The organism is Pseudomonas chlororaphis, assembly GCF_001921865.1.
Lineage (GTDB): Bacteria > Pseudomonadota > Gammaproteobacteria > Pseudomonadales > Pseudomonadaceae > Aquipseudomonas > Aquipseudomonas chlororaphis_D.
On the sequence record NZ_MSCT01000013.1, the window covers coordinates 1 to 115,343 of the forward strand.

Consider the following 115,343-nt stretch of genomic DNA (forward strand, 5'->3'; position numbering starts at 1 on the left):
CCGCGCCGACGCCGCCCAGCGTTTGCGCCAGGCCAGCCTGCTGGACCTCAGCGGCCAGGCGCGCTTCGTCACCCTGCTGGTGCAACTGGACGGCCACCGCGACGACCGGCCCATCACCCGCAGCGTGCTGCTCGGCGGCACCGGCAACGCCGCCCTGACCGGCGCGATGGCGGCGGCCAGCGCGCTGAGCGTACTGGAAGGAGAAATTCCCCCCGGCTGCCATCACGCTGCCCAGGCGCTGCCGCCCGCCGCCACCCTGGAACGCCTGCAACGCACGTCGGCCATCAGCGTGCTGGAACTGCTGGACGTGCCGATCGACCACCTGCGCCGCGCCGAGGAAGGCAGCCTATGAACCACGAACTCGCCCGACTGGAACACCTGAGCCTGGGCGCCATGGCCCAGGTGCTGCTCACCACCCAGGCCTTGCCGTTGCAGGCCACGCGCAGTTCCGCGCAGATCAACCAGGCCCTGGGCACGACGCCGCGGCATGCCTGGATCGTCCGGCGCTGGCTGGCGGCCTTGAGCCGCGCCGGCCTGCTGCACGGCGACGATGGACACCTGGCCTGGCACGGCACGCCGCCCGAGGCCGCCGTCGACGATTTGCCACGGCTGTACGCCGCGCTGGGTTTCCCGGCGAGCATGGCGACGCTGCATGCCCGGGTCATCGCCCAACTGCCCGCCTTGCTGCGCGACCAGACGGCCCTGGCGCCCTTGCTGTTCGAGGCCGGGGAGCCGGTGGCGGTGCTGGGGGCCTATCAGCGCAACCGCTACACCGCCGCGATCAACGCCGCGCTGGGCGAGCGGGCCCGCCAGGTCGAGGCCGCGGGCGAAAGCCTGCAAGTGCTGGAGCTCGGCGGCGGTGCCGGCGCGACCACCGCCGCCGTGCTGGCGGCCCTGGACGGCCGGGCCATGGACTACCGCTTCAGCGACATCAGCCCGCTGTTCACGATCGCCGCCCAGCGCCAGTTTCGCCTGGAGCCGGGGATGAGTTTTACCCAGCTCGACCTCGATCGCGACCTGGTGGCCCAGGGCGTCGACGCCCACGGCCTGGACCTGGTGATCGCCGGCAACGTGCTGCACAACGCCCGCGACCTGCGGCGCAGCCTTGGCCATCTGCGCGCCTGCCTGCGCCCCGGCGGGACCTTGCTGTTTTCCGAATCCATCGCCGACAACCCGGCGATGCTGACCTTCATGCACCTGCTGCTCTCGCCCGCCGAGGGCGCGCCGCCACGCGCCAGCGACGAAGTGTTCCTGTCCGCCGAACAGTGGCGACAGGCACTGCTGGACGAGGGCTTCGAGCTGACAGGCCTGTGGCCGACCGACGACCAGCCCCTGGCGGCGGCCGGCCAGCGCCTGTTCCAGGCCGTGGAGCGTGGGCAATGAAACTGACTGTCGATACCTTGCTGGTCAATGTGCCCGACGCCCCGGCCTTGTGGCATTTGCCGCCGCTCACCGACCTGGGCAACCGCCACCTGGCCCCGGCGCGCCTGTTGGCGGAGCTGGAACGGCAACAGCCGAAGGTGGTGCTGATGGCCGTCGAGCAGCTCGAGCGCCTGCTGGATTACCCGGCGCTGGCCCTGAGCGACCTGAGCCACCTGGAGCACTTGCTGTTTGTCGCCCCAGAGCCCGGGCACGGCCCGTTGGCGCAGCGGGCGGCGGCCCAGCTCGATTGCCCGGTGCGCGGCTATGCCCGCCTCGGCGGCGAATGGCAGGACCTGCTCAAGGTCCAGGCCGCCCATGAGCACTGGCGCCAGCGCGCCCTCGAACACCCCGCGGTCAGCGCCGTCGCCCTGCAGGGCCAGGTGCTGTTCGCCGTGCCGCACCCCTGCGCGCCGACGTCGCCGCAGGATCACCTGGACGCCACGGCCGCGGCCCTGGACCAGCGCTTCGAGCCCCGGCAACTGGCGCACGCCGTGCACCTGGGCGACCTGCTGGGCCACGCCGCCCTGCTGTCGATGCTCCAGGGCCTGGACCGCTGCGGCCTGATCCCCGCGCCGCTGGACGACCTCGCCGGCAGCCTGGCCCGTGCCGGCATCGCCCCCGGCCATCGCGCGCTGATCGCCCGCTGGCTGGATGTGCTGCAAGCGCAGAGGCTGCTGCGCCGCGACGGTACCCACCTGTACCCCACCCTCGACGCCAGCGCCTGGAGCCCCGAGACCCTGGAGCAGACCTGGGCGCGCCTGGCGCTGGCCTGGGCCGACAACACCGGCGGCAGCGGCACCATCGAGTACGCACGGGACAACGCCCGCCAACTGCCCGCGCTGATGCGCGGCGAATGCGCCGCGGTGCACTTGCTGTTCCCCGAAGGCCGCACCGAACGCGCGGCGGCGCTGTATCGCGAAAGCCTCGCCGCGCAGTACCAGCACCAGGCCGTGGCCCACTGGATCGGCGCCTGGGCCAGCCGCCAGGGCGGTAGCACGCCGCTGCGGGTGCTCGAGGTCGGCGCCGGCACCGGCGCCACCACCCAGGCGTTGCTCCCGGCGCTGGCCCCTGCCGCGGTGGACTACCTGTGCACCGACGTGTCGCGCTACTTCAGCGAGCAGGCCGCCGAACGCCTGGCCGCCTGGCCCTGGGTGCGCCACGGGGTGTTCGACATCGACCGTCCGGCCCTGGAACAGGGGTATGCCAGCCAGTCCTGGGACCTGATCGTCGCCGGCGGCGTGCTGAACGCCGCTCGCGACACCGAACGCAGCCTGGCCACCTTGCAGGCCTTGCTCAAGCCCGGCGGCTGGCTGGTGTTCAGCGAGCCGACCCGCGAGGAATTCTGGGTCATGGCCTCCCAGGCGTTCATGCTCAACCAGGCCAGCGACGAGCGCCAACTGAGCAGCGCGACCTTCCTCGACCTGGCGCAATGGCAAGCCGCGCTGAGCCGCGCCGGCTTCCACGGCAACCGCAGCCTGCCGCTCGCCGGCCACCCGCTGAGCCTGCTCGGCCACCGGGTGTTCGTGGCCCAGGTGCCGCGCGAACGCCTGAGCCGCGAAACCCTGGCGGCCCACCTGGAACACCCCGAATTGCGCATCGAACTGCCCGAATACCTGCCCGACACGCCCACGCTCGCCCAATGGGCCGGCCTCAGCGCCGCCAAGGACCCGCTATGACCCAGCCCACCTGCCCCGTGACCTACCCGTTCAACCGTTTCACCGACCTGGCGCTGGCCGAGCCTTACCGGCAGGCCCAGCGCACCCCGGGCCTGTTGCGCATCCAGATGCCCATCGGCGCGCCGGCCTGGCTGGCCACCCGCTACGACGATGTGCGCCTGGTGCTGGGCGACCGGCGCTTCAGCCGCAGCGAAGCGTTTCGCCGCGACGACGCGCCCCGGGCCTTCCCGCGCATCGCCGGCGGTATCGTGATGATGGACCCGCCGCAACTGACCCGTATCCGCTCCCTGGCCGCCCAGGCGTTCACCCGGCGCCGCGTCGAAGCCCTGCGCCCGCACGCCCGCGAACATGCCCACCACTTGATCGAGCGCATGCTCGCGGCCGGGCCGCCGGCCGATCTGGTGAACGACTTCGCCCTGCCCATTCCCCTGGCGTTGATCTGCGAACTGCTGGGGGTGCCGCTGCACGACCGCGACCGCTTCAAGCGCTGGAACGACTCGCTGCTGTCCACCCGGCCCGAGGACGCGGCGCAGACCCAGCAGCACCTCGGGGAGCTGGCGGCCTACATCAAGGAACTGGTGCGCGAGCGCCAGCGCGAACCCCGGGACGACTTCATGAGCGCCCTGACCCAGGCCCACGACCAGGGCGAGCGCCTGAGCGAGGAACAACTGCTGCTGTTGTGCATCGCCATCCTGGTGGCCGGCTACGAAGGCAGCGCCGCGCAGATTCCCAACTTTATCCAGGTGCTGCTGGACAACCCCCGGCAGTGGCAACGACTCAAGGAGGACCCCGAGCGCGTCCCCGAGGCCGTGGAAGAGCTGCTGCGCTATATCCCCCTGGCGTCGGCGGCGATGTTCGTGCATTACGCCCTGGAAGACATCCAGGTCGGCGACACCCTGGTCCGCCAGGGCGACGCGGTGTTCGCTTCCATCGGCGCGGCCAACCATGACCCGGCGCGGTTCGCCGACCCCGGGACGCTGGACTTGCAGCGCGACGCCGGCGGCCACTTCGGTTTCGGCCACGGCCTGCACCATTGCATCGGCTCGGCCCTGGCCCGGGTCGAGTTGCAAGAAGCGCTGCGCGCCCTGGTGGAGCGCCTGCCCAACCTGCGGCGCTGCGGCGAGGTGCAGTGGAAGACCGCGACCTTCTTTCGCGGCGCCCACTGCCTGCCGGTGACCTGGTCATGAGCCCGCGGCAGCCGCGCAAACGGGTGGTGGTGGCCGGCACCGCGTTTGGCCGCATCTACCTGCAAGCCCTGGCTCGGGCCAAGGCCGACTATGAACTGGTGGGCCTCCTGTCGCGGGGCAACGCCTACTCCCGCGCCTGCGCCGAGCACTACGGCGTCAAGCTGTATGAAAACGTCGAGCAACTGCCGGACAGCGTGGATATCGCCTGTGTGGTGGTGCGCTCCGGCGCCACCGGCGGCCCGGGCAGCGAACTGGCCCAGGCGCTGCTGCGCCGGGGCATCCATGTGTTGCAGGAACACCCGGTGCACCACCGGGAAATCGCCGCGTGCATGCAGGCCGCGCGCCAGGGCCGGGCGGCCTACGCGGTCAACACGCTGTACCCCAACCTGCTGGCGGTCCGGCGTTTTCTCGCCGTGGCCGAGTACCTGCGCGAACGCCAGGGGCTGGCTTACATCGACGCCAGCTGCAACAGCCAGGTGGCCTATCCGCTGCTGGATATCCTCGGGCGCCTGGCGGGCGGACTGCGGCCCTGGGCGTTCGGCGCGCCGGCCGCGACCGTCGGCGGGCAACCGTTCACCCGCTTGAACGCCAGCTTCAACGACCTGCCCATCAGCCTGCGGATCCAGAACCAGGTGCACCCCGGCGACCCGGACAACCACTCGTTCCTGCTGCATCGCCTGGAAGTGGGGTGCGAAGCTGGCGTCCTGAGCCTGGCCGACACCCACGGCCCGCTGCTGTGGAACCCGCGCCTGCATGCCCCGCGGGACAGCACCGACCGCCTGATCATGGCCGGCCCCGGCAGCGAACGCCTGGCCGGACCGACCCTGGTCAGCCTCGACGCGCAGGTGCCCGGCTCCTACCACCAGGTGTTCAACCAGGCCTGGCCGGACGCGGTGATCGTCGCCCTCGGCGAGTTGTGCCGTGACATCGACAACCCCGCGCGCCGCCTGCGCAGCGGCCTCTGGGCCACCGAGGTGTCCATGGCCTGGCGCGAAATGAACAACCTGATCGGCATGCCTGCGCTGATCGAACCGCCCGTGCCCCGCGCCCTGCCCCTGGCCGAACTCCAGGCCCGCGCCGACGCCGTCAGCCCGCCTTGCGCTGACGACACCGCCCAACTGTTGGGAGCCCTGCCCCTGTGAACGCACCCGTATCCCTCTCGACCTGCAGCCATGTGCTGTTGTGGGTCCGTGACCTGCACCAGGCAGTCGACAGTTTTCGCGACGCCGGTTTCCAGGTGACGTACGCCACCCCCAGGGCCCGCGCGCAGCACGCGCATATCTGGTTCAGCCAGGGGCCGATCATCGAGTTGCTGACCACCCCGCGCCACGCCTGGCTGTTCAAATGGCCGATCGACTGCCTGGCGGGGCGCGGCGCCGGCCGCCGCATGCTGCGCTGGGCCGCGCGGGGCGAAGGCTTTTGCGACCTGGCGTTGCTCTGCGAAGAGCCCGCCCTGGCCCCGCGCCTCAAGGGCCTCAACGCCTGCGGGGTGAGCATGGGCCGCACGGTGAGCTGGAAACGCACCTGCGAAGACGGCAGCCACACCCGCTTTCGCTTCGTCTACCCGCGCCAGGAGCGTCTGCCGTTCCTGGTCACGCCTTACCAGCCCAGCCAGCACCCGCCCCGGCTCACCCACCCGAACGGCGCCACCGGCCTGGCCGCCATTCACCTGGGCGTGCACCCCGCCGACCGGGCCGCCGTCAGCCTGCTGGCCGGCGACGATCCGCTGCTGCGCACCCGCCCCGCCGACCGCACCGGCGTGCTCGCGGTGACGATCGCCGGGCTCGCACAGCCATTGAACCTGCACGGCGCCCGTTTGCTGGGCGACCCCGCCATCCAAGGAGATTCCCATGCTTGAAGGTTGCACCGACTGGCCCGAAGACTTTATCCAGCGCTATCGCCAACAGGGTTACTGGCAGGGTGTGCCCTTGGGGCAAGTGCTGCGGGAACAGGCGCGGCTGACGCCCGACCGCGAGGCGCTGGTGCAGGACCAGCGGCGCTGGAGCTACGCCGAGCTGGACCGGCGCGCCGACCGGCTGGCGGCGGGCCTGGCCGAGCTGGGCATCGGCCCGGGGCAGCGGGTGTTGGTGCAATTGCCCAATATCGCCGAGTTTTTCAGCCTGATGTTCGCCCTGTTGCGCCTGGGGGCGATCCCGGTCTTCGCCCTGCCGGCCCACCGCGAACACGAACTGCGGCACCTGGCCGAACTGAGCCAGGCGGTGGCCTATGTCATCGTCGACGAGCACCTGGGGTTCGACTACCGTCCCCTGGCCCGCGCCCTGAGCCAGCAGGTCCCGAGCCTGCGCCACGTGCTGGTGGCGGGCCAGGCGGCAGAGTTCATCGCCCTCGAGCACTGCGCGGGCGTTCCCCGGCCGCTGCCGCCGGTGGACGCCCGCGAGGTGGCGGTGCTGCTGTTGTCCGGCGGCACCACCGGCCTGCCGAAACTGATTCCGCGCACCCATGACGACTACGCCTGCAACGCCCGCCTGGCTGCCCGGGCCTGCGGTTTCAGCGAGCACACCCGCTACCTGGCGGCGCTGCCGGTGGCGCACAACTTCCCACTGGCGTCCCCCGGCGCGCTCGGGGTGTTCGGCGTCGGCGGCACCCTGGTGCTGTGCCCCGAGCCCAGCCCGGACACCGCCTTCGACTTGATCGAGCGCGAACGCATCAGCCACACCGCGCTGATCCCGCCGCTGGTGCAGCTCTGGCTGGAGGCGGCGTCGTGGTCCGACCACGACTTGAGCAGCCTGCAATGGCTGCAGGTCGGCGGCGCGCGGCTCAAGGCGGAAGTCGCCGCGCGCATCCGCCCGGCCCTGGGCTGCGGCCTGCAACAGGTCTACGGCATGGCCGAGGGGCTACTGTGCTTTACCCCGCTGGACGACCCGCAGGAACGGGTATTCGAGACCCAGGGCCTGCCACTGACCGCGGACGATGAAATCCGCATCGTCGACGCCGACGACCAGCCGGTGGCGCCGGGCGCGGTGGGCGAACTGCTGGTGCGCGGTCCCTATACCCTGCGCGGCTACTACCGGGCCGCCGAACAGAACCTGCGCGCCTTCACCGCCGATGGTTTTTACCGCAGCGGCGACCTGGTCCGGCGCTTGCCCACGGGCCACCTGATCGTCGAAGGGCGCAGCAAGGACGTGATCAACCGCGGCGGCGAGAAGATCCCCGTGGAAGACATCGAAAACCTGCTGCTGGGCCATCCGCAGATCCGCGACGTGGCGCTGGTGGCGCTGGCCGACGAACTGCTGGGCGAACGCAGTTGCGCCTGCGTGCTGGCCCGCGAGCCGCTGCCGGACCTGGCCTCGGTCAATGCCTGGCTGCGCGAGCGCGGCCTGGCGGCCTACAAGCTGCCGGACCGCTTGCAGGTGCTGGCGCAATTTCCCCTGACTCGCCTGGGCAAGGTCAACCGCAAGGCCCTGGCCGAGCAGGTGGCCGCCTTATGAGCCGCCAGCCGAGCCCCTGGCTGCGGGCGCTGCGCCAGGGCGAACAGCCCCGGGCGCGGCTGGTGTGCCTGCCCCACGCCGGCGGCAGCGCGAGCTTCTTCCGGCCGTGGCTGGCGCACCTGCCCGGCGACATCGACCTGTTGGCGGTGCAATACCCGGGGCGCGAGGAGCGTTTCAACGAGCCTTGCGTTACCTGCCTGGACACCCTGGCCGAACACATCGCCAAAGCCCTGCTGGCACTGCCCGAGCGGCCCGTGCTGCTGTTTGGCCACAGCATGGGCGCAGCGCTGGCCTACGAGACCGCCCTGCGCCTGGAGACAGCGGCCCGGGGCGTCGCCCATGTGTTCGTGTCCGCGCACCCGCCGCCGCACCGGCAACCGTCCAGCGACCTGCATCGCCAGGACGACGCCGCGCTGGTCGCCGACATCCGCCGCCAGGACGGCGGCGCCGCCAGCCTGTGGGACAACCCGCAATTGCGTGCGCTGTTCCTGCCCACGGTGCGCGGCGACTACCAGGCCATCGAGACCTGGCGCCGCGAGCACTTGCAGCCCCTGGCCGCGCCCATCGACGTGCTGCTGGCCCATGACGACCTGGAAGTCAGCCAGGAACAGGCCCGCGCCTGGGCCGACCTGAGCCGGCACACCCCGGATATCCGCCTGTTCGACGGCAACCACTTCTACCTCAAGCAACAGCCGCGACCGGTCATCCAGCACCTGTTGCAGCGTGTCGCCCACCATTCTGGAGCCTTGGCATGAAAACCCCGCAAACCTGCAGCGACCTGAGCGACATCCGCCACGCCATCGACACCCTCGACCGGCAGATCATCGACGCCCTTGGCCTGCGCATGCAGTACGTCAAGGCAGCCTCGGCGTTCAAGCCCGACCAGGCCAGCATCGCCGCCCCGGACCGGGTCGCCGCGATGTTGCCGCAGCGTCGGCAATGGGCGGAAGAGGTCGGCCTCGATGGCGAATTCATCCAGGGCGTGTTCAACCAGATCATCCACTGGTACATCGCCGAACAAACCGCTTACTGGCTGCAAAAAAAGAGCAAGGCGCTATGAAGGGAGTGGATTTTCCCGGCCTGTTGGCGTTGTTCCAGCAGGCCCGGCGGCAGGCCGTAGAAGCGCAACGGCCGATCCTCGCGGTCAGCGCCTGCCCGGCCCCCGACCTCGACCCGCTGCGGCTCTATGAAGCCCACCGCCAGGGGTTCTTCTGGTGCGCGCGACAGCCGGACCTGACGCTGTTCGGCTACGGCTGCCAATGGCAGGCCCTGGCCTCGGGCAGCCAGCGCATGGCCGAGATCCAGCGGCAATGGGCCGCGCTGTGCGTCGATGCCTTGGTGGCAGGCCCCAAGTCGCCCCTGCTGCTGGGCGGCATGCGCTTCGATGAACAGCAGGCCGGCGCGGCCCATTGGGCGGGGTTCGCCGACGCCAGTTTCCACCTCGCCCACTGGCTGCTCAGCGAGGATGCCAGCGGCCGCTGGCTGCGCTGCCAGCGCCGGGTCGAGCCCGACAGCGATCCCGCCGAGCTGGCCCGCGACAGCCTGGCCGCCTATGAGCGGCTGCTGGCCATGGCGCCCCCGGCGCCCTCCGCGCCCCGCGCCATAGAACGCCATGCGTTGCCCGCCGCGCAGTGGCAGGCCAAGGTCGATGCGGCGCTCCAGGCCATCGACGCCGGGCACTTGAGCAAGGTGGTGCTGGCGCGGCACATCGAATACCGGCTCGACGCGCCCCTCGACAGCGGCGCGGTCATGCGCCGGCTGCACGATCAGCGCAGTCCGTCCCACCTGTTCGCCCTGCACCGCGGCGCGCACTGTTTCATGGGCGCCACCCCGGAGCGCCTGCTCGGTGCCCGGCAAGGCCAGCTGAACACCCATGCCCTGGCGGGCAGCGCGCGCCGCGGGCGCACGGCGGCCGAAGACGAGGCGCTGGGCGCCCGGCTGCTGGCGGACGCCAAGGAGCAACACGAACACCGGCTGGTGGTGCAGACCATCCGCCAGGGGCTGGACGCCCTGGTCAGCGACTTGCAGGCCGCGGCCGGGCCCAGGCTGCTGAAGCTGGCCAACGTGCAGCACCTGAGCACGCCGATCCAGGCCCGGCTGCGCCCGGAGCACAGCCTGCTGGACGGGGTCCGGGCGCTGCACCCGACCCCGGCGGTGGGCGGCTTGCCCAGGGCCGGCGCCTTGAACTTTATCCGCCGTCACGAAGGCTTCGACCGCGGCTGGTACGCCGCGCCCGTGGGCTGGCTGGACGCCGAAGGCAACGGCGATTTCCTGGTCGCCCTGCGCTCCGCCCTGCTCGCCCCCGACAGCTGCCACCTGTTCGCCGGCTGCGGGATCGTCCAGGGGTCCAGGCCGGCCGACGAATACGAGGAAACCCAGATCAAGCTCTCGAGCATGGAACGGGCCCTGCTGCTGTTCGGCCCCCCGGCTGTTGCCGCGACGGGTTGATACAGGCCCGGTCCCGTCGATGGCGGGGCCACCCTTGCGCAGTTCAACGATTGCCGCCCAGTGGCCGAGCGAACGGCATGGCCGGCGGGTGGCGTCAGTGGGAGGAAAAACACTGGGCCAACCTGCTGACGTCCACCTCGGACAAGCGGCCGGCCAGAAAGCGCAGCTTCAGCCACGACAGCAAGTACGCGTAACGCGCCTGGGCCAGATTGCGCAGCGCGTCATAGTACTGCTGCTCGGCGTCGAGGACGTCGGAGTTGACCCGCTCCCCGCCCGCCACGCTTTTTTTCATCGCCACCGTCAGTTCCCGAGCCGAGTCGACGGCGAACTGGAAGGCGCGCATTTTCGCGGTGCTGCTGTTGTAGAGGTTGAACTGCTTGCGCAAGTCGTTCACCACCTGGTTCAGCTTGGCCTCGTTCTCGTAACGCAAGCGCCCACTGTTGTCGATGGCTTGCCCCACGGCCGCCGACACACCACCGCCGGCAAAAATCGGCACGCTGACCTGAATCCCTACACTGTTGGTCTCGTAGCGCTGGTCGTAGGTCGACTCCGTGCTGGATTTCTGCTTGCCCGCCGTCGCATAGAGACTGACCTTGGGCAAATGCCCGGCGCGCGCTTGCTCGACCTGCTCATCCGCCGATTCCAGCGCGTAGCGCAACGATTCGAGTTCCGGGTTATTGAGCAGCGCGATATCCCGCCACGCCTCGAAACTCTCGAGTTCCAGCGGCAGGTTTTCAAAAGTCCCGGTCAACGGCGCCAGCTCCTCGGCGCTCAGGGAGCGCCCGACCATGGCACTCAATTCGCGTATCGCCGCATCGGCGTTGTCCTGTGCCTCGATCTCCTGGGCCTGCGCCAGGTCGTAGCGCGCCCGGGTTTCCAGGACATCGGTACGGGTGCCTTCGCCCACCGCCATGCGCCTGGCATTGACCTTCATCTGCTCATCGAGGGTGCGTTTCTGCGCCCGCGCCAGGCCGATCTGCTCATGGGCGTAGAGGGCCTCGGTATAGGCCTGGGTCACCCGCACGGCCAGTTCCTGGTTGCGGCTGCGAAAGCGCGCATCGGCATGCTGGGCCTGGGCCACGCCCCGGTAGTAGCGCGACATCGCGTCGTAATCGAGCAGCGGCTGCTCCAGGGTCAATGACGACGAATAGCTGCGGTAGGAACGGTCGGTGGTGGTTGAACCGAAAAAGCCGGGCTGGGTGACCTGCGATTCATTGCGCCCGCTCTGGTATTGCAGCGATACCTTGGGCAACAACGCGGCCCGGCCGATGGCGCGCTCCTCAAGGCCAGCGTCGCGCTCCTTGATCGCGGCGTGATAGGTGGGGTCGTAGTCCAGCGCCAGGGCATAGACGTCCATCAAGCCCGTGGCGCGAGCGCTGGCCTGGCTTTCCAGGCAGAACACCGCCAGTATCAGGACTGCCCATCGCCCTCTGCTGTCCATGCGCCATCCGCTTGTCATCAACGCTCCCGAATACTTTCACCGCCGTACTGCATCAGCGGATCCAGGAAATACTCAATCACCCGACGGCGGCCCGTCTTGATCTCGGCCGTCACCGCCATGCCCGGCGCCAGGCGAATAGCCGTGCCATTGACGGCAATGCTCGAACGCGCCATGGCGACGCGCATGGAATAGATCAGGCCGCGTTTTTCGTCGTTGATCGCATCGCTCGATACCGAGGTCACGGTACCCGGCACAATGCCGTACTTGGTGTAGGGAAAGGTCTCGATCTTGACCTCGGCCTCCTGCCCCGGCTGCACAAAACCCACATCCTTGTTCTCCAGGAACGCCTCGATCTCCAGGACCTTTTCTTCCGGCACCACCAGCATCAGCGGCTGGGCTTCGGTGACGACGCCGCCCAGGGTACGCACGGCCAGTTGCTGGACCGTGCCGGACACCGGCGCGGTGAGCCGCGTCAGGTGTTCGGACTGTCGCGCCTTGACCAGGTCCTGTTCCAGCAGGGAGATGCGCTGGCTGCCTTCGTTCAGGCGCTCCAGGCTGGCATGCCGGGCATCCGCCCACAGGGTTTCGCGCTGTTGCCGCACCTGCGCGATGGAGGCTTCGATCTCCTTCAAGCGGCTACGCTGCACGGCGAGATCGGACTCTTGTTCGATGCTCTCGCGCTCGCGCTCCAGGTACGTATTGCGCGCCACATACTGCTCCCCCGCCAAATCCTTCAGGGCCTCGGCGCGCTGGCGAACGATAGGCGAGGTTCGTGCAAGCTTGCCGACCAGCGCCGTGGTGGAGCGGTGTTCGGCCTGACGCTGGGCCAGTTCGGCATCGATACCCGTCTGCTTGGCCTGCAATGCCGCAAACTCCGCCTCCGCCAGGCGCTGCATATCCGCGGCCGCACGCGGATCGACATCGGCTGGGCCGAGCGTGGGCCGGCGGTGGCCGTCGATCGCGGCGAGCATGGCTTCGGCGCGCGCCACTTGCAGGGTCCAGGTCTGCAGTTCGTTGACAATGCGTTGCTGCTCGGCCCCGGTGACGGTGCCGTCGAGTTCGATCAGCACATCCCCCTCGCGCACGAATTGCCCCTCGCGGGCATGAATGGCCTTCACCGTGGCCGTGCCGATCGGCTGTATCACCTGCGTGCCTTCGCTGGGGATGATCTTGCCCTGGGCCGTGGCAACGATGTCCACCCGCCCGAATACCGACCACGACACGGCGAGCGCCGCGAACAGGATCATCAGCCACATGGCCACCCGCGGCGCCGGCGAGAGCACGGTTTGCTGCAACGCCAACGCCGCGGGCAAAAACTCAGCCTCGTCGGCGGAGTGGCGCTTGCGCTCCCAGGATTTGCGCTCGCGCCAGGCGGCGGCCCACACACTGGCGTAGCGCTTGCGCAGGTCGCCCCAGGCGCTGAAAGTAGGTCCCCAAGCCATGCACTACCCCTGTTGCATGCGGTGCAAGGCGGCGTAATGCCCCTGTTCCCTTTGGATGAGTTCGGCATGCGTGCCTTGCTCGACAATATCCCCGCGCTCCATGACAACGATGCGATGGGCGTCCTTGACCGCCGACAACCGATGCGCGATGACCAAGACGGTGCGGCCCTGGCTGATCTGGCGCATGTTCTGCTGGATGATGCGTTCGGACTCGTAGTCCAGCGCGCTGGTCGCTTCGTCGAAGATCAGGATGCGCGGGTTGGAAAGCAGCGCCCTGGCAATCGCAATGCGCTGGCGCTGGCCGCCCGACAACGTGGAGCCCTGTTCGCCGACCAGGGTGTCGTAGCCCTCGGGCAGCTCGGCGATGAACTCATGGGCACCGGCCAGGCGCGCCGCGGCGATGACGCTCGGCAGCGGCGTGCCGGGGTCGTTGAAGGCGATGTTGTCGCGGATGCTGCGGCTGAACAGGACGTTCTCTTGCAGCACCACGCCGATCTGGCGACGCAACGAACTGGCGTCGATGGTCGAGATGTCCACGCCGTCGATCAGCACCCGGCCCTGCTCGGGCTGGTACAGGCGCTGCACCAGCTTGGTCAGGGTGCTTTTGCCCGACCCCGAGCGACCGACGATGCCGACGGTCTCCCCGGCCCTGATCGCCAGGCTCACGCCCCGCAGCGCGGGTTGCGCCCCTGGCCGGTAGCGGAACTCGACCTGGTCGAACTCGATCGTTCCGCGCACCGGCGGCAGCGCGGGCCTGGCGGTGTGCACTTCGGTCCGGGTGTTCAGGATGTCCCCCAGCCGCTGCATCGAAATGCCCACCTGCTGGAAGTCCGCCCACAGTTGCGCCAGGCGCATCACCGGGCCCGCCACATTGGCGGAGAGCATATTGAAGGCAATCAGTTGCCCCACCGTCAGTTGGCCGTCGATGACCAGGCGCGCGCCCAGCCACATGGTGCCCACGGTCACCAGCTTGCTGATCAGGGTCACCCCGCCATTGGCCACCGTGCTGATCGTCGTGGTCCGGAACCCCGCCTTGACGTAGGCGGCCAACTGGTTGTCCCACTTGCGTATCCACTGCGGCTCGACGGCGCTGGCCTTGAGCGTCTCCACGCCGCTGATGGTCTCCACCAGAAACGACTGGTTCTGGGCGCCGCGGTTGAATTTCTCGTTCAGCCGCGCCCGCAGGGCCGGGGTAAACCCCAGGGACAAGAGGAAATAACAGGGCAGCGATACCACCACGATCAGCGTCAGCCACACGCTGTAATAGGCCATCACGGCCAGGAACACGATGGAGAACAGCAGGTCCAGGACCACGGTAATGGCGTTGCCGGTCAGGAATGAACGGATGTTCTCCAGCTCGCGCACCCGGGCCACCGAGTCGCCCACCTGGCGCGCCCGGAAATAGGCCAGCGGCAAGTTCAACAGGTGGCGAAACAGCCTGGCCCCCAGCTCCACATCGATGCGGCTGGAGGTGTGGGCGAACACATAGCTGCGCAAGGCGTTGAGCACCACCTCGAACGTCACGACCACCAACAGGCCCACGGCGATCACGTCCAGGGTGGTGAAACTGCGGTGCACCAGCACCTTGTCCATCACCACCTGGAAGAACAGCGGCGTGACCAGGGCGAAGAGCTGGAGCACGAAGGACACGACAAACACTTCCAGCAGCAACTTGCGGTACTTGACCACGGCCGGAATGAACCAGCTGAAGTCGAATTTCGCCAGGTCGCCGGCAATGGAGGCGCGGGAGGCGACCAGGATCAGCTCGCCGGTCCAGCGTTGGCGCAGTTCGTCCAGCGTCAACTCGCCGGGCCCTGGTTGGCGCGGGTCCTGGATCAGCACCTGGCCGGCATCCTGGCGCGCGAGGATGAAAAAGTTGCCCTCCAGGTCGCAGCCCATGGCCGGCAACGGCGTGGTGGCCAGGCGTTCGACCCGGCTGTCCAGGCGCCGGGCGCGCAGGCCGAGCTTCTTCGCCGCGAGCAAGATCTCGCTCATGCCGAACGTCTGGCCCTCGCCGCGAAACTCATGGGCCAGTTGATCGACATCCACCGCCACCTGGTGGTAGCGCGCGAGCATGGCCAGGCAGAGCAGACCGGTGTCGACAATCTCTTCGCCGGGAGGCACCGCGCCCCCGGCACCCGGCTGCCCGTCGATGTGCTTCATGGGGTGTGGACGTTCGGTTTCGCCCCTCATTGCCAGTTCGCCGCGATCACCGGCGCGAGCGCCGCGGCGTAATTGCTCGGCAAGCTGGTCTGGCCGGCGGCGGGAGGCGCGAAGGCCGCCATGGCGCTGACCAGGTTCTCGACCTTGCTGTCCAGCAGGATCCTCGTGCCGTTCTGGAATTTTTCCACATGGTGCTGGTTGCCCAGGTACCAGTCGTCCACCAGGAGCTTGTTGGCGGTGCCGATCACGCTGACTTCAAGGTCGTCGGCCACATGGCGAAACCACAGTTGGTCGACCGACATGCCCGCCATCAGGGCGATGTCGGTATTGCCCGCGGTGGCATCGTTCTCGATGATGTGGTCGACGCCGAAATTGGCCAGCAACACATAGCGGTCATTCCCCGTGCCGCCGATCAGGGTGTCGTTGCCGGCAAGGCCGTTGAGGATGTCGTCGCCCCCGCCGCCGACCAGGGTGTTGGCCGCGCCATTGCCGAGCAGGGTGTTGGCGGCGTCGTTGCCCCGGGCATCGATGGCCGCGTCGCCCATCAGCGTGATCCGCTCGACATTGTCCGGCAGCGCGTAGGACACGTAGGCGCGGACCGCGTCGGCGCCTTCGTTTGGCTGCTCGACGATGATGTCCTGGGAGCTGCTGACATCGTAAGTGTCGTCGCCCAACCCGCCGATCAAGGTGTTGTTACCGGAGCCGCCGATCAGCGTGTCGTTGCCGGCGTTGCCAATCAGCGTGTCGTTGCCCGCGCCTCCCGACAGCGTATCGGCCGTCGGCCCGCCCACCAGGGTATCGTCGCCATCGGTGCCCACCGGCGGGCGCCATTCGCCCTGCCAGTTCGCGTTGAGCACCGGCGTCAGCGCGGCGACATGGGTGGCCGGCAGCAGCGGCGTCGTCGGGAGGGTCAGCTTGGCCATGGCCTGGACCAGGTTTTCCACCTGATTGGCCAGCAGCACCCCGCCTTTCGCGGTCGTGAACCTCTCCACCTGGTATTGCGCGCCCAGGTACCAGTTGCTCACGGTCACCGAAGAGCTGGTGCCGATGATGCGGATCCTCAGGTCGTTCTGTTCGCGGCTGAACCACAGTTGGCTGCTGAGGATGCCCACGCCGAATACCAGGGTGTCGGTGTTGCCGGCGGTGGTGTCGTTTTCGACGATTCGATCACTGTCGCTGTCGCGCCCGAACAGGTAGGTATCATTGCCCGTGCCGCCGACCAGGGTGTCGTAGCCTCTGCCGCCGGACAAGGTGTCGTCGTTCTCGCGCCCTTCGAGCCAATCCGAACCGTCGCCGCCGAGCAAGGTGTTGGCCTGGGCATTGCCCCTGAGCTTGTCGTCGAACTGGCTGCCCACCAGGCTCTCGATATTGAGCAAGGTGTCGTTGCCGGAACCGCCCGTGGCCTGGCTGCCGGTCAGGGCCAGGTCCATGACGATGCCCGCCGTGGCCTTGGCGTACGACACGGTATCCGTGCCGCCGGCGCCGTCGATGAGGTTGTCTGCGGCCGACGCGTCAATCCAGTTGTCCTGGGCGTTGCCGGTCAGGGAGGACGGTCCGCTGGCGAGCATCTGCGCATTCTCGACGTTTTGCCCAAGGGTGTATTGGGCGACGGACACCAGCACGGTATCGATCCCGCCGTCGGCCAGTTCGATCACCCTGTCGCCGGCGTTATCCACCAGGTAGACATCGTCGCCGAGCCCGCCGCTCAGGGTGTCGGCGCCCAATCCGCCGTCGAGCCGGTTGTTCTGCCCATTCCCCGTCAGCACATCGTCATGACGCGTGCCGACCAGGTTCTCGATGCCGATCAGGGTGTCGCTGCCGGAGCCCCCGGTCTGCTGCGCGCCGCCGACGCCCAGGTTGACCGTCACCGCCGAGGCCATGCCTTCGTAGTTGACGGTGTCGCTGCCCCCCGCGCCGTCGATCACGTTGTTGTCCTGGCTGGCATAAATGACGTTGTCCAGGCCGTTGCCGGTCAACCAGGTCTTGCCCATTTGCAGGATGCGGGCGTTTTCGACGTTGTCGGTCAGGGTGTAGCCGACCAGGTAGCTGTTCACCGTGTCGATACCGGCATTGGCCAGCTCGAACACGATGTCGCCCGGGTTGTCGACCACATACAGGTCGTTGCCGTTGCCGCCGCCCATCCAGTCGGCGCCGCTTGCGCCGTCGAGGATGTTATCCAGCTCGTTGCCATTGATCGTATCGTTGAAACCGCTGCCGATGATGTTGTCGATGTACAGCAGTTCGTCATTGCCCGAGCCCCCGGTCACCTCGGGCCCCGTGCCCATCAGGTGCCAATTGACCTGGATCGCCGCCTTCGCGTACTGGTAACTCACCGTATCGGGGCTGGCCAGCCCGGCGTAGGGGTTCATGGAGCCGATGATGGTGTCGTTGCCATCCCCCGCGTACAGGATGTTGGTCAACGCGTTGCCCCACAGAGTGGTGCCGGTCGAGCCCATGATGCGTGCGTTCTCGACGTTCTCCGCCAGTTGGTAGTACGCCAGCGACCAGACGTAGACCGTGTCGATACCGGCGCCGACGCCCTCGACGACCTTGTCGTCGCGATGATCCACGTGGTGGATGTCGTCCCCCGCGGTGCCTGTCAGGGTATTGGCCACCGGCACGCCAGAAGGCTGCCCGCCTGGCGTCGCGCGCGGCACGCTGGCGTCGCTCAGCGCCGAACGCAGGCTGGCGTCGTCGGGAATCTCGAACCCGGTCTGCGGGTTGAACCCCGGATGGGCCGCCCGGTACGCGGCCATGGCTTGCACCAGGCCATCGACCTGGTACAGGGCCACCCCGTCCCCCGCCAGGATCTGCTCGAGCCGGTAGGACTGCCGGGTATACCAGTCTTTCAGGGTGACCCGGTCCTCGGTGCCGATGACCTCGACGACCAGGCTGTCGCCCGCACGGCTGAACCACAGCTGGCGGGAATTGACGTCGTTGCCGAGCAGCAGCTTGCCGGCCTGCGGCGTCATGCCGGCCAGCCCGTTGATGATCGTGTCCTGGCCATCGCCCCGGTTGAACAGGTACGTGTCGTTGCCCCCGCCGCCGTACAGCAGGTCGCTGCCGCGCCCGCCGCTCAGGGTGTCGTCGCCCATCCCGGCATTGAGCAGGTCGTCGCCGGCCAGGCCGTACATCACGTTATCGCCAGCATCGCCGTGCAATTCGTTGTCCAGCCCGTTGCCGGTCAGTTGCAAGCCCGAGCCCATCGACACCAGGGCTTCGACGTTCGCCGCCAGTTGCAGCACGCTCAAGCCGGTCTGGAGCGTGTCGTAGCCGCCGTCCGCCGCCTCGATCACCGCGTCCGGGCCGTTGACCACGTAGGTGTCGTTACCGCCAAGCCCCACCAGGCGGCTGCCTTGGCCGTTGCCGGTCAAGCGGTTGCCCTCTTCGGTGCCGGTCAGGGTCAGCGTCGCGCTGCCGGTCAGGTGGCCGTTCTCGATATTGGCGAACTTGCGCAGATCGAGGTCCACGGGCGCCTGGATCGTATCGCTGCCTTCGCCGGCGTTCTCCACCACTTCACTGCTCAGGTCGGCATCGTCCCAGATGTAGGTGTCGTCGCCGACGCCGCCGAATAACCGGTCACGCCCGGCGCCGCCCGCCAGCGTGTCGTTGCCCTCGTCGCCGTAGAGCAGGTCGTCGCCGTCGCCGCCATACAACTCATCGTTACGGGTATGGCCGTGCAGCACGTCGTTGCCGCTGCCGCCGAACAGCCGGTCGTCCGAGTTATAGCCGCCGGAGATCGTGTCATTGCCGCCACGGCCATAGACCGTCCCGCCACTGAACGGCGCCATGAGCTGATCGGAGCCCATGGTGCCGACCACCGGTTTGTCTTTGTCCAGCCAGCCATTGAACCAGGCGGGCGAATCGAAGAAGCGGTCGAAGAAGGTGCCGTTGGCGCCCATGACATCCGCCAGCACCAGGTAGCTGGTGTAGACCGAACCGTCCGCACGGGTGGTTTCAAAGGTCAGCAGCATGTCGCTGGCCAACTCGTTGTCGCCCGACACCGGCACCCAGGCGTCGAGGGAGTATTGACCGTTCTTGACCCGGCTCGGGTCCAGCCGCCCCAGCTGCCAGCCATGGCGGTTGCTGGCGTCGTTGGTGGCGAGCGACAGCGTTTGGTTACTGTTGCTCGACCCGGCGAACATCGTCACCCGGTCCCCGCGGTCCATCTGCACCACGGCAAAACCCAGGGTGTTGCGATCGATCACATAGGTGTCCGCGCCTTCGCGCCCCCGCACGTACTGGTTGCCACTCACCGTGAAGGTTTCCGAGTTGGCCGTGCCCATGACCACGTTCGCCTCGGCCAGCGGCCCCGCGAGATTGCGCAGGCTGTCGGCCAGCAGGTCGACGTTGATCGGCCGGGTGACCGGTGGCGTGCTGCCGGCGTTACTGATCAGGGTGCGGACCGATACCGTGACGTCGTCGAAGACGATGGAGTCGACTTGCAGCTCGCCGTTCGCGCCTTTCTCGACAATGATGTCGGCGGCGGACGAGCTGGTACCGCCCCCCGAGATAACCAGTGCGCCATCGCTCCCGACCTGTACCGTGACCTCCTTGCTCAGGTACCCCTCCATCCGCAGGCGGTCGGTGCCCTTGGCTCCGGCGCCGGCCGTGCCGACCAGCGCCATGACGGTCATGCCGCCATCGCCCTTGCGATACAGGTAGGTATCGTTGCCGTCGCCGCCGTTCAGGTAGTCGCGCAAGGCCACGCCATCGCCGGGCGGCGTGACACGGTAGGTGGGGTCGAACGAACGGTTGGCGTTGTACACCGTTGACGACCAGCGATCCGTATAGACCGTGGTCGAGTTGTCGCGCTGGCGCTTGCCGGTGGTCAGCCACGTGCGCTCCAGGTAGGCACCGCCGCCCCACAAGGTGTCGTCGCCGCCATTGCCCAGTAGCACATCCGCCTGGGCAATGACATCCCGATAAGACGTGGCATCGAGCAACTCGGAGGAAGGCGACTCGCCAAAATAGACCTGGCTGGCCGACAGATCGCGGCCCGCCGACGTGTAGTTGTACAGCCACGAAGGGCTGTTGGGCGCAGGCGTCTTGATATTGCCCAGGCGGAAACTGACCCGCCCCTCAAGGGCCTCGGCGGCTTCCCCGCCCATGACCATCGACGATTTGCGGCTGGTGCTCAGGCCGAATGCCTGGTCCAGGTAGTAATTCTGCGTCGGGGCTGCGACGAAGATGCTCTGCCTGTCCGGGTCGATCCGGACCATGCGGCCCTGGCTCGCCACCAGCTCGTAGAGGTCCATGACCCGGGCCTTGCCCTGATCGTCCAGGATCGAGGTGAACGAGATGTTCCTGACGTTGTTGTGCTCGACGCCGTCGGCGAAGAAACCCACAATATCGACGGTCATCTTGCCGTCTCGCGACTGCACGCGCAGGGTGTCGAACGACAGCAGGCTCTGGTCGTTCAGCGGCTTGAAGCCGAAACGCAACGGATCCTTGGTTTTTTCCAGGTAGCGCTGCAACTCGGTCGCCGCCTCGCGCGACACGTCGGCGTTGATGCCGGCCACATAACTCTGCAACGGATTGGCGACCCGATAGAACAGCAGGTTCTCGGCGGTATTGCCCGAGACCACCAGGGTGTCTTCGCCATCGTCCTGGTAGGAGCCGCGAATCACCATGGCGCCATTGCTGGCCAGGTATTTGTCGTTGCCCGCCCCGCCATCGAGCACCGCGCCCGAGCCGCCAGCGGCCAGGTCGTCGTTGCCTTCGCGCCCGACCACATACCAGTAGGCGGCCTCCGTCGGCAGAATGGGCCCGCCATACAGATGATCGTCGGCCACGGTTCCGGCGTAGGCGCTGAGCTTGCTCTTGTCGCCTGCCAGGCCGCTGTCGTACACCGCGACCCAGCCGAAATCCACCGGCACGTAGCCGTCGTTGGTGGGTTCGTAGTCCCGCAGCTTCTTGCGCACCCCGTTGGCAAACACCACCGTGGTGTCGTCGGAGAAGTCCTTGAGGGTCACGGAGTTGTTGCCCCAGGAAATCTTCCCGCGGATTTCATGGAACAGCTCGAACTTGACGGCCTCCGGGTTCAGGTCGGTGAACACGATCGTGTCCATCGCCGACAGCGCCCACACAGTGTCGTTGCCCGAACCGCTGCCGAACCTGAGGGTATCGGTCCCGGACCGCGCGATGATCACATCGTCGCCCGCGCCGCCCTCGTAGATATTCACGCCGTCGCCGCCGATCAGGGTGTCGTTGCCCGAGCCGCCGTAGAGTTCGTCGTTGAAGTCGCCGCCGTAGAGCAAATCGTCGCCGTCGTCGCCGTACAGCAGGTTATTGCCGGCGCCGCCGGTCAGGGTGTCATTGCCCGCCCCGCCGTAGAGCTTGTCCGCCCCCGCGCCGCCTGCCAGCACGTCGTCGCCGGCATCGCCGTACATCTCGTCATTGCCGCTGCCGCCCAGCAGGGTATCGACGCCCGCGCCGCCGCTCAGCCGATCGTCATCGGCACCGCCATCGAGCAGGTCATCGCCCGCGCCGCCGTCCAGGACATCCTTGCCGCCATTGCCTTGCAACGTATCGGCGCCGCCACCGCCGTAGAGCGTGTCGCCCCCGGCGCCGCCGATCAGGGTGTCGTTACCCGCCTGGGTGCCCGCCAGGTCGTCGCCATAGACAATGGCGGCGGTACCGTCGAGGGTAATCACGTCATTGCCGGCGCCGCCGATCAAGGTATCGACGCTGGTCGAGCCGCTGGCGAGCATCTGGATGCGGTCGTCTCCGGCCCCGCTGTCGATCCGGTTGCCGCCGGCCAGGACAAACAGGGTGTCGGCGCCGTCGCCGGTATCGATGGTCAAGCCGTTCGCCTTGCGGGCGAACACGATGTCGTCGCCGCCCAGGGTATTGAAGGCGCTGGCGCCGACGCGCTCTTGCACGACGATGTCGGCGCCCTGGGTCAGGGTCTTGCCATTGAGCAGCAACGTCGGGCGTGCGCCCCCCTGGAACTGGAAGTTGCCGGGGACCAGGTCGATATCGCCGGCCGCCAGGCGATCGACGCTGAACGTGAATGGCAAGGCCAATACCACCTGGGTGCCGTCGCTGTTGACCAGGCTGACGCGCGCGGAAAAGGCATTGACGTCGTTGGCCGCAAACGCCGCCCTCACGCTCAACTGCAAGCTCGCGGCGTTGAGGAACTCCACGCTGTCCTGGTTTTCCAGGTCGGCGATCACCGAGGTCTTGAACCCCGCGGCGAACACGAACCGATCCACCCCCGTGCCGCCGTAGAGCAGGCCGCCGCGGGTGATCAGGGTGTCGTTGCCCGCGCCGCCCCACAAGGAACCGGAGCCGGTGAGCGTGTCGTCGCCGTCGCCCCCTTCGAGGGTGCCGCTGCCGGTCAAGGTGTCCTTGCCGGCGCCGCCGCGCAGGATAGAGGCAGGGCCGGCAATCCGTACGCCGCCCACTGCATTGTTGGCCAGCAGCACCGCTTCGGCACCCTGGTCGGGAGCGCCTTGCAGAATGTCGTCGCCGTCGCCGCCTTCGAGGGTGTCGCCGCCGGAGAGGTCGATCAGCACGTCGTCGCCCCTGCCCCCTTCCAGGATGTCGCCGCCCGCGCCGCCTTCCAGGCGATCGTCGCCGTCGCCGCCGAGCAGTTTGTCCTGGCCGGCGCCGCCATACAAAAAGTCGTTGCCGGTGCCGCCGTCGAGCTCGTCGTCGCCGCCGTTGCCCGTGAGCACGTCGTCGCCGCTGCCGCCGAGCATCCACTCATTGGAGTCATCGCCGACCACTTCGTCGTTGCCGCCACCGGCATTGAACAGGCGACGGCTGCCCGTCAGCGCCTGGGTCCATTTCTCCGACAAGCCGACCGGGGCGTTCACCAGCGAGCGGCCCACCAGCATCAAGTCATCGCCCTCGGTGCCTTGCGGCCCCCAGGTCACGCCCTGGACCTCGAACCAGTACGCCAACTGTTCCAGGGTGTAGGACTGGCCGTCGACCACATACAGGTTCAGCAGGCTGCCGTTGGGCTGGCGCTCCTGAATCAGCGTCGGGTTATAGCTCATGCGGTCGCCGTTGTGGTACGACACCACGCCGCCGCTGACCGCCCCGTTGAAATAGACCCCGCTCTCGGTGACGGTGAGGCCGTCGCGGGAATAGGGTTTCTTGCGGCCCACCACCGGAATAGGTGAGACGTAGATGACGTTCTTGGTGGTGACGCCACCGGACACCGGATTGACCTTGACCTCGCCGCTGGCCGACATCCAGTTCAACTGTGCATCGCTCAAAGTCTGGGCGACCCCGAGCAGGACCACGGTGCGTGTCCCGCCCTGGACCTGATAGCTCAGGTGCAGGCCGTCGGCTTGCAGCCCCTGGGCGACAGTGCTGGCGCTCAGCCGCTGGGTGCTGCGCAGCACCAGCGAATCGCCGCTGGCGGCGTTGAAATCGACAATCGTGACAACCCCCGGGCCATCGTCCTCGATCAGGAAAATATCGGCCTCGGAACCGCCGCTCAAGCGATCGCCCGTGCCGCCCATCAACAAGTCCTTGCCGGCGCCGCCTTCGAGGATATCGCTGCCCTGCCCGCCCTCCAGCCGATCCTTGCCGTCGCCGCCTTTCAACGTGTCGTTGCCCCGACCGCCCACCAGGGTTTCATCCTTGTCCGAGCCCAGCAGCGTATCGTGGCCGTCGGTGCCCACCACCCGGTCCACGCCGGGCATGACCGTCAATACGCGCCCGTTCACCAGGCTGGTGGTTGCCCCCGACAGATCGATACGCACCGCCGTACCGACAGCGGCGGCGTTCAACTCGGAGGGCCCGGAGACAGGATCGATCCGCCAATTGCCGGCATATTCGTCGGTCAACACATAGCGCGTGACGCCATCCTCGGCGATACCGGCCACTTGCAGACTGGCCCGCACGCCGATCAGCCCCGCGCCGCCAGCGGCCTTGTCTTCCACCACCAATTGCCAGTTACCGTAGGTGTCCTCACCGCGGAACTGCACGCTCATCAGGTCGACATCCAACAGGGTCGCCCCTGAAGGGTTGGCGCCATGGCTGGCCAGGGCCGGCCGGTCCAGCAGCACGCTGCGGGTGCCGGAGGGGGAAATCAGCGTGACCACCAGATCGCTCCAGCGCGTGTGGTCCAGGCTCAGGCGCAACAGCACCTGCTCGGCGCCCACATGCTTGTCGACGAACAGCGACAGGGTCCGCTGGCCCATGTCCGGCAGCGCCTGGGCTTGCGCCGCCACCGCGTTGGTGTACTCGGCGATAACGGCGCCCGGCGTCCAGGTCTCCGCCATGCGCACAGCCGCGGCCGCATCCACCATGCCAAAACCGAAGTCGTCGCTGAAGTGCATGCCGACGCCGTTCCAGCCGGTGTTGCGATTGTTTGACCAGGTGGTGCCCGAGGCCGTGCCGGCGCCCATGTCCTTGCGCGCGGTCAGCGCCAGGATCGTCTGCACATCGCGATAAGTCAGCCTGGCGTTGGCTTGCAACATCAGCGCGACAACCCCCGAGACAATGGGTGCGGCAAATGAAGTGCCCTGGGTCTCGACACTGGTGTTGCCGATCTTGTTACCGTCCGCGGTTTCGACCTGCACGCTGGAGGTGACGATATTCGAGGCCGGGGCCGAGACCAGGATATTCGCCCCCCGGTTGCTGAAGGGCTGGCTCGGCTGGGTGCTGCCGCCCACATTGCCAATCAGGTTCACCCCACCGACGGTGATGGTGTACTCGTTGGTGGTCAACGTACTGAGGGCCGCATCGAAGCCCCGCGCGCGATCGTTGCCGGCGGCGTACACCATGACCGTGCCCAGGCCCCGGCGTCCCTTGGTGGCGGCAATCTGTTGCGCGCTGGCTTCCGCCTGGGTTTGCAGCATGATGGCCGGATCGCCGGCCGCCAGGCCGGCGAACCAGCCGAACTGATCGGGGTTGCTTTGGGTCCAGCTATTGTTGACCACGTCGTAGTACGACATCGACATCAGGTCTTCACGAAAGCGCGCCACCGTCGCGGCCGGGTTGGAGAACGGAATGAAGCCCTTGGCATCCAGGGTCACGTCATAGGCGACGCCCACCCCGCCGATACCGTTGCGAGCGGCGCCGATCACCCCCGCCACCTGGGTGGCATGGGTGGCGTGCACCCGTGTGTCGTCAAAAATGCTGCTCTTGTTGGCGACCAGGTCGGGATGGTTGAGGTCGGCTACCTGGCGGTCCGCGGCGAACTCACCGCTGGGCTCCATCACCAGCACCCTGACACCCTTGCCGGTGTAACCCCGCTCCCAGGCGGCGCTCGCGCCGATCGCGCCCAGGTACCACTGCTTGACGTAATCCGGATCGCTCGGCGTGTTGCCCGGCACCAGCAGCACCCGGGCCTTCATCTCTGCCTGCAGCGTGATATCCCCCGCGTTCATGATCACCGGCGCGCTGTTGCCTTGGGCATCGTTGATCCGGTAACTGAACTCGATCGGACCGTTGTAGCCGGCCGTGGGAGTAAAGGTCACGTTCTGGCGGTCCTGGCTGAGCCAGACCGTCCCGCCCACGGCATCGCCCACCCAGTTGATCGTCAGCTGCGCCGCGTCCAGATGCTGGAAGTCCAGGTCGTTGGCCAACAGGCTCGCCACCGCGATCGTCACCGCAGCGCCGCCGACCACCGCAATCCGGTCGTCCACCGGCAACGGCGCGTCCAGCCCCAGCGGCAGGCCGGTGCGCGTCGTGCTGGAGGTGAAAGCAAAATTCTCGACATTGGACAACAGCATCGTGCCGTCGCGGTCGGCCACCAGGTCGGTGATCTGGTAGGCACCGCTGGCGGTACGGACGAAACGGTATTGCGCGAGACTCCCCGACAACTGGATCAGGTCAATGCCGGCGCCGCCGTCGATCACGTCGTTGCCGCCAGAGGCGACGATGACGTCGTTGCCGGCCCCGGCGTCAATCAGGTCATCGCCCGCCCCGCCGTCGAGCACGTCATTGCCTGCCTCGCCGTACAACTGGTCGTTGCCGCGACCGCCGCGAATCAGGTCGTCGCCCGCGCCGCCATAGACCACGTCGTTGCCGTCCTGGCCGGACAAGGCGTCGTCGGCGCTGCCGCCGCGTATGTAGTCGTCGCCGGCGGCGCCTTCGATAAAGTAGTTGTCCGCGCCGCCGCCGATCAACACATCCGCGCCGTAGCCGCCATAGACCACCTCGACGTTGGCCTGGGACAGGTTCAGCGCCACGCCCTTGTCGTCGGCAATCAGCACCGTGTCGATCCCGGCCCCGCCATCGATGTCGGCCTGCCGGTCCCAGTGGTCGATCACCAGCAGATCGCTGCCGGCGCCGCCCTGGAACCGGTCGGCGCCCTGGCCGCCGATCAGCCAGTCGTTGCCTGTGGTGCCGATCAATGTGTCATTGCCGACATGGCCGATGGCCTGGGTCGCGCCGCTGCCGTTGAGGTCCAGGCGCACGCCCTGCGCGCTCTTGGCCACCAGCGCCGCTTGCCCGCCCAGTACCGCCTTGTCGACACCCAAGGCATACGCCGTGGTCTGGGGTTTGCCCGACGGCGCCTGGGGCTTGAGGTCGATGTCCCAGAGGGTCCGCGTGGTGCCGTTGGTATACGTGGCGACGACGCCTTTGACATTCGTTTGCCCGGCCACCGAGCCGGAGAGCGCAGCGAGGCTGATGGACTGGATACCGAGGTCGGCCAGGCTGGAAAGCTCGCCCGCGCTGGCGTAGGCATCCTGGTTGCGATCCGTCCATAGGCGCAGCGCGGACCACTGTCGGTCCGTGGCATCCAGCTTGCCATCGCCATTGCTGTCTAGGGACGCCAGGGTCGGACGGACGCCGTTGCTTGAGGCGGTCAGGGTGAACAGTTCGCTGCCGTTGGCGATCCGACCGTCGCCGTTGCGGTCCAGGACCAGCAGCGGGTCGGTGGGCGAGGTCCAGGGCAAGCGCTCGGCGCTGCCGTCGGCATCGAGGTCGAAATCAATCTGCCCGACGCCGAGGCGCACGCCGTCGCCACCGCCGTCCAGCACGACGGGGTCGGTGTACGCCACGGTGTCAGCCGCTTGCTTGGCATCCAGCAACGCGGCGACGTAGTCGCTCTCGACCACCCACCAGCCATTGGCGCTCAAGCCGCCATTGGCGCCGGCGGCGTTCTCGCCCACCAGAATGGTCTGCGAGCTGCTGAGCTCGACTTCTCGCCCATCGGCCAGCCTGACCCGGCCCGCCTGGCCTGCATCGGGGGTGAAGCCGATCCAGTTGCCCTGGGCATCGAAGTACAACGTGGCGTTGTAGTTCTTCCCGTGATACGTCACGACCCCGCGATTGCCGCTGGCCGGGACCGGCATTTCCCACCCCTGCCCCCCTTCCCCCATCAGGCCGGCGCTTTGGGTCTGGGCGCGCAACGCCGCCATCTGGGCGGCCAGATCGTTGGCGCTGCCATTGCCGGGACGGGTGCCGCCGGTGACCACGTTGCTGGGCGAGACGAACTCGATGCCGTCACGGTTCACATACCGCTCGAGCATGGTCGCCGCATAGCCCGCGCCGGACTGCAACAACCCGTGCCCGCCCCCCGTGCCGCCCAGGTTGAGGGTCGAGGGGTTGAGCGTCGAGGGGTCGGTCACCACATCCAGCAGCGTGCCGTTGCGGTTGGTGGAGCCGTTGAACTGGCTGGCCAGCCAGGTTTTCAGCTGCTCCTTGTTTTCCTTGTAGGCTTCATAAGCCGGCGCCTGCTCGATACTGTCGGCGAAGCTGTTCAACTGCTGGATGGTGCTGTCGTTCGGGTAGAGCTGGCCGTATAGGCGGATCACCCCGAGGATATCCTCGCCCGACAGCAACAGGTCCCAGGCATGCTTGGCCCAGCCGAACGGCAGCGCCAGGCTGACGCCGATATCCAACGCCGCGTCGCCCGCCACGCCGCGCAACGCCTTCTCGTCGAGCTCCAGCCCCAGGGCCTGGCGCGCTTCGTCGAAGGACACCGGGCGCTTGAGGTCGGCGGCCATGGCCTCCTGCTGACGGAAGACCATGGTCACCAACCCGGCCGCGGTGAGCGCGATAACGGCGGTGCTGTGGCCCTTTTTCACAATCCCGACGGACTGGTGGATATGGAATTTGTCGAACGCCGAAGGGGTCGACGCCTTGATGCCCAGTTGGCTGTCCATGGCCCGGGCGACATCGGCGCTGCTGGCGAACGTGGAGACGTCCAGCGCGCTCTTGGAGCCCGGTGTCGCGTCCAGCACGCCGGCACCGGCATGCACCCCCGGTGCGAACTGGCTGCCGGCCATATAGGAAGGATGGCTAGTGATCGCGGAGTCGAAGGTCAAGGTTTCGACGTCGAAGAAGGTCTTGGAGAACTTCCCCCACAACTCGCTCGACGTGGCGTCCAGGCGGCTGGCATCGCTGGTGTGGAGTTTCAGGGCGGAGTTGGGGTTGACCAGTTCGGTTTTCAGGAACGCGGCATAGCCATGGATCGTCTTCGCTTGCGCGGCCAGCCAGGCCGACTCCGAACCATAGGCGCCCCAATTGCCCGACGCCTGCAGCGCCACGTATTTTTCGCCGAACGCCGCGAGGATCCGCGCCTGGTCGGCGTTGTAGCCGGCGTGATAACCGGTATGCGCCGCGCCGGCGACCACATCCCGATAGGCCGAGCCGCTGGCTGTTTTCCCATCGATGGTTTGAGCCAGCGCTACGCCATTGGTTTTAAAACTCGCCTGGTCCCACAGGCCATGCTCTTGCAGCGCCTGAAGAAACTCGGACTTCTGGAAGGCTTCGTTGGAGATAACATGATGGCGCGCATAGGTAACGGTCTGATCACCGTCCGGGGTATGGACAGTAACGCTGGGCAGCGCTTTGACATCCGTGAAGTCGAGACTGACGGCCATCGTGATATCCCTATCATTGATATGTTGAGTGTTGAAACTGCGGTCCCGCCCGACACTTCACCGATTGCGACTAGACCTGGACCAGCGCACAGGTCTTCTGGACTTCCCAGCCGTCCAGGCGTTCTTCCTCGATCCGCGCCCACAGTTCGTCCGAGCAGAAGTAGCCCGTCACCAGACGATCGGGGTGCTTGGCGGTCTTGCCAAAGTCGCGGGGCAACTTCCAGAAATGGTGCCCTTCAATGACTCGGGCATCGAGCGCACAGGTTCCCGAAGCCTCAGGGTCGAAGCGGGCAGTCTGCTCGTAGCCCTCTTGGCCAACGCCCTTGATGAACGAGGTCTGCTCGATCACCACCGCATCCAGGCCAATGAGTTCCACCATCAGGTAGTACATGCCGTAGAAGACTTCGTCGGGGCCGCGGGTTTCGCTGCGAACCTCGATCGGCACGAAGTCATGCCGGCCGGGTTCGAGTTCTTCCAGGATGTCGCGCAGCCGCGGGCTGACGAGAAAGGGGCCGATGTCCCAGCCGATCACCGCCGGTATCCCACCGCCCTGGCGTTCGGTGACTCTCAAGACCCTGGGAATGGCCGCCCTGGACTCGGGCGAGAGCGGATCGCCCATGATGATCATGGCTCTGAGCCGCCCTTCGATCCTGGGATCGAAGGCTCGGCCAAACGCGCTTCCTGAACTGGAATCCGCTCCAATCAAATACGGCATGTTTGCTCCTTTTCTATGACTGGCAATCAGGGACAATCTGACGTCGTGCTGCCTGGACAACGCACGACAACACTGCCCGAAGACAGTGTGACTGACCCTCCAGCCTCCTTCAACGGACGCCGCGGGTGGAGCGAAGTACTCGAACTTTCAAGCCAATGCGGGGAGCATCATCACGCCCTTAGATGAAATTCAGGTTACTGAAACGCGAAAAAACCGCACCCGTCATGGGCGGTTTGCAGGCAACCGCGCCAGCGTTCTCGGGGCTCTTGCGCGGTCCGTTTCCCGGCCATGGACAGCGTGCTCCAGTACCTGGACGGTTTGGCGCAGCCTGGACCGAACCGGAACCTGCAAAAAAAATTCTCCCGGCCGTTCGCGCGCCCTGGCGGCCCACGCCGCCTGCCCAGGGAAAATATGCCCACTGGCGAGCAAATTCCGCTGCAGCGCGGGCCGGCGGAGCAGGTATCGTGGGGGCAAAATAATCAGCCAGAGGTGCACTGTGGCGTCCTATTCCTTGCGTCAATTGAAGTATTTCGTCACCACCGTCGAGTGCGGCAGCGTCGCCGAGGCGTCGCGCAAGCTGTATATCGCCCAGCCGTCGATCTCCACCGCGGTCAAGGGCCTGGAAGACAGCTTCGGCGTGCAGTTGCTGATCCGCCATCACGCCCAGGGCGTGTCCCTGACCCCGGGCGGCGCGCGGTTCTATCGCAAGGCCCAGGAGCTGTTGCGCATGGCCCATGAGTTCGAGCAGAACGCCCTGGCCGACAACGACGTGGTCTGCGGGCAGATCGATATCGGTTGTTTCGAGACCGTCGCCCCGCTCTACCTGCCGCGGCTGATCGCCGGTTTTCGCCAGCGCTTCCCGGGGGTGGAGATCCGCCTGCAGGACGGCGAACAACAGGAACTGGTGCAGGGTTTGACCGGCGGGCGTTTCGACCTGGCGATCTTCTACGAACACGACCTGGACAGCACCATCGAGACCGAGGCGCTGATGGCGCCGCAACGGCCCTATGCCCTGGTGCCGGCCGGCCACCGGTTCGCCGGGCAGGCCCAGGTGTCGTTGCGCGACCTGGTGCTGGAGCCGATGATCCTGCTGGACGTACAGCCCAGCCGCACCTACTTCGTGAGCATCTTCGAGGAGCTGCAACTGACGCCGAACATCGTCTTCGGCTCGCCGTCGATCGAGATGGTGCGCGGCATGGTCGGCCAGGGGTTCGGCTTCGCCCTCTTGGTGACCAAACCCCACGGCAACAGCACCTATGACGGCCAGGAGGTGGTGTGCGTGCAACTGGCCGAGGATGTCACCGGCTCGGCGCTGGTGGCCGGCTGGCTGAAACGGGCGCAGTTGACCAAGCCTGCGCAGTTGTTCGTCGATTACTGCAAGGAGCAGTTCGCCGCGTGGTTGAAATAGCCCCGCGGCCAATACCCCATCTGCCTCTGTAGGAGCGCAGCGTGCTCGCGAGACGGCGCGTCAGGCACACCGCGTTGCCGCCATCGCCAGCCAGCTGGCTCCTACAAAAAGCGAGACCCTGCCGTGAATCTCAGCGCGCCGCCCAGGCGTTGAAGCGCTGCTCCAGCTCTTCGCCGTGGTCGACCCAGAACGCCGCGTCCACCGCCCGCGCCCCGGCCAGGTTGGCCTCGGCGGTGGGCAGTTGCTGTTGCACCGCCGCCGGCAGCAGCGCCAGCGCGTCGCGGTGCACCGGCCCGTAGGGGATTTCCTCGGAGAACACCTTCTGCGTCTGCGGCTGGCTGGCGAAGGCGATGAAGTCTTCGGCCAGGGCCTTGTTCGGCGTGCCCTTGACCACCGCCCAGTACTCCGGATCGTAGAGGCTTTGCGGCCAGACGATGCTGAGCTTCATGCCTTCCTTCTGCGCCGAGGCGATCCGCCCGTTGTAGGCCGCGCTCATCACCACGTCGCCGGCGATCAACCATTGCGGCGGCTGCGCGCCGGCTTCCCACCACTGGATATGGCCCTTGATCTGGTCGAGCTTGGCGAACGCCCGGGTCACGCCTTCCGGGGTACCCAGCACCTGATACAGCTGGTCGGGCTTGACCCCGTCGGCGAGCAAGGCGATTTCCAGGGTGTACTTGGCGCCCTTGCGCAAGCCGCGCTTGCCGGGGAAGTCGGCGACGTTCCAGAAATCCGCCCAGGAACTCGGCGCCTTGGCCAGCTTGTCCCGGTCGTAGGCCATGACCATCGACCACACATAGGTGGCCACCCCGCACTCGCTCAGGGTCCCCGGGACGAACTGCGCCGCATCGCCGAAGCGCGCCGGGTCGAGGCGCTCGAATAGGCCTTCGTCGCAGCCGCGCAGCAGCTCCGGGCTTTCGACTTCGACCACGTCCCAGCTGACATGGCCGACGTCGACCATGGCCTTGATTTTCGACAGCTCGCCGTTGTATTCGCCGGCGACCACGCGTCCTGCGCCGCTGGCGGTGAAAGGTTGGAAGTAGGCCTTGTCCTGGGCCTGCTTGGTGGCACCGCCAAAGGAGATGACGGTGAGGCTCTGGGGCGCGGCCGACACGCCGGTGCACAACAGGGCCAGGGCAAAGGGAACGCAGCAACGCAAGGATCTGGACATGAAGCGGTTCCTCTAATTAGGCCGGCGCGCCCGCACGCGCCGGCCGTTTTTAGGCTTACAGGCGACCGAATTCGCGGGCGGTACGGTCTACGGCGGTACGGGTCTTGTCGACCAGTTCATCGATGTCGGCGTGGCTAGCCACCAGGGCCGGGGCCATGATCATCCGGCCCAGGGTCGAGCGGATGATCAAGCCCTCCTCGAAGCCGATGGTGCGGCAACGCCAGGCCATGTCGTTCTCGTTGGCGAAACGCCTGCGGCTGGCCTTGTCTTCGGCGAACTGCAAGGCCGCCACCAGCCCGGCGCCCTGCACCTCGCCGATCAACGGATGGTTGCCGAAGACTTCGCGCAGGCAGCGTTGCAGGTACGGCCCGGTCTCGTGCTTGACCCGGCTGACGATGCCTTCGTCGCGCAGGGCCTTGAGGTTGGCGATGGCCACCGCCGCCGCCACCGGGTGGCCGGAATAGGTCAGGCCGTGGGCGAAGACCCCGCCCTGCTCCACCAACGCCTCGGCCATGCGCTTGGAGAGAATCAGCCCGCCCATGGGGATGTAGCCGCTGGTCAGGCCCTTGGCGATGGACAGGGTGTCGGGCTCGAAACCGAAGTGCTGGTGGGCGAACCACTCGCCAGTGCGACCGAAGCCGCCGATCACTTCATCGGCGCACAACAACACGTCGTACTGGCGGCAGATGCGCTGGATCTCCGGCCAGTAGCTTTCCGGCGGGAAGATCATCCCGCCGGCGCCCTGGAACGGCTCGGCGACGAAGGCCGCAACGTTCTCGGCGCCCAGTTCGAGGATCTTCTCTTCCAGCTGCCGCGCCGCACGCAGGCCGAACTCGGCCGGGCTCAGGTCGCCTTCGTGGGCAAACCAGTACGGCTCGTCGATGTGCGCGACATCCGGGATCACCCCGCCCATGTCGTGCATGAACTTCATCCCGCCCAGGGCCGTGGCGCCCAGGGTCGAGCCGTGGTAGCCGTTCCAGCGGCCGATCATGATCTTCTTCTGCGGCTTGCCGAGGATCTGCCAGTAGCGCCGTACGGTGCGGATCAGCACCTCGTTGGCCTCGGAGCCGGAGTTGGTGTAGATCGCGTGGCTGTAGTGGCTGGGCAGCAAGCTGAACAGCAACTCGGACAGCTCGACCACCGCCGGGTGGGTGGTGTGGAAGAACATGTTGTAGTACGGCAACTGCTCCAACTGCTGGCTGGCGGCAGCCGCCAGGTCCTTGCGGCCGTAGCCCAGGTTGGTGCACCACAGGCCCGACATGCCGTCCAGGTAGCGCTGGCCGTCGTTGTCCCAGAGCGCCAGGCCCTCGCCGCGCACGATCACCCGCGGGCCTTCGGCGTTCAGCGCCTTCTGGTCGAGGAAGGCATGAATGTGGTGCGCGGCGTCCGCGGCCTGGTAGTCGCCGGTGCTGCGCACGGGTTTGGCTTGAGCGGTCATTGCGAATCTCCTTGTGGTTTTTGATCGAGGTTGCCGAGCACGCTGCACAGCGGCTCCGGCTTGAACAGCGGCTTGCCCATCACACCCTTGATCCACAGCACGGCGATGATCGAGACGATCAGCAGCACCAGGCCTGCGTAGGCGAAGATCGAAAAGGTCATGTCCGGGCTCGGCGAGACGTTCCAGATCGCAAACAGCATGCCGGCGATGCCGAACAGCTGCGGCAGCGGGTAGAACGGCGTGCGGAACGGCCGCGCCACCTGGGGGTAGCGCCGGCGCAGGGCGATGACGTTGATGTGGGTGACGATGTAGGCCAGCAGCCAGGCCAGCGCGGCCGAGAGCAGCAGCTGGTTGATCGCGTCAGCGTGGTCGTGCATCAGCAGCAGCGGCAACCCGGTGACCGCGGCAATGAACAGCACCGCCACCCAGGGCGCGCCGCTGCGCTTGCCCTGGCGCTTGAAGACGCCGAAGGCCTGGCCGTTGCGGGCCATGCCGAAGAGCATGCGCGGAATGGCCGCCAGCGAACTGTTGAGGGTGCTGCAAGTGGCGGTGATCGCCGCGGTGACCAGGAACACCTTGCCGGCCTCGCCGAACACCGTGGTAGCGAACAGGTAATGCGGCAGGCCGTTGCTGGCCAGCTCCGCCTGGGGCACGGTGAGCAAGGCGCCCAGCCCGTAGAGGCTGATGATGACGAAGATGATGGTCAGGCCAAGCATCATCGAACCGGGGATATTGCGCTCCGGGCGCCGGGTTTCCTCCACCAGCGGGCAGACGAACTCGGCGCCGACAAAACCCCACACCGCCATCGCCGTCAGGGCGATCACCCCCAGGCCCAGGGGGTTCCAGTGGGCGCTGTCGAACAGGCTCGGGTTGGCCACGGCGATATCGCTGCTCATCGCGCTCAGGCCCATCACCAGCAACACCACGGTCATCACCACCGCCAGCACCGTTTGCAGGCGGGCGAAGATGTCGATGTTGAACAGATTAAGCACGGTGAACAGCGCCAGCACGCCGAGGGCCACGCTCAACGGCGGCAGGGAGTGCGGGTAGACCTTGTCGATGATGAATTCCATCAGCAACAGCTCGGCCGACAGGGCGAACATCGCCACCACGATGTAGCCGGAAAAGGTCGCGAGGATCGCCGGGAACTGGCCGATGGCGACTTCGGTGTAGGTGCTCAGGCTGCCGGCGCGGGGAATCATCAGCGCCAGCTCGGAGAACGAACAGGCGTAGCTCAGGGCCAGCAGGTAGGCCAGGCCCAGGGGCACGATAAAGCCCAGCCCGGCGATGCCGACGCCTTGCAGCATCAGCACCATCACGCCTTGGGACACCACCAGGCCGATGGCCACCGCCAACAGCGCGGTGAGGCCGAGTTTCTTGCGACTCGCGGGCGGCGCCAGGGCGCCGGTTTGCACGCTTGCATTGCTGTTCATGGGGGGTTCCGTCTTGTTGTTTTATTTTTTGGACAGATCGGGGCCGCTCTACGGCCCTCAGCCGCGCAGCTGAATCCAGGTGGTTTTCAGCTGCGTGTACTTGTCGAACGAATGCAGCGACAGGTCGCGGCCGAAGCCCGACTGCTTGCCGCCGCCGAAGGGCACCGTCACATCCAGCGCATCGACGGTGTTCACCGACACCGTGCCGGCGTTCAGGCGCCGCGCCACCCGGTGGGCGCGATTGAGGTCGTCGGTCCAGACCGACGCCGCCAGGCCATAGATGTGTGCGTTGGCCAGGGCCACCGCCTGCGCTTCGTCGTCGAACACGCTGACCGCCAGCACCGGGCCGAACACCTCTTCGCGGGCCAGGGTCATGTCGGCGGTCACACCGGTGAAAATCGTCGGCTCGATAAAGTTGTCCGAGCCGTCGATGCTCAGTTGCCGGCCGCCGCACACCAGCTGCGCACCTTCGGCCCGGGCCTGTTCGATGTACTGCATGATCCGTTGCGTCTGCCGCGCATCGACGATGGCCCCGGCCCGGCTCGCCGGGTCCAGCGGGTTGCCCGGCTGCCACTGGCGCGCCTTGGCCTGCAGGCGCTCGACGAACTCGGCGGCAATCGAGCGCTGCACCAGCAACCGCGAGTTGGCCGAGCAGACTTCGCCCTGGTTGAAGAAGATGCCGAACGCGGCTTTCTCGGCCGCCAGGTCCAGGTCCTGGCAATCGGCGAACACCAGGTTCGGGCTCTTGCCGCCACATTCCAGCCAGACCTGCTTGAGGTTCGACTGCGCGGCGTACTGCATGAAGTACTTGCCCACTTCGGTGGAGCCGGTGAACACCAGCGCATCCACCTCCATGTGCAGGCCGAGGGCGCGACCAGCCTCCTCGCCCAGCCCCGGCACCACGTTGAGCACACCCTTGGGAAGGCCCGCCTCGATGGCCAGTTCGGCCAGGCGCAGGGCCGAGAACGGCGACTGCTCGGCGGGCTTGAGCACCACGCTGTTGCCGGCGGCCAGGGCCGGGGCGAGTTTCCAGGCGGCCATGTCCAGCGGGAAATTCCACGGCACCACCGCGCCGATCACCCCCAACGGCACCCGGGTAATGGTCGCCAACACGTTGCTGGCACTCGGCGCCACCTGGTCGTAGAGCTTGTCGAGGCTTTCGCCGTACCAGGCGAACACCTGGGCGGCGCCCGGTACGTCGATGTTCCAGGCGTCCATCACCGGCTTGCCCATGCTCAAGGAGTCGAGCAAGGCCAGTTCGTCGCGGTGCTCCAGCATCAGCCGCGACAGGCGCAGCAGGATCGCCTTGCGTTCGCTCGGCGCCATCCGGGCCCAGGGCCCCTGCTCGAAGGCACGGCGGGCGCTGCGCACGGCCTGGTCGACCTCGGCCTGGCCGCAGGCGGCCACCTGGGCCAACCGCTTGCCAGTGGCCGGGTTGATCACCGCAAAGCGCGCGCCGTTCTGTGCCTGGCACGCTTCTCCATCGATAAAGGCGCTATCGATCAGGCGTTGCCGCTGCGCCAGGGCTGTCCACTCGTTGAAGTCGTTCACCGCGGATTCCTTGTCGTTATGGGTTGTTGGAAAGGTATTCGGCCAGCCGGTCCATCAACCGGTCGCAGGCCGCCAGCTGTTCGACGCTGACGAATTCGTCGGGCTTGTGGCCCTGGTCCATGCTGCCGGGGCCGCAGACCACCGCCGGGATGCCGGCCTGATGGAACAGCCCGCCCTCGGTGCCGAAGGCCACGGTGCCGAAGGCCTCGCTGCCGCACAGGTGCGCCACCAGTCGGGCGGCAGCGCTTTGCGGCGCGGTGGCCAAGCCGGGATAGGCGGAAATCGGCTCGAAGCGGATCGCCGTCTCGGCCTTGACGGCCTGCATGGCCGGCAGCAGCGTCTGCTGCGCATAGGCCTGCAACTCGTCGACCACCGCCTGGGGCTCGAAGGCCGGCAAGGCGCGCACCTCGAAATCGAAGCGGCAGTCGGCCGGGACAATGTTCAGCGCGGTGCCGCCCTGGATCACCCCGACCTGCACCGTGGAGAACGCCGGGTCGAAACGCGGGTCGTGGTGCTCTGGCGCAGCCAGGCGCTGGCCGATCTCCCCCAGCCGGCCGATCAGCCGCGCCGCCTGTTCGATGGCGTTGACCCCGTAAGGCGCGTAGGCCGAATGGCAGGGCGCGCCGCGCACATGGCAACGCATGGCCAGCTTGCCCTTGTGGCCGAGCACCGGCTTGAGCTCGGTGGGCTCGCCGATCAGGCACAGCGCCGGTGGTGCAACGCGTTGCGCCAGCACCTCCAGCAGGCTGCGCACGCCGAGGCAGCCGACCTCCTCGTCATAGGAGAACGCCAGGTGCACCGGCCGGCGCAGCGGGCTGGCGAGGAACAGCGGCACCGCGGCCAGCACCGAGGCCAGGTAGCCCTTCATGTCGGCGGTGCCGCGCCCGTAGAGCTTGCCGTCGCGCTCGCTCAGGACGAAGGGCTCGACCGTCCACGGCTGGCCGTCCACGGGCACCACATCGGTGTGCCCGGAGAGCACGATGCCCCCCGCCACCGCCGGGCCGATGCTGGCCAGCAGGTTGGCCTTGGTCCGCTCGGCGTTGTGGATCAGCTCACAGGCGACGCCCAGGCCGTGCAGGTAGTCGCGCACAAACTCGATCAGCGCCAGGTTCGAGTCGCGGCTGACCGTGGCAAAGCCCACCAGCCTGGCCAGCAAGGCGCGGCTGCGCGGCTCACTCATCGCCCGGCACTCCGTAGCTCGGCGCCAGGGTCGGGTTGAGGGCGCGGGTCAGGTAGTCCTGCAACTGCGGCTCATAGGCGCTCCAGAGGCTGTGCAACTGGCCGATGGGGTTTTCCTCGGCCCAGTCCACCCGCAGGTCGACGATCGGCCAGACCAGCTCGCCGACCACCGACATCGCCGCCGAATGCACCGCCCCGGCTTCGCCGCCGGCGTCCTGCCCGGCTTGCAAGGCGCTGAGCAAACGGGTCGCCAGGCAGCCTTCGCTGTGCTCGAAGGCCTCGACCATGCGCTCGATCACCGCGCTGTTGGCCAACAGGTTGCCGGCCGCCACGCATTGCTCGCCGGCCACCGCGTTGTGGATGCCCAGGGCCTGATTGCCGCTGAACACCGCGGTGCGCCCCTGGGCATCGACCACCGCCACCTGGCGGTACTGGCTGTAGCCGTTGCGGGTCAGCGCCTGGTCCAGGGCCTGCTGCGGCGCCAGGCCTTCGCCCAGGCCGTCGAGCACCTGCGGGCCGAGGGCCGGCAAGGTGATGTTCTGGCTCGCCACCGCGCCCACGCCGCTGCGCAGCCAGGGGCAACGCGCGCCGACGGCGATGCTCGAGGAACTGATGGCGATGCCCAGCTGGCCGGTTTCGGCGCAGCGCCCAACGATGGAAAACGTCATGGCGAACTCCTTAGTCGGGGATGACTGCGATCACGTCGATTTCCATCAGCCACTGCGGCTGGCCGAGGGCACTGACCACCAGCCCGGTGGAAATCGGGAACACGCCCTTGAGCCATTTGCCGACCTCCTGGTAGACCGGTTCGCGGTAGCGCGGGTCGATCAGGTAGGTGGTGGTCTTGACGATATGGCTGAGGTCGCTGCCGGCCTCTTCGAGCAGTTGCTTGACGTTGCGCATGGCCTGCTCGGCCTGGGCCCGCGGGTCGCCGAGGCCGACCAGTTGGCCGTTGAAATCGGTGCCGACCTGGCCACGCACATACACCGTGTTGCCGGCGCGCACGGCCTGGCACAGGTCGTTGTCCAGGGTCTGGTTCGGGTAGGTGTCTTTGGTGTTGAACATGCGGATGCGGGTATGCGTAGGCATCAACGGGCTCCTATCAGGCTGGTAGGCAGGCTGGCGGGTTGAGTGGACGATTCGCGGTCGGCCTGGCGCTGGGCGGCGTCGCGATAATCGAAATAGAGGCGCTGTTTGACGATGTGCTCGGCGATGTGCCGGGCGTCGTGCCACACGCCCCAGATAAACGCCGAGCCGCGCCGCGACAGCCACGGCAGGCCGACGAAGTAGATCCCCGGCTCGCTGGATACGCCGCGCTGGTGCCGGGGCTTGCCGTTGTCCTTGAAGGCGTCGACCTGCAGCCAGCTGTAGTCCACCGAATAGCCGGTGGCCCAGATGATGGTGGTGACCCCGGCCTTGGCCAGGTCGAGTTGGAGTAGCGGCTGGGTCAGGCACGGCGGGTCCGGGAGCATCACCCGCGCTTCAGGTTCTTGCGGCAGGTCGAGGCCGTTGCGGGCGATATAGGCGTCGGCGGCATCCAGCAGCGCCAGGTAATTTTCGTCGCCGCGGGCGATGTTCTCGGCCAGGTTGGCTTCGAAGCTGACCACGCCGTTATCGAAGGCCTTGGTCAGGCCGACCAGGGTCATGCCCTGCTGGGTCAGCCGGCGAAAATCCACGGTATGCCCGCCGCGGGCGCCGCTGACGGCGATGGTCACATGCTCCTTGCCCGGCTGCATGGTTTCGGCATCCCACTCGCCGAGCACCCCCAGCCACCAGCAGAAATCGCGGTTGCGATAAGCCCGCGGCGGCCGGTCGTGGGCGCCCACCGAGAGGTAGACCTGCTTGCCGGCGCGTTGCAGCTCATCGGCGATCTGCACCCCGGAAGAACCGGCGCCGACCACCAGCACCGCGCCTTCGGGCAACTGCTGCGGGTTGCGGTAGGCGGCGGAATGCATTTGCAGCACGCGCGCGTCCTGCGGGGCGATCGGCGGGATCACCGGGCGCTGGAACGGGCCGGTGGCGACCACCACTTGCCGGGCCTCGATCACGCCGTCGCTGGTGTCCACGGTGAAGCCCGGGCGGTTGACATTGCGCACCACCTTTTTGACTTCGACACCGGTGCGGATCGGCGCCTTGATTTTGTCGGCATAGGCTTCGAAGTAGTCGGCGACCTGGTCCTTGCCGGCAAAGGCGTCGGGGTCCAGCCCGGCGAATTCCAGCCCCGGAAAGCGGTCGTGCCAGGCCGGGCCGTTGGCCACCAGCGAATCCCAGCGCCCGGTGCGCCAGGCTTCGGCGATACGGTTGCGTTCCAGCACCAGGTGCGGCACGCCCAGGCGGCTCAGGTGTTCGCTCATGGCTACGCCGGCCTGGCCGGCGCCCACTACAAGGGTGTCGATTATTGTTTTATGGGTTGTCATGTCTGCGCCCTGTTGAGTGATCCCACGCAGGCAGCCGTGGGCGGTGTAGGACGCATTCTGGGAGACGGCGAAAAAACGCGAAATTATGATTTTTGTGGTTGCTAGAGAGTAAAAAACTCTCTGGCTATTTGGGGCTTCTATGCATCAGCCCTACAACAGAATCAGCCACAACCGAGCCCGTTGCAGATTCCTCCTAAATCCATTGCCCGCCCTTCCCGGTACGGTCTTCAGCACCCTCCTCGACCGCACCAGGACCAGCCATGGCCAACAACGGACCCGGGCCAATGCCGCGCGTGTTACGGCCCGTCGCTCCCAATCAGAAGCCCAACCCGCGCCCCACCGAACGCACCGCCGAAACCGAGCAACCCAGCTACGGCGAACAGCTGTGGGCGCAGTATGAGAAGTACGCCAAGGAGCCCACGCCACCGCCCGAAAAGGTCCGGGTGGCACTGCGTATCGGGGTGTTTTTCGATGGCACGGGCAACAATACCGGCAACTCGGCGATGGGGGAGTTGTGTGGGGCCCAGCACCCTATCGAGCCTCAGGACCTCGATGGCAGTTGCAAGCCGTATATGAGGGATCCGGAGAGCAGTTATGGGAATGGGGTGAGTAACATCAAAAGGCTGAGTGATTTGTACTATTACAACCGGAAAATAGAAGGTAGCGAACTGCAAAAGCTTGCCTATCGCTCAATCTACATTGAGGGGATCGGCACACAATCTGGTAAAAAAGACAGCTTGATCACCTCGGGGACAGGGCGTGGCGACACAGGAGTCGCAGGATGCGTGCAGAAAGCATTTGCTGCGGTCAAGCAGCGTATCGGTGAGGTCCTCGAAGATAATCCTGAAATTGAAATCATCTCGTTGACCTTCGACACTTTCGGCTTTAGCCGAGGTGCCGCAGCGGCCCGACATTTCGCCAATGAAGTCGTACGCTGGCTGGGTCCGCTTGAGCTGATTCTGCACGACCACTCCAAGGCCTTGAGCCCACGCTTCAACCGACAGTACGGCAACGATGTTGATATGGGCTTTATCGGCCTGTTCGACACAGTACCGTCGGTTGCCGGCGTGAGTAATCTGGGTAACGTACGCAGCGCCATTGCCCCAGGAATCAAACTGCACCTCGACCGTCGCTACTTTCGCTCGGTGGTGCAACTGGTCGCACGCGACGAGTACCGGGCCAACTTTGCCCTGAGTCGGGTCAAGCCTGACCACTTGGAGATCGCCCTGCCCGGCGCGCATTCGGATATCGGCGGTGGTTATCTGGATGAGGTACAGGAATGTGTGCTGGTCAATCCGATGCAAGCGCTGGAAGTCTCGATCAATACTGACGTGACCCAGACTTCGATTTACCGGGATGCAGTCCAGGCAAGAACACGCTGGCTGGCCAAGGGATGGCCCGCGCAATGGCTGGAAATCGTCACACCGGAGCCGATGCTGTTGCCCCAGAATCCACAGGATCGTCTCGCCCCCCGCAGAAAACGGGTGTATGCCGGCCTACAGCTCAAAAGACCCATGAGCAATAAGCTGGCGGGAGTGTATCTGCGTGTCATGTATGAACTGGCCAGAAAGAACGGTGTGCGCTTCAAGGTGATTGACGAACAGGATCCGGACTACGTCCTCCCGCAAGAGCTGCAAGCCCTCTGTGACAGATTTGTCGCCGGTGACTACAGTACGGCGCCAACTGAGGAAAACATGCTCAAGCTGCGTTATATCCATCTCTCGGCCCACTGGAACCACCCGTTTGGCAAACAAAATGGCGGCAGCCTCAAAGTCGTCTATATCAATGCCCCCACGGCAGATGCCGTGCGTGTGCAACACCCTCACGTACCTGACTGGACGCTTTGGTAATGAGAGTACTCACCGCCCTACTGTGCGCACTGCTGTTGACTGGCTGTCAGGCCAGTGACCCGCTATCCGCAAAAAACGATCCCAAGGATCCCTGGTGGGAGCTTGGCTTTATCGAGCCGTTCTATATGAAGGTTTGGGTCGAAGACAGCGCCGTTGAAGATATCAACGGCAAGCTATTCCGTCGTACTGGGGGCGGTTCCGCAGCAGGTGGTGATATGGGTTACAACAAAGAGTGGGCCAGAGGATGGGGTGGGGGCGGTGGAGGTAGCGGTAAGTCGGTGGTTGGCGCTGACCTGCCCAAGCGTATTTTCGTGCGCTGGCAATCGGTGGTGGAACCGAAAACCTATCGGGCATGGATCGATATCCCGGAAGAAGCCCGGAAAATCATGACCATCTCGACGAACCGACGCTGTCCGGAAACTCCGCACCAGACCGCCCGCTATATGGCATCGGTCTATCTGGGCCTGGCCCCCGGCGGTATCGTGCAAGCCTGGGTCAGGGACGAATGCCATCACCCGATCAAAGTCGCCCGCGCCCAGGCCGAAGTCGAGCCGCTCGGCCCGCACCTGGGCAAATCCAACGGTCACTATTACCCCCTGTCCGAAAACGCCAAACGCTACATAGAGCTATACGGCATCCCCTACGGCAGCTGGTAAGCATGCCATCGTGAACCGCCTGAAAGCCCGCTACGCTTGGGCCTGCCACCCTTGCAATCGCGGAAACAATGAAATTCCGTTTAAGGAATTGATAGCCCCCTAACGAAAGGCGCATGCTAGAGGGCTTGCCTCGCGCTTATATCATTCCGAATGATAGTTAACTTCGGCTCATTCGATTCGTGCGCCCTGCCCCTGCCGAGCATCATCCGCCCATCTCAAATACATTGGCGGATGATCCATGGAACAGTCACTCAAACACTTACGCTTCCCTCTCGCGGTATTGGCCGTGCTGGTGATGAGCGCCTGCGGCAAGGCCCCGGAAACGGCCGCCAACATGCCCGCCGCCAAAGTCAGTGTGGCCAAGGTGATCGAACAGCCGGTCAACGAGTGGGACGAATTCACCGGGCGCCTCGAAGCGCCTGAGACCGTACAGATCCGTCCACGGGTTTCCGGGCAGATCGACCAGGTAGCCTTCACCGAAGGCGCCCTGGTGAAGAAAGGCGACCTGCTGTTCCAGATCGACCCGCGTCCGTTCCAGTCCGAGGTCCGCCGCCTCGAAGCCCAGTTGCAACAAGCCCGCGCCACCGCCACCCGCAGCGAAAACGAAGCCCAGCGCGGCGAACGCCTGCGCACCAGCAACGCCATTTCCGCCGAACTGGCCGACTCGCGCACCACCGCCGCCCAGGAAGCCCGCGCCGGCGTCGCGGCGATCCAGGCCCAGCTGGACCTGGCCCGCCTGAACCTGAGCTTCACCCGGGTCGCCGCGCCGATCAGCGGCCGCGTCAGCCGCGCAGAAATCACCGCCGGCAACCTGGTGACCGCCGACGTCACCCCGCTGACCAGCGTGGTCTCCACCGACAAGGTCTACGCCTACTTCGACGCCGACGAACGTGTGTACCTCAAGTACACCCAGCTTGCCCGCCAAGGCCAACGCGGCCAGACCACCCCGGTCTACCTCGGCCTGTCCAACGAAGACGGCCACCCGCACCTGGGCCAGATGAACTTCGTCGACAACCAGGTCAACCCGCAGACCGGCACCATCCGCGGTCGCGCGGTGTTCGACAACAGCGACGGCAGCTACACCCCCGGCCTCTATGCGCGCCTGAAACTGGTGGGCAGCGGCACCTACTCCGCCGTGCTGATCAACGACGAAGCGGTGGGCACCGACCTGGGCAAGAAATTCGTCCTGGTGATGGCCGCCGACAACAAGCCGGCGTACCGCGCGGTCGAGCTGGGTCCGAAAATCGAAGGCCTGCGTATCGTGCGGACCGGCCTGAGCAAGGACGACACCATCATCGTCAAGGGCCTGCAACGTGCCCGTCCGGGCGCGCCGGTCACCCCCGAAGTGATTCCGATGGCCAGCAAGGAAACCCTCGCCGCCCTGGCGCAACAACGACAAGCCCTGGAAGCCAGCAACCTGCCTCAAGTCGTCCCCGCCAAGGGCACGCCTGAAGCGGCTGCGAAGTTGGCCAGCGCTGCGACCCCACGCGGTTAAGGGAAACGACTCAAGATGAATTTCTCCCAATTCTTCATTTCACGGCCGATCTTCGCAGCGGTGCTGTCGCTGCTGATCCTGATCGCCGGCTCCATCTCACTGTTCCAGCTACCGATCAGCGAATACCCGGAAGTGGTGCCGCCGACCGTGGTGGTGCGCGCCAACTTCCCGGGCGCCAACCCGAAAGTCATCGGCGAAACCGTGGCCGCGCCGCTGGAGCAGGCCATCACCGGCGTCGAGAACATGCTCTACATGTCCTCGCAGTCCACCTCCGACGGCAAGATCACCCTGACCATCACCTTCGCCCTGGGCACCGACCTGGACAACGCGCAGGTGCAGGTGCAGAACCGTGTGACCCGGACCGAGCCCAAGTTGCCGGAAGAAGTGACGCGCATCGGTATCACCGTGGACAAGGCCTCCCCCGACCTGACCATGGTCGTGCACTTGACCTCGCCGGACAAACGCTACGACATGCTCTACCTGTCCAACTACGCGATCCTCAATATCAAGGATGAGCTGGCGCGCCTGGGCGGCGTCGGCGACGTGCAGCTGTTCGGCATGGGCGACTACTCGCTGCGGGTCTGGCTCGATCCGAACAAGACCGCTTCGCGCAACCTGACCGCCACCGACGTGGTCAGCGCAATCCGCGAGCAGAACCGCCAGGTGGCCGCCGGTACCCTGGGCGCGCCTCCCGCGCCGAGCGCCACCAGCTTCCAGATGGCGGTCAATACCCAGGGCCGCCTGGTGACCGAGGAAGAGTTCGAGAACATCATCATCCGCGCCGGCGAGAACGGCGAGATCACCCGCCTCAAGGACATCGCCCGGGTCGAGCTGGGGTCCAACCAGTACGCCCTGCGTTCGTTGCTGAACAACCAGCCGGCGGTGGCGATCCCGATCTTCCAGCGCCCGGGCTCCAACGCCATCCAGATCTCCAACGAAGTACGGGCCAAGATGGCCGAACTGAAGAAGAGCTTCCCCGAAGGCATGGACTTCAGCATCGTCTACGACCCGACCATCTTCGTGCGCGGCTCCATCGAAGCGGTGGTGCACACCCTGTTCGAAGCGCTGGTCCTGGTGGTGCTGGTGGTGATCCTGTTCCTGCAGACCTGGCGCGCCTCGATCATCCCCCTGGTGGCCGTGCCGGTCTCGCTGATCGGGACCTTCGCGGTGATGCATTTGTTCGGTTTCTCGCTCAACGCCCTGTCGCTGTTCGGGCTGGTGCTCGCCATCGGTATCGTGGTGGACGACGCCATCGTGGTGGTGGAGAACGTCGAGCGTAATATCGGCCTCGGCCTGAACCCGGTGGAAGCCACCAAGCGCGCCATGCGCGAAGTGACCGGGCCGATCATCGCCACCGCCCTGGTGCTCTGCGCGGTGTTCGTGCCGGCGGCCTTCATCAGCGGCCTGACCGGGCAGTTCTACAAGCAGTTCGCCCTGACCATCGCGATTTCCACGGTGATCTCGGCCTTCAACTCCCTGACCCTGTCGCCGGCCCTGGCCGCGGTACTGCTCAAGGACCACCACGCGCCGAAGGACCGTTTCTCCCGGCTCCTGGAAAAACTCCTGGGCGGCTGGCTGTTCAAACCGTTCAACCGCTTCTTCGACCGGGCCAGCCACAGCTACGTCGGCACCGTGCGCCGGGTCATCCGCGGCAGCGGCATCGCCCTGTTCCTCTATGCGGGCCTGATGGTCCTGACCTGGCTCGGCTTCGCCCACACGCCGATGGGCTTCGTCCCGGCGCAGGACAAGCAGTACCTGGTGGCCTTCGCCCAACTGCCGGACGCCGCGAGCCTGGACCGCACCGAAGACGTGATCAAGCGCATGTCGGACCTTGCCCTCAAGCAACCCGGCGTGGAAAGCGCGGTGGCCTTCCCCGGCCTGTCGATCAACGGTTTCACCAACAGCCCGAACAACGGCATCGTGTTCGTGACCCTCAAGCCCTTCGACGAGCGCAAGGACCCGAGCATGTCCGCCGGGGCCATCGCCGGTGCGTTGAACGGCAAGTACGCGGATATCCAGGACGCCTACATGGCGATCTTCCCACCGCCGCCGGTACAGGGCCTGGGGACCATTGGCGGCTTCCGCCTGCAAGTCGAGGACCGCGGCGGCATGGGTTACGACGAGCTGTATAAAGAAGTGCAGAACGTCATTGCCAAGAGCCGCAACGTGCCGGAACTGGCCGGGCTGTTCACCAGCTACCAGGTCAACGTGCCCCAGGTCGATGCCGCCATCGACCGGGAAAAGGCCAAGACCCACGGCGTGGCGATCAGCGACATCTTCGACACCCTGCAGATCTACCTGGGCTCGCTGTACGCCAACGACTTCAACCGTTTTGGCCGCACCTACCAGGTCAACGTCCAGGCCGAGCAGCAGTTCCGCCTCGAAGCCGAGCAGATCGGCCAGCTGAAAGTGCGCAACAACAAGGGCGAGATGATCCCGCTGGCGACCTTCATCAAGGTCAGCGACACCGCCGGTCCCGACCGCGTGATGCACTACAACGGCTTCGTCACCGCGGAAATCAACGGCGCGGCCGCACCGGGCTACAGCTCCGGCCAGGCGGAAGCGGCGATCGAGAAACTGCTCAAGGAAGAATTGCCCAACGGCATGACCTACGAATGGACCGAGCTGACCTTCCAGCAGATCCTCGCCGGTAACACCGCGCTGTTCGTCTTCCCGCTCTGCGTGCTGCTGGCGTTCCTGGTGCTGGCCGCGCAATACGAGAGCTGGAGCCTGCCGCTGGCGGTGATCCTGATCGTGCCGATGACCCTGCTGTCGGCCATCACCGGGGTGATCCTGTCCGGTGGCGACAACAACATCTTCACCCAGATCGGCCTGATCGTACTGGTGGGCCTGGCGTGCAAGAACGCGATCCTGATCGTCGAGTTCGCCAAGGACAAACAGGAAGAAGGCCTCGACCCGCTGGCCGCGGTCCTGGAAGCCTGCCGCCTGCGTCTGCGGCCGATCCTGATGACCTCGTTCGCCTTCATCATGGGCGTGGTGCCCCTGGTGTTCTCCAGCGGCGCCGGCGCGGAAATGCGCCATGCCATGGGGGTCGCGGTGTTCTCCGGGATGCTCGGGGTGACCTTCTTCGGCCTGCTGTTGACCCCGGTGTTCTACGTCCTGATCCGCAACTATGTGGAGCGCAGCGAAGCCCGCAAAGCGACCCGCGCCCTGAAACTGGAGCCGCAACAATGAGTCCGAAAGTCTTCCTGCCGAGCTTGCTGGTCCTGGCCCTGAGCGCCTGTGCCGTCGGCCCCGACTACCAGACCCCGGCCACCGAGGCGGCGCACATCGCGGCCGCCACCGACGGCGCCGCGGGCCAGAAGAACTTCGACCGCGCGCGCTTCGAGGGGATCTGGTGGCAGCAGTTCGACGACCCGGTGCTCAACCAGCTGGTGACCCAGTCCCTGCAGGGCAACCGCGAGCTGCGCGTGGCCTTCGCCCGTCTGCGCGCCGCCCGGGCGATTCGCGACGACGCCAGCAACGACGCCATGCCGACCATCACCAGCCGCGCCAGCAGCGATTTGGCCAAGGGCCAGATCCCTGGCCAGACCACCCGCCGGGTCAACAGCGAACGCTACGACCTGGGCCTGGACATGGCCTGGGAAGTGGACCTGTTCGGCCGCATCCAGCGCAACCTGGAAGCCACCGACGCCGACCAGCAGGCCGCCGAGGCCGACCTCTACCAGCTGCAAGTCACCATGATCGCCGAGCTGGTGGACGCCTACGGCCAGCTGCGCGGCGCCCAACTGCGGGAAAAGATCGCCCTGGCCAACCTGGAGAACCAGCAGGAGTCGCGCAAGATCACCGAAAGCCTGCGCGACGCCGGGGTCGGCGACCAGCTCGACGTGGTCCGCGCCGATGCGCGCCTGGCCGCGGTGGAAGCCAGCGTGCCGCAACTGCAAGCCGAACAGGTGCGCCAGCGCAATCGCATCGCCACCCTGCTGGGCGAGCGCCCGGACAAGCTCAGCGTCGACCTGGCGCCGGCGAAATTGCCGGCGATCGCCAAGGCCCTGCCGATCGGCGACCCGGGCGAACTGCTGCAACGGCGCCCGGACATCCTCAGCGCCGAACGCCAGCTGGCCGCCGCCACCGCGCGGATCGGCGTGGCCAAGGCCGACCTGTTCCCGCGGGTCAGCCTCAGCGGTTTCCTCGGCTTCACCGCCGGGCGCGGTTCGCAGATCGGCTCCTCGGCCGCCAATGCCTGGGCCCTGGGCCCGAGCATCACCTGGGCGGCCTTCGACCTGGGTAGCGTGCGGGCCCGCCTGCGCGGCGCCAATGCCAACGCCGACGGCGCCCTGGCGACCTATGAGCAGCAAGTGCTGCTGGCCCTGGAAGAATCGGAAAACGCCTTCAGCGACTACGGCAAGCGCCAGCAACGCCTGATCTCGCTGATTCGCCAGAGCGAGTCGAGCCGCGCCGCGGCCGATCTGGCGGAGATCCGCTACCGCGAAGGCACCGTGGACTTCCTGGTGCTGCTCGACGCTCAGCGCGAACGCCTGGCCGCCGAAGACTCCCAGGCCCAGGCCGAGGTCGACCTGTACCGCGGCATCGTCGCCATCTACAAGGCCCTGGGCGGCGGCTGGCAGCCTGAGACGGTGGCCAGCAAGTAAGGTTTCAACGCGCTCCTTTGGTTGGCCGCAACCAACCAAATCTTTGCCCCGTGTTCTCATTCGGTCGCGGGGCTTTTTTTCGCCCCTGGAAAAGCATCGCGAGCAAGCTCGCTCCTACACGGTCGATGCGGTTCCTGTAGGAGCGAGCTTGCTCACGATAGCGCCCTCACCTGCCCCTTATTCCAGCACCGTCACCGTCGCCGTGGTCCCCGCACGCAGCGTGCCCTTGCCCGGGTAGTCGGGGTCGATGGCTATTCGCACCGGCACCCGCTGCGCCAGCTTGACCCAGGTGTAGCTGGGGTTGATGTTGGCCAGCAGGCGGTTGCCCTGGGAGTTCTCGCGGTCGGTAATGGCAAAGGCGATGCTCTGCACCTTGCCGCCGAAGGTCTCGCCGCTCATCAGCTGGATGCGTACCGCGCTGCCCTCGCCGATCCGCGGCAGCTTGGTTTCCTCGAAGTAACCGCTGACATAGAAGGAATCGCTGTCTACCAGCGCCAGCAAGGCGCCGCCGGCGGTGGCGTAGTCGCCCTCGCGGGTCTGCAGGTTGGTCACGTAGCCGCTGACGGGGGCCTCGACCCGGGTGCGCTGCAAGTCCAGCTCGGCCTGGGTCAGCGCCGCCTGCGCCAGCTGCACGTTGGCCTGGGCCAGGCCGAGGTTGGCCTGGTTGCGCAACAGGTCGGCCTGGGCCACCGCCACATCGGTGCTGGACTTCTCCCACTCCTCGCCGGAAATCGCGAAGCCCTGCTTCAGGGTCCGGCGCCGGCGCTCCTCGCTTTGCCGCTGCTTGAGTAGCGCGGTGCTGGAGGTGATCGCCGCCTCGGACTGGCCCAGGCTGGCCCGGGCCACCTCCACCGAGCGCCGGGCATGCTCCACGGCCAGGGCATAGCGCGCCGGGTCGATCTCCAGCAGCAACTGGCCCTTGTCCACGTGCTGGTTGTCCTGCACCCGCAGGCTGACCAGGCGCCCGGCGACGTCCGCCGACAGGGTCACGACGTCGGCGCGCACCCGCGCATCGCGGGTCCAGGGCGCGCGGGTGTAATGCTCCCAGGCGAACCAGCCGAGCACGAGCGCCAGCAACACGGCCACCAGGGTGATCGAACGGGCCAGGGTGTTTTTCAGGTTCATAGGCTTCCCATCAGCAAAATCACAGTGGCGCAGACGCAGGCGTACAACGCCCCTTCGAACAACGCTTCGTGCCAGACGAAACGCAACACGCCGAGGCGCCGCAGCCCCCAGTCGAGCAGCAGGAAAATCGGCAAGGCCAGCAACAAGGCCTGGGCAATGGGCGGCAGGTAGACGCCGCCGACCTCGAAATCAATGGGCAAGGGCCGGTTCTCCTGTTTCCGTGGGTTGCAACAAAGGGCTGTAGCGCTCGAGGAACGCGCCGACGATCAGCAGCGAGACGCGCATGCGAAACACCGACCACAGCTGTTCGCGCGCCTGGGGCCGCTCGTCGCCGTGCAACTGGTCCAGGTGGTCGCCCAGCTCCCGCAGCCGCGCCAGTAACGCCTCCACGTCCAGACCCGGGCGGCCCGCCACATAGCGGCCGACGCGGCGCAGCAACTGCTGCAGATCGGCATTGGCCGCGCTGTCCAGCCAGGGGTTGTCCAGGCTCTGCTGCTTGAGCTGGTGCATCGCCACGCCGAGGGTCATGCAGGCCAGGCTGGTTTCGAAGCGCTCGGCGGACGCCCGGTCGCCGGCGGCGGGCAACAACCCGATCATCTGGGTCAGGCGGTCGACCATGCGGCTCTCGAAGACGAACTGCTCCTCGTCGCCGGCCGTGGTTTTCTGCAAGGCATACACCTGCTCGCGGGTGTCGCGGAACAGCCGGCGAATGCGCAGCACCGGGTTGAACGGAAAGATGAAGGCGTACACCAGCAACGACAGCACCCCGCCGCTGACATAGGCCCCGGCGAACTCGAACCACTGGATCGCGCTGTTCTGCCAGGCGCCGATGTTCTGCGGGCCGATCATCAGCAGGCTCGACAGCCCCAGGCCCATGCCGATACCGGCGGTCATCGGGCTGGCCAGGCCCACCGCGACCATGTACAGCAGCGGCACCAGCAGCAGCGCCAGCCACTCGAAGTCGCCGATCAGCGGCACCAGGGCGAAGACATAGACCGCCGAGATCGCCAACGCCAGGGCCTGGCCGCGCATATAGCTCTGCGCCGCCAGCAGCGGCCGCGGAAAGGTCGCCATCAGCGAACAGAGAATGCCCACCAGGACCATGCTCGAGCGCGCGCCGTCCCAGGCGGTCTCGATCCAGATCAGCCCGGCGACCATCAGCGCGGTAAAGGCCCGCAGCGCATTCATCGCCGCCAGCGGCCAGTCCAGGTGCAGCGGGTTGGCCCGCCCCTGGCGGTACAGGCAACTGGCCTGGCGCCCGTCCTGGATCGCGTCGCTGAACTCCAGGATGTCTTCGAGCTGCTTGAGCATCCGCGCCTGCTCCCAGCGCAAGGCCCAGGCCAGGGAACGCAAGGTGGCCGGCAAGGCCTCGGCGCTCTGCTCGGCGCGCCGGGCCTGCTCGTCGAAGCGCTGCTGCAACTGGCCGAACTGCTGGCGGGACGCCGCCGGCAGCGCCCGCCCGTGCAGCGCCAGCTCGTCGAGAAACGCCAGCTCGTCGGCGCGCAGTTGCTGGATCGCCTCCGGCAGCTCGCCGACCCAGCGCGCGCGGAGCAGCTCGCGCTGGTGGCGCAATACGGTCAGGCGCGAGGTCAACAGCACCAACTGGTTGCCCAGCAGTTGCACCAGGCCGTCGGCGCTGCGCAGGCGCGGCGCGTCGAAATACAGGTGCCGGCGCAAACCTTCCAGGGCGCCGATCTCGCCCAGCAACTGCATTTGCCGTTTATGGAAGTCGGCCTCGCTCTCGTCGGTGCGAATCGCCGCCGCGGCATGGGTAGCGAGCAACTTGAGCACCTGGTCGATCTTGGCGAAATAGCCATGGGCCACGGCCTCGGGACGCGCCGTGAGCAGGCTGACCACGCAGACGCAGGCCACCGCCAGCAGGGTTTCGGTGACCCGGGTGATGGCCAGCATCAGGGTATTGCCCTGGTCGGGGATCGCCAGCATCGCCACCACCACCGCGGTGTAGCCGCTGAGCACGAACGCCTGGGAACTGGTGTAGCGCAACAGCGTGCCGCCGGCGGTGCACAGCGCCAGCCAGAGCCCAAGGGTGACCAGGAACGGCAGCGGCGCCTGGGGAAAGATCGCCATGATCAGCACCGCCACCGCCGCCCCCAGGGTGGTCCCCAGCACCTGGCCGAAACTGCGGGCCAGGGCCATGCCGGCCAGAGGCTGGCTGACGATGATCACCGCCATCAGCGACCACTTGGGCTGGTCCAGGTCGAAAATGAACGCCAGGTACAGCGTCAGCAGCCCCGCGGCGATGGTGCGCAAGGCGAAGCGCAGCACGGCGGCTCCCGGGTCGAGCACGATCCTGAAGTAGTTGATCAGTGGCTGCATGAATGGATTCTGGACAAAAGCGCACCTGCGGCTAGCGTAGTCAATCTGCGGCCGGGAAAGCATATCGCCCTGGCACTCCCGGCAGGAAGGCAATCATGCCCGAACCGTTGATCGACCGCCTCAATCACTTCGTCAAGCAGACCGATTGGACAACCCGGGCCCAGGCTTCTAGCCTTGCCGCGCCGCGAAAAACCTGAGCCGTGCCCACCGATGATCGTCCGCCCCAAGCCGAACCTGCTCGGCATCCTGTTTTCCCTCAAGGGTTCGATCGCCAAGCGCATCGCCCTGCGCAGCCTGCTGGTGACCCTGCTGGCGTCGGTGATCGTGCTGGTGGAGACCTGGCACCCGGCGTACTTCTCCAAGGTCAACGCCACGCCCTTCACCTTGCTGGGGCTGTCGCTGTCGATCTTCATGAGCTTTCGCAACAACGCCTGCTACGACCGCTGGTGGGAAGGCCGCCGGCAACTGGGGCAGATGATCGTCGAGGTGCGCTCGCTGATTCGCCAGAGCCTGATCATCCACGACCCCGCCGAGCGCGCCAGCCTGCTGCGCGGGCTCTGCGGTTTCGCCCACGGTCTGGTGGCCCGCCTGCGCCGCGAGGACGAAGCCGAAGCCGCCCGGCCCTGGGTCGACCGGGCCATCGACCGCGACCACCCGAACATCAGCGACAGCCTGTTGCAGGACCTGGGCCGACGCTGCTCCGCGCTGGCCGAACAAGGGCAGATCAGCGACTGGCGCTACACCCAGCTGGAAACCCGCCTGGTCAGCCTGAGCCAGGTCCAGGCCAGTTGCGAGCGCATCAAGAGCACGCCGCTGCCCTTCCCCTACACCTTGCTGCTGCACCGTACCATCTACCTGTTCTGCATCCTCCTGCCGTTTGCCATGGCCGAGCCGCTGGGCTGGCTGACGCCGCTGTTCACCGCCATCGTCAGCTATACCTTTTTCGGCCTGGACGAAATCGGCGACGACCTGGAAGACCCGTTCGGCTTCGACGAAAACGACCTGCCGTGCGATGCCATCCTGCGCACCCTGGAGCGCGAAGTGCTGGCGGCCCTCGGCCAGCGCGAGCTGCCGCCGGCCCTGGAGCCCGTCGATTACGTGCTGACCTGAGCCGGACCGCCACCGGCGTTTGACTCCGAAGGGAACCTGACCGAAGCTTGCGCCTTCGCAAAGTCGACCCGCCATGGATGCCTGCATGACCAAGCCCCGCCGCAACCTGCTGATCTGCCTGCTCGCCGTCGTGGCCCTGGGCCTGGCCTGGCAGTTCCTGCGCAGCACCCCGCCGGTGGTGCCGGACGCGATCAAGCACGGTTACGGCAAGGCCCTGGAACAGGCGCGCAACGGCCAGCCGGGGGCGGCGCGGGTGCTCTACCAGCAACTGGCGCGGCCCGACCTGTCGGACAGCCGGCGCATCCGCCTGCTGGCCGAATTGCCCAACTACCCCAGCCCGCAGGCCTTGAAACTGGTCGACGCCGATCTGCACCACGCCTCGCCCGAGGTGCGCCAGGCGGCCATTCAGAGCGTGCTCGGCCTGGTCCAGGCGGGCCAGCGCAGCCTACTGATCGGCCCGCTGCTGGACGACGACGAACAAAGCGTGCGCTTTGCCGCCGTCACCGCCCTGCTTGGCCTGACGCCGGATGAGCAAGGCCTGTATTTCGGCCCGCTGCAACAAGTGATCGACGAGTACACCCAGGTGCTCAAGGCCCAGCCGCAGAACGTCGAGGCGCAGTATCAACTGGCGCGCCTCTACCTGCACAACGCCAACCTGGCCAAGGCCCAGCAGACGCTGGAACAGGCCCTGGCCCTGCAACCGGACAACCTGCAAGCGGTGATCCTGCAACTGGAGGTCCTCGACCGCCAGGGCCAGAGCGAGGCCGCCCGCCAGTTGCTGGCCAAGCAACTGCAGGCGCAACAGGACTCCGCCTACCTGCAACACGCCCTGGGCATGTGGCTGCTGCACCACGACCAGGGCGAGTTCGCCCTGCTCGGCCTGTCCCGCGCAGTGGAGCTGGAACCGAACAACGCCGACTACCGCTACGACCTGGCCACCACCCTGCACAGCGAAGAAGAGCTGGCGGCGGCGCAGAAACAACTCGAGGAAATCGTCCAGCGCCAACCCGCCAACCGCAAGGCGCGGGTGCTGCTGATCAATTACTGGAAGGAAAGCGGCCAGTTGCAGAACGTGCAGATCCTCCTGGCCCAGTTGGAACAACAGAACCCCGACGACCCGGCCCTGCAACAGGGTCTGTAACCGCCGTTGCTCCTGAAAATGCGTGTCGTCTGATCCGCCCCTTGCTGCCGCTGGTGCCGGACCCGCTGGAATAGCTGACACCCGACCCGTAGCCGCTGCCAAGCCCCAGCGAGGCTGCGTACGGTCGCGCAGCGGCCGCAACGTTCTGCCGGATAAACCCTGTACTCAGGTATGGCGAGGACTCCGTCCTCGAGCGCAGCCTCGTTGCGCTCGACAGCGGCTACAGAGGTTGCCGGTCTGCCCCGGCTCATGCCCAAACCCTGTAGCCGCTGCCGCAGGCTGCGTACGACTGCGCAGCAGGCGCTATCGGGTCATCAGGCCAGCAGGCGCTGGATCTGTTCTTGCAGGCTGTCGAGGTCGAAGGGTTTGGCCAGGATCGGCGCGCTCCGGGCGATCGGGCTGCCGGACTCGAGGATTTCGGTGGGGTAGCCGCTGATGAAGATCACCTTGAGGTCCGGACGCAGCTTCACCGCAGGTTCGGCGATCATGACCCCGGTGATCCCGCCGGGCAGCCGGTAGTCGGTGATCATCACGTCCAGGTGCGGTTTGCTGGCGAGGATCTCGAACGCCTGCTCGCCGTTTTCCGCTTGCAATACCCGGTAACCCAGGCCCGACAGGTAGTCGGCGAGCAACATCAGGATCACCGGTTCATCTTCGACGATCAGTACGACGTCTTGTGCATCTTCACTCATGAGAAGCCTTTGTTCGGTCAATAGCTGCTGATACGACCATCCGGTCATACAGAAGGTTGCGTGGGCGCCGGTGTTTTCCTACAGCGGCAGACAAACACGAAACAGGGCACCTTCGCCGATCCTGCTTTCGACTTCGAGGGTGCCGCCATGGGCAGTGACGATCTGCTCGGAAATGAACAGCCCCAGGCCGAGCCCGGCCACTGCGTGGTTGGCGCTGATGCGCTCGAACTGCTGGAAGATGCGGCCCTGGTTTTCCTCGCTGATGCCGATCCCGTAGTCGCGCACCTCGACCCGCGCCTGCCCGTCCGCGCGGTACACCCGCACCTCGATCGGGCTCTTGGCACCATAGCGCAAGGCATTGGTCAGCAGGTTGGAAATCACCTGTTCGATGCGAAATTCGTCCCACTGGCCGGACACCGCTGCTTCGGCGTCCAGGCTGATGGACGACTCGGCGGCCTCGACCTGGGGCGCGAAGTTCTCCAGCAGGCCGCGCACCAGTTGCGCCAGATCGACCTCGCTGGGGCGGATCGACAGTTTGCCGGTGCGGATCCGCGAGATGTCCAGCATGTCCTCGATCAGGCGAATCAGGCTGTTGATCTGGCGCTCGTCGCGGTCGACCATGGCGTGCATCTTGTCCAGGCTGAAGGCCGCGGCGTTGTCGCGGGCCAGGTGCATCTTGCGCAGCTGGGTTTCCAGGATCAGGCCGTTCAACGGCGTACGCACTTCATGGGCGACGATCGACATGAAATCGTCGCGCATGCGCACCGCTTGCTCCAGTTCGTTCTGGGTCGCCTGCAACCGCTGGAGCAGCGTCTCCTGCTCGCGCCGGCTCTGCTCCAGGGCTTCGACCTGCTGCTTCATGGCCTTGCTTTGCCGGTACAGGTCGACGAACACATTGACCTTGCTCTTCACCGCCTGGATGTCCAACGGCTTGTGCAGGAAGTCCACCGCGCCGCTTTCGTAGCCCTTGAAGGCATAGTTGAGCTCACGCCCGGCGGCGCTGACGAAGACGATGGGGATGTTCTTGGTCTTTTCCGTGCCGCGCATCAGTTCGGCCAGCTCGAAACCGTTCATGCCGGGCATCTGCACATCGAGAATCGCCATGGCGAATTCATGCTCGAGCAGCAGCGACAGCGCCTCGTCCGCCGACAGCGCCTTGTACACCTGGCGGTCCTCGCGCTTGATCAGCGCCTCGAGGGCCAGCAGGTTCTCCGGCAGGTCGTCGACGATCAGTAGCTTGGCTTGGATATTACTTAACATGCGCTTCGTTCCAGCTCGACAAGCAAACGGCTGATGCCGTGCAAAGGGAGAATGTAATCCGGTTGGTGCAGCGCGATGGCCGCCTCGGGCATGGTCGCCACCTGGGCCTCGGCCGGGTCCTGGACGATACTCAGGCCGCCGCGCCGCTTGACCTGGGCCAGGCCCTGGGCGCCGTCCCGGTTGGCCCCGGTCAACAGCACCGCGGCCAGGCGCGGGCCATAGGCATCGGCGGCGGAGTCGAACAGGTAATCGATGGCCGGGCGCGAATGATGCACGCGGTCCTCCTGGCTCAGGGACAGGCTGCGGTCCTGCTCCACCGACAAGTGATAACCCGGTGCGGCGAAATACAGGGTGCCGCGGTCGATCGACTGCTTGTCGCCCGCTTCTTTCACCGACAACGCCAGGCGCTGGGCAAACACCTCGGCCAACTGGCTGCGACGCTCGTCGGGCACGTGCAGCACCACCACGATCGGCAGGCGAAAGCCCTGGGGAAAGGCCGTGAAGATAGTCAGCAGCGCCTCGACGCCGCCGGCCGACGCTCCGACGACTATGGCCTCGACCCGGGGTAGGACGGATGTTCCGATGGCAGCGTCGCTCATGATTTGCGGTAGATCCGTTCGTGTTTGACCAGGGCTTCGAAATCCCGGCCGTAGGCGGAAAAGTCCAGGGTTTCCTTGCTGCCCAGCACCAGGAAGCCGCGGTGGCAGAGCGACTCGTGGAACAGGCCGAACGCCCGGTCCTGCAATTTCTTGTTGAAATAGATCAAGACGTTGCGGCAGGAAATCAGCTGGGTTTCGGAGAACACGCTGTCGGTCGCCAGGCTGTGGTCGGCGAAGGTCACGTTCTCGCGCAGGGTCTTGTCGAAGATCGCGTAGTCGTAGGCCGCCGTGTAGTAGTCGGCGAAGGAGCGCAAACCGCCGGCCTGCTGGTAGTTCTGGGTGTAGGCGCGGATGTTGGCCAGGGAAAAGATGCCCTGCTTGGCTTTCTCCAGCGAACTGGGGTTGATGTCGGTGGCATAGATGATGGTGCGCTCCAGCAGCCCTTCCTCGCGCAGCAGGATGGCCATCGAATAGACCTCCTCGCCGGTGCTGCAGCCGGCGATCCAGATCTTGATCGACGGGTAGGTCTTGAGCAGCGGCACCACTTCCTGGCGAATCGCCAGGAAGTGCGACGGGTCGCGGAACATCTCGCTGACCGGAATCGTCAGGAACTGCAACAGCTGCATGAACGCGCCCGGGTCGTGCAGCACCCGCTCCTGCAGCGCGGAAATGGTCTTGCACTCGAACTGGCGCAGCGCGTGGCCGATCCGGCGCTTGATCGACGCGCCGGAATAGTCGCGGAAGTCGTAGCTGTACTTGAGGTAGATCGCCTCGATCAACAGGCGCAGTTCGATCTCGGTATTGCGCTCCACTAGATTCTTTCCATCTTGGGCAACCAGACTCGGATGAGGGAAAACAGCCGGTCGAGGTCGATCGGCTTGGCCAGGTAATCGTTGGCCCCGGCCTGCAGGCAGCGCTCCTGGTCGTCCTTCATCGCCTTGGCGGTCACCGCGATGATCGGCAGCTTGCGCCAGCGCGGCTGCTTGCGGATTTCCAGGGTGGCTTCGTAGCCGTCCATCTCCGGCATCATCACGTCCATCAGCACCAGGTCGATGTCCTCGACTTCGTCGAGCTTGGCGATCGCTTCATGGCCATTGCGGCCGATGACCACGATCGCGCCCTTCTGCTCCAGGGCGCTGGTGAGGGCGAAGATATTGCGCACGTCGTCGTCCACCAGGAGGATCTTGCGACCCTCGAAGACCTTGTCGCGACTGCGCGCGGCCTTGAGCATCTTCTGCCGCTCGTGGGACAGCTGGGATTCGACCTTGTGCAGGAACAGCGTCACTTCGTCCAGCAGGCGCTCGGGCGAACGCGCGCCCTTGATGATGATCGAGCGCGAATACTTGCGCAGTTCCGCTTCTTCGTCGCGGGTCAGGTTGCGCCCGGTGTAGACGATCACCGGCGGGAACGAGCAGATGTCCTCGGTGGACATGCGCTTGAGCAGGTCGTTGCCGAGCATGTCCGGCAGCTTGAGGTCGATGATCATGCAGTCGTAGAGGTTGTCGCGCAGCAGCTCCAGGGCTTCCTGGGCCAGGCCGACGGCGGTGATCTCGATGTCGTCGTCGCCGATCAGCCTGGCGATGCTGTCGCGTTGCAGGTCGTCGTCTTCCACCAGCAGCACGCGCTTGACCTTCTGCGTGAACTTGGCTTCGAGGCGGGCGAACACGTCCTTGAGCTCTTCGCGGGTGGTCGGCTTGACCGCGTAGCCGATGGCGCCCATGTGCAGCGCGGCCTCGACCCGGTCTTCCACCGAAATCACATGCACCGGGATATGCCGGGTGCTGGCGTGGGCCTTGAGGCGCTGCAACACCGTCAGGCCGGAATGGTCCGGCAGGCGCATGTCCAGCAGGATCGCGTCCGGCACGAACTGCTCGGCCAGGCTGTAGCCCTCGTCGGCACCATGGGCCACCAGGCACTGGTAGCCCAGTTCGTGGGCCAGGTCGTAGAGGATATGGGCGAAGTTCGGCTCGTCCTCCACCACCAGGATGCAACGGCTGGCGAACGGCGCCTTGTCGCGGTCGTCGGCGAAACGCGCGATCTCCACCTCGGCGGCCACCACCGGCACCGGCAAGGCCTGGCTCGGCGCCACGGCCCCCCCTGACGCGACCGGCTTGAGTTCATCCTGCTCGACGATCGTGCGTTCGACGTAATGCTCCGGCAGCACCAGGGTAAAGCGGCTGCCCTGCCCCGGCTCGCTGGCGACCGTGATCGAACCGCCCAGCAGCGCCGCCAGGTCGCGGGAAATCGACAAGCCCAGGCCCGTGCCGCCGTAACGCCGGTTGGTGGTGCCGTCGGCCTGGCGGAACGCCTCGAAAATGCTTTCCTGCTGCTCCGGGGCGATACCGATCCCCGAGTCGCCCACGGTAAAGGCAATGCACTCGCCCGGCTGGCGGGACACGGTCAGGCTGACCTGGCCCTTCTCGGTGAACTTCACGGCGTTGGACAGCAGGTTCTTGAGAATCTGCTCGACGCGCTGGCGGTCGGTGAACAGTGCCTGCGGCACACCGGGCTGCAATTGGACCTGGAAGGCCAGGCCCTTGTCCGCCGTCAGCGGCTGGAACAGCCCACGCAGGCCTTCCACCAGCCGGGCAACGCTGGCGTTTTCCGGGCGCACGTCGAGTTTGCCGGCTTCGACCTTGGAAATATCGAGAATGTCGTTGATCAGGTTGAGCAGATCGTTGCCGGCGGAATAGATCGACTCGGCGAACTGCACCTGTTCGGCACTGAGGTTTTCCTGGGGGTTTTCCGCCAGCAGCTTGGCCAGGATCAGCGAACTGTTCAGCGGCGTGCGCAGCTCGTGGGACATGTTGGCGAGGAACTCGGACTTGTACTTGCTCGAGCGCTGCAACTCCTCGGCACGCTCTTGCAGCTGCGCCTGGGCCTGGTTCAACTCGCCGTTCTTGCGGTCCATGGCGTCGCGCTGCTGCGCCAGCGCCTGGGCCTGCTCGGCCAGTTGCTCGTTGGTCTGCTCCAGCTCCACCTGCTGGGTCTCCAGGTGCGCCTGGGACTCCTTGAGCACCCGCGACTGCTCCTCGAGCTCTTCGTTGGCGGTCTTCAGTTCTTCCTGCTGCACTTGCAGCTCTTCGTTGAGCTGCTGGGTTTCGGCCAGCACTTCCTGAAGCCGCTGGCGATAGCGCGCGGCCTCGATGGCGGTGCCGATATTGCCGGCGATCAGCTCCAGCAATTCGACATCGCGCTCGTCGAGGGCCCGCAGAAAGCCCAGTTCGATCACCCCGTTGACCCGGTCGTCGTCGCTGGTCGGCACCACCAGCACCGAGCGCGGCAGGCCGTCGCCCAGGCCGGAGCTGACCCTGAAGTAGTCGGCGGGCACTTCGTCCAGGCGGATCAGCCGGTCCTGCTGGGCGGCCTGGCCGACCATGCCTTCGCCGATGAAAATCGTCTGCTCGCGCGCTTCCTGCTCGCGGGAGAAACCGTAGGCGGCCACGCGCCTGAGGCCGCCATGCTCTTCGCGCACATACAGCGCCGCCACGACGCTGCCCAGGTAGTGGGCGCAGAACTGCAGGGTATTGCGGCCCAACAGGTTCAGCGTCAGTTGCCCCAGCAGTTGCTCGGCCAGCTCGGTCTGGCCGCTGCGCAACCAGGCCTGTTGCTCCAGCCGGCGCGCGCCTTTCTGCTCGGCGGCGAGGTTGTTGCTGTAGCTCTTCGACAGGCCGAGCAGGTCGCGGCGCCCGATATACGCCAGCAGCGCGCTGATCGCCACCACGAACAGCAGGTACAGGACCACGCTCAAGATCGTGGTGTGGGTGACGTTAGCGTTGCGTTCGACCCGCAGTTGCTGCTCCAGCGCCACCGCGTCGTCGTATTCCTTGCGGATCTGGTCGGTCAGGCGCTTGCCCCGCCCCGACTGCACCGCAGCCCGGTAGTCGCCGCTCTGGCGGCGCAGCTCGATCATGCTTTTCGCGTAGAGGTTCCACTCGTCCTGCAAGGCTTCCAGGCGCTTGAAGCGGTCCACCTGCTGCGGGTTGTCCGCCACCAGGGCGCGCAGCCCGCGCAACTGGATGACGATCTGCGGCTTGGCCACTTCATAAGGGTCGAGGAAACGCTCGTCGCCGGTGATCAGGAACCCGCGCATGCCGGTTTCCAGGTCCACCGTCATCTTCGAGGCTTCGTTGATCCCGTTGATTACCCGGTCGCTGTGCTGGACCCACTGGATCACCGACAGCAGGTAACTGATCAGGGACACGAAGACCACCGCGCTGAGCACGCCCACGCCCAGGGGAAGCGCGATGTTGCGGCTCAAGAGCTTGCGAAAACGCTGTTCATCGACCGAAGAGGTGGAGATCATCGAAAGGCCTTGGTGAAGGGTCAAAAACCATGGAGTTTGCCGCAAAGACGGGCATCGAATCTATTCTTGCGCAACCGCCGTCGCAATTTTTCATTTGGCGCTGCCCGCCTTCGAGCAGACAGGCTATTCTGGCACAGCTTGTACAGGATGACTTTTCTGTACAGCTTCGGGAACTTGTCATCGCCGCTTATTTACTGATGCAAGAGGCAGGTGTTGTTTGCGCTGCCGTCCCCCCCTCCCCCTTTTCGAGAGTTTTGCCATGCCCGCCACCGATTCCACCATCCTGGTCGTCGAAGACGACGCCATCGTACGTATGCTGATTGTCGACGTGCTGGAGGAACTGGAATTCAAGGTGCTGGAAGCCGCGGGCGGCGACGAAGCCCTGGCCCGGCTGCAGGACAGCGGCGTGCGCATCGACCTGTTGATGACCGACGTCGGCCTGCCCGGCATGGACGGCAAGGAACTGGCGAACCGGGCCCGGGCCTTGCGTCCGGTGCTGCCGATCCTGTTCGCCAGCGGCTACGCGGACAACATCGAAGTGCCGCCCGGCATGTCGGTGATCGGCAAGCCGTTCTCCATCGATCAACTGCGCGACAAGGTGCGCTCGATCCTCGGCTGACCCGTCTGCCGCTCGAGGCGCCCGTCCCGGCGCCGCGCTGTGGTTTAATGCGCGCCCGCCGATCCCCCGCACTGTTCAGGAAAGCCCCGCCCATGAGTCCGACCGCCGCCACCAAAGTCCTGGTCATTGGCTACGTCTGGCCGGAACCCCGCTCCTCGGCGGCCAGCGGGCACCTGATGCAGATCCTCCAGGTCTTCCTCCGCCAGGGCTGGGACGTCACCTTCGCCAGCCCGGCCAACGCCGGCGAGCACAAGGAAGACCTCACGGCCCTGGGCATCCGCGAATGCCCGATCGAGCTGAACAACAGCAGCTTCGACCGTTTCGTCGCCGCCCTGGCGCCGGATATCGTGCTGTTCGACCAGTTCATGATGGAGGAACAGTTCGGCTGGCGCGTCGAGCAGCAATGCCCCGGCGCCCTGCGGGTGCTGGAGACGTCCGACTTGCAGAGCCTGCGCCACGCCCGCCACCAGCGCCTCAAGGAACACCTGAAAGCCCGCGCCGACAGCGACGATTTCAGCGCCCTGTTCGCCCCCGCCGCCGCGCAGGAGTTCGCCGCCATGGCCGACACCGACCTGGCCCGGCGCGAGATCGCGGCGCTGTACCGCTGCGACCTGAGCCTGATGATTTCCGAATTCGAGATCGAGCTGCTGGTCAAGCAGTTCGGCCTGTCGCCGGCCCTGCTGCATGGGTGCCCGCTGATGCCCGAGCAACAACCGGAAGCCTTCGTGCCCTTTGCCGAGCGCGCGCACTTCCTGAGCATCGGCAACTTCCGCCACGCGCCGAACTGGGACGCCGTGCTGTGGATGAAGAACAGCGTCTGGCCGCTGATCCGCCAGCAGTTGCCGGGCGTGCAGCTGCATATCTATGGCGCCTACACCCCGCCCAAGGCCGCGGCCCTGCACAACCCGGCCCAGGGTTTCCATGTGCTGAACTGGGCCGAGGATGCCCTGCAAGTCATGTCAGCGGCGCGCATCTGCCTGGCGCCGCTGCGCTTCGGCGCGGGGATCAAGGGCAAGCTGCTGGACGCCATGCTCTGCGGTACGCCGAGCGTCACCACCCCGGTCGGCGCCGAAGCCATGCACGGCGAGGAACCCTGGCCGGGGGCGATCGCCGAGTCGGCCAGCGCCCTGGCCGCGGCGGCGGTGCGCCTGTATCAGGATCAGGCGCTATGGGAGGCGGCCCAGGAACATGGCCGGCAACTGCTGGTCGCCCGCTACCGGCAGCAGGTCCACGGCCCGGCGCTGATCCAGCGCCTGGAACAGTGCCGCGCCAACCTGGCGCAACTGCGCCGCGACAATTTCACCGGCGGCATGCTGCGCCACCATCACCACAAGAGCACCCAGTACATGGCGCAGTGGATCGAAGCGAAGAACCGCCCGGCCTGAGGCGCGCCCACCAAGATCCCCAACGTACCACCGACCCTGTGGCCGCTGGCGTAGCCTGCGATCGACCCCGAAGGGGGCGCCGCTCTTGAGGGCCCTGAAGGTCCTGCGGACCTTGGCGCAGGCTGCGCCAGCGGCTACAGATGTCGCGGCTGGCACTGGTGCCGAAGGTTTGAAGGAGGCATGATCGGGCGCGACAACGATAAAAGTGCCTGCGCCATGAGCCGATCCGCGAAAGTCACCGACCCTTCCTATGAACTGATGGACGACCACAACGGCCTGTCGATCATCTATCGCCAGCATGGTTTCCCCTGCCCGCTGGTGCGCTGGCACTTCCACAAGGAATACGAGTTGCACCTGATCGTCGCCAGCTCCGGAAAGGTGTTCATCGGCGACTACATCGGCAACTTCCACCCCGAATCGCTGTTCCTCACCGGCCCCAACCTGCCCCACAACTGGATCAGCCAGGTGGCCGAGGACGAAGTGGTGGCCAAGCGCGACATGCTGGTGAACTTCACCGACGAGCTGTTCGAAAGCGGCCATCAGGTCTTCGCCGAACTCAAGAGCCTGACCCCGCTGCTGGAGCGCGCGCAGTACGGCATCGAGTTCCGCTGCAAGCGCACCGTCGCCCAGGCCATGGACCTGATGCAACGCATCGCCGACTCCTCGGGCATCACCCGACTCGGGCACTTTTTGATCCTGCTGGAACTGCTGGCGGCCTGCGACGACTACCAATTGCTGTCCGGCGCCACCAACGTGCAACTGGCAGACGAACACAATGTCGACCGCACCAACCGCGCGGTGGACTACATCTTCGCCCACTACGCCCGCGAGCTGCCGCTGGAGGAAGTCGCCGACTACCTGGGCATGAAACCCACCTATTTTTCCCGGGTGTTCAAGCAAGCCACCGGCCGCTGCTTCGTCGAATTCGTCAACCGCCTGCGCATCAGCAAATCCTGCGAGCTGCTGGCCGACGGCGACAAACCGGTGACCGACGTGTGCTTCGAGTCCGGCTTCAACAACATCTCCAACTTCAACCGCCGCTTCCAGCAACTCAAGGGCATGACCCCCACCCACTACCGACGCCTGGCCGTCCAGCGCCTGACCGAACAGAACCTCGCCTGAAACGCCCCTTCCCCTTGTAGGAGCGAGGCTTGCCCGCGATGCCGGCGCTGCGGGCTGCCTGTCACACCCAGTCATCGTTCTTCGCGGGCAAGCCTCGCTCCTACAAAAGACCCATCCCAGGCGATACGCATGCCGTTCAGCTGCCGTTCAGCAAATGGCAAGCATCTTCATTTGCGAATACGTATCAACATGTTACAAATTAGCTTCCTACCTATCTGCCCGCCGGTGCTGAATGCTCGTCCCATTTCTGATCATGCTGCGCGAAGGGATCGAAGCCGCGCTCATCGTTGGCATCATCGCCAGTTACCTGCAACAGACCGGGCGCGGCCAGTGGATGCCGGCCGTGTGGATCGGCGTGTTTCTCGCCGCGGCCCTGGCCCTGCTGGTGGGCGGCGGCCTGGAGCTGATGAGCGCCGAGTTCCCGCAGAAGCAGCAGGAACTCTTCGAGGGCATCGTCGGCTTGGTGGCCGTGGGCATTCTCAGTTCCATGGTGTTCTGGATGCGCAAGGTGGCGCGTTCGATCAAGCATTCCCTGCAAGCCTCCCTGGACCAGGCCCTGACCGGCTCCCGGCATCAGGTCACGGCGCTGATCGCCATGGTGTTCTTCGCCGTGGCCCGCGAAGGCCTGGAAACCGTGTTCTTCCTGCTTGCGGTGTTCCAGCAGAGCGAAGGCCCGGCCGCGCCCCTCGGCGCCCTGCTCGGCCTGATCTGCGCCATCGTCGTCGGCGTGCTGATCTACACCGGCAGCATGCGCCTGAACCTCGGCGCGTTCTTCCGCTGGACCGGGTTGTTCATCCTGGTGGTGGCCGCCGGCATTCTCGCCAACTCGGTGCAGGCGCTGCATGAAGCCGGGGTCTGGAACCACCTGCAAACCGTGCTGTTCGACTTCAGCGCCAGCCTGCCGATGGACGGCCCGCTGGGCTCGGTACTGGCTGGCATGTTCGGTTACCAGGACGCGCCGACCGTCAGCACCCTGGGCGTCTACCTGATCTACCTGCTGGTGACCCTGGTGCTGTTCTTCCTGCCGGGCCCGGCCCCCGCCAGCGCCCGCCCTTCGTCTTCCGTTTCCAGCCAGTAAGGCCTTTCCATGACCCAGCAAGCCTCCCCGCCGAACCTGCCGCCGCGTGCCTTGCGCTGGGCGCTCGCCGGTTCAGTGATCGTGATGATCGCCGCCGGCGGGCTGTTCTATTACGCCTCGCAACTGGCCGCCAGCAAGCGCCAGACGCACAAGGACGAAATCACCGTGACCATCCACCCCCACAGCTGCGAGCCGAACGCCCTGAGCGTGCCGGCCGGGCCGGCGAGCTTTCGCATCGTCAACCGCTCGGACCGTGCCGTGGAATGGGAAATCCTCGACGGCGTGCTGGTGCTCGAGGAACGGGAAAACATCGCCCCCGGCCTGAGCCAGGTGATCAACGCCAAACTGCAGCCCGGCGACTACGCCATCACCTGCGGCCTGCTGAGCAATCCGCGCGGCACCTTGCGCGTGACCCCGACCGCCGAATCCGAGGCCCAGGCCAAGGCACGGCCGTCGATGGTGGCCTTTATCGGCCCGCTGTCGGAGTTCCGCGTGTACCTCAGCAGCCAGAGCACGGCGCTGATCAAGGCCGTGACCGCGCTGGAGCAGGCCATCCAGGCCGGCGACCTGGCCCAGGCCCAGGCCCTGTACGTTCCGGCGCGCGCGGCCTACCAGCGCCTCGCCCCGGCGGCCCAGCGCCTGTCCGAGCTGGACAACGCGATCAACGCCCGCGCCGACTATTTCGAGAAACGCGAGCAGGACCCGGGCTTCGTCGGCTTCCATCGCCTGGAGTACGCGCTGTTCCAGCAACGCGACCTCAATGGCCTGGCGCCGGTCGCCCAGCGCCTGCTCGGCGACGTCGGCAGCCTCAAGCAGCAATTGCTGGCCCAGTCGCTGCCGCCGGAACAACTGGTCAGCGTGGTGTCGCGCAGCCAGCGCAGCATCGCCGAGGTGCGCGCCAGCAGCGGCGAGGAAGAACGCTACAGCCACAGCGACCTCAACGGTTTTGCCGCCAACCTCGAGGCCACGCGCAAGGTCGTCGACCTGCTGCGGCCCCTGCTGGCCAAGCCCTCCGCCCCGCTGCTGGCACAGATCGACAGCGCGCTGGACGGGCTCGACAGCCAGTACGCCGCCCTGCGCACCGCCGACGGTTATGCCTCCTACGACAGTGTCGGCGCCGATCAGCGCAAGCGGATCGCCGACCAGGCCAAGGTTCTGGCCGATGCACTCGATGGAATCGATCCCGCCCTCGGCCTTTCCGGCCTGTAAGCAGAAGATGCCCGCCCGATGAACGATTCAGATCCGTCCAATCCGTGTTTTTCCGCCCAACGCCGCCGTGTGCTGCTGGGCATGGGTGCCGCCGGCGTCGCCCTGGCTGGCAGCAGCCTGAGCGGCCCGGCGCTGGCCGCGACCGGGAAAGCCGCCCAGGTCACCGCAGCGCCGAGCAGCGACAAGACCCATGAGCGCCACGCCTTCCACGGCCAGCATCAGAGCGGCATCGTCACGCCGCGCCCGGCGGCCGGCATGCTGGTGTCGTTCGACGTGCTGGCCAGCGACCGCGCGGAGCTGGAGCGGCTGCTGCGCACCCTCGACCAGCGCATCAAGTTCCTGATGGCCGGCGGCCCGGTGCAACAAGTCGATCCGAAATTGCCGCCGCTGGATTCCGGCATCCTCGGCCCCGTGGTGACCCCGGACAACCTGACCATCACCGTCTCGGTCGGCGCCTCGCTGTTCGACGAGCGCTTCGACCTGGCCGCGGCCAAACCCAAGCGCCTGATCCGCATGGTCGGTTTCCCCAACGACGCGCTGGAGCCCGACAACTGCCACGGCGACCTCAGCCTGCAGTTCTGCTCCAACACCGCCGACACCAATATCCACGCCCTGCGCGACATCGTGAAAAACCTGCCGGACCTGCTGCTGGTGCGCTGGAAGCAGGAAGGCAGCGTGCCGCCCCAGGCGCCGGCGAAACCGGGCGAAGCGGCGCAAAGCGCGCGCAATTTCCTCGGTTTTCGCGACGGCTCGGCCAACCCCGACTCCAACGACCGCACGGCCATGCAGCAGATCGTCTGGGTGCAACCGGGCAGCGACGAACCGGCCTGGGCCGCCCACGGTAGCTACCAGGCGGTGCGGATCATCCGCAATTTCGTCGAACGCTGGGACCGCACGCCCCTGCAGGAACAGCAAAGCATCATCGGCCGGGTCAAGGCCTCGGGCGCGCCCATGGACGGCCAGCAGGAACACCAGGTCCCGGACTACCGCAAGGACCCCCACGGCCAACTGACCAAGCTCGACGCGCACATTCGCCTGGCCAACCCGCGTACTGCGCAGACCCAGCGCAACCTGATCCTGCGCCGGCCGTTCAACTATTCCAACGGCGTGAACAAGAACGGCCAGCTGGACATGGGCCTGCTGTTCATCTGCTACCAGGCCGACCTGGAACAAGGCTTTATCGCCGTGCAGACGCGGCTCAACGGCGAGCCCCTGGAGGAATACCTGAAACCGGTCGGCGGCGGGTATTTCTTCGCCCTGCCCGGCGTCACCGGCGACCAGGATTTCATCGGCCGCGGGCTGCTCGAAGCCACTCGAACACACACCACTGCCTGACCCCAAACACCCCACCCCCCACGGAAACATCCCATGAAAAAGTCGCCTCTCGCTGTGTTGCTGACCCTTGGCTTGCTGCATGTTCCGCTGTCGGCTTTCGCCGCCACATCGCCGCTGGAGCTGGTGGGGCCGATTTCCGACTACAAGATCTACGTCACCGAACAGCTCGACGAGCTGGCCAGCCACACCCAGGCCTTCACCGACGCGGTGAAAAAGGGCGACCTGGCCACCGCGAAAAAACTCTACGCGCCGACCCGGGTGTACTACGAGTCGATCGAGCCGATCGCCGAGCTGTTCAGCGACCTCGACGCGTCCATCGACTCCCGCGTCGACGACCATGAAAAAGGCGTCACGGCCGAGGACTTCACCGGCTTCCACCGCATCGAGTATTCGCTGTTCGCCCAAAACTCCACCCAGGGCCTGGACGCGCTGGCCGATGGTCTGAACAAGGACGTCAAGGACTTGCAGGCGCGCGTCGCCGGCCTGACCTTTCCGCCGGAAAAAGTCGTCGGCGGCGCCGCCGCGCTGCTGGAAGAAGTGGCCGCGACCAAGATCTCCGGCGAGGAAGACCGCTACAGCCACACCGACCTCTACGACTTCCAGGGCAACATCGACGGGGCGAAGAAAATCGTCGACCTGTTCCGTCCGCAGATCGAGAAGCAGGACCCGGCCTTCATCGCCAAGGTCGACAAGAACTTCGCCACGGTGAACACGGTCCTGGCCAAGTACAAGACCGCCGACGGCGGCTTCGAGACCTACGACAAGGTCAAGGCCAACGACCGCAAGGCGCTGGTGGGCCCGGTCAACACCCTGGCCGAAGACCTCTCGACCCTGCGCGGCAAGCTGGGCCTGAACTGACGCTTCCCCACCTCCCCTGTGTAGGAGCGAAGCTTGCTCGCGATAGCCGCGCAGCGGCGATTCATCTGACGACGGCATCATCGTTGAAGATTTTTCGCGAGCAAGCTTCGCTCCTACAGACCAGCGCACACCCCATCACCCGCCCTGTTGGTCTACCCTCACCTGCGCCGATAAGCCTGGGCTTCGGCGCGTTTTAACGATAACGTCCCGCGCACTCCCGCATCTCATGGAAGACCCTGCATGTCCAATACCTCGGCGCAGCCGCCGTTGACCGCCTCGCCGTTCAAACTGTTTCCGCTGATGGTCGCCTACATGGCCTGCACCATGTCGATGATGGCCTTCGTCTCGCTGATCGGCCCGATTGTCCGGGTGCTGGGCCTGGCCACCTGGCAGGCCGGCGCGGCGGTGACCGTTTCCGGGGTGATCTGGATGCTCCTCGCGCGCCCCTGGGGCCAGGTCAGCGACCGCTTCGGCCGCCGCCGCGTGCTGTTGCTCGGCACCGCCGGTTTCACCCTCGCCTACTGGGCGCTGTGCCTGTTTATCGATGTCTCGCTGCACCTGCTGCCGAGCATGGCGGTGGCCTTTATCGGCCTGATGTTCGGCCGCGGCCTGATCGGGGTGTTCTACGCGGCGATCCCGGTGGGCGGTTTTGCCCTGATCGCCGACAACGTCGAGCCCGCGCACCGGGCCCGGGCCATGGCCACCCTGGGCGCCGCCAACGCCGTCGGCCTGGTGCTGGGCCCCGCCGTCGCCGCGCTGCTGGCCCGGGTCAGCCTGAGCCTGCCCCTGTACGCGATGGCCGTGCTGCCGCTGGCGGCGTTCCTGGTGCTGCTGTACAAGCTGCCGCGCCAGGAACTGCACCTCAAGCAGCCGCCACGCTCGGTGCGCCTGAGCGACCCGCGGCTGCGCCGGCCCATGGTCGTGGCCTTCGTCGCCATGCTCTGCGTGTCGATCGCGCAGATCACCGTGAGCTTCTACGCCCTCGATCGCCTGGGCCTGAACCCGGCCGACGCCGCGCAAGCCGCCGGGACCGCCCTGGCGATGGTCGGCGTGGCGCTGATCTGCTCGCAACTGGTGGTGCGCAAACTGGAATGGCCGCCGCTGCGGATGATCCGCGCCGGCGCCCTGCTGTCGGCCAGCGGTTATGCCGGCTGCATGCTGGTCGACAGCGCCTGGGGCCTGTGGCTGGCGTTTTTCGTCTCGGCGGCGGGCATGGGCGCGGTCTTTCCTTCCTTCTCGGCCCTGGCGGCGAATGCCGTGGACCCCGCCGAACAAGGCGCCACCGCCGGCTCGATTGGCGCCGCGCAGGGTTTCGGCGTGGTCATCGGCCCCCTGGCCGGCTCGCTGGTCTACGCCGTCGAACCGCGCCTGCCGTACCTGATGGCCACGGTGTTGTTGCTGTTGGTCGCCCTGTGGCCAGCCCCCAGATCCAAACCGTAGCCCTGTAGCCGCTGCCGAGCCCCGGCGAGGCTGCGCACGACCGCGCAGCGGTCGCCAATCCAGGCGCCACCGTTACTCAGGCATATCGCGTCGTCAGCTTTGCGGGGCTACGCCCCGTGCGCAGCCTGCGGCAGCGGCTACAAGGACCACCGCAGACCTGTAGCCGCTGACGAGCCCCGGCGAGGCTGCGTACGACCGCGCAGCGGGCGGCATTCCGACGCAGCGGGCGCCAATCCAGGTCTATCGCGTTGTCAGTTTTGCGGGGCTGCGCCCCGTGCGCAGCCTGCGGCAGCGGCTACAAGGATCACCGCGGACCTGTAGCCGCTGCCGAGCCTGCGAGGCTGCGCACGACCGCGCAGCGGTCGCCAGGCCAGACGCCGCTGTGGCTCAGGCATACCGGACGGCTAGAGGATGCGGTACAGCAACCGCTCGATCCGCACCCGGCTGACCCGGCGCAGGAACTTGCCGACCGCCGCCGGGTAGTCCACCAGGGTTTCCAGGCGCTGGAAGTGCTCGATGCGCCGGGTATGACGGAAGATCGCCTCCAGCTCCTGGCGTCGCGGCTCCAGCAACTCGCCCTTGGGGTCCTCGAGCAGCAAGGCGTTTTCCAGGTCGAGGCGGAACGCCCGCGGGTTGAGGTTGTTGCCGGTGAGCAAGGTGTAGCGCTCGTCGACCCACATGCCCTTGAGGTGATAGGTGTTGTCGCCGTCGCGCCACAGGTGCAGGTTCAGGCGGCCGCTGTCGATGGCCTTCTGATGCCGCTTGGCGAAACGCCGCAGGCTGATTTCGTAGAGGTACGGCAGCGCGGCGATGACCTTGAACGGCTCGCTCGGCGGAATATAGAAGTCGTTGGCGGTCTTGTCGCCGACGATGATGTCGATCTTCACCCCGCGCGCCAGGGCGCGGTTGATTTCCCGGGTCACCGCCAGCGGCAGGTTGAAGTACGGCGTACAGATCGTCAGTTGTTGCTGGGCGCTGGCGATCAGCTCGCAGATCACTCGGCTCAACGGGTTGTTCTTGCCCACCCCGAGCAGCGGGCTGACCGACAGCCCGTCCTTGATCACCGCGCCGGCGCTGGTGTCGTAGGCCGCGTGCTTGAGGCGGCTGCGCAGGTCGCCGATATCGTTGCGCAGGCTGCGGGTGGTCGGCAGGTTCGGCAGGTCCAGGCGATGCACCGCCCGCGACGCCACCAGGCCATGCTGCACCAGGTGCTGCATGGAGTCGGCCAGGGCGCGGTTGTGCAGCAGGTGGTAACGGTCGAAGCGGTATTTGTCGAACTTGTGCAAATACACGTTGTTCAGGCTGGCGCCGCTGTAGATCACGCAATCGTCGATCACGAACCCCTTCAGGTGCAGCACGCCGAACAGCTCGCGGGTCTGCACCGGCACGCCGTACACCGGTACTTCGCTGGCATGGGTGCGGGTCATTTCCTGGTACCAGGCCGAGTTGCCCGGCTGCTTGCCGGCGCCGATCAGCCCGCGCTGGGCGCGCAGCCAGTCGACCATGACCACCACGTCCAGCTCCGGGCGCGCGGCCTTGGCGGCATGCAGGGCATCGAGGATTTCCTGGCCGGCCTCATCCTGTTGCAGGTACAGGGCGACGATATAGATGCGCCGGGTGGCCTGGGCGATCTGCTCCAGCAGGCAACGGCGGAATTCGGCAGCGCCGGCCAGGATGTTCAGGTCAGTAGCGGCCAGCGGGAAGCTGCGCAGTTTGGGTAGCAGTGAACGTTTGAAAAGCGACGGCATAGGGCTCGCAGAAGGTCGAATCCAAAAGAGCGCAAGAGCTTACACCAAGGTGCCGGTGCGGGTCTGCCCGGTAGGGCGCTCGTTACGCAGATTTTATCTGCGGACAGGCTTCGCCCCTAGCGGAAAACAATCTTCTTGAAATAACTTATTGACCAAGGAGAACGATCGTTCTACTGTACACCGCATGAACGAAATCAATAGCAACGACACACGCGACATCATTCTGGATGTCACCGAAAAGCTGATCTACAAAAGTGGCATCGCCGCCACCGGCATGGATCTTCTGGTGAAAACCGCCGGCGTCTCCAGAAAGAGCATCTACCGCTACTTCACCACCAAGGACGAGCTGGTGGTCGCCGCCCTGCGACGCCGCGACCTGCGCTGGATGCACTGGTTCCAGAGCGCGGTGGACCAGGCCCCGACCCCGTCCGCACGGTTGCTCGCGCTGTTCACGGTGCTCGGGGGCTGGTTCGCCTCCGAGGACTTTCGCGGCTGCGCCTTCATCAACACCAGCGGCGAGACCGGCGACCCGCAGGACCCGGTGCGCATCGTCGCCCGGGAACATAAACAGAAGCTGCTCGACTATGTGCTCGGGCTCTGCACGGACCATGTGTCCGAAGAACATGGCGCGATCGATCCGCGGCAACTGGCTGCCCAGTTGCTGATCCTGATTGACGGCGCCATTACCGTTGCACTTGTGATGGGCGATCGCAGTGCCGCCGATAATGCGCAATGCATGGCGCGAAAGTTATTGGACCTGTAACCGTTTCAAACAAGTTCGACACACGCTGAACCGCAACTTTCATTGGAGACTTTCACATGTCATCTAACGCTGAAGTTCGTCCGCCGCTGCCGCCATTCACCCGCGAATCGGCCATCGAGAAGATCCGCCTGGCCGAGGACGGCTGGAACTCCCGCGATCCGCAGCGGGTGTCCCTGGCCTATACCCTGGACACCCAGTGGCGCAACCGCGCCGAGTTCGCCCACAACCGCGAAGAAGCCAAGGGCTTCCTGACCCGCAAATGGGCCAAGGAGCTGGACTACCGCCTGATCAAGGAACTCTGGGCCTTTACCGACAACCGCATCGCCGTGCGTTACGCCTACGAATGGCACGACGACTCGGGCAACTGGTTCCGTTCCTACGGCAACGAGAACTGGGAGTTCGACGAACACGGGCTGATGGCCAACCGGTTCGCCTGCATCAACGACATGCCGATCAAGGAAAGCGAACGCAAGTTCCACTGGCCGCTGGGCCGGCGCCCGGATGACCATCCGGGGCTGTCCGACCTGGGCCTGTAACCCGCTTCTGCTCTTGTAGGAGCGAGGCTTGCCCGCGATACAGACGATGCGGTAATCCGCCAGTCCGCTATCGCGAGCAAGCTCGCTCCTACAGTAATCAGTTGCAACCGCGGCTATCAGGCCGCGGCTTCTTCGCGCTGCGCTTCCAGCTCGCGCACCAGCGGCAAGACCCGCTTGCCGAAGTATTCGACCTCTTCCTGGAAATGCAGGAACCCCGCCAGCACCAGGTCCACGCCCACGGCTTTCAGCTCGACGATGCGTTCGGCGATCTGCCGCGGCGTGCCGATCAGGTTGGTCTTGAAACCGTCGTTGTATTGCACCAGGTCCTCGAAGGTCGACTTGGCCCAGTTGCCCTCGCCCTCCGGCGATGCCTTGCCCGCCTGCTTCGCCGCATCGCCGAAGGCGTTCACCGCTTCCGGGTCGGCCTGCTCGATGATCTGCGCCAGCACCGCGCGCGCTTCTTCCTCGGTGTCGCGGGCGATCACGAAGGCATTGACTCCGATTTTCACCGAATGCTGGTTGGCCGCGGCCTTGGCGCGGATGTCGTCGACCTGGGCCTTGATGCCCTGCGGCGTGTTGCCATTGGTGAAGTACCAGTCGGACACCCGTGCCGCCATGTCCCGCGCGGCGCGCGAGCTGCCGCCCTGGAACACTTCCGGCCGGCCCAGCGGCTTGGGTTTGAGGCTGTAATTGTCGAAGCGGTAGAAGTCGCCGCGGAAACTGAAATGGTCCTGGCTCCAGATGCCCTTGAGCGAGCGGATGAACTCTTCGGAACGCCGATAACGCTCGTCGTGCTCCAGCCAGTGCTCGCCGATGGCCTGGAATTCGCCCTTGAACCAGCCGCTGACGATATTCACCGCGATCCGGCCGTTGGTCAGTTGGTCGATGGTCGCCAGTTGCTTGGCCGCCAGCGCCGGCTGCCAGGGGCCGGGCAGGATCGCGGCGATCACCTTGAGTTTCTCGGTGGCGGCCAGCAGCGCGTGGCTGAAGGCCACCGACTCGTGCTGGTACTCGGCGCCGTAGCCGGCGGTGAAGCGGATCTGGGTCAGGGCGTACTCGAACCCGGCGGCCTCGGCGAGCTGCGCCAGCTTGCGGTTGTAGTCGATGCCCCAGTGGGTGCGCTGCTCGATCTTGCTGACCACCAGCCCGCCGCTGACGTTGGGTACCCAGTAGGCAAATTTGACGGCTTGCTGACTCATTGGCTTGTCCTCGCGACTGAAGTGTCCGGGTGACAGAGCAGCAACCGTGCCAGCCGAAAAAAGCCGCGCATACAACCTCTGTAGCCGCTGCCGCAGGCTGCGTTCGGCTGCGCAGCAGACGCCCTGCGGGCCTTTTCGCAGCCTGCGGCAGCCGCGACAGGGAGCGGGCCGATCAACGGTGAATGGGGCGATTTGCTGATGCGCTGTTGGCTGGGCAACAGTTGCCGGGGGCTACGCGCAGCGACGGCCCGCGTATTCGGGCTTGTCGCGTCCCGGCACGGACCGTGCAATCGCACTGGTAGAGACCTATCCAGCCAAGGGAGCTGCGCCATGACCGAACACCAGGTAATCAACCCACTGTCCACGGGGGTCGACTACGAGACCCTGGCCGGGCGTTTCCGGCCGATCTTCCAGCGCATCGCCGCCGGCGCGGTCGAGCGCGAGCACTCGCGCAGCCTGCCCCACGAAGCGATCCGCTGGCTCAAGGACGCCGGCTTCGGCGCGGTGCGGGTGCCCGTGGAGTACGGCGGAGGCGGCGCGTCCCTGCCGCAGTTGTTCCAGCTGCTGATCGAGCTGGCCGAAGCCGACTCCAACGTGCCGCAAGCCTTGCGCGGGCACTTCGCCTTTGCCGAGGACCGCCTCAATGCCGCCCCGGGGCCGGCGCGCGACTTGTGGTTCAAGCGCTTCGTCGAAGGCGATATCGTCGGCTGCGCCTGGACCGAGATCGGCAGCGTGGCCATTGGCGAGGTCGTCACCCAGGTCACGCCGGACGGCGGCAAGTGGCGGCTCAACGGCGAGAAGTTCTACAGCACCGGGAGCCTGTTCTCCGACTGGATCGACGTCTACGCCCGGCGCAGCGACACCGGCGGCGACGTGATCGCCGCGGTCCGCACGCGCCAGCCCGGCATCGAACAGAGCGACGACTGGGACGGCTTCGGCCAGCGCACCACCGGCAGCGGCACCTCGCGCTTTATCGACGCCGTCGTAGAGGCCGAGAACCTGATCGACTTCGCCACCCGCTTCAAGTACCAGACCGCCTTCTACCAATTGGTGCTGCTGGCGACGCTGGCCGGCATCGGCCGCGCCGCGGTGCGCGACGTGGCCCACGAGGTGCGCGCGCGCCAGCGCATCTACAGCCACGGCAACGCGCCGCGGGTCAGCGAGGATGCCCAGGTGCAGCAGGTGGTGGGGGAAATCTCGGCCCTGGTGTACGCCGCCGAGGCCAGCGCGGTGCGCGCCGCAGAGCCGGCCCAGTTGGCGTACCTGGCGCGTTTCGGCGGCGACCCGGAGGCGGAACGGGCGGCCAATGTCGCCGCGGAAATCCACTCGGCTACGGCCCAGGTGGTGGTCACCGAGCTGATCCAGCGCGCCACCAGCGAGCTGTTCAATGCCCTGGGCGCGTCGGACATCCGCCAGGGCAAGGCCCTCGACCGCCATTGGCGCAACGCGCGGACGGTGTCGTCGCACAACCCGGTGATCTACAAGGCGCGTATCGTCGGCGACTGGCAGATCAACGGCCGCGAGCCACCGTTCGTGTGGCAAATCGGCAACGGCCCGCAGCGCCAGCAGGCTTGAGGGCTGGGCAGGCTGGGGGATTTTCGCGAGCCAGCTCGCTTCTACAGGGAATACCTGACCCTCTGTAGGAGCGAGCGTACTCGCGATAAGGCATTCCGGCAGGTCGCAGGCCTTCGAGGTTATGGGTAAGATATCGGCCTTTCGCGCAGCCCAACTGCGCCCCGCCGAAATAAGTCGACCCCATGCCTTTCGAACTCAGCGTAGATTTGACCACCCTCGCCATCCTGGCTTTCGTCGCGTTCATCGCCGGCTTCATCGACGCCATCGCTGGCGGCGGTGGCCTGTTGACCACGCCGGCGCTGCTCACCGCCGGCCTGCCCCCGCACCTGGTGCTGGGCACCAACAAACTGAGCTCGACCTTCGGCTCGGCCACCGCCAGCTTCACCTTCTACCGGCGCAAGCTGTTCCACCCCCGGCAATGGACCCACGCCATCGTCGGCACCCTGGTGGGCGCGCTGACCGGCGCGGTGGTGGCCCATTACCTGCCGGCCGAATGGCTGAACAAAATGCTTCCGGTGATCGTCTTCGCCTGCGGCGTCTATCTGTTGTTCGGCGGTACACCCAAGGCGCCGCTGGACAGCGAGGCGCCGATCAAGAAGAAGTGGCAGTCGACCCAGGGTTTCAGCCTGGGGTTCTACGACGGCGTGGCAGGCCCCGGCACGGGCGCCTTCTGGACCGTCAGCAGCCTGCTGCTCTACCCCATCGACCTGGTCAAGGCCAGCGGCGTGGCGCGCAGCATGAACTTCGTCAGCAACGCGGCGGCGCTGTCGATCTTCATTTTCTCGGGCCAGGTGGATTGGGCCATCGGCCTGAGCATGGGCCTGTCGTTGATGGTCGGCGCCTTCTTCGGCGCCCGCACCGCCATCAGCGGCGGCGCCAAGTTCATTCGCCCGGTGTTCATCACCGTGGTCCTGGGGCTGACCGTGCGCCTGGCCTGGCAACACTGGTTCAGCGCCGTTTGACGCGCTGAAACGACAGCGGGCGAACCCGATGGATTCGCCCGCCTCGTCCCGCCCCGCCGGCCACTAGCCCGGCAATACCGGCTCCGCCAGCCCCAGGCGCCGGGCCACATACAGATCGATCAAGTAGCGGGCGATCGAGCGCGACGCCGGCAGCGGCGGCAGCTCACGCACGTTGAACCACTGCGCATCCTCGATCTCGTCTTCCTGGGGCACGATCTCGCCGCCGGCGTACTCGGCGTGAAACCCCAGCATCATCGAATGCGGGAACGGCCAGCACTGGCTGCCGACGTACTGGATGTTCTTGACCTCGATCCGCACCTCTTCGCGCACCTCGCGCACCAGGCAGTCCTCGGCCGACTCGCCCGGCTCGGCGAACCCGGCCAGGGTGCTGTAGACCCCGGGGACGAAGCGCGGCGAACGGGCCAGCAGCACTTCGTCGCCGCGGGTGATCAGCACGATCATGCTCGGCGAAATCCGCGGGTAGCTGCGCAGGTCGCACGGTTCGCAGTACATCGCCCGCTCGCGCACCACCTGGGTCATGGCCTGGCCGCAGTTGCCGCAGAAACGGTGCTCGCGGGCCCAGGTGCCGATCTGCGCGGCGTAGCCCAGGACCTTGTAGAGCGTGTGGTCGCCGTCGAGCATGAACGCGCGCAGGCCTTTCCAGTTGCAGCCCGGCACCTCGCTGACGCTCTTGAGTTCCAGCAGGTACACCGGCTCGCCGTCCAGGTGGCCGATGCCGTGCTCGGCAAGGATCGACAGGTCCTGGCGCTTGAGCCATTCGCGGGGGAACAGCGCGCCGTTGTCGTCGAACAGAAAACCCTGCGGGCTGCGGGCCACGGCCCAGCCGCCGGGAAGGTCGATATCCAGTACTGCGGTGGTCCAGCGTGAAGTCATGTTCAATCAATCCAGAAATTCGGGTTTCTGTTTGCTCATATGGGCGGCCATGGCCACGCGCAAGTCGGTGGATTGCAGCATGGCGGCGTTCCAGGTAGCGATGTATTCCAGGCCGTCGTCGATGCGGTGGTCGCGCATGTAGCTGAGCATTTCCTTGGTCCCGCTGACGGCGATCGGCGATTTGTCGGCGATCTCCCGGGCAATGCCCATCACCCCGTCGAGCAGGCTGGCGCTGTCGGCGTAGACGCGGTTGACCAGGCCCATGCCACGCGCTTCCTCGGCACCGAAGGTGCGCCCAGTGTAGGCCAGTTCGCGCAGCATGCCGTCGCCGATGATACGTGGCAAACGTTGCAAAGTGCCGACATCGGCGGCCATGCCGATATCGATTTCCTTGATCGAGAATTGCGCGTCTTGCGCGGCGTAGCGCATGTCGCAGGCGGCGATCAGGTCGATGGCGCCGCCCAGGCAGTAACCCTGGATCGCCGCCAGCACCGGCTTGCGGCACTGGTCGACGGCGTTGAAGGAGGCTTGCAGCTGGAGGATCTTGCGCCGCAGCAGGCGCGCGTTGCGCCCGACGTCCTTGCCCAGTTCGTTGGCCACCCCGGCCAGCATCATCAGGTCGATGCCCGAGGAAAAGTGTTTGCCGGCGCCGCTCAATACCACCACGCGCACCGCGTCGGTGTCGTCGATCCAGCGGAAGATCTCGATGATCTCGCTCCAGAACGCGGCGTTCATCGCGTTGATCTTTTCCGGACGGTTGATCTGCACATGGGCGATGTTGTCGGCGAGTTCGACGCGAAAGGCTTGATATTCGGACATGGCAGTGATCCTTACCGGGCAAAAAAATGAGGCCCGAACTATAGCAAGGGCCCAGGCCGCGCAGTAAGGCAGCGCATCGGCCAAAACCGGGACTCACGACACCACCCCCCTGTAGGAGCGAGCTTGCTCGCTTTCAAGGCCACCCGGTTTATCAGAGGGTGTGAGGGCCGGGCATTCGAGTGCTACGCACTCATCGCGAGCAAGCTCGCTCCTACAGTGAGTGTGGGTATCAGCGGATCTTTTGGGCGCAGAACGCCGCGGTTTCGTAGGGCACGGTGACCAGGCTCTTGCCGCGCAGCTCGGGCTCTTCGTCGATCAGCGCGGCGATCTGCCGGTCGATCTGCGCCCGCGCGGCCTGCGGCAAGGCAGCGATAAAACTGGTGGAGCGCACCCGGTCGAAAATCACCTGCTCCGGGGCGCCGCTGTGACCGTTGCCGAAGTGCTGCTCCTGCAAGGGGGTAAAACTCGGGTGAGGAAACGCCTGGCGCCAGGCCCCGGTGTAGTAGCGCGGCGTATCGCCTTCCAGGGCGTTGACGATCCGGTCCAGGCGCTGCACCCAGGGCACCCGGGCATCGCGCAGGTTCCACACCAGGCCCAGCCGGCCGCCCGGCTTGAGCACCCGGGCGATCTCGCTCAAGGCTTCGCGGCTGGCGAACCAGTGAAAGGCCTGGGCGCAGACCAGCGCGTCCACCGACGCGTCGGCCAGCGGTATCGCCGTGGCATTGCCGCTCAGGGCTTCGGCCTGGGGATGGCTGGCGGCGAGCCTGGCGAGCATCTGTGCCACCGGCTCCACGGCGATCACCCGCGCGCCGGTGGCCAACAGGCGGCCGGTGAACTTGCCGGTGCCGGCGCCGAGATCAACCACCACCTGGCCGGCCCGCAGGCCCAGGCTGTCGCGTAGCCACTGGTCCAGCGCCGGCGGGTAATCCGGGCGGCCGCGCACGTAGGTGTCGGCGGCGTCTTTATAGCCGTCGGCGGCGGCGTGATGGATCGGGGTATGCGGGTCTTTCATCGTCGGCCTTCCTCGTCGTTCGCCCATGCGGCCCAGCATAGACCCGCCGAGACCACGGGCGGCATGAAAAAAATGTCAGTTTGCCCCGCGTCGGCCGAACCTCGTCCCTCCTCCTGGCGACAGCGAACCGACCAACCGCCGAGCGTGCAGGCGGGCCCGGCGCTGGGCACAATAGGCGACTGTCCAAGCCAGAGGCCCGCCCATGCCAGCAACCACCGCCCACCCCGCGTCCGAGCGCCCTTCGCACGAGGCGCTGCTGGTCATCGACGTACAGAACGACTTTATCCCCGGCGGCGCCCTGGCCGTGCCCGAGGGCGACCTGATCGTGCCGCTGATCAATCGCCTGGGCCGGCGTTTCCAGCAGGTGGTCGTGACCCAGGACTGGCACCCCGCCGGGCATGCCTCGTTCGCCTCCAGCCACCCGGGCCACGCGCCGTTCAGCCGCATCCAGCTGCCCTACGGGCCGCAAGTGCTCTGGCCGGAGCATTGCGTGCAGGCCAGCCATGGCGCCGAGCTGCACCCGGACCTGCGGCTGGAGCATGCCCAGTTGATCCTGCGCAAGGGCTGCAACCTGGACATCGACAGTTACTCGGCTTTCGTCGAAGCGGACCGCAGCACCGTTACCGGGCTGGCCGGCTACCTGCGCCAGCGCGGCATCGACACCCTGTACCTGGCGGGCCTGGCCCTGGACTACTGCGTCGCCTGGTCGGCGCTGGACGCGCGGGCGGCGGGCTTCACCACCTTCGTGGTGCTCGACGCCTGCCGCGCGATCGACCTCGACGGCTCGCGGGACGCCGCCCTGGCGCACATGCGCGAAGCGGGCGTCGGCCTGATCCACTCCAGCGAACTCCCGCCGCTCCCGTAGGAGCGAGGCTTGCCCGCGATGGCGCCAGGGGATGCGCCAGATGCCTTGAGAGGGTACGGCGATGTTGAAGACGCCATCGCGAGCAAGCTGCGCTCCTACAACGACAGATCGCCGGGGTTGGGTTAAGCCGGCATCGGCAGGCACAGGCGGAAACGCGCGCCGCCCAGCGGCGAGGTTTCGACGGTCAGGCTGCCGCCCTGGGCTTCCAGGGCGCGGCGGCTGATGGCCAGGCCGAGGCCGAACCCGCCAGTGGCGCGATCACGGCTGCGGTCCAGGCGGTAGAACGGCTCGAACACCCTTTCACGCTCGTCGTCGGGGATGCCGATGCCATCATCGTCGACCCAGATTTCGCAGCCGCGCTCGCTGACCTGCACCCCGACCTGGATGCGCCTTTCGCAATAACGCATGGCATTGCGCAGCAGGTTCTGGATGGCCCGGGCGGTCAACCGCGGGTCGAGGGTGAAACGCTCCAGGCTGCCGTGCAGCAGCACGTTGATCACGATATCCGGGGACTCCAGCTCGTCGTCGACGCTGCCCAGGATGCTGTCGATGAACTCGTCCAGCGACACTTCGACCTGTTCCGGCAACTGTCCCGGGTTCTGCAAACGGCTGTAGGACAGCAGTTCCAGCACCAGTTCGTCGAGTTCGCGAATATGCGCCACCAACCCCTGCAAGCGTTCGCGAGCGCTGGCCGGCAGTTCCTCGGAGAGCGCCAGGGCCAGGCCGAAGTCGAGCCGGGTCAGGGGCGTGCGCAGCTCGTGGGACACCGCGTTGAGCAGGTCGCGCTGCTGGTTCAGCAGGTTTTCGATGTCGCCGGCCATGGTGTCGAAGACATTGGCCAGGCTGCCGATGTTGGAACTGGGGGAAATCTGCGTGCGTTCGCTCAAGTGGCCTTTGCCGAAGCGTTCGGCGGCGTGCTTCAGGCGCTCCAGGTCGCGCCAGTGCGGGCGCAGCCAGAGCAGCAGGCAGGCGAGCATGGTCGCGCCGATCAGCACGTTGATGCTCCAGTACAGCAGGCTGACGTCGACCGGGTCCGGCGGCACCACCATCTGCACCACCATCTGCTCGTCCAGGGGCGCCACCGCGAGGGTGCGCCAGCCCCAGTCGCCGACCCGCACCACGTTCTCGCCGCGTTGCAGGCGCTCGCGCTCGTAGGGGGTGAAATCGGCATCGTCGTTGCGGGTCAGCAGGATGTGCAGCGGCTGGAATTCGCGGTCCATCTCCGCCGCCAGGGTCGGCCACTGCGGCGCCGGTACGCTGTGGAACTGCTTGACGATCAGGGTTTGCAGGCCGCGGGAGTAATCCAGGTTGTAGGTCACGAAGCGCTCGTGGAAGAGCCGCACCACCAGTTCCGGCGCCAGGTAGATTGCCGCGCTGAACGAAACGATCGTCACCAGGTACAGGCGGATCAGGATTTTCAGCATCGACTCAGCATTCCCATTCGGAACGGCTGAACAGGTAACCCTTGCCCCACACGGTCTTGATCTTGCGCGCCTCGCCGGCATGGTCGTCGAACTTGCGCCGCAGCTTGGAAATCGCCACGTCCACCGAACGGTCGGTGCCGTTGAACTCGATGCCGCGCAGGCGCTGCAGGATCTGGTCGCGGCTCAGCACCTCGCCGGCATGCCGGGCCAGCACCACCAGCAGGTTGTATTCGCCACTGGACAGCTCCACCAGCTGGTCGCGCCAGCTCACGGTACGCTCCGACAGATCGATACACAGGTTGCCCATGAGAATCCGGTCGCTGGCGGTCTGCGGCTCGCCGAGGCTGCTGCGGCGCAACAAGGTCCGCACCCGGGCCAACAATACGCGCGGCTCACAGGGTTTTGTCACATAATCGTCGGCGCCCATTTCCAGACCCAGCACCTGATCGTGGCTATCATCACGGGCGGTCAGCATCAGGATCGGCAGCGAGGCCGAGTCGGCACGCAGCAGGCGGCAGACTTGCAGGCCGTCCAGGCCAGGCAGCATCAGGTCGAGGATCACCAGGTCCGGCGGGCTGACCCGCGCCCTCTCCCGCACCTGATCGCCGCGGCTGATGACGTTGACCTGATAGCCGTTGCGCTCCAGGTAGCTGGCAATCAGTTCGGAAAGCGCGGGGTCGTCTTCGACCAGCAGGATGTTGGGCATGGAGTAATCCAGAAATACGGTGGCGGCTGATGGTTCTTTATCGCGAGCAAGCTCGCTCCTACAGGAGGGACGTGCTCCATGTGTAGGAGCGAGCTTGCTCGCGATTGAGCGCAACGCGCTCACCGAACGCAGGATATACAACCTCGCGGACACCCGAGCATTCGCTTCACACTTTTTCACACAGCACCTACACAGCTTCACAGCGATTCTTGCGGCCGGCCCTTAGCATGCCGCAGTCATTATTGGGGTATCAGCATGTCGAAAAACCTGTTTGCGCCGTTCTGCCTGTTGTTGCTGGCAGCCGCGCTGAGCGCTTGTGACAAGTCCTCCACCGCCGAAGAACAGGCACCGTTGGCCAAGGTCCGCGTCGAAACCATCCAGACCCGCCCGCTGTCGATCAGCAGCGAGCTGAGCGGGCGCATCGCCGCGCCGCGCATCGCCGAAGTCCGCGCACGGGTGGCCGGCGTGGTGCTGCAACGCACGTTCCGCGAAGGCAGCGACGTGAAACAGGGCGACGTGCTGTTTCGCATCGACCCGGCCCCGTTCAAGGCCGACCTCGACAGCGCCGTGGCCAGCCTGCGCAAGGCCGAGGCCAATGCCTTCCAGGCGCGCTTGCAGGAACAGCGCTACGCCCAACTGATCGAAGACAAGGCCATCAGCGCCCAGGAATACGACAACGCCCGGGCCAACGCGCGCCAGACCGCCGCCGAGGTGGCCGCCAACCAGGCCGCCGTGCAGCGCGCGAAGCTGAACCTGGGGTATGCCACCGTCACCGCGCCGATTTCCGGGCGCGTCGGCCGGGCCCTGGTCACCGAGGGCGCGCTGGTGGGCCAGAACGAGACCACGCCGCTGGCGCTGATCCAGCAACTGAACCCGATCCACGCCGACCTCACCCAGTCGACCCGCGAGCTCAACGACCTGCGCCGGGCCTTCCGCGCCGGCCAGTTGCAACAGGTCGGCCAGGACCAGGCCAAGGCCACGCTGATCCAGGACGACGGCAGCCTCTATCCGTTGCCGGGCAAGCTGCTGTTCGCCGACATCAGCGTCGACCCGAGCACCGGCCAGATCATCCTGCGCAGCGAGTTCCCCAACCCGGACCTCGACCTGCTACCCGGCAGCTTCATCCGCGTACGCCTGGAACAGGCGGTGAACCGCCAGGGCATCAGCGTGCCGCAGCGGGCCATCCTGCGCGACAGCGCCGGCATCGCCCAGGTGCTGCTGGTGAATGCCGAGCAGCAGGTGGTGCAGCAACCGGTGCAACTGGGGGCCGCGCAACAGGACCGCTGGATCGTCACCGAAGGCCTCAAGGCCGGCGACCGCATCGTCGTCGAAGGCGTGCAGCACGCCCGTCCGGGCGAAAAAGTCCAGATCGACGACAGCCCTCTTCCCCTAGCCCAGACCACTGGACAGTAGGTAGGAACCCTCATGCCGCAATTCTTTATCGACCGTCCGGTGTTCGCCTGGGTGGTCGCCCTGTTCATCCTGTTGGCCGGTGCCCTCTCCATCCCGCAATTGCCGGTGGCGCAGTACCCCAACGTCGCGCCGCCGAGCATCGAGATCTACGCCGTGTACCCGGGCGCCTCGGCGCAGACCGTGGACGAAAGCGTGGTCAGCCTGATCGAGGAAGAACTCAACGGCGCCGACCACCTGCTGTATTTCTCGTCCCAGAGCAGCCTGGGCAGCGCCACCATCACCGCCACCTTCCAGCCCGGCACCAACCCGGAAATGGCCCAGGTCGATGTGCAGAACCGCCTCAAGGTGGTCGAGCCGCGCCTGCCGCAAGCCGTGACCCAGCAAGGCTTGCAGGTGGAAAAAGTGTCGGCCGGCTTCCTGCTGCTGATCACCCTCACCTCCAACGACGGCAAGCTCGACGACACCGCGCTCAGCGACTACCTGGCGCGTAACGTGATGAACGAGATCCGCCGCCTGGACGGGGTCGGCAAGGCCCAGCTGTACGGCGCCGAGCGGGCCATGCGGGTGTGGATCGACCCGCAGAAGCTGATCGGTTTCAACCTGACCCCGGCCGACGTCAACGCCGCCATCGTCGCGCAGAACGCCCAGGTCTCGGCCGGCAGCATCGGCGACCTGCCGAGCCGCTCGACCCAGGAAATCACCGCCACGGTGCTGGTCAAGGGCCAGCTGGCGACCCCCGAGGAGTTCGCCGACATTGTCCTGCGGGCCAACCCGGACGGCTCCACCGTGCGGATCGGCGACGTGGCGCGGGTGGAAGTCGGCAGCCAGGACTACCAGTTCTCCACCCGCCTCAACGGCAAGCCGTCCACCGCGGTCGGCGTGCAGCTGTCGCCGGGGGCCAACGCCCTGGCCACCGCGACCCTGATCCGCGCGAAGATGGACGAGCTGTCGCGCTACTTCCCGGCCGGCGTGGAATACAAGATCCCCTACGACACCTCGCCCTTCGTCAAGGTCTCGATCACCAAGGTGGTCTACACCCTGGGCGAAGCCATGCTGCTGGTGTTCGCGGTGATGTTCCTGTTCCTGCAGAACATCCGCTACACCCTGATCCCGACCCTGGTGGTGCCGGTGGCGCTGATGGGCACCTTCGCCACCATGTTGGCGCTGGGTTTCTCGATCAACGTGCTGACCATGTTCGGCATGGTCCTGGCCATCGGCATCCTGGTGGACGACGCCATCGTGGTCGTAGAGAACGTCGAGCGGATCATGGCCAGCGAAGGCCTGTCGCCGAAGGAGGCGACGCGCAAGGCGATGCAGCAGATCACCGGCGCCATCGTCGGCATCACCCTGGTGCTGGTGGCGGTGTTCCTGCCGATGGCCTTCATGGCGGGCTCGGTGGGGGTGATCTACCAGCAGTTCTCGCTGTCGATGGCCACCTCGATCCTGTTCTCGGCTTTCCTCGCCCTGACCCTGACCCCGGCCCTGTGCGCCACCCTGCTCAAGCCGATCGCCAAGGGCGAGCACCATGAGAAAGGCGGCTTCTTCGGCTGGTTCAACCGCCGTTTCGAACACCTCAGCGACGGCTACCAACGCTGGGTCGCCTATGCGCTGAAACGCTGCGGCCGCTACCTGGTGGTGTACGTCGTGCTGCTGGTGGGCCTGGGGCTGCTGTTCAGCCGCCTGCCCTCCTCGTTCCTGCCGGTGGAAGACCAGGGCTACACCATCACCGACATCCAGTTGCCGCCGGGCGCGAGCAAGAACCGCACGATCCAGGTGGTGGAGCAGATCGAGGCGCACAACGCCGGCGAGCCGGGGGTCGGCGACAGCACGGTGATCCTCGGTTTCAGCTTCTCCGGCAGCGGGCAGAACGCCGCGCTGGCGTTCACCACGCTCAAGGACTGGTCGCAGCGCGGCGGCGACGATTCGGCGCAGTCGATCGCCGACCGGGCCAACGCCGCCCTGAGCCAGATCAAGGACGCGGTTTCCTACGCCGTATTGCCGCCGCCGGTAGACGGTCTCGGCACGTCCAGCGGCTTCGAGTTCCGCCTGCAAGACCGCGGCGGCCTCGGCCATGCCGCGCTGATGCAGGCCCGCACCGAGCTGCTGGCCGCGGCACAAAAAAGCCCGATCCTCACCAACGTGCGCGAAAGCGCCCTGGCCGAGGCGCCGCAGGTGCACCTGGAAGTCGACCGCAAGCAGGCCAACGCCCTGGGCGTGTCCTTCGCCGACATCGGCAACGTGCTGTCCACCGCGGTGGGCTCCAGCTACGTCAACGACTTCCCCAACCAGGGGCGGATGCAGCGGGTGGTGGTGCAGGCCGAAGGCGACCGCCGCAGCCAGGTGGAAGACCTGCTGAAAATCCAGGTGCGCAACAACCTCGGCAAGATGGTGCCGCTGTCGGCCTTCGCCCAGGCGCGCTGGACCCAGGGCCCCACTCAGTTGACCCGTTACAACGGCTACCCGGCCATCAGCATTTCCGGCGAGCCGACCCCGGGCCACAGCACCGGCGAGGCCATGGCGGAAATCGAGCGCCTGGTCAGCCAGTTGCCCACCGGCCTGGGCCAGGAATGGACCGGCCTGTCGCTGCAGGAACGCTTGTCCGGCAGCCAGGCGCCACTGCTGCTGGGGCTGTCGCTGCTGATCGTGTTCCTGTGCCTGGCGGCGCTGTACGAGAGCTGGTCGATCCCGACCTCGGTGCTGCTGGTGGTGCCGCTGGGCGTGCTCGGCGCGGTGCTCGCGGTGACCCTGCGCGGCATGCCCAACGACGTGTTCTTCAAGGTCGGGCTGATCACCATCATCGGCCTGTCGGCGAAAAACGCGATCCTGATCATCGAGTTCGCCAAGAGCCTGTACGACGAAGGCCACGACCTGGTCGACGCGACGATCCAGGCCGCGCGCCTGCGCCTGCGACCGATCGTCATGACCTCGCTGGCGTTCATCCTCGGCGTGGTGCCCCTGGCCATCGCCAGCGGCGCCAGCTCGGCCAGCCAGCAGGCCATCGGCACCGGGGTGATCGGCGGCATGATCACCGCGACCCTGGCGGTGATCTTCGTGCCGGTGTTCTTCGTGGTGGTGATGCGACTCGTCAAGCCCCGCAAACCCCAGGACTGAAGGTCATCGTGTAGGAGCGAAGCTGGCTCGCGATAGCCGCGCAGCGGCGGTATAACCGTCGCCTCGCGTTATCGTTGGAGATTTATCGCGAGCAAGCTGCGCTCCTACAGGTTGGGGGCCGCATGCTAAGGTTTGCCGCACACCCCGCCACCGCGAGCCGCCATGTCCTTTCTTGTGCGTACCCATCCCCGCCTGACCGCCGGTGTCCTGATCGGCCTGGCGGCGGGTTTCCTGGCGCCGTCCGAAGCGTGGCTGAGCAAGGTCCTCATCGGCTGGAACGCCGCGGTCTGGAGCTACCTGCTGCTGATGTTCTGGCTGACCACCCGCTCCCGGGCCGACGACGTGAAACGCATCGCCGAGGTCGAGGACGAAAACGCCGGGGTGGTGCTGCTCATGGTCTGCATCGCGGCCATCGCCAGCCTCGCCGCCATCACCTTCTCGCTGTCCGCCAGCAAGGACCTGGACGCCAGCCAGCGCCTGCTGCACTACGCCTTCACCGGGCTGACGGTGGTCGGCTCCTGGCTGCTGATCGGGGTGATCTTCAGCGTGCACTACGCCCGCCTCTACTACACCTGGGGCGGCAAGGAGCCGGCGCTGCGCTTCGCTGAGGGCCTGACCACCCCCAATTACTGGGACTTCCTGTATTTCTCCTTCACCATCGGCGTGGCGGTGCAGACCGCCGACGTCGGCGTCGCCACCCGCGAGTTGCGCAAGATCGTCCTGGCCCAGTCGCTGATCGGGTTCCTGTTCAACACCGCGATCCTCGGTTTCTCGATCAATATCGCCGCCGGGCTGTTCTCGTGACCGCGCACATCTGTTCTAGACCCGCCCGGGCGAACGGGCGCTAACTGTCGCCCTCGCCCCTGCCACGGACCTTCCATGAACGCGCACGACTGGCTCGACCTGGCCCAGGACGCCGACACCGGCATCGAGACCCTGCGCGCCCATTTCACCGGCCACGCCTACGACCCGCACTGGCACGACAGCTACCTGGTGGGCGTGACCGAACAGGGCGTGCAGCAGTTCCACTGCCGCCGCGAGCGCTTTCACAGCACCCCGGGCAAGGTATTCCTGCTCGAGCCCGGGGAAATCCACGACGGCGACGCCCCCGCCGAAGGCGGCTTCACCTACCGCATGCTGTACCTCGACCCGCAGTGGCTGGAGCGCGAACTGAGCGCGCTGTTCGAAGAGGCGCCGGCCGACAGCCAACTGAGTTTCGCCAGCACCCTGGCCAGCAACCCGCGCCTGGCGCTGGCCACCAGCAACGCCTTCCACAGTCTGCACCACGGCGAGTTGCGCATCGTCCGCCAGAGCGCCATGGACCAGCTGTTCGACCAGCTCACCGGCCACCTGCACTGGCGCCAGCGCTACCGCGAAGACCCGCGCCTGCCCCGGGTGGCGCAAAGGGCCCGGGACTACCTGCACGCCCACGCCCAACAGGACATCAGCCTGGACGCGCTGGCCGCGGCCTGCGGCGTCGACCGCTTCCGCCTGACCCGGGCCTTCAAGGCCGCCTACGGCCTGCCGCCCCATGCCTACCTGGTGCAGTTGCGCCTGGCCAAGGCGCGGCGCCTGCTGGCCCACGGCGAGCAACCGGCCGCGGTGGCCATGGCCCTGGGCTTCGCCGACCAGAGCCACCTGGGCCGCTGGTTCGTCCGCGCCTACGGCATGACCCCGGCGGCGTACCGCAAGCGCTGCTCGAATCTTCCAGACGCCTGAACGCTCGCCAGCGAAGATCGCTCACCGATCTTCACTGGAGTTGCTCGCGATGTTGTCCTCCCTGTCCTTTCTACCGTCCCTGCCTGGCCTGCTGCCCTTCCTGTTGTTCGCCTTCGTCGCCTCGATCACCCCGGGGCCGACCAATATCCTGGTGCTGAGCAACAGCGCCCGCTACGGCTTCAAGGCCGCGCTGCCGATCGTCCTCGGCGCCTGCGTGGCCGCCGCCGGCATCGTCGTGCTGGTGGGCAGCGGCCTCGGCCGGACACTGATGGACGTGCCCGGCCTGCCCGCCGCCATGCGCTGGGCCGGGGTGATCTGGCTGAGCGTCCTGTCCTGGCAGATCTTTCGCGCGCCGCCCGCCGCCATCGACCCCAAGGCGGGCGACACCCACCGGCGCCTGGGCCTGCTCGGCGGCGCCAGCCTGCAACTGGTCAACCCCAAGACCTGGATGATGGCCCTGGCGGTGGTCAGCGTGTTCGCCGGCAACGGCAACGAGCGCGAAAACCAGGTGCTGTACCTGTCGCTGGTGTTTTTCCTGGTGTCGCTGCCCTGCCTTGGCGCCTGGGCGCTACTCGGCGCCGGCTCCGCCCGGCTGCTGCGCTCGCCGCAAGCCTTGCAGCGCTTCAACCGGGGCATGGCGCTGTTGCTGCTGGCTTCGGCCTGGCTGAGCCTGTGGGCCTGACGGTCGCCCCAGTGCAAATGCCGGTCGCCTGAGGGCGTTTTCGCAAGGGTCGGGGTTACCTAAAGTGGCGCGGGGTCGATACGAAAGGTCGGCGAGCCTGTTTTTAACGCAGCATGGCCTGCGTAGCGCCGAAGGCGCCCAGCGCGCAGCCACTTTTCGTACTGACCCCACGGCGCAGCAAGACGCCGCCTCTGACAATAACAACCTGCCGGACGAGACCCTGCGATGAGAAACCTGTTCAAACCTTGTCTCCCGATCCTCTGCGGCGCCCTGTTGTTCAGCGCCGGCACCTGGGCCAGCGAGCCCGCCGCCTGCAAGACCGTCCGCATGGGCGTGGTCAACTGGACCGACGTCATCGCCACCAGCGGCATGGCCGACGTGCTGCTGACCGGCCTGGGCTACGACAGCAAGCAGACCAGCGCCGTGCAGCAGATCATCTTCGCCGGCATCCGCGACAAGCGCCTGGACATCTTCCTCGGCTACTGGCAACCGGCGATGGACAAGAACATCGCGCCGTTCCTCAAGGCCGGGCAGGTCAAGGTCATGGCCCAACCGAGCCTGAGCGATGCCCAGGCCACCCTCGCCGTGCCGGACTACGTGGCGGCCGCGGGCCTGAAGACCTTCGCCGATATCGCCCGCTTCAAGGAACTACTGGGCGGCAAGCTCTATGGCATCGAACCCGGCAGCGGCGCCAACACCACGATCAAAAACATGATCGACAGCGACCGCTTCGGCCTCAAGGGCTTCAAGCTGATCGAGTCCGGCGAGGCCGGGATGCTGGCGGCGGTGCAACGGGCGATCAACCGCAAGGAGTTCGTGGTCTTCGTCGGCTGGACCCCGCACCCGATGAACATCAATATGCGCATCGCCTACCTGACCGGCAGCGAAGACGTCTACGGCCCCGACGAAGGCGCGGCCAAGGTCTCCACCGTCACCGCGCCGGACTACGCCGAGCGTTGCCCGAACGTCTATCGCCTGTTGCAGAACCTGAGCTTCAGCGCGGCCCAGGAAAGCCAGCTGATGGTACCGATCATGGAGCGCCAGACGCCCCAGGACGTTGCGCGGCAATGGTTGCGCGACCACCCCGACGACCTCCGGCGCTGGCTGGCCGGGGTCAGCAGCGTCGACGGCCAGGACGGCGTGGCGGCGGTGCAGGCCAGTTTGAAATAGCGGCGCCCTGTCGATCTCATCGCGAGCTGGCTCGCGATAGCGCCCGCCCCGACAACGGAAAACCCCGCCCATGCGCCACTACCCGCTTTCCCCCGAACTCGCCGCCTTCGTCGAGCGCACGCTGAGCTTCAGCAGCGCCGACAGCAGCTTCAAGGGCCTGCGCGACAATTACAGCCGCATGTGCCGCGCCTTCGCCCCGCCGCGCCCGGACGGCCTGCGAGTCAGCGACTTCTCCCTGGCCGGGGTGCCGGCCCGCGCCTATTGCCCGACCCGCCCGATGCCCGCCGACGGCTGGCCCTGCCTGCTGTACCTGCACGGCGGCGGCTGGGTGGTGGGCGACCTGGACTCCCACGACTTCATCACCGCATACCTGGCGGCGCAGTTGCAGGTACTGGTGATTGCCGTGGACTACCGCCTGGCGCCCGAGCAGCCGTTCCCCGCCGCCTTCGACGATTGCCTGGCGGCGTGGCGCGCCTTGCAGGCCGGGGCCAGCCCCTTTGCCCTGGATAAACGTCGGCAACTGGTGATCGGCGACAGCGCCGGCGGCAACCTCGCCGCGGCGCTGTGCCTGGCCCTGCGCGATGCCGGCGAACCCCCGCCCGCCGCCCAGGCGCTGCTGTACCCCGGCCTCGGCGGTAGCGCCGACCTGCCCTCGCGCCGCCAGTGCAGCGACGCGCCGCTGCTCGGCAGCAGCGACCTGGACAGCTATCACGCCCTGTACCTGCCCGGCCCCGAACAGCGCTCGCCCTACGCCCGGCCGCTGCTGGCCGACGACTTCGCCGGCCTGCCCCCGGCCTTTATCGCCCTGGCGCAATTCGACCCGCTGCGCGACGACGGCGAGTTGTATCACCAGCGCCTGCTGGCCGCCGGCGGCGACAGCCGGCTGTACCCGGGCCTCGGCCTGGTGCACGGCTGCCTGCGCGCCCGGGGCCTGGCGCCGGAAGTCGACGCGCTGTACGAGGCCCTGCTCGACTACCTGCGGGCGTGCCTCACGAACCTGTAGGAGCGCAGCTTGCTCGCGATCACCTGCGCAGCAGGTGCCCTTCAACGAAAACGCGCCATCCGTCAGCCGGATGACATTTTTTTCATCCCGCTGACGCCAATCGCCCTTGACGGCGAAATCACTTTGCTGTTTCCTGAAACCGGTTTCAGCGATGCGGCAGAACGTCGCACCTGAAACGGATACGCCCCATAACAAGAATGCCAATGACAGGTCGCCGCCCGTGAACAGTTTTTCCGCCGCCCAGCGCAGCCGCGTCACCATGCTCGATGTCGCCGAACGCGCCGGGGTTTCCAAGGCCAGCGTGTCGCGCTTTATCGGCGAAGACCGCGCCCTGCTCTCCGATGCCATCGCCTTGCGCATCGAACAAGCCATCGCCGAACTGGGCTACCGCCCGAACCAGATGGCCCGCGGCCTGAAGCGCGGGCGCACGCGCCTGATCGGCATGCTGGTGGCCGATATCCGCAACCCCTATTCGATTGCCGTGATGCATGGCGTGGAAACCGCCTGCCGCCAGCACGGCTACAGCCTGGTGGTGTGCAACACCGACCGCGACGACGAGCAGGAGCGCCAGCACCTGGCCAACCTGCGCTCGTACAACATCGAAGGCCTGATCGTGAACACCCTCGGCCGCCACCTGGACGAGCTGCGCGAACTGCACCGGGAAATGCCCATGGTCCTGGTGGACCGCAAGGTCGAGCACTTGCACAGCGACCTGGTCGGCCTGGACAACCCGCACGCCGTGCGCAGCGCCGTCGACCACCTGCAGGGGCGCGGCTATCGCGACCTGCTGCTGGTCAGCGAACCCCACGACGGCACCAGCTCGCGGCTCGAACGCAGCAACGCTTTCAAGGCACAGATCCAGCAGCGCCCGCCATTGCGGGGCGCCGTGGTGGAAACCGGCGCCGACCTGAACCGGCACCTGCAGCAGTTTCTCGCCGCCCCCGGCCCCGGGCCCAAGGCCCTGTTCTGCGGCAACGGCGTCGCCGCCCTGGCCGCGACCCGGGCCCTGCGCGAACTGGGCTGCCCGCTGTTCGACGAAATCGGCCTGATCGCCCTCGACGACCTCGACTGGTACCCGCTGGTGGGCAGCGGCATCACCGCCCTCGCCCAACCCACCGAACGCATCGGCGCCAGCGCCTTCGAGTGCCTGCTCAAGCGCCTGCGCGGCGACAACGAACCGCTGCGCACGCTGGACTTTACCGCCGAGCTGATCGTTCGCGGCTCCACCCGCCAGAGAGGGCCTCGGTAACCACTGATCGACTCGGGAATCGCGATGCGGGTGTAGCCGCTGCCGAGCCTGCGAGGCTGCGATCGGCAACGCAGTTGCCGCAAAACCTGCGTCCGCGATCTGCCTGAAAAACTCTTGCGCCGGTTGACGACGGCTACGCCGCCGATCGCAGCCTGCGGCAGCGGCTACAGGGAATCGTGCAGGCATGAAGAGAGGGAAATGAGCTGCTTTTTTTATGAGCTTTTTTTTGACAAAAAATGAAACCGGTTTCAGAGGTCGTGACCATGAATAAATCGCCCGTCTCCATCAGCCTGTCCAGCTACGGCGCGGACCTCGTCCGCGCCCAGGGCCAGGGCCATTTCATCGAGGTGCTGGCCGCCGCCGGCGCATCGCGCATCGAATGGCGCGAGGAGCTGCTGACCGTCGAAGAGCCGTCCCAACTGGCCCAGGCCGCCCGCGCCCAGCAACTGGAAAGCGTATTTTCCTCGCCGCTGGAGCTCTGGGTCGCCGGACGTTCCCACGCCAACCCGCTGCTGCAACAAGCGCTGCAACGGGCCCAGGCCTTCGGCGCGAAGAGCCTCAAGGTGTCCCTGGGGTATTTCACCGACAACAACGACCTGCTCCACCTCGGCCTGCTGCTCGCGCAGTCCCCGGTGCAACTGCTGGTGGAAAACGACCAGACCCTGCACGGCGGGCGTATCGAACCCTTCCAACGCTTCTTCGCCGAGGTCGAGCGCCACAACCTGCCGGTGCAGATGACCTTCGACATCGGCAACTGGCAGTGGCAGGACCAGTCCGCCTCCGCCGCCGCGCGCCTGCTGGGCCGCTACGTCGGCTACGTGCACTGCAAGGCCGTGGCGCGGCGTGCCGACGGCAAGCTGGTGGCGATGCCGCCGGGCATGGCCGACCTGCATCTGTGGGAACAATTGCTGCGGCACATGGCTCAAGGCATTACCCGGGCCGTGGAATACCCGCTGCAAGGCGAAGACCTGGTGCAGCTGACCCGCGAGCACGTCGCCACCCTCGCCCGCCTCGGTCAGTCGCGGCTGGAGAACGCCCATGTCTGAGCTCGATATCCTGTCCTTCGGCGAAACCATGGCGATGTTCGTCGCCGAACAGAGCGGCGACCTGGCCCGCGTCGGCCACTTCCACAAGCGCATCGCCGGCGCCGACAGCAACGTTGCCATCGGCCTGTCGCGCCTGGGGTTCAAGGTCGGCTGGCTGAGCCGGGTCGGCGCCGACTCCCTGGGGCGCTTCGTCGTCGACAGCTTGCAGGGCGAAGGCGTGGATTGCCGCTTCGTCGCCACCGACCCGCAACACCCCACCGGTTTCCAGCTCAAGTCCCTGGAAGAGCACGGCGACGATCCGCGGGTCGAATACTTCCGTCGCGGCTCGGCGGCCAGCCACTTGAGCGCCGCCGATATCGCCCCCGAGCTGCTGCGCGCCCGGCACCTGCACGCCACCGGCATTCCACCGGCGCTGTCGGCCTCGGCCCGCGACCTGTCCCACAGCCTGATGCGCAAGATGCGCGCGGCCGGGCGCAGCCTGTCCTTCGACCCAAACCTGCGGCCGAGCCTGTGGGGCAGCGAAAAACTGATGATCCATGAGATCAACCGCCTGGCGGCGCTCGCCCATTGGGTGCTGCCGGGCCTGAGCGAGGGCCGCCTGCTGACCGGCTACGAAGACCCGGCCGATATCGCCGCCTTCTACCTCGATCAGGGCGTCGAAGCCGTGGTGATCAAGCTCGGCGCCCATGGCGCCTACTACCGCACCCAGTTGCACGAAGGCTTCGTCGAGGCCGTGCCGGTGGCGCAGGTGGTCGACACCGTGGGCGCCGGCGACGGTTTTGCCGTCGGCCTGATCAGCGCCCTGCTGGAAAACCACAGCATGGCCGAGGCCGTGCAGCGAGCGAACTGGATCGGCAGCCGCGCGGTGCAGAGCCGCGGCGACATGGAAGGTTTACCGCGCCGGGATGAATTGCCGCCGGCCGCTGCGCGACCGATCGCGAGCACGCTCGCTCCTACAGAACTTGCGCAATCCGTGTAGGAACGAGGGGGACGCCTAGTCCTTGCTCGCGATAAAACCGTGAAAACAACACAACCTGATTAAACCCACGCGTTACCTGCTGCGACAAAAACAACAAGCTCAGGAGCACCCTCATGCACACGCTGAAACTCGCCACCCGCCGCTGGTGGTACATCATGCCCATCGTCTTCATCACCTACAGCCTGGCGTATCTGGACCGCGCCAACTACGGGTTCGCCGCCGCCTCCGGGATGGCCGCCGACCTGATGATCACCCCCGGCCTGTCGTCGCTGCTCGGCGCGCTGTTCTTCCTCGGCTACTTCTTCTTCCAGGTGCCGGGGGCGATCTACGCGCAGAAACACAGCGTGAAGAAGCTGATCTTCGTCAGCCTGATCCTCTGGGGCGGCCTGGCCACCCTCACCGGGGTGGTGCCCAACGCCTGGATGCTGATCGGCATCCGCTTCATGCTCGGCGTGGTCGAGGCCGCGGTGATGCCGGCGATGCTGGTCTACCTGTGCCACTGGTTCACCCGCGCCGAACGCTCGCGGGCCAACACCTTCCTGATCCTCGGCAACCCGGTGACCATGCTCTGGATGTCGGTGGTCTCGGGCTACCTGGTGGAGCACTTCAGCTGGCGCTGGATGTTCATCATCGAAGGCCTGCCGGCGGTGATCTGGGCCTTCATCTGGTGGCGCCTGGCCGACGACCGGCCGAGCGCGGCGAAATGGCTCAGCGACCAGGAAAAACACGACCTGGAAAGCGCCCTGGCCGCCGAACAGGTGGGCATCAAGGCGGTGAAGAACTACGCCGAGGCCTTCCGCTCGCCCAAGGTGATCATCCTCGCCCTGCAATTCTTCTGCTGGAGCATCGGCGTCTACGGTTTCGTGCTGTGGCTGCCGTCGATCCTCAAGCACGGCGCGCAGATGGACATGGTCGAGGCCGGCTGGCTGTCGGCGTTGCCGTACCTGGCGGCGGTGATCGCCATGCTCGGGGTGTCCTGGGGCTCGGACCGGATCCAGAAGCGCAAGCGTTTCGTCTGGCCGCCGCTGCTGATCGCCTCCTTCGCCTTCTACGGCTCTTACCTGCTGGGCGCCGAGCATTTCTGGTGGTCCTACAGCCTGCTGGTGATCGCCGGCGCCTGCATGTACGCGCCCTACGGGCCGTTCTTCGCCATCGTCCCGGAAATCCTCCCGGCCAACGTCGCCGGCGGCGCCATGGCGCTGATCAACAGCATGGGCGCCCTGGGCTCGTTCGGCGGTTCGTACCTGGTGGGTTACCTGAACAGCGCCACCGGCTCGCCGGGCGCCTCCTACCTGCTGATGAGCGGCGCGTTGCTGCTGTCGGTGGTGCTGACCATTTTCCTCAACCCGGGCGCCAGCGACCGCCGCCGCAAGGCGCTGCCGGTACGTCGCCGCCTGGCGCACTCCTGAATCGAACAAGGTGAACCCGATGAAAAAACACATCGTCCTGTACAAGAAACTCTCGCCGCCGCTGATGGCCCGCCTGCACGACCAGGCCCAGGTAACCCTGATCGAAGACCTCGGCGCCCAGGGCCTGGCCAAGCTGCGCAGCGCCCTGCCCGACGCCCAGGGCCTGCTCGGCGCCAGCCTGCGCCTGGACGCCGAACTGCTGGACCTGGCGCCGCGCCTGGAGGCCGTGGCCAGCGTGTCGGTGGGCGTCGACAACTACGACATCGACTACCTGACCCACCGCGACATCCTGCTGAGCAACACCCCGGACGTGCTCACCGAAACCACTGCCGACACCGGTTTCGCGCTGATCCTGGCGAGCGCCCGGCGGGTGGTGGAACTGGCCAACCTGGTGCGCGCCGGCCAGTGGAACCGCAACATCGGCCCGCTGCATTTCGGCAGCGACGTGCACGGCAAGACCCTGGGCATCATCGGTATGGGCCGGATCGGCGAAGCCTTGGCCCAGCGCGGCCATTTCGGGTTCAACATGCCGGTGATCTACCACAGCAGCCGCCCGAAACCGGCGGTGGAACAGCGCTTCGGCGCCGCTTACCGCAGCCTGCCGGCGTTGCTGCAAGAGGCCGACTTCGTCTGCCTGACCCTGCCGCTGACGGAAAAGACCCAGGGCCTGATCGGCCGCGAAGCGTTCGCCCTGATGCGTCCGGAGAGCATCTTCATCAATATTTCCCGGGGCAAGGTGGTGGACGAACAGGCGCTGATCGAAGCCCTGCAACAGCGCCGGATCCGTGGCGCGGGCCTGGATGTGTTCGAGCGCGAGCCCCTGGGCCACGACTCGCCGCTGCTGCAGTTGAACAATGTGGTGGCCACCCCGCATATCGGCTCGGCCACCCATGAGACCCGCGAAGCCATGGCCCGCTGCGCGGTCGACAACCTGCTGGCGGCCCTGGCCGGCCAACGCCCGGCCAACCTGGTCAACCCCCAGGCGTGGGAGCGGCGCAAAGCGGCGGTCTGATGCGGTCACCGCAATGCCTGTAGCCGCTGCCGAGCCCGCGAGGCTGCGCACGGCCGCAAAGCGGGCGCCGCCTTCAAGACCGCCTGAGGTCCTGCGGACCTTGCGCAGCCTGCGGCAGCGGCTACAGGGGCGAGCCTCGCCTTGCCCCATTGGCCTGGACCGACACCCAACCTGTAGCCGCTGCCAAGCCATGGCGAGGCTGCGCACGACCGCAAAGCGGGCGCCGCCTTCAAGACCGCCTGAGGTCCAGCGGACCTTGCGCAGCCTGCGGCAGCGGCTACAGGGGCGAACCTCGCCTTGCCCCATTGGCCTGGACCGACACCCAACCTGTAGCCGCTGCCGAGCCCGCGAGGCTGCGCACGACCGCGAAGCGGGCGCCGCCTTCAAGACCGCCTGAGGTCCTGCAGACCTTGCGCAGCCTGCGGCAGCGGCTACAGGGATTGGGTTGCCAATGTCAGCGGCGCTTGGCGGAACGGCCTTCGAGCAGGTCCTGGGTGCACTGGACGATACGCTGGCAAGCGTCGGCCAGGCGCTCCTGGTCCACCACCAGGCCGAGGCGGATATGCCCCGCCGCGCTGGGGCCAAAGGCCTCGCCGGCGAGTACCGAGACGCCGTGCCCTTCCAGCAGCAACTCGGCGAACTGCTGGGCGCCAAGGCCGGTTTCCCGCACATCGACCATGACGAACATGCCGCCGTCGGGCTTGACCGGCTTGAGCCCGGCGCACTGGCCGAGCCGGTCGCACACCAGGTCGCGGCGCTGGCGATACTCCTCGCGCATCTGCGCCAGCTCCGGCAACTCGGCATCCAGCGCCACCACCGCGGCGTTCTGCACGAAGTCCGGCAGCCCGTACAGCATGCACAGCGCCAGGTTGCTCAAGTGCCCGGCCAGGGCCTGCGGCGCCACCACCCAACCAACCCGCCAACCGGTCATGGCGTGGGACTTGGACAGGCTGTTGATGGTCGCCGTGCGTTCGGCCATGCCCGGCAGGCTGGCGGGGCTGGTGTGTTCGCCGTCGAACAGCAGGTCGCTGTAGACCTCGTCGGAGATCAGCCACAGGTCGTGCTCGACGCACAATCGCGCCAGGGCCTGCCAGGTTTCCCGGGACAAGCTGGCGCCGGAGGGGTTGTTCGGGCTGTTGAGCATCAGCGCGCGGGTCTTGGGCGTGATACGCGCGGCGACGGCGGCCGCCTCGACCCGAAAACCGTTCTCCGAGCGTACCGGCACCGGCAGCACCTTGGCCCCGCAGGCACCGAACACGCCTTCGTAGGTGACGTACATGGGCTCGGCGACCAACACCTCGTCGCCGGGATCGAGCAGGCACTGGGCCACGGAGAACACCGCGCATTGCGCCCCCGGCAGCACCACCACATGCCCGGCGTCCACCGCCTGGCCGCTGCGGCTGGCATGGCGCCGGGCGATGCGACTGCGCAGCGAGAGATTGCCGCGCACCTCCGAATAATGGGTATCGCCCGCCAGCAGGCTATCGATGGCGGCCTGGACGATGGGCCGCGGGGTATCGAAGTCCGGGTCGCCGATGGTCAACAGCAACACATCGGCGCCCTGCTCGCGCAACTCCAGGGCGCGGTAATGGATTTGCCAGGCGGCGGCACCTTCGCCGTCGATCCGCTGGGTCAGGGCTGAATAGCGCATCTCGCTCTCCTTGGGCACGCATTCCAACAACCCTAACTCAAATCACAAAGCGCGCCACCATCGCATTCAAATCCACCGCCAGGCGCGACAGCTCGTGGCTGGCGGCGCTGGTCTGGTTGGCCCCGGCGGCCGACTGGGTGGCCAGGTCGCGGATGTTCACCAGGTTGCGATCGACCTCGCGGGACACCTGGGCCTGCTCTTCCGAGGCGCTGGCGATCACCAGGTTGCGCTCGTTGATCAGGTTGATCGACTCGGCGATCTGCTCCAGCGCCACCCCGGCGGCGCGGGCCATTTCCAGGGTGCTCTGGGTGCGCTGGTTGCTTTGCTGCATCGACTGCACCGCCTCGCCGGTGCCGTTCTGGATGCCGGCGACCATCTTTTCGATTTCCTGGGTCGATTGCGCGGTGCGATGGGCCAGCGCCCGCACCTCGTCGGCCACCACCGCGAACCCGCGCCCGGCCTCGCCGGCCCGGGCCGCCTCGATGGCGGCGTTGAGGGCCAGCAGGTTGGTCTGCTCGGCGATGGCGCGGATCACGTCCAGCACCTTGCCGATATCCCGGCCCTGGCTGGCCAGGCCCTCCATCATCACCGAGGTGTTCTGCACGTCGTGGGTCATGCTCTGGATCGCGTCGACGGTCTCCACCACCCGGTCGCGGCCCTCGCGGGCGGCCTGGGTCGACTGGTGCGAGGCTTCGGAGGTCGACACGGCGTTGCGCGCCACCTCTTCCACGGCGGCGGTCATCTCGTTGACCGCGGTGGCCGCCTGTTCGATCTCGTTGTTCTGCTGCTGCAAGCCGCGGGAGGCTTCCTCGGTGACCGCGCTGAGCTCTTCCGAGGCCGACGCCAGCTGGGTCGCCGAAGCGGAAATCTGTTCGATGGTCTTGCGCAGGTTGCCCTGCATCTCGTTCAGGGCGCCGAGCAGCCGGGCCGGCTCGTCGTTGCCGTCGACCTCGATGGCCTGGGTCAGGTTGCCCGCGGCAATGGTCCGCGCGGCCGACACCGCGCGGTTCAACGGCGCGACGATGCTGCGGGTCAGCAACAGCGCCAGCCCCACCGTGAGCAACGCGGCGATCACCGCCACCGCGACGATGCCGGTAATGGCGCTGCTGTAATGTTCGCCCGCCAGGCTCGAGGCCCGGCCCGCGTCGGCCTTGTTGATGTCCACCAGCTTGTTCAATTGCTCGCCCATCTGGTCGGTGCCGTCCTTGATCCGGGTGTTGATCAGGCTCCGCACCTCGTCGAGCTTGTTCTGCCGCGACAAGTCCATCATCTCGCCCTGGGCTTGCAGGTACTTGTCCAGGGTCGCCGCGAAGGTCTTGTACAGCGCCGCCTCCTCCTCGCCCGCCGGCATGGCGGCGTAGCTGGCCTGGGCCTTCTTGAGCTTGTCCACCAGCACGTCGATGCGCGCCTGCGCTTCCTGCAGGCTGGCCGGGTCGCGATTGACCAGGACCCGGAACGAGAGAATCCGCAAACGCAGCACGTTTTCCGTGAGGTTGCCGAGGAACCCTACGCTGGGCAGTTGGTTGCTTTCCATGTCCACGGAGGCCTGTCGGATGACCGACATGCGGTTGACGGCAAATACGCCCAACGCGACGACCAGCAACGCGATGAACGCAAAACCGAGAAAAGCTCGAGGCGCGATATTCATATTACGTAGGGACATAGGATGACTCTCGGGAATTGAGGGCTGCGGGCATCCATGCGCCGGACCCTGTCGCCAGCAGCGGCTGGCAGCCTGACAGGGGGCACCGCTGTTGTAATTAGTGTGCGGGCCTAATAGCGATATCGGCCGGGCTTGAGGGTTTTTGCAGGCAAATGTGAAAAAATATTTCCGCCCTCCCGCACTTGTTTCACCGATGAAACAGAGCGCCGCGGATCGAAACTGAAAGCCGTCGCTCCCACGCTGTCAAAGCGCCCTACCGAGCGCCATGAAAAGTGCAATTCATTCGCCGGAAAAGCCATTCAGTCGCCGCCCCGCCCTGTCCATCATGGGCTCCAGCTCGTACAGCAGCTCATAACAACAACGATTTGGAGTGGACGATGAAACCCGAAGACTTCCGTGCCGAGACCCACCGCCCGCTGACCGGCGCCGAGTACCTGGCCAGCCTGCGCGACGATCGCGAAATCTACATCTATGGCGACCGGGTCAAGGACGTGACCACCCACCCGGCCTTCCGCAACTCCGCCGCCTCCATGGCCCGCCTCTACGACGCCCTGCACGATCCGGCGACCAAGGAGCAGCTGTGCTGGGACACCGACACCGGCAACGGCGGCTACACCCACAAGTTCTTCCGCTCGGCGAAAAGCCCCGACGAGCTGCGCCAGCAGCGCGACGCCATCGCCGAATGGTCGCGCCTGACCTACGGCTGGATGGGCCGCAGCCCCGACTACAAGGCCGCCTTCGGCAGCGCCCTGGGCGCCAACCCGGAGTTCTACGGCCGGTTCGCGGATAACGCGCGCACCTGGTACAAGCGCATCCAGGAAGCCTGCCTGTACCTCAACCACGCCATCGTCAACCCGCCGATCGACCGCGACAAGCCGGTGGATCAGGTCAAGGACGTGTTCATTTCGGTGGACGAGGAAGTCGAAGGCGGGATCATCGTCAGCGGCGCCAAGGTCGTGGCCACCAACTCGGCGCTGACCCACTACAACTTCGTCGGCCAGGGTTCCGCGCAACTGCTGGGGGACAACACCGACTTCGCCCTGATGTTCATCGCGCCGATGAACACCCGCGGCATGAAGCTGATCTGCCGCCCGTCCTATGAACTGCAAGCCGGCATGAGCGGCTCGCCGTTCGACTACCCGCTGTCCAGCCGCTTCGACGAGAACGACGCGATCCTGATCATGGACAAGGTGTTCATCCCCTGGGAAAACGTGCTGATCTACCGCGACTTCGAGCGCTGCCGCCAATGGTTCCCGCAAGGTGGTTTCGGCCGCCTGTTCCCGATGCAGGGCTGCACCCGGCTGGCGGTCAAGCTCGACTTCATCACCGGGTTGCTGGTCAAGGCCCTGCAATGCACCGGCTCCCTGGAGTTCCGCGGGGTCCAGGCGCAGGTCGGCGAAGTGGTGGCCTGGCGCAACCTGTTCTGGTCGCTGACCGATGCCATGCACGGCAACGCCAGCGAATGGCACAACGGCGCCTTCCTGCCCAGCGCCCAGGCCTTGCAGGCCTACCGCGTACTGGCGCCGCAGGCCTACACCGACATCAAGAAAATCATCGAGCAAGTGGTGGCCAGCGGGCTGATCTACCTGCCGTCCGGCTCCCGCGACCTCAAGGACCCGATGCTCAACCAGTACCTGAGCACCTATTGCCGCGGTTCGGCGGGCATGGGCCACGAGGAACGGATCAAGATCCTCAAACTGCTGTGGGACGCCATCGGCACCGAGTTCGGCGGGCGTCACGAGCTGTACGAGATCAACTACGCCGGCAGCCAGGACGAAATCCGCATGCAGTGCCTGCGCCACGCCCAGGCCAGCGGTTCGATGAACGCCATGACCGAGCTGGTGGACAAATGCCTCGGCGACTACGACCTCGACGGCTGGACGGTGCCGCACCTGACCAACCCGGACGACATCAACATGCTCGACCGTATCCGCCAATAGCACACCGCCCTGTAGGTGTAGGAGCGAGCTCGCTCGCGATCAATCCGCAACGATAACGCGGTGTATCGGATACACCGCTGCTGCGCAGCTATCGCCAGCAAGCCGGCTCCTACCAATGCCAAGGTCCCCCGAGGAATGTGTCATGACTCAGCTCGACCCCAAGCAACAAGCCTTCCGCAACGCCATGGCGCACATGACCGCGGCGGTCAACGTCATCACCAGCAACGGCCCGGCCGGGCGTTGCGGCATCACCGCCACCGCGGTCTGCTCGGTCACCGACAGCCCGCCCAGCCTGATGGTCTGCGTCAACCGCAACAGCGCCCTGAACCCGGTGTTCAAGCGCAACGGCCAGCTGTGCGTCAACGTGCTCTGCGGCGAACACGAAGAGGTCGCCCGGCACTTCGCCGGCATGACCGACGTGGCCATGGAGCAACGCTTCGGGCTGCACCCCTGGCGCGACGGCCAGGGCTCCCTGCCCGTGCTCGACGGGGCGCTGGCCAGCCTGCAAGGACGGATCACCGAGGTGCAGGAAGTCGGCACCCACTCGGTGATGCTGGTGGAACTGGATGAAATCTGCGTGCGCGAACACGGCGATTCGCTGGTGTACTTCAGCCGCTGCTTCCACCGCCTGCAACGGGCTGTCCAGGCGGCCTGAGCGTACGTTTTTCCGTTTCTTTGTAGGAGCAGCCGGTCGACGCTCGATTGCTCGCGATAGCCGCGCAGCGGCGATGTATCTGCCACTGCGCGTTATCGTTGTAAATCCATCGCGGGCAAGCCTCGCTCCTACAGAAGCCATTCCCCTTCATCCTGCATCTGTAGGATAGCGATCCCCTCCCAGGCCGAGGATACTCGTCCCCAGGCCCTGCCCACGTCCTCCGGGACGTTCCGGTCCTTACCGACTCCGTGACGAAAACAATAAAAAGGTCGCACAGAGGAACACCCGATGAGCCGTCATGATCATGGTCACGCCAGCCTGCTGGAAGCCTTCAGCACGCTGACCCTGGAGCTGCAGCGCCTGGCGCAGAACAAGGACATCGAACATTTCCACGGCCATGCGCTGAGCCGCATCGGCCAGCTGCTGCCCTTCGACAGCGCCTGGTGGGGCCGCGCCGCGCTGATCGACGGCCTGCCGGAAGAACACAGCTCCTACCTCTATCGCCTGCCCCCCAGCTACCTGCCGGACTGGCAGTCGATCAAGCACATCGACGTCACCGTCGGCCGCGTCCACCAGGCTCCGGGCCAGGCGGTGATCGTCGACATGGGCGACCCGGCCAACGGCCCCGGGCTGAACTGGCTCGGCGCCACCTACGGCATCGGCGAGCTGCTGTGCGTGGTCTACATCGACCCGCACACCCACCTCAGCGACCACCTGGCGCTGTACCGCGCGCCCGGAGCCAAGCGTTTCGACGCCGACGACTGCCTGCTGCTGAACAACCTGATGCTGCACCTGGTGGCCGCGGTGTCGGCCAACCAGATCCGCGCCCTGGTGGCCATGCGCGAAACCCTCACCAGCCCGCGCCACCTGGCGCTGGCGGTGTGCGACCAGCGCGGCACCCTGCATTGCGCCGAGCGCGGTTTCGTCGACCTGCTGCTGGGCGAATGGCCGGACTGGCGCGGCCCCTGCCTGCCCGTGCCGGTGGCCGACGGCGGTTACGAAGGCCGCCACCTGCAATTCGACGCCTCGCCGGTGGGCGACCTGTTTCTCCTGGCCGCCCGCAGCCGCACGGTGCTCACGCAATTGAGCCCGCGGGAAAACGACGTGGCCCTGGGCTTCGGCGAGGGCAAGACCTACAAGGAAATCGCCCGCGACCTGGGCCTGTCGCCGAACACCGTGCGCCACCACATCCGCGCCATCTACAACAAGCTCGGGGTCAAGGACAAAACCCGCATCGCCCACCTGCTGCACGCCCCGCCCGACTGATAGCCACCGCCATTCCCTGCTGATTCCTGCGCTGTCGTGTTGACGGCCACGGGCCGCTATTGCCCATTTTTTTTGCACTGCCGCGTACCGGCGAGAGCTTCGAAGCACAACCACTCCCGCCGCACAACAACTCAAAAAAGAGACGCCTTGCCCATGACCAGAACGCTTGCCCATCCCGCCGCGCTGACCTTTACCGGCGCGCTGTTGAGCCTCAACGCCGGCGCTGCCGACCTCAACGCCCGCGACTTTTTCAGCGCACCTCCGGGCACCAGCCTCGGCGTGCTGTACCTGCCGGCGACCCGCGCCGACGACTTCCACGGCCCGGCCGACAGTACCGGCAAGGCCGAGCTCAAGGTCAACGCCGTGGCCTATCGCCAGGTGTTCTTCAGCGATATCTGCGGCACCCTGTGCACCCCGCAATTCATCGTGCCCTTCGCCGATATCGACGCCCGGCTGCCCGGCGCCAGCCGCCACACCGGGGAAAGCGGCTTCGGCGACCCGCAAGTCGGCGGCACGCTGTTCTTCATCAACGACCCGGCCACGCGCACCTACAGCGGCCTGCTGACCCTGGTCACCCTGCCGGTAGGCGAATACCACGGCAACAACCCGGACGTGTCGCCGGGCGCCAACCGCTGGGGCACGACCTTCGTTTACAACTACACCCAGGGCGTCGGCGAAAAGTGGGTCCTGGAAGCCAACCTCGAAGCCCAGCTCTACGGGAAAAACGACGACTACTTCGGCAGCGACCTGAAACAGGACCCGCTGTACCGCCTGCAAGCCTTCGCCTCCTACGACTTCAGCGCCAGCACCTACGGCGCGCTGCGGCTGATCCATGCCGACGGCGGCGAGCTGCGCATCAACGACCAGCGCATCGACGACACCCACAAGCGCTACACCCAGGTCGGTTTCGAGGTCGGTCACTGGCTGGACCGGCAGAACCAGTTGATGTTCGGCCTCTCGCAAAACGTCGCCACCCGCAACGGCTACCACGGCACCGACGCCTTGTTGCGCCTGGTCCACGTGTTTTGAACCGCCTGTCCCGGAGCTTGCCCATGAACACCTCCACGATCGACAAGAACCAGGCGCTGAGCGGCGAGCAACCGCACGCCGTCTCGCCGCGGGCACGACTGGCAGCCATCGTGCTGTTCGCCGCCATCATCCCGACCATCCTCATGACCGCCCCGGCGGTGGCTGCGCAACTGGCCAGCCAATGGCACCTCGGCCCCTCGCAGATCGGCGACCTGTTCGCCACTGAACTGGGGGCCATGAGCCTGGCCACCCTGCCCGCCTTCTGGTGGCTCAAGCGCATCGACTGGCGCCGCGCGGCGCTGCTGGCCGGGGCGTTGTTCATCGGCGCCAACCTGCTGTCGATCTGGGCGCAGAGCTACCCGGCGCTGCTGGCCCTGCGTTTCGCCAGCGCCCTGGCCGGCGGTTCGCTGATGATCATCTGCCTGTCCAGCGCGGCCTCGACCGCCAACCCCAGCCGGGTCTACGGCCTGTGGGTCATGGGCCAACTGGTGGTCGGGGCGCTCGGCCTGAGCCTGTTGCCGCACCTGTTCGAGCAGTACGGCCTGGCGGCCTGCTACCTGCTGCTGGCCGTGCTGATGACCCTGTGCCTGCCGCTGGCACGCTACTTTCCCCGGGGCGCCGCGAGCCCTGCGCAAAGCACGCAGCCCGCGGCGGCCGTGCCCACGTGGAAAGCCGCTTGCGGCCTTCTCGGCATCCTCGGTTTCTACATCAGCCTCAGCGGGGTCTGGACCTTTATCGGTTCGATCAGCGCCCAGGCCGGCATTTCCGCGCAAGCCAGCGGCGAGCTGCTGGCCGTCGCCACGGTCATGGGCATCGTCGGCGCCGGCTGCGCCTCGCTGATCGGCAATCGCCTGCCGCGCCTGCTGTTGCTGCTGCTCGGCTACGCCTTGATGGCCGGCTCGCTGCTGTTGCTGCTGGGCGCGCCGACCCTGGCGCGCTTCGCCCTCGCCGCCCTGGCCTTCAAGTTCACCTGGACCTTCATCCTGCCGCTGATCCTCGCCTGCCTCGCCGACCTCGACCGCTCCGGCAAGCTGATGAACGCCTCCAACCTGGTGATCGGCGGCGGCCTGGCCATCGGCCCGACCCTCGCCGGCCGGCTGATCGAAAACACCGGCGGTTTTCAGCCGCTGCTGATCGGCGGCGCCTGCCTGAGCTTGCTGTCGCTGGCGCTGATCCTAGGCAGCCGCCGCGCGCCCTGAACCTCACCCGCCCCCTGGTCCTTCCCCCTAGATGGATATACCCATGAAACGTAGAACCGCGTTTTTCTTCGATGAACTCAGCCTCTGGCACAGCGCCGGCCCGCATGCCCTGACGCTGCCGGTCGGCGGCTGGGTGCAACCGCCCGCCGCCGCCGGGCACGCCGAATCGCCGGAAACCAAGCGCCGCCTGAAAAGCCTGCTGGACGTCTCCGGCCTGAGCCGCGAGCTCCTGGTGCGTGGCGCCGCGGCCGCCAGCGAAGAGGATTTGCTGCGAGTGCACACCGCCCAGTACCTGCAACGCTTCAAGGCCCTGAGCGACGCCGGCGGCGGCGAACTCGGCCCACAGGCGCCAATCGGCCCGGGCAGCTACGAAATCGCCAGACTCTCCGCCGGCCTGGCCATCGCCGCGGTGGACGCCGTGCTCGACGGCGAAGCCGACAACGCCTACTCGCTGTCCCGCCCGCCGGGGCACCACTGCCTGGCCGACGGCGCCATGGGCTTCTGCTTCCTGGCCAATATCGCCATCGCCATCGAGGCGGCCAAGGCCCGGCGCGGCCTGGGCAAGGTCGCGGTGATCGACTGGGACGTGCACCACGGCAACGGCACCCAGTCGATCTTCGAGGAACGCGGCGACGTGCTGACCATTTCCCTGCATCAGGACGGCTGCTTCCCGCCCGGCTACAGCGGCGAACAGGACCGCGGCCGCGGCGCCGGGCTGGGGGCCAATCTCAATATCCCGCTGCTGCCCGGCGGCGGCCACGACGCCTACCTGCATGCCCTGCAACGCCTGGTGATTCCGGCCCTGGAGCGCTTCGAGCCGGAGCTGATCGTCATTGCCTGCGGCTACGACGCCAACGCGGTCGACCCGCTGGCGCGGATGCTGCTGCACAGCGACTCGTTCCGCGCCATGACCCGCCTGCTGCGCGAAACCGCCGAGCGCCTGTGCCACGGACGCCTGGTGCTGGTGCACGAAGGCGGTTACTCCGAAGCCTATGTGCCCTTCTGCGGGCTGGCGACCCTCGAGGAACTGGCCGGCGTCAGGACCGCGGTCACCGACCCGATGCTGGAGTTCGTGCAGATGCAACAGCCCAGCCCGGAATTCCAGGCCTTCCAGCGCCAGCTAATCGACCGCCAGGCCGAAGCCCTGTAAGAGCGCAGCTTGCTCGCGATGGATGGATAACGATAATGCGCGGTGGCAGGTACACCGCCGCTTTGCGGCTATCGCGAGCACGCTGCGCTCCTACAAGGAATTGGGGTGCCGGGGGTGCTTGGGGCTGGTTCGCTGCCCGCGCCGGCCGCTCCGATTGCCAGGCCGAAGCCTCGTGGCTCTCGCCGTCCTGTAGGAGCGCAGCTTGCTCGCGATCAATGGATAACGATAACGCGCGGTGACAGGCAAACCGCCGCTACGCGGCTATCGCGAGCACGCTGCGCTCCTACGAGGACAGGGATACCTGGGAGGCGCGGGCTTCGCTGGGGGTCTGGCCGTAATGGGCCTTGAACGCCCGGGCGAAGTGGGCCTGGCTGGTGAAGCCGTGGCGGTAGGCGATTTCGCCGATGTCCAGGCCCAGGCCCCGGGGGCTGCTCAGCAGGTCATGGGCCTGTTGCAGGCGTTTTTCCAGGATGAAGCGGCTGGGCTGGGTGCCTTCCAGGGCGAACAGGCGGGTCAGGTGCCGGGGCGAAATGCCGGTTTGCGCCGCCACTCGCTCGCAGCTCAGTTCCGGGTCGGCCAACTGTTCGCTGATGCAGTGCTTGGCGGCCAGCAGATAAGACGCGCTCAGGGCGTTGATCCGCCGCTCGCCGGTCTGCCCGGCAATCAGGCTGCCCAGCAATTCGAGGGCCTGGTTCTGATACTCAGGCACGTCCTGGCTCAGCGGCTGCTGGAAAAACTCGTCCGTGCGCTCGCCCAGCGTCCGCAACAGCAGGCGCTGCACGCCGCTGTGCCCGCCGACCTTCAACGGCCGGTCGAAACGCTGCAGGCAGCGCTCGGCGAACAATGCCTGGGGCAGGTCGAAGATGAACTGGCGCATCGGCCCGGAGAAACCGAACAGGTAGGGCTTGTCGGTGCGGTAGATGATCAGCTCGCCCGGTTCGAGCAACTGGCAGGCGCCGTCCTGATAGAAAAACGAACCGCTGCCGGTGACGAAGGAGACGAACACCGACTCCTTGGGCGCCGTGCGGATCATCGCGCCGTCGCGCTCGACCACATGTTCGTTGCCCTCGATCCGCGCCAGGCGCATGCCATCCAGTTGCAGGTTGTCTTGGCGGGCGGCAAGGCCGTCGTCGCAAAAGGTGGTGCATTTGAGGCCGACCAGCGAGGAGGCGTTGTAGTCCTCCCAGAAGGCCAACCGCTGGTCCAGGGCAACGCCCTGGGTACAGGCATGCCGGGTTTCGAGCAAGGCGCATGGAGACATTTTTATTCTTCTCATGGCAAGGAAGCGTTGCCGGTCGGCAAGGCCGCGACCGGATACCTGAAGCCACGGAACATAAGGGCCGCGGCCGTTCATTAACATATGAACCTTAGAAGCTGTCAACGTGAAACGCAGTGGGTACAAGACGATTGGCCCTGTAAATATCGTCCCCGAAGCCTGTAGGAAAGATCTAGTCCGATTCAGACAACAATCCCGTCCGATTCGATAAAACCCGGCCCGCGCCGCCCGCCTAAAGTCGCCTCGACTCCCCCAACGAAGAGAGGCCGACCATGCCCGAAGCCGCCAGCCGTGAATTCTGGAAAGACCTGCAACCGATCGCCAACTGCTTCAAGCCGGACGCCAAGCCCGAGGTGTACCTGGCCAACGCCGCGACCGACGACCTGGAGCTGTACGTGCCCTTCACCGAAACCGTGTCGTCGCGGCCGCTGTGGATCTCCCCCAGCGAGAACCGCTGGTGCGACATCCTCATGGCCAGCAGCGCCGGGCTGGTGAACCGCCACTACCACCCGCACGAAGTGTTCGCCTACACCCTGTCGGGCAAGTGGGGCTACCTGGAGCACGACTGGACCGCGACCGCCGGCGACTTCGTCTACGAGACCCCGGGCGAAGGCCACACCCTGGTGGCCTACGAGCACGAACAACCGATGCGCGCGTTTTTCATCGTCAAGGGCCCGCTGATCTGGCTCGACGAGCACGGCGAGCCGGAAGGCTATTTCGACGTGCACTCCTACATCGCCATGTGCCGCGCCCACTACGAAAAGATCGGCCTCGGCGCCGCCTACATCGACACCCTGTTTCGCTGAACCGGCGACTTTCACCTGTCCCTCCCGCGGAGAACGACCATGGCTTACAACAACAATAAAGCCAGTTACGAGAACATCCTGCTGGGCGTGCTGTTCCTGACGTTCGGCTTCGTCTTTTTCGATCGCCTGGCGCTGTCTTTCCTGTTTCCGTTCATGGCTGACGAGCTGCAACTGAGCAACAGCCACCTGGGCATGCTGTCGTCGGTCCTGGCCCTGGCCTGGGCGGTGTCCGGCGCCCTGGTCGGGGCCTGGTCGGACCGGCGCGGCAAGCGCAAGCCGCTGCTGATCGGCGCGGTGATTCTGTTTTCCCTGTGCTCGGCGCTCTCGGGGCTGGTCACCGGTTTTCTCAGCCTGCTGCTGTTCCGCGGCATCATGGGCCTGGCCGAAGGGCCGATCCTGCCGCTCTCGCAATCGCTGATGGTGGAAGCCTCCTCGCCCCATCGCCGGGGCCTGAACATGGGCCTGCTGCAAGGCTCGGCGGCCGGCTTGTTGGGCGCGGTGATCGGCCCGCCGGTGCTGATCGGCCTGGCCGAAGCCTACGGCTGGCGCCATGCCTTTATCGTGTCGCTGATCCCCGGGCTGCTGATCGCCCTGCTGATCTGGCGCTACGTGCGGCGCGACGCACCGCTGGCGCCCGCGGCCAGCCCTGGCGCGGCGGCCCCGGTGCAGCGCCTGGCGCTGCTGAAAAGCCGCAATATCGTGCTCTGCACCCTGATCAGCTGCGTGTTTCTCACCTGGTTCGTGATCCTGATCTCTTTCACCCCGACCTTCCTGGTCAAGGTCCGCGGCTACAGCCCGGCAAGCATGGGCACGGTGATGAGTTGCCTGGGCGGCGCCTGGGTGCTGTGGGGTTTTGGCGTGGCGGCGATTTCCGATCGTTTCGGCCGCCGCCCGACCCTGGTGCTGTTCTCGCTGGTCGCCGCCTGCTGCCCGATCGCCCTGCTCTACGCCAGCAGCCCCTGGATGATGGGCGTACTGATGCTGCTGACCTACACGGGCCTGGGCTGTTTCACCCTGTTCATGGCGACCATTCCGGCCGAGACCGTGCCGCGGGAAGTCATGGCCACGGCCCTGGGCCTGATCATGGGCGTCGGCGAACTGGTGGGCGGCTTCGTCTCGCCGACCGTCGCCGGGTTCGCCGCCGACCGTTTCGGCCTGTCCATCGTCATGTGGATCTCCTGCGGCGGCGCCCTGCTGGCCGCGCTGCTGGCCCTGTTCCTCAAGGAAACCGCGCCGGCGGTGCTCGCCCGCGCCCGCCGCGTCGAACCTTCCCCGTCCTCCGCCCTGCAAGGAAACCAGCCATGAAAGCATTGCGTTGGCATGCCGCCCGCGACCTGCGCCTGACCGACCTCGCCCAGCCCGAGCCCGGGCCGGGCGAGGTGTTGCTCCAGGTGGCCTACTGCGGCATCTGCGGCAGCGACCTGCACGAATACGCCGACGGCCCGCACTCGATCCCGCAACAGCAGCCCCACCCGCTGTCCGGCTGCCGCGCGCCGCTGACCCTGGGCCACGAATTCTGCGGCCAGGTCATGGCCGTCGGCGCGGGCGTCGAGCGGGTCCGGGTCGGCAGCCGGGTGGCGGTCGAGCCGGAGTATCGCTGCGGCGAGTGCCCGTACTGCCGCGCCGGCCAGTACAACCTCTGCCAGTCCATGGGCTTCATCGGCCTGATGGGCGACGGCGGTTTCGCCGAACAGGTGCGAGTCCCGGCCTACATGCTGCACCCGCTGCCGGACGCGGTGAGCTTCAAGCAGGCCGCGGTGCTGGAACCGGCGGCGGTGGCCTTTCACGCGCTGAACCAGAGCAGCCTGATGGCCGGCGACAGCTGCGTGGTGTTCGGCCTCGGCCCCATCGGCCTGCTGTTGATCCAGCTGGCGCGCCTGCGCGGCGTGGAGCGGATCTTCGCCGTGGACATCAGCCCGGAGCGACGCCGGCTGGCCCGCGACTTCGGCGCCCTGGAGGTGCTCGACGGCCACGCCGCCGACCTGCCGCAACGCTTGCACGCACTGAGCGACGGCGGGGTCGACACGGCCTTCGAGGCCGCTGGCAGCCAGCAGACCCTGGACCTCGCCCTGCAAGCGCTGCGCAAGGGCGGCGAAGCGGTGCTGGTGGGCCTGATGGACGAGGCGCGCTTCGACGCCTTCGACCTGGTCAACCGCGAACTGCGCCTGCTGGGCAGCGTCGGCTATCGCAACGCCTACCCGCCGCTGATCGAACTGCTGGCCAGCGGCCGCCTGGACCTGACCCGCGCGGTGACCCGCTGCGTGACCCTGGACCAGGCCGTGGAGTATGGCTTCGAGGCGCTGTTGCAGGACAAGAGCCAGATCAAGGTCCTGGTCAACCCCAGCCCCGCGCTGGCCAAAGCATGACCCTGTAGCCGCTGCCGCAGGCTGCGTTCGAGGACGCAGTCCTCGCCAGCGCAATCAGCCGTCTCCCAATAACCCGTTTACGAACGCTGCGCGTCCGATCGCAGCCTTCGGCAGCGGCTACTCACAAAAACAACAAGAAACGAGTATCGACCATGAAAAGCATTTCCCTGCTGTGCCCGCTGCTGGCCGCGATCCTCTGCTCCCCGCTGTGCCAGGCCGAGACCCCGACGCCCAACCGCGAAGGCCCGCTGGCCGGGCTCGGCGAGCAACTGGCCGGCTATGGCATTCAACCCCACGTACAGTTCTGGAGCCTGTCGATGAAGAACCTCGATACCGGCCCGCGGCAACACAGCTTCGGCAACAGCGGCGACCTGTTCGTCGGCGCCGACGTCGACCTGGACACCCTCGCCGGCCTCGAGGGCGCGGCCTTTCATATCGAGGAAACCGTGTTCATCCTCGACACCGCCACCGGCCAGCCGACCTCGCGCAACTGGCAAGGCGCCGCCGGCAGCTATTTCGCCGGCGCGCCGATCCACAACGACATCACCAGCAACCAGCTGAGCCTGCTGACCTACCAGCAGACCTGGCTCGACGGCCGGCTCGACATGAGCCTGGGGCGGACCAACGCCCGGCGCTACTTCTATATCTACAACTGCGAAACGGTGGTCACCTGCAACGACCCGATCATCGATTCGTCCACCGGCATCCTGCCGCCGCCCTACGGCGCCTGGGGCGGCTACCTCAAGTACCAGCCGACGCCCGGCTTCTACGTGCATGGCGGCGCCTTCGAGTCGAACCCGGTGGACTACCTGAAAAAACGCAAGGGCCTGGACTTCAGCACCGACGACGCCAGCGGCACCAGCCTGCTGCTGGGCATCGGCAGCAAGGACGACGGCGCCTACCGCGCCCATTACGAACTCAACGGCTACTACAACACCTCCAACCAGCGCGACCCGCTGACCGGCGCCAGCGAGCACGGCACCGGCGGTGCCTTCTTCAAGTTCCAGCAAGGTTTCTGGCGCGCCGACGGCGGCCTGGGCACGGCACCGCAAGCCCTGCTGGCGTTCGGTTCGCTGTCTGTCGCAGCCGACGACAAGCAGCCCTTCAGCCATTTCGCCGAGGCCGGCCTGACCTACCTCGCACCCTTCGACCGCCCCCAGGACAAGCTCAACCTCAAGGCCAGCTACCTGCGCCTGAACGACCACCAACTGCGCTTCCAGCAGCAGGCGCGGATCGCCAACGGCGGCGACGCCCGACTCGGCGAGCGCAACGTCTACGCCATCGAGGCCAACGGCCACTTCGCCCTGACCCGGCACCTGGCCCTCGAGCCCAGCGTCCAGTACCTGATCAACCCGGACAACTTCTACAACCCCGAGGCCCGCGAACTGAGCGGCAACGGCTTCGTCGTCGGCCTGCAAGTCATGTACGACGTCGGCGCGGCGCTGGGGCTGTGAACCTGCTTTCCACTGCCAACGAGGTATCTACCATGACTGACTGCGCTCCACGTTCGTTCGACTACATCGTGGTCGGGGCCGGCTCGGCCGGTTGCGTGCTGGCCAACCGCCTGTCCGCCGACCCGGCGCTCAGCGTCTGCCTAATCGAGGCCGGCCCCAGCGACCGCAGCCTGTTTCCCGGGGCCTATGTACGGACCCCGGCGGGCATCATCCGCCTGATCGCCAACCCGAAGTGGAACTGGATGCACAGCTTCAGCGCCCAGGCCGCCAGCGGCGACCGGCCGATCCCCTGCCCTCGCGGCCGGCTCTGGGGCGGCTCCAGCGCGATCAACGGGATGATCTACATCCGCGGCCACCGCAGCGACTACGATCGCTGGGCGGCGGCCGGCAACCAGGGCTGGAGCTACGACGAACTGCTGCCGTACTTCCTGCGCTCGGAACACTTCGAGCCCGGCGCCTCGCCCTGGCACGGCCAGGGCGGCGAGCTCAACGTCGCCGCGCAACGCAGCCCGAGCCCGGTCAACGAGGTGTTCTACCAGGCCGCCCAGGAGCTGGGCTGGCGCTACAACCCGGATTTCAACGGCGAGGAGCAGGAAGGCTACGGCGCCTTCCATGTCACCCAGATCAACGGCGAGCGTTGCAGCGCCGCGCGGGCCTTTCTGTACCCGGCGCTGACGCGCCCCAACCTCTGCGTCCTGAGCTCGACCCTGACCCACCGTGTGCTGCTGGAGGGCAATCGCGCCTGCGGCGTCGAGGTCAGCCAGGACGGCGCGGTGTTTCGCCTCAAGGCCCGGCGCGAGGTGATCCTCAGCGCCGGGGCGATCAATTCGCCCCAGGTGCTGCTGCTCTCCGGCATCGGCCCGGCCGAGGAACTGGCGCGCCACGGCATCGCCCAACGCCATGAACTGCCCGGGGTCGGCCACAACCTGCAGGACCACCAGGACGTGGTGCTGATGTACCGCAGCGACAGCGCTCTGACCTACGGCGTGTCGGCCAAGGGCCTGCTGCCCCTGGCCCGCTCGC

The 115,343-nt window shown here is 66.5% G+C and carries 85 protein-coding genes and 2 pseudogenes (1 of these 87 running past the window's edge); 55 read left to right on the top strand and 32 right to left on the bottom strand.

Translation table 11 applies throughout. The annotated features are described in order from the left end of the window. The 10 genes and pseudogenes from BTN82_RS31365 to BTN82_RS15955 all read left to right on the top strand — a co-directional run. Positions 1 to 352 (top strand): annotated as a pseudogene (locus BTN82_RS31365) (saccharopine dehydrogenase); the annotation flags it as partial. After that, positions 349 to 1,383: a class I SAM-dependent methyltransferase gene (locus BTN82_RS15915; protein WP_075120090.1), complete on the top strand. Its 1,035-nt coding sequence runs from the start codon at positions 349 to 351 to the stop codon at positions 1,381 to 1,383. The pseudogene BTN82_RS31365 and the gene BTN82_RS15915, both read left to right, overlap by 4 nt. Then, positions 1,380 to 3,098 (top strand): class I SAM-dependent methyltransferase, encoded by a 1,719-nt coding sequence (locus tag BTN82_RS15920; RefSeq protein WP_261792984.1) that lies wholly within the window; start codon positions 1,380 to 1,382, stop codon positions 3,096 to 3,098. The genes BTN82_RS15915 and BTN82_RS15920 overlap by 4 nt, the downstream gene beginning before the upstream one ends. Then, positions 3,095 to 4,285 carry a cytochrome P450 gene (locus BTN82_RS15925; RefSeq protein WP_075120091.1) on the top strand — a complete coding sequence of 397 codons (1,191 nt, stop codon included), beginning with the start codon at positions 3,095 to 3,097 and terminating at the stop codon, positions 4,283 to 4,285. Before BTN82_RS15920 ends, BTN82_RS15925 begins: the two co-directional genes overlap by 4 nt. Next, positions 4,282 to 5,427 (top strand): Gfo/Idh/MocA family oxidoreductase, encoded by a 1,146-nt coding sequence (locus BTN82_RS15930; RefSeq protein WP_075120092.1) that lies wholly within the window; start codon positions 4,282 to 4,284, stop codon positions 5,425 to 5,427. The genes BTN82_RS15925 and BTN82_RS15930 overlap by 4 nt, the downstream gene beginning before the upstream one ends. After that, positions 5,424 to 6,143 (top strand): VOC family protein, encoded by a 720-nt coding sequence (locus BTN82_RS15935; RefSeq protein ID WP_075120093.1) that lies wholly within the window; start codon positions 5,424 to 5,426, stop codon positions 6,141 to 6,143. The genes BTN82_RS15930 and BTN82_RS15935 overlap by 4 nt, the downstream gene beginning before the upstream one ends. After that, positions 6,136 to 7,734 (top strand): (2,3-dihydroxybenzoyl)adenylate synthase, encoded by a 1,599-nt coding sequence (locus tag BTN82_RS15940; protein ID WP_075120094.1) that lies wholly within the window; start codon positions 6,136 to 6,138, stop codon positions 7,732 to 7,734. The genes BTN82_RS15935 and BTN82_RS15940 overlap by 8 nt, the downstream gene beginning before the upstream one ends. Further along, entirely contained in the window at positions 7,731 to 8,489 is a 759-nt protein-coding gene (locus BTN82_RS15945) for a thioesterase II family protein (protein ID WP_075120095.1), read from the top strand. Before BTN82_RS15940 ends, BTN82_RS15945 begins: the two co-directional genes overlap by 4 nt. Then, positions 8,486 to 8,794: an isochorismate lyase gene (locus BTN82_RS15950; RefSeq protein WP_075120096.1), complete on the top strand. Its 309-nt coding sequence runs from the start codon at positions 8,486 to 8,488 to the stop codon at positions 8,792 to 8,794. Before BTN82_RS15945 ends, BTN82_RS15950 begins: the two co-directional genes overlap by 4 nt. Next, a complete protein-coding gene (locus tag BTN82_RS15955) occupies positions 8,791 to 10,182 on the top strand; it encodes an isochorismate synthase (protein WP_261792985.1) in 1,392 nt (463 codons plus the stop codon). The genes BTN82_RS15950 and BTN82_RS15955 overlap by 4 nt, the downstream gene beginning before the upstream one ends. A 94-nt stretch (positions 10,183 to 10,276) precedes the next feature. On the opposite strand, the gene BTN82_RS15960 is transcribed toward BTN82_RS15955, so the two are convergent. From BTN82_RS15960 to BTN82_RS16020, 5 genes are all read right to left on the bottom strand, one after another. Further along, complete coding sequence (locus tag BTN82_RS15960) at positions 10,277 to 11,623, bottom strand: TolC family outer membrane protein (protein WP_186828402.1); 1,347 nt, start codon at positions 11,621 to 11,623, stop codon at positions 10,277 to 10,279. Between the two features lie 17 nt (positions 11,624 to 11,640). Further along, positions 11,641 to 13,065 (bottom strand): HlyD family type I secretion periplasmic adaptor subunit, encoded by a 1,425-nt coding sequence (locus BTN82_RS15965; RefSeq protein ID WP_075120098.1) that lies wholly within the window; start codon positions 13,063 to 13,065, stop codon positions 11,641 to 11,643. A 3-nt stretch (positions 13,066 to 13,068) separates the two neighbouring features. Further along, positions 13,069 to 15,228 carry a type I secretion system permease/ATPase gene (locus tag BTN82_RS15970; protein ID WP_186828403.1) on the bottom strand — a complete coding sequence of 720 codons (2,160 nt, stop codon included), beginning with the start codon at positions 15,226 to 15,228 and terminating at the stop codon, positions 13,069 to 13,071. Positions 15,229 to 15,254: 26 nt separating this feature from the next. Then, a complete protein-coding gene (locus BTN82_RS31700; protein WP_148169570.1) occupies positions 15,255 to 29,027 on the bottom strand; it encodes a S8 family serine peptidase in 13,773 nt (4,590 codons plus the stop codon). A gap of 70 nt (positions 29,028 to 29,097) precedes the next feature. Continuing rightward, on the bottom strand, positions 29,098 to 29,655 hold the full coding sequence (locus tag BTN82_RS16020; protein WP_081375484.1) for an imm11 family protein: 558 nt from the start codon (positions 29,653 to 29,655) through the stop codon (positions 29,098 to 29,100). A gap of 583 nt (positions 29,656 to 30,238) precedes the next feature. Here BTN82_RS16020 and BTN82_RS16025 point away from each other — a divergent pair. Next, on the top strand, positions 30,239 to 31,150 hold the full coding sequence (locus tag BTN82_RS16025) for a LysR substrate-binding domain-containing protein (protein ID WP_075120100.1): 912 nt from the start codon (positions 30,239 to 30,241) through the stop codon (positions 31,148 to 31,150). 130 nt (positions 31,151 to 31,280) lie between these two features. On the opposite strand, the gene BTN82_RS16030 is transcribed toward BTN82_RS16025, so the two are convergent. The 8 genes from BTN82_RS16030 to BTN82_RS16065 are packed head-to-tail and all read right to left on the bottom strand — an operon-like array spanning position 31,281 to position 40,339. Further along, positions 31,281 to 32,321 (bottom strand): ABC transporter substrate-binding protein, encoded by a 1,041-nt coding sequence (locus tag BTN82_RS16030; protein WP_075120101.1) that lies wholly within the window; start codon positions 32,319 to 32,321, stop codon positions 31,281 to 31,283. A 55-nt stretch (positions 32,322 to 32,376) separates the two neighbouring features. Beyond that, positions 32,377 to 33,759: an aspartate aminotransferase family protein gene (locus tag BTN82_RS16035; protein WP_075120102.1), complete on the bottom strand. Its 1,383-nt coding sequence runs from the start codon at positions 33,757 to 33,759 to the stop codon at positions 32,377 to 32,379. Then, positions 33,756 to 35,192: an APC family permease gene (locus BTN82_RS16040; RefSeq protein WP_075120103.1), complete on the bottom strand. Its 1,437-nt coding sequence runs from the start codon at positions 35,190 to 35,192 to the stop codon at positions 33,756 to 33,758. The genes BTN82_RS16035 and BTN82_RS16040 overlap by 4 nt, the downstream gene beginning before the upstream one ends. A 57-nt stretch (positions 35,193 to 35,249) precedes the next feature. After that, positions 35,250 to 36,743, bottom strand: coding sequence for an aldehyde dehydrogenase (locus tag BTN82_RS16045; protein ID WP_075120104.1), 1,494 nt, complete (start codon positions 36,741 to 36,743; stop codon positions 35,250 to 35,252). Positions 36,744 to 36,759: 16 nt separating this feature from the next. Further along, positions 36,760 to 37,923, bottom strand: coding sequence for an acetylornithine deacetylase (gene argE / locus BTN82_RS16050; RefSeq protein WP_075120105.1), 1,164 nt, complete (start codon positions 37,921 to 37,923; stop codon positions 36,760 to 36,762). Further along, a complete protein-coding gene (locus tag BTN82_RS16055) occupies positions 37,916 to 38,590 on the bottom strand; it encodes a DUF1028 domain-containing protein (RefSeq protein ID WP_075120106.1) in 675 nt (224 codons plus the stop codon). The genes argE and BTN82_RS16055 overlap by 8 nt, the downstream gene beginning before the upstream one ends. A gap of 10 nt (positions 38,591 to 38,600) precedes the next feature. Next, positions 38,601 to 39,011 (bottom strand): RidA family protein, encoded by a 411-nt coding sequence (locus BTN82_RS16060; protein ID WP_075120107.1) that lies wholly within the window; start codon positions 39,009 to 39,011, stop codon positions 38,601 to 38,603. Then, on the bottom strand, positions 39,011 to 40,339 hold the full coding sequence (locus BTN82_RS16065) for a flavin-containing monooxygenase (protein WP_075120108.1): 1,329 nt from the start codon (positions 40,337 to 40,339) through the stop codon (positions 39,011 to 39,013). The genes BTN82_RS16060 and BTN82_RS16065 overlap by 1 nt, the downstream gene beginning before the upstream one ends. Positions 40,340 to 40,599: 260 nt before the next feature. On the opposite strand from BTN82_RS16065, the gene BTN82_RS16070 reads away from it, so the two are divergent. From BTN82_RS16070 to BTN82_RS16090, 5 genes are all read left to right on the top strand, one after another. Further along, on the top strand, positions 40,600 to 42,189 hold the full coding sequence (locus tag BTN82_RS16070; protein WP_075120109.1) for a T6SS phospholipase effector Tle1-like catalytic domain-containing protein: 1,590 nt from the start codon (positions 40,600 to 40,602) through the stop codon (positions 42,187 to 42,189). Beyond that, complete coding sequence (locus BTN82_RS16075; protein ID WP_075120110.1) at positions 42,189 to 42,845, top strand: DUF2931 family protein; 657 nt, start codon at positions 42,189 to 42,191, stop codon at positions 42,843 to 42,845. The genes BTN82_RS16070 and BTN82_RS16075 overlap by 1 nt, the downstream gene beginning before the upstream one ends. 238 nt (positions 42,846 to 43,083) lie before the next feature. Then, positions 43,084 to 44,340 (top strand): multidrug efflux RND transporter periplasmic adaptor subunit MexE, encoded by a 1,257-nt coding sequence (gene mexE / locus BTN82_RS16080; RefSeq protein ID WP_075120111.1) that lies wholly within the window; start codon positions 43,084 to 43,086, stop codon positions 44,338 to 44,340. A gap of 15 nt (positions 44,341 to 44,355) precedes the next feature. Beyond that, complete coding sequence (locus BTN82_RS16085) at positions 44,356 to 47,535, top strand: efflux RND transporter permease subunit (RefSeq protein WP_075120112.1); 3,180 nt, start codon at positions 44,356 to 44,358, stop codon at positions 47,533 to 47,535. Next, positions 47,532 to 48,953 (top strand): efflux transporter outer membrane subunit, encoded by a 1,422-nt coding sequence (locus BTN82_RS16090; RefSeq protein ID WP_075120113.1) that lies wholly within the window; start codon positions 47,532 to 47,534, stop codon positions 48,951 to 48,953. The genes BTN82_RS16085 and BTN82_RS16090 overlap by 4 nt, the downstream gene beginning before the upstream one ends. 177 nt (positions 48,954 to 49,130) lie before the next feature. On the opposite strand, the gene BTN82_RS16095 is transcribed toward BTN82_RS16090, so the two are convergent. The 3 genes from BTN82_RS16095 to BTN82_RS16105 are packed head-to-tail and all read right to left on the bottom strand — an operon-like array spanning position 49,131 to position 52,415. Beyond that, entirely contained in the window at positions 49,131 to 50,078 is a 948-nt protein-coding gene (locus tag BTN82_RS16095; RefSeq protein WP_075120114.1) for an HlyD family secretion protein, read from the bottom strand. Further along, positions 50,075 to 50,278, bottom strand: a complete 204-nt coding sequence (locus BTN82_RS16100) for a DUF1656 domain-containing protein (RefSeq protein ID WP_075120115.1) — start codon at positions 50,276 to 50,278, stop codon at positions 50,075 to 50,077. The genes BTN82_RS16095 and BTN82_RS16100 overlap by 4 nt, the downstream gene beginning before the upstream one ends. Next, on the bottom strand, positions 50,268 to 52,415 hold the full coding sequence (locus BTN82_RS16105; protein WP_075120116.1) for an FUSC family protein: 2,148 nt from the start codon (positions 52,413 to 52,415) through the stop codon (positions 50,268 to 50,270). Before BTN82_RS16105 ends, BTN82_RS16100 begins: the two co-directional genes overlap by 11 nt. A 210-nt stretch (positions 52,416 to 52,625) precedes the next feature. On the opposite strand from BTN82_RS16105, the gene BTN82_RS16110 reads away from it, so the two are divergent. Both BTN82_RS16110 and BTN82_RS16115 read left to right on the top strand, forming a co-directional pair. After that, positions 52,626 to 53,525 carry a bestrophin family protein gene (locus BTN82_RS16110; RefSeq protein ID WP_075120117.1) on the top strand — a complete coding sequence of 300 codons (900 nt, stop codon included), beginning with the start codon at positions 52,626 to 52,628 and terminating at the stop codon, positions 53,523 to 53,525. Positions 53,526 to 53,610: 85 nt separating this feature from the next. Next, on the top strand, positions 53,611 to 54,666 hold the full coding sequence (locus BTN82_RS16115) for a tetratricopeptide repeat protein (RefSeq protein WP_075120118.1): 1,056 nt from the start codon (positions 53,611 to 53,613) through the stop codon (positions 54,664 to 54,666). A 314-nt stretch (positions 54,667 to 54,980) separates the two neighbouring features. On the opposite strand, the gene BTN82_RS16120 is transcribed toward BTN82_RS16115, so the two are convergent. From BTN82_RS16120 to BTN82_RS16140, 5 genes are all read right to left on the bottom strand, one after another. Next, positions 54,981 to 55,358, bottom strand: coding sequence for a response regulator (locus BTN82_RS16120; protein ID WP_007924849.1), 378 nt, complete (start codon positions 55,356 to 55,358; stop codon positions 54,981 to 54,983). Between the two features lie 78 nt (positions 55,359 to 55,436). Beyond that, positions 55,437 to 56,618 (bottom strand): hybrid sensor histidine kinase/response regulator, encoded by a 1,182-nt coding sequence (locus BTN82_RS16125; RefSeq protein ID WP_075120119.1) that lies wholly within the window; start codon positions 56,616 to 56,618, stop codon positions 55,437 to 55,439. Continuing rightward, positions 56,612 to 57,217, bottom strand: coding sequence for a chemotaxis protein CheB (locus tag BTN82_RS16130; RefSeq protein ID WP_075120120.1), 606 nt, complete (start codon positions 57,215 to 57,217; stop codon positions 56,612 to 56,614). Before BTN82_RS16130 ends, BTN82_RS16125 begins: the two co-directional genes overlap by 7 nt. Beyond that, complete coding sequence (locus BTN82_RS16135; protein ID WP_075120121.1) at positions 57,214 to 58,029, bottom strand: CheR family methyltransferase; 816 nt, start codon at positions 58,027 to 58,029, stop codon at positions 57,214 to 57,216. The genes BTN82_RS16130 and BTN82_RS16135 overlap by 4 nt, the downstream gene beginning before the upstream one ends. Further along, positions 58,029 to 61,523 carry a response regulator gene (locus BTN82_RS16140; RefSeq protein WP_075120122.1) on the bottom strand — a complete coding sequence of 1,165 codons (3,495 nt, stop codon included), beginning with the start codon at positions 61,521 to 61,523 and terminating at the stop codon, positions 58,029 to 58,031. Before BTN82_RS16140 ends, BTN82_RS16135 begins: the two co-directional genes overlap by 1 nt. Before the next feature lie 259 nt (positions 61,524 to 61,782). On the opposite strand from BTN82_RS16140, the gene BTN82_RS16145 reads away from it, so the two are divergent. From BTN82_RS16145 to BTN82_RS16180, 8 genes are all read left to right on the top strand, one after another. After that, entirely contained in the window at positions 61,783 to 62,142 is a 360-nt protein-coding gene (locus tag BTN82_RS16145) for a response regulator (RefSeq protein ID WP_075120123.1), read from the top strand. A gap of 92 nt (positions 62,143 to 62,234) precedes the next feature. Continuing rightward, positions 62,235 to 63,527, top strand: a complete 1,293-nt coding sequence (locus tag BTN82_RS16150) for a glycosyltransferase (RefSeq protein ID WP_075120124.1) — start codon at positions 62,235 to 62,237, stop codon at positions 63,525 to 63,527. Positions 63,528 to 63,743: 216 nt separating this feature from the next. Continuing rightward, positions 63,744 to 64,649, top strand: coding sequence for an AraC family transcriptional regulator (locus BTN82_RS16155; RefSeq protein WP_075120198.1), 906 nt, complete (start codon positions 63,744 to 63,746; stop codon positions 64,647 to 64,649). Positions 64,650 to 64,881: 232 nt separating this feature from the next. Beyond that, entirely contained in the window at positions 64,882 to 65,727 is an 846-nt protein-coding gene (efeU, locus tag BTN82_RS16160; RefSeq protein ID WP_075120125.1) for an iron uptake transporter permease EfeU, read from the top strand. Between the two features lie 9 nt (positions 65,728 to 65,736). Next, entirely contained in the window at positions 65,737 to 66,936 is a 1,200-nt protein-coding gene (gene efeO, locus BTN82_RS16165; protein WP_075120126.1) for an iron uptake system protein EfeO, read from the top strand. Positions 66,937 to 66,954: 18 nt separating this feature from the next. Then, a complete protein-coding gene (efeB, locus tag BTN82_RS16170) occupies positions 66,955 to 68,271 on the top strand; it encodes an iron uptake transporter deferrochelatase/peroxidase subunit (protein WP_075120127.1) in 1,317 nt (438 codons plus the stop codon). Between the two features lie 33 nt (positions 68,272 to 68,304). Further along, positions 68,305 to 69,129: an iron uptake system protein EfeO gene (efeO, locus tag BTN82_RS16175; protein WP_075120128.1), complete on the top strand. Its 825-nt coding sequence runs from the start codon at positions 68,305 to 68,307 to the stop codon at positions 69,127 to 69,129. Between the two features lie 240 nt (positions 69,130 to 69,369). Further along, positions 69,370 to 70,569 (top strand): MFS transporter, encoded by a 1,200-nt coding sequence (locus tag BTN82_RS16180; protein ID WP_075120129.1) that lies wholly within the window; start codon positions 69,370 to 69,372, stop codon positions 70,567 to 70,569. 404 nt (positions 70,570 to 70,973) lie between these two features. Here BTN82_RS16180 and pssA read toward each other — a convergent pair whose 3' ends face one another. Next, positions 70,974 to 72,317 (bottom strand): CDP-diacylglycerol--serine O-phosphatidyltransferase, encoded by a 1,344-nt coding sequence (gene pssA / locus BTN82_RS16185; RefSeq protein ID WP_075120130.1) that lies wholly within the window; start codon positions 72,315 to 72,317, stop codon positions 70,974 to 70,976. 184 nt (positions 72,318 to 72,501) lie between these two features. Between pssA and BTN82_RS16190 the strand changes: the two genes are divergently transcribed. Then, positions 72,502 to 73,080 carry a TetR/AcrR family transcriptional regulator gene (locus BTN82_RS16190; protein ID WP_075120131.1) on the top strand — a complete coding sequence of 193 codons (579 nt, stop codon included), beginning with the start codon at positions 72,502 to 72,504 and terminating at the stop codon, positions 73,078 to 73,080. A gap of 56 nt (positions 73,081 to 73,136) precedes the next feature. Further along, positions 73,137 to 73,616 carry a DUF1348 family protein gene (locus BTN82_RS16195; RefSeq protein WP_075120132.1) on the top strand — a complete coding sequence of 160 codons (480 nt, stop codon included), beginning with the start codon at positions 73,137 to 73,139 and terminating at the stop codon, positions 73,614 to 73,616. A 116-nt stretch (positions 73,617 to 73,732) separates the two neighbouring features. On the opposite strand, the gene sfnG is transcribed toward BTN82_RS16195, so the two are convergent. After that, positions 73,733 to 74,815: a dimethylsulfone monooxygenase SfnG gene (gene sfnG / locus BTN82_RS16200; RefSeq protein WP_075120133.1), complete on the bottom strand. Its 1,083-nt coding sequence runs from the start codon at positions 74,813 to 74,815 to the stop codon at positions 73,733 to 73,735. A gap of 330 nt (positions 74,816 to 75,145) precedes the next feature. Here sfnG and BTN82_RS16205 point away from each other — a divergent pair, with 330 nt between their 5' ends. Together BTN82_RS16205 and BTN82_RS16210 are read left to right on the top strand one after the other, a co-directional pair. Further along, complete coding sequence (locus BTN82_RS16205) at positions 75,146 to 76,390, top strand: acyl-CoA dehydrogenase family protein (RefSeq protein ID WP_075120134.1); 1,245 nt, start codon at positions 75,146 to 75,148, stop codon at positions 76,388 to 76,390. A 182-nt stretch (positions 76,391 to 76,572) separates the two neighbouring features. Continuing rightward, positions 76,573 to 77,352: a TSUP family transporter gene (locus BTN82_RS16210; protein ID WP_075120135.1), complete on the top strand. Its 780-nt coding sequence runs from the start codon at positions 76,573 to 76,575 to the stop codon at positions 77,350 to 77,352. Positions 77,353 to 77,415: 63 nt separating this feature from the next. Here the strand turns inward: BTN82_RS16210 and nudC are convergent, their stop codons facing one another. From nudC to BTN82_RS16225, 3 genes are all read right to left on the bottom strand, one after another. Next, positions 77,416 to 78,246, bottom strand: coding sequence for an NAD(+) diphosphatase (nudC, locus tag BTN82_RS16215; protein WP_075120136.1), 831 nt, complete (start codon positions 78,244 to 78,246; stop codon positions 77,416 to 77,418). 6 nt (positions 78,247 to 78,252) lie between these two features. Further along, positions 78,253 to 79,065, bottom strand: coding sequence for a crotonase/enoyl-CoA hydratase family protein (locus tag BTN82_RS16220; protein WP_075120137.1), 813 nt, complete (start codon positions 79,063 to 79,065; stop codon positions 78,253 to 78,255). Positions 79,066 to 79,294: 229 nt separating this feature from the next. Beyond that, the gene (locus BTN82_RS16225; protein WP_075120138.1) at positions 79,295 to 80,077 is read right to left on the bottom strand and encodes a class I SAM-dependent methyltransferase; all 783 of its coding nucleotides are present in this window, start codon (positions 80,075 to 80,077) and stop codon (positions 79,295 to 79,297) included. Between the two features lie 202 nt (positions 80,078 to 80,279). On the opposite strand from BTN82_RS16225, the gene pncA reads away from it, so the two are divergent. Then, a complete protein-coding gene (gene pncA, locus BTN82_RS16230) occupies positions 80,280 to 80,942 on the top strand; it encodes a bifunctional nicotinamidase/pyrazinamidase (protein ID WP_075120139.1) in 663 nt (220 codons plus the stop codon). 122 nt (positions 80,943 to 81,064) lie between these two features. On the opposite strand, the gene BTN82_RS16235 is transcribed toward pncA, so the two are convergent. Together BTN82_RS16235 and BTN82_RS16240 are read right to left on the bottom strand one after the other, a co-directional pair. Then, positions 81,065 to 82,366: an ATP-binding protein gene (locus BTN82_RS16235; protein ID WP_075120140.1), complete on the bottom strand. Its 1,302-nt coding sequence runs from the start codon at positions 82,364 to 82,366 to the stop codon at positions 81,065 to 81,067. A gap of 4 nt (positions 82,367 to 82,370) precedes the next feature. After that, complete coding sequence (locus BTN82_RS16240) at positions 82,371 to 83,072, bottom strand: response regulator transcription factor (protein ID WP_075120141.1); 702 nt, start codon at positions 83,070 to 83,072, stop codon at positions 82,371 to 82,373. 255 nt (positions 83,073 to 83,327) lie between these two features. On the opposite strand from BTN82_RS16240, the gene BTN82_RS16245 reads away from it, so the two are divergent. The 13 genes from BTN82_RS16245 (at position 83,328) to BTN82_RS16300 (ending at position 97,865) form a co-directional block, all read left to right on the top strand. After that, positions 83,328 to 84,485: an efflux RND transporter periplasmic adaptor subunit gene (locus BTN82_RS16245; RefSeq protein WP_075120142.1), complete on the top strand. Its 1,158-nt coding sequence runs from the start codon at positions 83,328 to 83,330 to the stop codon at positions 84,483 to 84,485. Between the two features lie 12 nt (positions 84,486 to 84,497). Beyond that, positions 84,498 to 87,596 carry an efflux RND transporter permease subunit gene (locus tag BTN82_RS16250; RefSeq protein ID WP_075120143.1) on the top strand — a complete coding sequence of 1,033 codons (3,099 nt, stop codon included), beginning with the start codon at positions 84,498 to 84,500 and terminating at the stop codon, positions 87,594 to 87,596. A 162-nt stretch (positions 87,597 to 87,758) separates the two neighbouring features. Next, entirely contained in the window at positions 87,759 to 88,400 is a 642-nt protein-coding gene (locus BTN82_RS16255; RefSeq protein ID WP_075120144.1) for a DUF1345 domain-containing protein, read from the top strand. A gap of 75 nt (positions 88,401 to 88,475) precedes the next feature. Continuing rightward, positions 88,476 to 89,315, top strand: a complete 840-nt coding sequence (locus BTN82_RS16260) for an AraC family transcriptional regulator (RefSeq protein ID WP_075120145.1) — start codon at positions 88,476 to 88,478, stop codon at positions 89,313 to 89,315. Between the two features lie 49 nt (positions 89,316 to 89,364). Further along, the gene (locus BTN82_RS16265; RefSeq protein WP_075120146.1) at positions 89,365 to 89,997 is read left to right on the top strand and encodes a LysE family translocator; all 633 of its coding nucleotides are present in this window, start codon (positions 89,365 to 89,367) and stop codon (positions 89,995 to 89,997) included. Between the two features lie 225 nt (positions 89,998 to 90,222). Next, entirely contained in the window at positions 90,223 to 91,167 is a 945-nt protein-coding gene (locus tag BTN82_RS16270) for a choline ABC transporter substrate-binding protein (protein WP_075120147.1), read from the top strand. A gap of 70 nt (positions 91,168 to 91,237) precedes the next feature. Then, positions 91,238 to 92,170: an alpha/beta hydrolase gene (locus BTN82_RS16275; RefSeq protein WP_075120148.1), complete on the top strand. Its 933-nt coding sequence runs from the start codon at positions 91,238 to 91,240 to the stop codon at positions 92,168 to 92,170. Positions 92,171 to 92,179: 9 nt separating this feature from the next. Next, positions 92,180 to 92,344, top strand: a complete 165-nt coding sequence (locus BTN82_RS31370) for a hypothetical protein (protein WP_186828404.1) — start codon at positions 92,180 to 92,182, stop codon at positions 92,342 to 92,344. Positions 92,345 to 92,390: 46 nt separating this feature from the next. Continuing rightward, positions 92,391 to 93,419, top strand: coding sequence for a LacI family DNA-binding transcriptional regulator (locus tag BTN82_RS16280; RefSeq protein WP_075120149.1), 1,029 nt, complete (start codon positions 92,391 to 92,393; stop codon positions 93,417 to 93,419). A 263-nt stretch (positions 93,420 to 93,682) separates the two neighbouring features. After that, positions 93,683 to 94,465, top strand: a complete 783-nt coding sequence (locus tag BTN82_RS16285; protein WP_075120199.1) for a sugar phosphate isomerase/epimerase family protein — start codon at positions 93,683 to 93,685, stop codon at positions 94,463 to 94,465. Then, complete coding sequence (locus BTN82_RS16290) at positions 94,458 to 95,444, top strand: sugar kinase (protein ID WP_075120150.1); 987 nt, start codon at positions 94,458 to 94,460, stop codon at positions 95,442 to 95,444. Before BTN82_RS16285 ends, BTN82_RS16290 begins: the two co-directional genes overlap by 8 nt. Before the next feature lie 113 nt (positions 95,445 to 95,557). Continuing rightward, positions 95,558 to 96,853, top strand: a complete 1,296-nt coding sequence (locus tag BTN82_RS16295) for an MFS transporter (RefSeq protein WP_075120151.1) — start codon at positions 95,558 to 95,560, stop codon at positions 96,851 to 96,853. Between the two features lie 19 nt (positions 96,854 to 96,872). Beyond that, positions 96,873 to 97,865 carry a 2-hydroxyacid dehydrogenase gene (locus tag BTN82_RS16300; protein WP_075120152.1) on the top strand — a complete coding sequence of 331 codons (993 nt, stop codon included), beginning with the start codon at positions 96,873 to 96,875 and terminating at the stop codon, positions 97,863 to 97,865. Between the two features lie 454 nt (positions 97,866 to 98,319). Here BTN82_RS16300 and BTN82_RS16305 read toward each other — a convergent pair whose 3' ends face one another. The 3 genes and pseudogenes from BTN82_RS16305 to BTN82_RS31880 all read right to left on the bottom strand — a co-directional run. Continuing rightward, on the bottom strand, positions 98,320 to 99,516 hold the full coding sequence (locus BTN82_RS16305; RefSeq protein WP_075120153.1) for a pyridoxal phosphate-dependent aminotransferase: 1,197 nt from the start codon (positions 99,514 to 99,516) through the stop codon (positions 98,320 to 98,322). Between the two features lie 37 nt (positions 99,517 to 99,553). After that, positions 99,554 to 100,417 (bottom strand): methyl-accepting chemotaxis protein, encoded by an 864-nt coding sequence (locus BTN82_RS31875; RefSeq protein WP_410002818.1) that lies wholly within the window; start codon positions 100,415 to 100,417, stop codon positions 99,554 to 99,556. Continuing rightward, positions 100,412 to 101,179 (bottom strand): annotated as a pseudogene (locus BTN82_RS31880) (MCP four helix bundle domain-containing protein); the annotation flags it as partial. The gene BTN82_RS31875 and the pseudogene BTN82_RS31880, both read right to left, overlap by 6 nt. A gap of 377 nt (positions 101,180 to 101,556) precedes the next feature. On the opposite strand from BTN82_RS31880, the gene hpaB reads away from it, so the two are divergent. The 6 genes from hpaB (at position 101,557) to BTN82_RS16340 (ending at position 108,418) form a co-directional block, all read left to right on the top strand. Beyond that, entirely contained in the window at positions 101,557 to 103,119 is a 1,563-nt protein-coding gene (gene hpaB, locus BTN82_RS16315) for a 4-hydroxyphenylacetate 3-monooxygenase, oxygenase component (protein ID WP_075120155.1), read from the top strand. 142 nt (positions 103,120 to 103,261) lie between these two features. Continuing rightward, on the top strand, positions 103,262 to 103,774 hold the full coding sequence (gene hpaC, locus BTN82_RS16320) for a 4-hydroxyphenylacetate 3-monooxygenase, reductase component (protein WP_075120156.1): 513 nt from the start codon (positions 103,262 to 103,264) through the stop codon (positions 103,772 to 103,774). A 288-nt stretch (positions 103,775 to 104,062) separates the two neighbouring features. Next, positions 104,063 to 105,040, top strand: a complete 978-nt coding sequence (locus tag BTN82_RS16325; protein ID WP_075120157.1) for a helix-turn-helix transcriptional regulator — start codon at positions 104,063 to 104,065, stop codon at positions 105,038 to 105,040. Positions 105,041 to 105,193: 153 nt separating this feature from the next. After that, a complete protein-coding gene (locus BTN82_RS16330; protein WP_075120158.1) occupies positions 105,194 to 106,069 on the top strand; it encodes a transporter in 876 nt (291 codons plus the stop codon). 23 nt (positions 106,070 to 106,092) lie between these two features. Then, on the top strand, positions 106,093 to 107,268 hold the full coding sequence (locus BTN82_RS16335; protein WP_075120159.1) for an MFS transporter: 1,176 nt from the start codon (positions 106,093 to 106,095) through the stop codon (positions 107,266 to 107,268). A gap of 43 nt (positions 107,269 to 107,311) precedes the next feature. Continuing rightward, complete coding sequence (locus BTN82_RS16340; protein WP_075120160.1) at positions 107,312 to 108,418, top strand: class II histone deacetylase; 1,107 nt, start codon at positions 107,312 to 107,314, stop codon at positions 108,416 to 108,418. A 283-nt stretch (positions 108,419 to 108,701) separates the two neighbouring features. Here BTN82_RS16340 and BTN82_RS16345 read toward each other — a convergent pair whose 3' ends face one another. After that, positions 108,702 to 109,679 carry a helix-turn-helix transcriptional regulator gene (locus tag BTN82_RS16345; protein ID WP_075120161.1) on the bottom strand — a complete coding sequence of 326 codons (978 nt, stop codon included), beginning with the start codon at positions 109,677 to 109,679 and terminating at the stop codon, positions 108,702 to 108,704. 287 nt (positions 109,680 to 109,966) lie between these two features. Between BTN82_RS16345 and BTN82_RS16350 the strand changes: the two genes are divergently transcribed. The 5 genes from BTN82_RS16350 to BTN82_RS16370 all read left to right on the top strand — a co-directional run. Next, entirely contained in the window at positions 109,967 to 110,500 is a 534-nt protein-coding gene (locus tag BTN82_RS16350; RefSeq protein ID WP_075120162.1) for a 2,4'-dihydroxyacetophenone dioxygenase family protein, read from the top strand. A 39-nt stretch (positions 110,501 to 110,539) separates the two neighbouring features. Beyond that, complete coding sequence (locus BTN82_RS16355; RefSeq protein ID WP_075120163.1) at positions 110,540 to 111,805, top strand: MFS transporter; 1,266 nt, start codon at positions 110,540 to 110,542, stop codon at positions 111,803 to 111,805. Further along, entirely contained in the window at positions 111,802 to 112,866 is a 1,065-nt protein-coding gene (locus BTN82_RS16360; RefSeq protein ID WP_075120164.1) for a 2,3-butanediol dehydrogenase, read from the top strand. The genes BTN82_RS16355 and BTN82_RS16360 overlap by 4 nt, the downstream gene beginning before the upstream one ends. A gap of 152 nt (positions 112,867 to 113,018) precedes the next feature. Then, positions 113,019 to 114,320: a carbohydrate porin gene (locus BTN82_RS16365; RefSeq protein WP_075120165.1), complete on the top strand. Its 1,302-nt coding sequence runs from the start codon at positions 113,019 to 113,021 to the stop codon at positions 114,318 to 114,320. A 32-nt stretch (positions 114,321 to 114,352) separates the two neighbouring features. Beyond that, positions 114,353 to 115,343, top strand: the 5' portion of a protein-coding gene (locus tag BTN82_RS16370; protein ID WP_075120166.1) for a GMC family oxidoreductase. Its footprint extends 689 nt past the window's final position; 991 of the gene's 1,680 nt are visible here — the first part of the coding sequence; the start codon lies at positions 114,353 to 114,355; its stop codon lies off the right edge, out of view.

Coding starts and splice junctions, on each gene's coding strand:
- BTN82_RS15915 (WP_075120090.1), top strand. CDS start 349: ATGAACCACGAACTCGCCCGACTGGAACACCTGAGCCTGGGCGCCATG.
- BTN82_RS15920 (WP_261792984.1), top strand. CDS start 1,380: ATGAAACTGACTGTCGATACCTTGCTGGTCAATGTGCCCGACGCCCCG.
- BTN82_RS15925 (WP_075120091.1), top strand. CDS start 3,095: ATGACCCAGCCCACCTGCCCCGTGACCTACCCGTTCAACCGTTTCACC.
- BTN82_RS15930 (WP_075120092.1), top strand. CDS start 4,282: ATGAGCCCGCGGCAGCCGCGCAAACGGGTGGTGGTGGCCGGCACCGCG.
- BTN82_RS15940 (WP_075120094.1), top strand. CDS start 6,136: ATGCTTGAAGGTTGCACCGACTGGCCCGAAGACTTTATCCAGCGCTAT.
- BTN82_RS15945 (WP_075120095.1), top strand. CDS start 7,731: ATGAGCCGCCAGCCGAGCCCCTGGCTGCGGGCGCTGCGCCAGGGCGAA.
- BTN82_RS15950 (WP_075120096.1), top strand. CDS start 8,486: ATGAAAACCCCGCAAACCTGCAGCGACCTGAGCGACATCCGCCACGCC.
- BTN82_RS15955 (WP_261792985.1), top strand. CDS start 8,791: ATGAAGGGAGTGGATTTTCCCGGCCTGTTGGCGTTGTTCCAGCAGGCC.
- BTN82_RS15960 (WP_186828402.1), bottom strand. CDS start 11,623: ATGGACAGCAGAGGGCGATGGGCAGTCCTGATACTGGCGGTGTTCTGC.
- BTN82_RS15965 (WP_075120098.1), bottom strand. CDS start 13,065: ATGGCTTGGGGACCTACTTTCAGCGCCTGGGGCGACCTGCGCAAGCGC.
- BTN82_RS15970 (WP_186828403.1), bottom strand. CDS start 15,228: ATGAAGCACATCGACGGGCAGCCGGGTGCCGGGGGCGCGGTGCCTCCC.
- BTN82_RS31700 (WP_148169570.1), bottom strand. CDS start 29,027: ATGGCCGTCAGTCTCGACTTCACGGATGTCAAAGCGCTGCCCAGCGTT.
- BTN82_RS16020 (WP_081375484.1), bottom strand. CDS start 29,655: ATGATCATCATGGGCGATCCGCTCTCGCCCGAGTCCAGGGCGGCCATT.
- BTN82_RS16030 (WP_075120101.1), bottom strand. CDS start 32,321: ATGTCCAGATCCTTGCGTTGCTGCGTTCCCTTTGCCCTGGCCCTGTTG.
- BTN82_RS16035 (WP_075120102.1), bottom strand. CDS start 33,759: ATGACCGCTCAAGCCAAACCCGTGCGCAGCACCGGCGACTACCAGGCC.
- BTN82_RS16040 (WP_075120103.1), bottom strand. CDS start 35,192: ATGAACAGCAATGCAAGCGTGCAAACCGGCGCCCTGGCGCCGCCCGCG.
- argE (WP_075120105.1), bottom strand. CDS start 37,923: ATGAGTGAGCCGCGCAGCCGCGCCTTGCTGGCCAGGCTGGTGGGCTTT.
- BTN82_RS16055 (WP_075120106.1), bottom strand. CDS start 38,590: ATGACGTTTTCCATCGTTGGGCGCTGCGCCGAAACCGGCCAGCTGGGC.
- BTN82_RS16060 (WP_075120107.1), bottom strand. CDS start 39,011: ATGCCTACGCATACCCGCATCCGCATGTTCAACACCAAAGACACCTAC.
- BTN82_RS16065 (WP_075120108.1), bottom strand. CDS start 40,339: ATGACAACCCATAAAACAATAATCGACACCCTTGTAGTGGGCGCCGGC.
- BTN82_RS16070 (WP_075120109.1), top strand. CDS start 40,600: ATGGCCAACAACGGACCCGGGCCAATGCCGCGCGTGTTACGGCCCGTC.
- BTN82_RS16075 (WP_075120110.1), top strand. CDS start 42,189: ATGAGAGTACTCACCGCCCTACTGTGCGCACTGCTGTTGACTGGCTGT.
- mexE (WP_075120111.1), top strand. CDS start 43,084: ATGGAACAGTCACTCAAACACTTACGCTTCCCTCTCGCGGTATTGGCC.
- BTN82_RS16085 (WP_075120112.1), top strand. CDS start 44,356: ATGAATTTCTCCCAATTCTTCATTTCACGGCCGATCTTCGCAGCGGTG.
- BTN82_RS16090 (WP_075120113.1), top strand. CDS start 47,532: ATGAGTCCGAAAGTCTTCCTGCCGAGCTTGCTGGTCCTGGCCCTGAGC.
- BTN82_RS16095 (WP_075120114.1), bottom strand. CDS start 50,078: ATGAACCTGAAAAACACCCTGGCCCGTTCGATCACCCTGGTGGCCGTG.
- BTN82_RS16105 (WP_075120116.1), bottom strand. CDS start 52,415: ATGCAGCCACTGATCAACTACTTCAGGATCGTGCTCGACCCGGGAGCC.
- BTN82_RS16110 (WP_075120117.1), top strand. CDS start 52,626: ATGATCGTCCGCCCCAAGCCGAACCTGCTCGGCATCCTGTTTTCCCTC.
- BTN82_RS16115 (WP_075120118.1), top strand. CDS start 53,611: ATGACCAAGCCCCGCCGCAACCTGCTGATCTGCCTGCTCGCCGTCGTG.
- BTN82_RS16120 (WP_007924849.1), bottom strand. CDS start 55,358: ATGAGTGAAGATGCACAAGACGTCGTACTGATCGTCGAAGATGAACCG.
- BTN82_RS16125 (WP_075120119.1), bottom strand. CDS start 56,618: ATGTTAAGTAATATCCAAGCCAAGCTACTGATCGTCGACGACCTGCCG.
- BTN82_RS16130 (WP_075120120.1), bottom strand. CDS start 57,217: ATGAGCGACGCTGCCATCGGAACATCCGTCCTACCCCGGGTCGAGGCC.
- BTN82_RS16140 (WP_075120122.1), bottom strand. CDS start 61,523: ATGATCTCCACCTCTTCGGTCGATGAACAGCGTTTTCGCAAGCTCTTG.
- BTN82_RS16145 (WP_075120123.1), top strand. CDS start 61,783: ATGCCCGCCACCGATTCCACCATCCTGGTCGTCGAAGACGACGCCATC.
- BTN82_RS16150 (WP_075120124.1), top strand. CDS start 62,235: ATGAGTCCGACCGCCGCCACCAAAGTCCTGGTCATTGGCTACGTCTGG.
- BTN82_RS16155 (WP_075120198.1), top strand. CDS start 63,744: ATGAGCCGATCCGCGAAAGTCACCGACCCTTCCTATGAACTGATGGAC.
- efeU (WP_075120125.1), top strand. CDS start 64,882: ATGCTCGTCCCATTTCTGATCATGCTGCGCGAAGGGATCGAAGCCGCG.
- efeO (WP_075120126.1), top strand. CDS start 65,737: ATGACCCAGCAAGCCTCCCCGCCGAACCTGCCGCCGCGTGCCTTGCGC.
- efeB (WP_075120127.1), top strand. CDS start 66,955: ATGAACGATTCAGATCCGTCCAATCCGTGTTTTTCCGCCCAACGCCGC.
- efeO (WP_075120128.1), top strand. CDS start 68,305: ATGAAAAAGTCGCCTCTCGCTGTGTTGCTGACCCTTGGCTTGCTGCAT.
- BTN82_RS16180 (WP_075120129.1), top strand. CDS start 69,370: ATGTCCAATACCTCGGCGCAGCCGCCGTTGACCGCCTCGCCGTTCAAA.
- pssA (WP_075120130.1), bottom strand. CDS start 72,317: ATGCCGTCGCTTTTCAAACGTTCACTGCTACCCAAACTGCGCAGCTTC.
- BTN82_RS16190 (WP_075120131.1), top strand. CDS start 72,502: ATGAACGAAATCAATAGCAACGACACACGCGACATCATTCTGGATGTC.
- BTN82_RS16195 (WP_075120132.1), top strand. CDS start 73,137: ATGTCATCTAACGCTGAAGTTCGTCCGCCGCTGCCGCCATTCACCCGC.
- sfnG (WP_075120133.1), bottom strand. CDS start 74,815: ATGAGTCAGCAAGCCGTCAAATTTGCCTACTGGGTACCCAACGTCAGC.
- BTN82_RS16205 (WP_075120134.1), top strand. CDS start 75,146: ATGACCGAACACCAGGTAATCAACCCACTGTCCACGGGGGTCGACTAC.
- BTN82_RS16210 (WP_075120135.1), top strand. CDS start 76,573: ATGCCTTTCGAACTCAGCGTAGATTTGACCACCCTCGCCATCCTGGCT.
- nudC (WP_075120136.1), bottom strand. CDS start 78,246: ATGACTTCACGCTGGACCACCGCAGTACTGGATATCGACCTTCCCGGC.
- BTN82_RS16220 (WP_075120137.1), bottom strand. CDS start 79,065: ATGTCCGAATATCAAGCCTTTCGCGTCGAACTCGCCGACAACATCGCC.
- BTN82_RS16225 (WP_075120138.1), bottom strand. CDS start 80,077: ATGAAAGACCCGCATACCCCGATCCATCACGCCGCCGCCGACGGCTAT.
- pncA (WP_075120139.1), top strand. CDS start 80,280: ATGCCAGCAACCACCGCCCACCCCGCGTCCGAGCGCCCTTCGCACGAG.
- BTN82_RS16235 (WP_075120140.1), bottom strand. CDS start 82,366: ATGCTGAAAATCCTGATCCGCCTGTACCTGGTGACGATCGTTTCGTTC.
- BTN82_RS16240 (WP_075120141.1), bottom strand. CDS start 83,072: ATGCCCAACATCCTGCTGGTCGAAGACGACCCCGCGCTTTCCGAACTG.
- BTN82_RS16245 (WP_075120142.1), top strand. CDS start 83,328: ATGTCGAAAAACCTGTTTGCGCCGTTCTGCCTGTTGTTGCTGGCAGCC.
- BTN82_RS16250 (WP_075120143.1), top strand. CDS start 84,498: ATGCCGCAATTCTTTATCGACCGTCCGGTGTTCGCCTGGGTGGTCGCC.
- BTN82_RS16255 (WP_075120144.1), top strand. CDS start 87,759: ATGTCCTTTCTTGTGCGTACCCATCCCCGCCTGACCGCCGGTGTCCTG.
- BTN82_RS16260 (WP_075120145.1), top strand. CDS start 88,476: ATGAACGCGCACGACTGGCTCGACCTGGCCCAGGACGCCGACACCGGC.
- BTN82_RS16265 (WP_075120146.1), top strand. CDS start 89,365: ATGTTGTCCTCCCTGTCCTTTCTACCGTCCCTGCCTGGCCTGCTGCCC.
- BTN82_RS16270 (WP_075120147.1), top strand. CDS start 90,223: ATGAGAAACCTGTTCAAACCTTGTCTCCCGATCCTCTGCGGCGCCCTG.
- BTN82_RS16275 (WP_075120148.1), top strand. CDS start 91,238: ATGCGCCACTACCCGCTTTCCCCCGAACTCGCCGCCTTCGTCGAGCGC.
- BTN82_RS16285 (WP_075120199.1), top strand. CDS start 93,683: ATGAATAAATCGCCCGTCTCCATCAGCCTGTCCAGCTACGGCGCGGAC.
- BTN82_RS16290 (WP_075120150.1), top strand. CDS start 94,458: ATGTCTGAGCTCGATATCCTGTCCTTCGGCGAAACCATGGCGATGTTC.
- BTN82_RS16295 (WP_075120151.1), top strand. CDS start 95,558: ATGCACACGCTGAAACTCGCCACCCGCCGCTGGTGGTACATCATGCCC.
- BTN82_RS16300 (WP_075120152.1), top strand. CDS start 96,873: ATGAAAAAACACATCGTCCTGTACAAGAAACTCTCGCCGCCGCTGATG.
- BTN82_RS16305 (WP_075120153.1), bottom strand. CDS start 99,516: ATGCGCTATTCAGCCCTGACCCAGCGGATCGACGGCGAAGGTGCCGCC.
- BTN82_RS31875 (WP_410002818.1), bottom strand. CDS start 100,417: ATGCAGGGCAACCTGCGCAAGACCATCGAACAGATTTCCGCTTCGGCG.
- hpaB (WP_075120155.1), top strand. CDS start 101,557: ATGAAACCCGAAGACTTCCGTGCCGAGACCCACCGCCCGCTGACCGGC.
- hpaC (WP_075120156.1), top strand. CDS start 103,262: ATGACTCAGCTCGACCCCAAGCAACAAGCCTTCCGCAACGCCATGGCG.
- BTN82_RS16325 (WP_075120157.1), top strand. CDS start 104,063: ATGAGCCGTCATGATCATGGTCACGCCAGCCTGCTGGAAGCCTTCAGC.
- BTN82_RS16330 (WP_075120158.1), top strand. CDS start 105,194: ATGACCAGAACGCTTGCCCATCCCGCCGCGCTGACCTTTACCGGCGCG.
- BTN82_RS16335 (WP_075120159.1), top strand. CDS start 106,093: ATGAACACCTCCACGATCGACAAGAACCAGGCGCTGAGCGGCGAGCAA.
- BTN82_RS16340 (WP_075120160.1), top strand. CDS start 107,312: ATGAAACGTAGAACCGCGTTTTTCTTCGATGAACTCAGCCTCTGGCAC.
- BTN82_RS16345 (WP_075120161.1), bottom strand. CDS start 109,679: ATGTCTCCATGCGCCTTGCTCGAAACCCGGCATGCCTGTACCCAGGGC.
- BTN82_RS16350 (WP_075120162.1), top strand. CDS start 109,967: ATGCCCGAAGCCGCCAGCCGTGAATTCTGGAAAGACCTGCAACCGATC.
- BTN82_RS16355 (WP_075120163.1), top strand. CDS start 110,540: ATGGCTTACAACAACAATAAAGCCAGTTACGAGAACATCCTGCTGGGC.
- BTN82_RS16360 (WP_075120164.1), top strand. CDS start 111,802: ATGAAAGCATTGCGTTGGCATGCCGCCCGCGACCTGCGCCTGACCGAC.
- BTN82_RS16365 (WP_075120165.1), top strand. CDS start 113,019: ATGAAAAGCATTTCCCTGCTGTGCCCGCTGCTGGCCGCGATCCTCTGC.